Source organism: Deinococcus puniceus (genome assembly GCF_001644565.1).
In the GTDB taxonomy this organism is placed as follows: domain Bacteria; phylum Deinococcota; class Deinococci; order Deinococcales; family Deinococcaceae; genus Deinococcus; species Deinococcus puniceus.
This window is the reverse complement of record NZ_CP011387.1, coordinates 2,365,370-2,474,735: the sequence shown is the minus strand read 5'-3', so window position 1 is coordinate 2,474,735 and position 109,366 is coordinate 2,365,370. Positions and strand designations below refer to the sequence as shown.

The following is a 109,366-nucleotide window of genomic DNA, read 5'->3' as shown; positions in this document are numbered from 1 at the left end:
GACACCGACAAGACCTTCCTGATGCCCGTCGAAGACGTCTTCACCATCACCGGACGCGGCACCGTGGCCACGGGCCGCGTGGAGCGCGGAATCGTCAAAGTGCAGGACGACGTCGAAATCATCGGTCTGCGCGACACCAAGAAGACCACCGTCACCGGCATCGAAATGCACCGCAAGTTGCTCGACTCCGGCATGGCCGGCGACAACGTCGGCGTGCTGCTGCGTGGCGTGGCCCGTGATGACGTGGAGCGCGGTCAAGTCTTGGCCAAGCCCGGCAGCATCAAGCCCCACACCAAGTTCGAAGCCAGCGTCTACATCCTGTCCAAGGATGAAGGTGGCCGTCACAGCGCGTTCTTCGGTGGCTACCGCCCCCAGTTCTACTTCCGCACCACCGACGTGACCGGTGTGGTGGAACTGGCTGAAGGCGTGGAAATGGTCATGCCCGGCGATAACGTGACCTTCGTGGTCGAACTGATCAAGCCGATTGCCATGGAAGAAGGCCTGCGCTTCGCCATCCGCGAAGGTGGCCGCACCGTCGGCGCAGGCGTCGTCGCCAAGGTTCTGGAGTAAATCATGGTCGCCCCGAAGATTCGTATCAAACTGCGTGGTTTCGACCACAAGGCGCTGGATCAGTCCGCGAGCAAAATCGTGGACACGGTTCGGCGCACCGGGGCGGATGTCAGCGGGCCTGTGCCCCTGCCGACCCGCATCCGCCGCTTTTGCGTGCTGCGCTCGCCCTTCGTGAACAAGGACAGCCGCGAGCACTTTGAAATCCGCACGCACAACCGTCTGGTGGACATCATGAACCCCACCAAGAAGACGATTGACAGCCTGATGACCCTCGACCTGCCCACCGGCGTCGACATCGAGATCAAGACCGTGGGTGGCCGCGCATGACCAAGGGCATCCTCGGTACCAAGATCGGCATGACCCAGATCTGGAAGGGCGACCGCGCCGTTCCCGTGACGGTGGTGCTGGCTGGCCCCTGCCCCGTCGTGCAGCGCAAGACCGCGCAGCGTGACGGCTACGAGGCCGTGCAGATCGGCTTTGCGCCCAAGAGCGAAAAGCGCGTCAACCGCCCCGCATCGGGTCACTTCAAGAAAGCCGGGGTCAGCCCCGTGCGCTTCCTTCGTGAATTCCGCGACTTCAACCCCGACGGCGACACCATCAACGTGGACATTTTCGCTGAAGGCGAGAAGATCGACGCGACGGGAACGAGCAAGGGCAAAGGGTTTCAGGGCGTCATGAAGCGCTGGAACTTTAAGGGTGGCCCGGCCAGCCACGGTTCCAAGAAGTGGCACCGTCGCCCCGGCTCCATCGGCCAGCGTAAAACGCCCGGCCGTGTGTACAAGGGCAAGAAAATGGCGGGCCACATGGGGATGGAGCGCATCACCGTGCAAAACCTCGAAGTGGTCGAAGTGCGTGCCAGTGAGAACATCATTCTCGTGAAGGGCGCTGTGCCCGGTGCGAACGGTGGACTCGTGGTGCTGCGCCAAGCCGCCAAGGGAGGCAAGTAACGTGGCGCAGATCAACGTGATCGGTCAGAACGGAGGTCGCACCATCGACCTCGACCTGCCCGAAGTCAATGTCAACATCTTGCATGATGTGGTGACCTGGCAGCTTGCCAGCCGCCGCCGTGGCACGGCCAGCACGAAAACCCGTGCCCAAGTCAGCGCCACCGGCAAGAAAATGTACGGCCAGAAGGGCACCGGTAACGCCCGTCACGGCGACCGTGGCGTGCCTACGTTCGTGGGCGGCGGTACAGCCTTCGGCCCCAAGCCCCGCAGCTACGCCTACACCCTGCCCCGCAAGGTGCGTCAGCTGGGCCTCGCGATGGCCCTCGCAGACCGTCAGGAGTCGGGCAAGTTGATGGCTGTCGACGGTTTCAACCTCGACGGCAAGACCAAGAGCTTCGTATCTTGGGCTGCCCAGAACGGCCTCGACGGAACCGAGCGCGTGTTGCTCGTCACCGACGACATGCAGGCGCGTCAGGGCGCACGCAACGTGCCCTGGGCCACCGTGATGCCCGTTGCAGGCCTCAACGCCTACGACATCCTGCGTCACGACCGCCTCATCATCGATGCCGTCGCGCTCGAGCCTGCCCATGAAGACATGGAAGAAGAGGGAGCGCAGTGAATCACTACGACATTCTGAAGCAGCCTGTGGTCAGCGAGAAAGCCTACGCGGGCATGGAGCGCGGCGTGTACACCTTCTGGGTGAATCCTTCGTCGACCAAGACCGAGATCAAGGCCGCCGTACAGAACGTGTTTGGCGTGAAAGTCGTGGGCATCAGCACCATGAACGTGACCGGCAAGCGCAAGCGTGTGGGCAAGTTTATCGGGCACCGTGCAGACCGCAAGAAGGCCATCGTGCGCCTCGCGGACGGCCAGAAGATCGACGCGCTCGAGAGCCAGATCTAAGGAGACGTTGAATATGGCCGTCAAGAAATACCGTCCCTATACCCCGTCGCGTCGTCAGATGACGACGGCGGACTTCAGCGGACTGACCAAGAAGCGCCCCGAAAAGGCACTGACCGAAGCCCTCCCCAAGACCGGCGGACGCAACAACCGTGGACGCATCACCAGCCGTTTCATCGGCGGCGGCCACAAGCGCCTGTACCGCATCATCGACTTCAAGCGCCGTGACAAGTCGGGCGTGAACGCCAAGGTCGCCTCCATCGAGTACGATCCCAACCGCAGCGCCCGTATCGCCCTGTTGGCCTACGCCGACGGCGAAAAGCGCTACATCCTGGCCCCCGAAGGCCTGGTTGTCGGCATGACGGTCGGTACCGGCCCCGAAGCAGAACCCAAGGTCGGCAACGCGCTGCCCCTGCGGTTTGTGCCTGTGGGTGCCGTGGTGCACGCCGTAGAACTCGTGCCCGGTAAGGGCGCTCAGATGGCCCGCAGCGCCGGAACCAGCATTCAGTTGCAGGGCAAGGAAAGCGAGTACGTCATCTTGCGTCTGCCCAGCGGTGAACTCCGCCGCGTGCATACCGAGTGCTACGCCACCATCGGCGCAGTGGGCAATGCCGAGCACAAGAACATCAACCTCGGTAAAGCCGGACGCAGCCGTTGGCTTGGCCGCAAGCCCCACCAACGAGGCAGCGCCATGAACCCGGTGGATCACCCACACGGCGGTGGTGAAGGCCGGACTGGTGCAGGCCGCCAGCCCGTCAGCCCTTGGGGTCAACTTGCTAAGGGTCTCAAGACCCGCCGTAAGCGCAAGGTCAGCGACCGCTTTATCATCACCCGCCGCGGCGGGAAGTAAGGAGGGTAGAACATGCCCCGTAGCCTGAAGAAAGGGCCGTTCGTGGATGACCACCTCCTGAAAAAGGTGGACGCCCAGAACGACCGCAAGGAAAAACGCGTCATCAAGACGTGGAGCCGCCGCAGCACCATCGTTCCCGAAATGATCGGTCACACCATTGCCGTGCACAACGGCAAGCAGCATGTGCCCGTGTTCGTGAACGAGCAGATGATCGGCCACAAACTCGGTGAATTCTCGCCCACCCGCTCTTACCGGGGTCACGGCGCAGACAAGAACACCAAGGGGAGCAAGAAGAAATGACCGCTCCTATCGTCCCTGAACAGACCTTCCGTAACAAGAAGGAACGCAAGCAGAACGTCAAGCTGCGCACCCCCGGTAAGGCCATCGCCCGTTACGTGCGCATGAGCCCCCGCAAAGTGCGTTTGGTGGTCGACGTGATCCGTGGCAAGAGCGTCCGTGACGCCGAAGACCTACTGCGCTTTATCCCCCGCGCTGCCAGTGAGCCGGTCGCCAAGGTGCTGAACAGCGCCAAAGCCAACGCCCTGCACAACGACGACATGCTCGAAGAGCGTCTGGTCATCACGGCGGCTTACGTCGACGTCGGCCCGACCCTCAAGCGCCTGATTCCCCGTGCCCGTGGCAGCGCCAACATCCTGAAAAAGCGCACCAGCCACATCACCATCATCGTGGGCGAGCGGGTTGCCACGGTTCGCACCGCTGGCAAACAGAGCACCGGGAAGGGGAACAAGTAATGGGTAACAAGATTAACCCGAACGGCTTTCGCCTCGGTATTACCCGTGGATGGAACAGCCGCTGGTACGCGGGCAAAAAGCAGTACGCCAAATTGCTGAAAGAAGACGAGAAGATTCGTAACCTCGTCAACAAGAAGCTGGCTGCCGCCGGAATCGCCCGTATCGAAATCGAGCGTGCCGGTCAGCAGGTCAACGTGATCATCAGCGCGGCCAAACCCGGCATCGTGATCGGCAAGGGCGGGGACTCCATCAAGGGTCTGCGCGGCGACATCGAGAAACTGGTGTCCGCCGGAACCGTGGCCGTCAACGTCGCGGAAATCCCCAACCCCAACATCAGTGCGCCCCTCGTGGCCCTGCGCATCGCCGAGCAGATCGAGCGCCGCTTCGCCTTCCGCCGCGCCATGAAGCAGGCTGCACAGCGCGTGATGGAATCGGGCGCCCGCGGCGTCAAAATCATCCTGTCCGGGCGTTTGGGCGGAGCCGAGCAAGCCCGCACCGAAAAAGTGCTGGAAGGCCGCGTGCCCCTGCACACCCTGCGTGCCGACATCGACTACGGCACCGCGCTGGCCCGCACCACCTATGGCATCCTGGGCATCAAAGTCCTCGTGTTCAACGGTGAAGTCATCGGTGGCCGCACCGAGACGCTGGCCCGTCCCCCCCGCCGTGATGATCGCCGCCCCGAAGGCGGAGACCGTCCCCGCACGAACCGCCGCCGTCCTACCGCGCGGCGCGGAGGTGAGTGATGCTTCTTCCTAAGCGCACCAAATACCGCAAGCAGCACCGCGGCCGGATGACCGGTGACGCCAAGGGCGGCGACTACGTTGCCTTCGGCGACTTCGGCCTGATCGCGCTCGAAGCCGCTTGGGTTCGGTCTAACCAGATCGAAGCCTGCCGCATCGTGATGAGCCGTCACTTCCGCCGTGGGGGCAAGATCTACATCCGCATCTTCCCCGACAAGCCTGTGACCAAGAAGCCCGCCGAAACCCGAATGGGTAAAGGTAAGGGTGCTGTGGAGTTCTGGGTCAGCGTCGTGAAGCCGGGCCGCGTCATGTTCGAAGTGTCGGGCGTGACCGAAGAGCAGGCCAAGGAAGCCTTCCGTTTGGCCGGACACAAGCTGCCCATCCAGACCAAGATGGTCAAGCGCGAGGTTTACGATGAAGCCCAGTGACATGCGTAGTTTGCAGGCCGCCGATTTCAAGAAAGAAATCGACGCCCGCAAGAAAGAATTGATGGAGCTGCGCTTTCAGGCGGCCATGGGCACGCTTGCCCAGCCCCACCGCGTGACGCAACTCCGCCGCGAAGTCGCCCAGTTGAATACCATTCGTGGTCAGCTGAGCGCCGCTGGAGAGCAGAAATGAAAAAGACCTTCACGGGCGTCGTGGTGAGCGACAAGGCCGACAAGACCGTCAGTGTCAAAGTCGAGCGCCGGTTTGCTCACCCCCTGTACGGCAAGATCGTGACCCGCAGCCATAAATACGCTGCCCACGACGAAGCCAACGAATACAAGACTGGTGACCGCGTCGAGATTATCGCCGTGCGTCCTATCTCCAAGACCAAAACTTGGAAGGTCACCAAACTGATCGAGCGCCCCCGCGGCATCGAAACCACTGCGGTGGAAACTGAAGGCGGTCAAGCATGATCATGCCTCAATCCCGCCTCGACGTGGCGGACAACAGCGGCGCACGCGAAATCATGTGCATCCGCGTGCTGAACAGCGGCATCGGTGGCAAAGGCCTGACGACGGGCGGCGGCGGCAACAAGCGCTACGCCGGAGTCGGTGACATCATCGTGGCCAGCGTAAAAGACGCCGCGCCCCGTGGTGCCGTGAAAGCCGGTGACGTGGTGAAAGCCGTCGTCGTGCGTACCAGCCACGCCATCAAGCGTGCCGACGGCAGCACCATCCGCTTCGACAAGAACGCCGCCGTCATCATCAACAATCAGGGCGAGCCTCGCGGCACCCGCGTTTTCGGGCCAGTGGCCCGCGAGCTGCGTGACCGCCGCTTCATGAAAATCGTGTCGCTCGCTCCGGAGGTCTTGTAATGCCTCTTCCCAGCGCAGGCTCTCACCACAACGACAAGCTGCACGTCAAAAAGGGTGACACCGTCATCGTTTTGCGCGGCAAGGACAAGGGCCAGACCGGGAAGGTTCTCTTGGCCCTGCCCCGTGACGCCAAAGTCGTCGTAGAGGGCGTCAACATGGTCACCAAGCACGTGAAACCCAGCGCCAGCAGCCCTCAGGGCGGCATCGAGAAGCGCGAAGGTGCCGTTCACGCCAGCAAAGTGGCGCTCGTTGATCCCGAAACCGGCAAGGCCACCCGCATCCGTAAGCAGATCGTGGACGGTAAGAAAGTCCGCGTCGCTGTCGGCAGCGGCAAAGTCATCGACTGAATCTCAGGGTCACGCGCCCAATGCGTGACCTGGGCGGCTGCTCCGTCAGTTGCAGTATCGCCCGAACCCCGTGAGGCAGCATGCAGACCCTGAAAGGCAAGTACAACGAGCAAGTCCGGCCCGCGCTGGTGCAGCAGTTTGGATATTCGTCCATTATGGCCGCGCCGCGCATCGAAAAGATCGTGATCAACGAGGGCCTCGGCGCTTCCAAGGAAGACAGCAAGGCCATCGACAAAGCCGCCAAGGAATTGGCGCTGATCACCCTTCAAAAGCCCATCATCACCAAGGCTAAGAAGAGCATCTCCAACTTCAAGCTCCGTCAGGGCATGCCCGTGGGCGTGAAGGTTACGCTGCGCGGCGAGCGCATGTACGTGTTCTTGGAGAAGCTGATCAACATCGGCCTGCCCCGCATCCGCGATTTCCGTGGCATCAACCCCAACGCCTTCGACGGACGTGGCAACTACAACCTCGGCATCAAAGAGCAGCTGATCTTCCCGGAGATCACCTATGATATGGTGGACAAGGTGCGCGGTATGGATATCACTATCGTAACCACCGCGAAGACCGACGAGGAAGCCCGCGCACTGCTTCAGGCGATGGGTCTCCCGTTCCGGAAATAAGTCTCCGGTAAATAAGGAAGCATATGGCGAACACCTCTAAAGTTGTGAAGGCAGAGCGCGGCATGAAATTTGCCGTGCAAAACTACAACCGCTGCTCCCGCTGTGGCCGCGCCCGCAGCTACTACCGGTTTTTCGGCCTGTGCCGCATTTGCATCCGCGAATTGGCACACAAAGGCGAATTGCCCGGCGTGAAAAAGAGCAGCTGGTAAGACATCGCACCCTTTGGCACCGGCTTAGGCCCAGCCAGAACGCGAACCTTGTAGGCCCCACCCGGATACGAACCGCCCGCCCTGACCACCGAGAGGTACGCAGGGACATTTGGGCGGTGATCGTCTGGGACCGGGATATGACCCAACAGAAGAAACGGAACGGTAACCGCTTGGCTGCCGAACCCAATTTTCAAGGGAAGACTCGGCCCGCCATCAGACAGGTGACGGGCCACCCGCCGGGGCCTCTGTGCCTTGCATACGCCCCCGGAGGAAAAACATGCTGAGTGATCCTATCGCCGACATGCTCACGCGCATTCGCAACGCGACGCGCACGTTCAAAGAGACCGTGGACATCCCGGCCTCTAAGTTCAAAGAAGAGCTTGCCAAGCTGCTCGTGAAGGAAGGCTATGTTGCTTCCGTCGAGCGCACCCGTCCCGAAGGCCAGAAGTTTGACGTCCTGCGCGTGACCCTGAAATACGGCCACAAGCGTGAACAGGTCATCAAGCACATCGAGCGCATCAGCCGTCCTGGCCGCCGCGCTTACGTGAGCGCCGACAGCCTGCCCCGCATCCAGCGCGGCCTCGGTGTGGCCATCGTGTCTACCAGCAAAGGCCTACTCCCTGACCGCGAAGCCCGCAAACAGGGAATCGGCGGCGAAGTTATCTGTGTACTCTGGTAAACGCTCCGGCGTCTACCCACCCACCTGATCTCGCGCTGGCTGTTCTTTTTTCATCCCTGACCACGGAGCCACACCGCAAGCCCCGGCTCTGCATTTAAGGAGACAAGATGTCCCGTATCGGTAAACAACCCATCGCCGTTCCCAACGGCGTGACCGCGAGCACCGCCAATGGCGTGTTCAAGGTCAAAGGGCCAAAAGGCGAACTCACCGTTCCCTTCAATCAAGACCTGACCATCAAGCACGAAGACGGCACCTTGCTCGTCGAGCGTCCCAGCGACGCCCAGCGGCACCGCGCCCTGCACGGCTTGACCCGCACGCTGGTTGCCAACGCCGTCAAAGGCGTGAGCGACGGCTTTACCATCAACCTCGAGCTGCGTGGCGTGGGTTACCGTGCCAAGCTGAACGGCAAGGTGCTGGAACTGGCCATCGGCTACAGCCACCCCGTCATCATCGATCCTCCTGCTGGCGTGACGTTTACGGTGCCTGAACCCACCAAAATCGACGTGAGCGGCATCGACAAGCAACTGGTGGGCCAAGTGGCCGCCAATGTCCGCAAGGTTCGCAAGCCCGACGCCTACCACGGCAAGGGTGTGCGTTTCGTTGGCGAGCAAATTGCCCTGAAGGCCGGTAAAGCCGGTGCGACGGGCGGGAAAGGGAAGAAATAATGGCAGCCCAGACCACCATCCGCCGCAAGCTTCGCGCCCGCCGCAAGGTACGCGTCGCTGCTGGCGAGCGCCCACGCCTCAGCGTGTTCCGCTCCAGCAAGCACATCTACGCCCAAATCATCGACGATGCCAGCGGCACCACCTTGGCCTCGGCCAACAGCAGCGTCCTCAAGACCGGCACCAAAACCGACACCGCCGCCGCAGTGGGCAAGGCCTTGGCCGAAGCCGCGACTGCCAAGGGTGTCAAGCAGGTTGTCTTTGACCGTGGTCAGTACCGTTACCACGGACGCGTGAAAGCGCTCGCAGACGCGGCGCGGGAGGGTGGCCTTGACTTTTAATCGTCGCAATGACCGCGAACGCGAAACCAGCGAATTCGAAGAGAAGATGCTGTTCGTGAACCGCACGTCCAAAACCTACCAAGGTGGACGCCGCTTCCGCTTCGCCGCACTCGTGATCCTCGGTGACCGTAACGGTCGCGTGGGCATGGGCATCGGTAAAGCCAAAGAAGTGCCTGTGGCCATCGAGAAAGCCAAAGCGATTGCCCGCAAGAACATGATCACCGTGCCTGTCGAAAACGGAACCATTCCGCACGACATCGTCGGTGTGAATTCCACCAGCCGCGTGCTGCTGAAACCCGCAGGCCCCGGTACGGGCGTCATCGCGGGCACCGTGCCCCGTTCGATTGCCGAACTGGCCGGGATCACCAACATGCTCTCGAAGGAACTCGGAAGCCGGAACCGAATCAACGTGGCGTATGCCGTGTTCGACGGCTTCAAGAACCTGCGGACGGCCAAGCAAGTTCGCGCCCTGCGCGGCGAGCCTGCCGCAGCCGCGCAACCCGCCGGAGGTGCTCAATAATGGCATCCATCAAGATCACTCTGAAGAGCAGCGTGATTGGCCGCCGTGCCAGTCAAGTTGCCACTGTAAAAGCGTTGGGCCTGCGTAAAATTGGCGACACCCGTGTCCTCAACGATTCGCCTGCCATTCGCGGCATGGTCAAGACTGTGCAGCACATGTTGGAGGTGGAAGGGTGAAGCTCCATGAACTGAAGCCCTCAGAGGGCAGCCGCAAGAACCGCAAACGTGTTGGACGCGGCCCCGGCGGCACCGACAAGACCGCCGGACGCGGTCACAAGGGTCAGAAGTCGCGTAGCGGTGCTGGCAAAGGTTCCTTCTTCGAAGGTGGCCGCAGCACCCTGATCAGCCGTCTGCCCAAGCGCGGATTCAACAACGTGGGCACCACCTACGAAATCGTGAAGCTCTCGCACCTTGAGGAAACGGGCATGGACGTGCTTGACCGTGAGGCGCTGGAACTGACCGGACTGGTGCGCCGCAAGAACTGGCCCGTGAAGTTGCTGGCCAGCGGCGAACTGACCCGCGCCGTCACCGTGCATGTGGACGCAGCCAGCGCCGCAGCGATCAAGGCTGTGGAAGCAGCGGGCGGCAAAGTGATCTTGCCCGAAGCCAAGGGCAGCGACAGTCAAGTCAGCGATAGTCAAAACGACGAGAAGGCGGGCTAAATGCTCCGCGCCTTCCGCGACGCGTTCCGGATTCCGGACCTTCGGCGGAAGATTGTCTTCACCCTGCTGCTGCTGGCGGTGTACCGCTTGGGAAGCACCATTCCCACGCCCGGCGTCAATACCGCAGCACTCGAATCGGCCACCTCAGGTGGCCTTTTCGGGTTAATCAGCCTGATCTCGGGCGGCAATCTTTCGCAGTTCTCGATCTTCGCGCTGGGCGTGCTGCCGTACATTACGGCCAGCATCGTGATCCAGCTGATGACCACTACCGTTCCTGCCCTAGAGAAGCTCAGTAAAGAGGGCGAGGAAGGGCGCAAGAAGATCAACCAGTTCACGCGTTACGCCGCTGTCGGCCTCGGCGCGGTGCAGGCCCTGTTCTTCTCGCTGTTCATTACCAGTAACCCGGCGTATATCGCTGTGGGCTGGGATCCCGGTATCTTTACGACCGCCGTGATGGTGCTGACGCAGGTGGCGGGCATTGCCTTCACCATGTGGATTGGGGAGCGCATCACCGAAGTGGGCGTCGGCAACGGCATCAGCCTGATCATCACGGCGGGCATCATCGCCAACTACCCCACAGAGATCGCCAACACAGCCCAACTGCTGAACACGGAGCAGACCAGCATCCTGCGGATCTTGATCTTCGCTGCCGTCATTTTGGTCACCATCGCGGGCATCGTGTACGTGTATCAGGGCGAACGGCGCGTCCCCGTGACCTACGCACGTGCGCGGGGCGGCACACCCACAGGCGGGGCCGCTCGGAATATGGGCGGGCAGGCCACTTGGTTGCCCATCAAGGTCAATCAGGCGGGCGTGATTCCGGTCATTTTCGCCAGTGCCATGCTGATCATTCCCAACCTGATCGCTTCGGCTACCGCCACCCGTGCCCCCGGCGTCAACGCTTGGATTCAGTCCAATCTGGTGTTCGGGCAGCCTTTCTATCTGGCTCTCGAAGCCCTGCTGATTTTCGGATTCACCTACCTCTACAACAGCGTGCAGTTTGATCCCAAGCGGATCAGCGAGCAGCTGCGTGAAGCGGGCGGGTTTATTCCGGGGGTGCGTCCCGGCGTGCCCACTGCTGAATATCTGGGCAGTATCAGTGGCCGCCTGAGTTTGTGGGGCGCGGTCTTCTTGGTTGTGCTGACGGTGTTTCCGCAGATCGTGCAGCGGGCCACCGGCATCACCACCTTCCAGTTTTCAGGCACAGGCCTGCTGATTATCGTAGGTGTAGCGCTCGAAACCTTGAAACAATTGGAAGCCCAACTGACGGTTCGCCGTTACGACGGATTCATCACCAAAGGCCGAATTCGCGGCAGACTCAACAATTGATCTAGCGTTCTGTACAACCGCTCGCCCTCGTCTGGGTGGGCGGTTTTGCTTTGGCCCCATTGCCCTGCGTCACCTATCGGGGAACACTTCTGGGCAAGCCCGCCCCAGAGGTGCCCAGTTCACCTTATGCTGTACACCCAAAGAAGGGGGACTACGTTGACCACATCCAAAAATAAAGTCGTGATTTTCCTCGGCCCGCCCGGCGCAGGCAAAGGCACGCAGGCTGAACGCCTTGCCCACGAGCAACACCTCGTCAAGATCAGCACGGGCGACATTCTGCGTGACCATGTGGAGCGCGGCACCGAATTGGGGCAGCAAGCCGGGCCACTGATGAAAGCCGGAAAACTGGTGCCCGATGACCTGTTGATGGCGCTGATCCGTGACCGCCTCGCCAGCATGGACAGCGTGCGGGTCATCTTCGACGGCTTTCCGCGTACCACCGCGCAGGCACAGGAACTCGACATGCTGCTGGAAGAACTCGGCGCACCCATCAGCGCTGTGCCGCTCCTAGAAGTGCCCGACGATCTTCTGATTTCCCGCATCGTGGAGCGCGGTAGAACCAGTGGCCGCGACGACGACACCGAAGCGGTGGCCCGCGAACGCCAGAACGTGTACCGCGAGCAGACCCGCCCCCTGATCGACTACTACGCGGCGCGGGGCCACCTGAAAACGGTGGACGGCGTGGGCACGATGGACGATGTGTACAGCCGGATTCTGAGTACGTTGAACTGATTTTTTCAGCGGGTGAATCATAAATCAGCGGGCGGGGGAGAGTCTCCTGCCCGCCTCCTCTTGCCGATTTAATGGCATGGCAGTCGAATAGGCAGGCGCTGGAAGAAATGATACAGAGGGCTTAAACTAAGCTTTATGTTCCTCTTAGGGTTGCTTTTGGATGTCAGCGAGCCATTGACGAATTCGCAGGCGTGGCGTAAGGCCAGGTTGGCCGCATGACCGCTCCACTTCTGACCCCCACAGTGCAGGGTGACTGGTTTGCGCGTGCCCGCGAACTGGCGCTCCTGCTGACCAGTTGGCCGAGCGTGACCGGGCAGCCCGGAGAAACGGCCTTCGCGGGCCTGCTGGAAGCCGAGCTAAGGCGCTGGCCTATTTTTGCCGCCCACCCGGAGAATGTGTGGCTGGGCCGCGCCCGTTCCGGCCATGATGCCTGGAACGTGTACGCGCTCGTGGAGGGTCAGGGCACGCAGACTGTGCTGCTGGCAGGCCACTACGATACGGTCAGTACCGACGACTACGGCGCGTGGCAACCGTTGGCTGGACAAACCGAGGCGCTGATGGAAACCATGTGTCACACCCTGGAAACCCAGTCGGTGAGCCGGGGCCTGGAGGCAGCCGAGCGGTTGGCTCTGGCGGATTTGCAGTCGGGGGAATTCCTGCCCGGACGCGGCCTGCTGGACATGAAAGGGGGCTTGGCGGCGGGGCTGGCGGTGCTGGAACATTACAGCCAACTGCCGCCCGAGCAGCGGCCCGGCAACCTGCTGTTCGTGGCGACTCCTGACGAAGAAGGCCGTTCCAGCGGAGCGCGGGCGGTGGCCCATGACCTGCCTGATATTGCTGCCCGCCGCAACCTGAAACTGGTGGCGGGCCTGAATCTGGACGCCACCGCCGATGTAGGCAGCGGAGAAGAGGGTCGGGCGGCGTACCTCGGCACAGTGGGCAAAGTGTTGTTGTCGGCGTTGGTGGTGGGCTGCCCCACGCACGCCGCCTACCCCTTCGACGGCGTGAGTGCCAGCCTGATGACCGCCGAATTGCTGCGCCGCGTAGAAGCCAACCCGGAACTGGCCGACCGCTCGGAGTTGGGCGAAGCCGCCGCGCCTGCCTGCTTAGAGTTGCGTGACAGCCGCACCCAATACGACGTGACTACGCCCGCTTGGGTCTGGTGCGCCTTCAATGTGCTGACTGTTCAGCGCCAGCCCAGTGAGGTTCTGGCCCTGTTCCGGGGACTGGCTGACGACGTGGCGGCCTCGTCTCAGGCCGAATTCGCACGGCGGGCAGCGGGAGCGGGCAGCCTGAATGCCCCGCGCCTGATGGTGCAGCATCCCAAAGTGCTGACTTACGGCGAATTGCGTGCGTTGGCCGATGCCAGAGTCGGAGCCGAAGCTGTGCAGGTGCGGATCGAATCCACCCTGTCTGGCCCCGACCCCCTGCGGGCCAGCCGTGAAATTACGGTGGCTCTGATGGGCCTCGCCGGAGTGGACGGTCCCGCCATCATCCTCGGCTTTGGGGCGCTGCATTACCCACACACGCATTTGGGCGACCATACCGCCGACGCGGTACTCAAGGCGGCTATTGCGCGACATACGCAGGACTTGGCGCTGCAAACGGGCCTGAGCCTGCGCGTGCGCGGCCACTTTGCTGGAATCTCCGACATGAGCTTTTTGGGACAGGCGGCCAACTTGCCCGAACAGAACTGCCTGCGCGAGCAGACGCCGCACCCGGCCCACGTAGACCCTGTGCCCGCCGACGCCCTGGAGTTTCCCATCGTCAACATCGGCCCTTGGGGACGCGACTATCACCAACGCCTGGAGCGGATTCATGCCCCCTACAGTTTCCAGACTGTGCCGGAACTGCTCTGGCGAGTAATGCAAGACGTGTGGCAAGCGGGCTAAAAGACCTTCTTCTACCTAAAGGCGTGCTGCTGTCCATGAGGCTTGGACAACTGCACGCCTCGCCTCTTTAGTCTTTCTTCACTCTTGCCCCTTGCGCTTACCTGTGATACCTTTACGTTTGGCTTGCATCAAGCCTGGAGGTTGCGTGGCAAGACGAAAAATGCCGGAACAGCGGGAAAAGCGTAAGAAGGAAGAGTCCGATACCGTTCGGGCTGAGGGCGTCGTGGAGGAGGCTTTGCCGAACACCACGTTCCGCGTGAAGCTGGACACTGGACATGACCTGCTGGCGTACATCAGCGGTAAAATGCGAATTCACTACATCCGTATTTTGCCCGGAGACCGTGTGGTTCTGGAAATCAGCCCCTACGACACCAGCCGTGGGCGCATCGTCTACCGCAAATAACGCCCCACGAGCTTAGGCTCTGGGCGGGATTTGAGGAGGCGCAGTTGCAGTTTGGGCCTAGGCGTCAGCCAAAAGCCCCACTGAAAACGGCGCACACGTAGGTTCAGGGGTTTGTTGCCCAAAGAGATTCTCCCGTTCTGCCAGCGTGCAGGGCCAGAGGGTCGAGCGCAGCTAAGCGGTCACCAAGATGGGTGGCGGTTCGGCGGCGCGAGGAGGAAGCATGAAAGTTCGCAGCAGTGTCAAGAAAATGTGCGACAACTGCAAAGTGATCCGCCGCCACGGGCGCGTGTTGGTCATTTGCAGCAACGTCAAGCACAAGCAGAGGCAAGGCTAATGGCCCGTATTGCAGGCGTTGACCTTCCCCGCGAAAAGCGGATCGAAATCGGTCTGACCTACATCTACGGCATCGGCCTGACCCGTGCTAAGGAAGTCCTGGCGCGTACCGGCATTAGCCCCGATACCCGCGTCAAGAACCTGACCGAAGCCGAGCAGTCCACCCTGCGTGAAGCCGTCGAGAAGACCTACAAAGTCGAAGGCGATCTCCGCAGCGAAGTTGGCCAGAACATCAAGCGCTTGATGGACATCGGCGCTTACCGTGGTCTGCGTCACCGCCGTGGGTTGCCCGTGCGCGGCCAGCGTACCAAGACGAATGCCCGTACCCGTAAAGGGCCGCGCAAGACCGTCGCCGGTAAGAAGAAAGCGGCGAGGAAGTAATAAGCCATGGCAAAATCAACCAAAGGCAAGACCCCCCGCCGCGCTCGCCGCAACATCAGCGCAGGCCGCGCTTATGTTCACGCGAGCTACAACAACACCATCGTGACCATCACCGACCTTGAAGGCAACAGCGTTGCTTGGTCGAGTGGCGGCACGATTGGCTACAAGGGCAGCAAGAAGGGCACGCCCTACGCTGCCCAGCTCGCCGCCGCCGACGCCGTGAAGAAGGCGCAGCAAACCTTCGGCATGAACATCGTCGACGTGATCGTGCGTGGCAGCGGCTCTGGCCGTGAACAGGCCATCCGCGCTATTCAGGCCAGCGGCATCGAAGTGAAGTCCATCATGGACGACACCCCCGTGCCTCACAACGGCTGCCGCCCCAAGAAAAAGCACCGCGCTTAAAGCACACGCGCGCGCCCACCTGCCCCGTTTCCGCCTCGGTTCTTCGCCGGGAAAGCCGCACCACCGGCAAGGAAACGGGCACCAGAGGGCCGCAGACCCGGTCAACTGAGAGCAGCTTGACCGCTAAGGAGTTCGTAACATGGGTCGTTTCCGTGGTTCCATTACCAAGCAGAGCCGCCGCGAAGGCATCAACCTCGCGGAGACTGAAAAAGTTCAGAAGTATCTGGATAAGCGTCCTTACGGCCCCGGCCAGCACGGTCAGCGCCGCAAGGGTCGCCCCAGCGACTATTCCATCCGCCTGCGCGAAAAGCAGAAGCTGGCGCGTCTGTACGGCATGGGCGAGAAGCAGTTCCGTAACCTCTTCGAGGAAGCGGCCAACGTGCCCGGCGTGACCGGCACGGTGTTCCTGCAATTGCTGGAGCGCCGCCTCGACAACGTCGTCTTCCGCATGGGCTTCGCCAGCACCCGCCGTCAGGCCCGTCAATTTGTGGGTCACGGTCACATTTTCGTGAACGGCAAGAAGGTCGACATCGCCTCTTACCGCGTCAAAATCGGTGATGAAATCACCATCGGTGAGAAGAGCCGCCAGATCGGCTTTATTCAGGAAAACATGGAAGCGCAAAAGCGCCGCCGCGTGAGCCCCTGGGTCGAGCTGAATCCTGAAACGTTCACTGGCACGTTCTCCCGTTTGCCCGCACGAGAAGACCTCGCGCTGCCAATCAACGAGAACTTCATCATCGAGTACTACTCGCGTTAACACGGAGGCCCCAGTGGATCAGAAGCGCCCTCAACTCAAAGCCCGCGTGGACGGCGATTACGGCGAATTTGTCCTAGAGCCGCTCACGCGCGGTTACGGCGTCACCATCGGGAATCCTGTCCGCCGCATCCTGATGTCTTCGATCCCCGGTACCGCTGTCACCAGCGTGTACATCGAAGACGTCCTCCACGAATTCAGCACCATCCCTGGCGTCAAAGAAGACGTCATTCAGTTGATTCTGAACCTCAAGGAAATGGTTGTGCGTTTTCACGCCCCCGGCCCCAAAACCCTGACGCTGCGTGCGCAGGGTGAAGGGATCGTGCGGGCCAGTGCCTTCGAGGTTCCGAGCGACGCCGAAATCGTCAACCCTGACCTGCACATCGCTACCCTGGCCGAAGACGGCAAGCTGGTGATGGAAGTGCGCGTGGAGGAAGGCGAAGGGTACGTGCCCGCCGACAAGCACGCCACCAAAGACCGCATCAACTCTATTCCTGTTGACGCGATGTTCTCTCCGGTGCGCCGTGTGGCCTACCATGTGGAAAATACCCGCGTGGGACAGCAGACCGACCTTGACCGTTTGATTATTCGGATTTGGACGGACGGCAGCACGACCCCTCAGGAATCGCTCGACAAAGCTGTCGAGATTCTGCGTGATGAACTCACGGTGTTCGGTAACGTCGAAACCCTTCCTGCCCTCGCGCCGGAAGTCCAGACGCCCATCTACACGCCTGCCGCGCCCAGTGCGCCCAGCGTGTACGACCTGCCCCGTCAGCCTGAACTCAGCATCAATCCTCAGCCTTACCCCGCCGATCTCGACACGCCCCGCGTGACCCTCGAGGGCCTCGGCCTCACCACCCGCGTCCTGCACTCTTTGAAAGAAGAAGGCATCGACAGTGTGGACGCCCTGTGCGCCCTCTCTGACCGCGACCTGAAAAAGGTTCCCGGCATCGGTGAGCGCAGCCTCGACGAGATCAAGCAGCAGTTGGCACAGTTCGGCCTCGCGCTGCGCGACTGATCTTTTCGCCCATTCATCTCTAGGCAGTCACGCCTATTCTCAAGGAGATTCCTCATGCGTCACGGTAAAAGTGGCCGCAAGCTCAACCGCAACAGCAGTTCCCGTACCGCTTTGGCCCGCGCCCAAGCCACGGCACTGCTGCGCGAGGGCCGTATCCAGACGACCCTCACGAAAGCCAAAGAGCTGCGTCCTTTCGTAGAGAAGCTGATCACCACCGCCAAAGGTGGCGACCTGCACGCCCGCCGTCTGGTGGCCCGCGACATCCACGACATCATGGTCGTTCGCAAGGTCATGGACGAAGTGGCTCCCAAGTACGCCGAGCGTCCCGGCGGCTACACGCGCATCCTCCGCATCGGCACCCGCCGGGGCGACGGTGTGACGATGGCCCTGATCGAACTCGTCTAAAGCCCTCTTCAGTTCAAGACTGACGAACGCTCCCCGCCCTGTGCGGGGGGTTTTTGTTTTGGCCTGAAATTATTTTGTCTGCCTCTGCTACCCTTTTCCCATGACCCCAACCCTGATTATCGTTCCCGGCCTTGGCGACAGTGGGCCGCAGCACTGGCAAACGCTGTGGGAGACCAAATTCGGCGCGGCCCGCGTGGTGCAGGACGATTGGGAAGACCCGACCCCGGCAGGGTGGTCGGCCAGATTGCAAGAAGCCATAGACGTCACTCCCGGCGAACTGGTGCTGGCGGGCCATTCCTGCGGCGTGCTGACGATTGTGCATTGGGCGCAGATTTATGGCGGTCATGAGCGGGTGCGCGGGGCGCTGCTGGTGGCCCCTACCGACGCCGAGCAACCCGGAATGCTGGAAGCCGACCCAGTGGTGTGCCAGATGGCTCCGATTCCCATGCAGCCGCTCCCCTTTCCCACCCTGATCATTGCCAGCGAAAACGACCCGTATGTAACCCTAGACCGCGCCACCGCCTTTGCCGAAGCGTGGGAAGCCGATCTGGTCTCGGCGGGCGAAGCAGGGCATATCAACGAAAACAGCGGGCACGGCGAATGGGAAGAGGGCGAGATTTTGCTAGGGGAGGCGCTGCACGCGTGGACGCCGCCGGACGTGGTGCGGTTCTGAGTGGGCGGGTTTAAGGGTGGCTCATGAAATTTCGTTTTTGCTGGTGCTGCACGGCTTTGACTTTTGCTTTGGCTCTTGCAGCCTTTAGTCCCTTCGACCCTTAGACCAAGCCCTCATACCCAGCCCAACAAAAACCGCCCCCAAATCGGAGGCGGCTCGCTGCTGGTTGGCTTTAGTTGGCCGAGACGCTTTCTACAGCGGCGGGGGCTTGGGCAGTCACGGCATACTTGTCAAGTAGGGCTTCGAAGGCCCGCTTGGGCTGTGCGCCCACGACGCCTTCTACGGGCTGGCCGTCCTTGAACAAGATCAGCGTGGGAATGCTCATCACGCGGTACTGGCCCTGCACCATCGGGTTGTCATCGACGTTCAGCTTACCGATTTTGACGCGGCCTTCGTACTGCCCAGCCAATTCCTCTATCACTGGGGCGATGATGCGGCACGGGCCACACCACGGTGCCCAGAAATCAACCAGCGTCAGGCCTTCGCTGATTTCGGCGGTAAAATTGCTGTCTGAGAGTTCTACAGGCTTCATAAAATAAAGTATACGCCGCTGTACACCGGGCAGATAGGCGGCATATGGGGGTGACCTAACCCATCGTTCATGGCCGCGTCATACGCTGTCACCGGCCTTACTGTTGGGGCATGGCAGCATCGGATTTACAGGCGCGGGATTCAGAGGCGTGGCAAGAAGGCATCCGGCTGTTTAATGCACGCCACTGGTGGGAAGCGCACGAGGCGTGGGAAGGCGTGTGGCTGCGGGCTACAGGCGAGGAGCGGGCCTGCTTGTCGGCCCTAATTTTGCTGGCGGCGGCCCTGCACAAACGCTGGCATCACGGCAGTCTGGCGCACCGCAATTTTACCAAGGCCGAACAGTATCTGGACACCTTGCCCGCCGAGTACGCGGGGATTGATCTGGCTGGGTTGCGGGCCGATGTCTGGGCGGCCCTGAACGCCGTGGGCCTAGAGCAGGCGCGGCCCCAGATTCCGCGCCCCGGAGCCTGATCCTCTGGCCTGCCTTTCTTTTGCCCGCTTGCGTTATCTTAGGGGCCAGATCTTAGGGGGAGCGCGCCGAATCTCAATTCTCTTCTTATCCCGGTATTGTCAGCTTGAAAGACGATTCAGCACCACTTATCAGTATGATCTATTCGATGGAGGCAAGACCAATGGACGGTATTCAAATGGAACGAATTGCATTATTTATTGATGGCGCAAACGTGTACGCAGCAGCCAAGCGCCTCGGCTGGAACTTCGATCACCGCAAGATTCTGGAGCATTTTGCGGGCTACGGCGTGCTGTACAACGCCTTTTATTACACCGCCGTGCCGCTGCCTATGGACGACAAGCAAAAACGCTTTATAGACGCGCTGACCTATATGGGGTACACGGTGCGTACCCGGCCTCTGCGTGAGAATACAGACGAGCACGGCGATACGCATAGGCGAGCCAGCCTCGATATAGAAATTGTGACCGATTTGCTGACGACTTCCGAGCGGTTCGATACGGCGGTGCTGCTGACGGGCGACGGCGATTTCGAGCGCCCGGTGGAAGTGCTGCGGGCGCGGGGCAAGCGCGTCGTGGTGGCCAGCATTCCCGAGATGACCAGCTACGAACTCCGCAACGCCGCCGATGGGTATGTGGATTTCAAGGACATTCGGGAGCAAGTGGAGCGCCCCGGCTACCGCCTGCCCAGCGAAGGCGGCAGAAGCGCGGAGACACGCGGCACCGAGACCCGTCCTTTCTACACGTCAGCGGCCCTGACCGACGCGGATGACCGCTAAAGCAGAAGTTCCCAGCGCCGCATCTGCCCTGCCGATGGCGCTGGACGCGGTGGGGGGCGATTTCGGTGCGCTGCCCAATGTAGAGGGCGCGGTGTTGGCCGCCCGCGCGGGCGTGTCGGTGCTGCTGGTCGGTGACCGCGTGAAGCTGCACGCCGAACTGGGCAAATACGCCGGAAGCTCTGGCCTGCCACTGGAAGTGGTAGACGCCGCCGATGTGATCGGGATGGACGAACACGCCAGCGACGTGCGGAGCCGCACCGAGGCCAGCATCAACGTGTGTACCCGTCTGGTGAAGGAGGGCAAGGCCGCTGCCGCCGTCAGCATGGGCCACAGCGGAGCCACGATGGCGAGCGCCCTGCTCACTCTGGGCCGCATTAAAGGCGTAGACCGGCCCGCGATTCTGACCCATCTGCCTGCCAAATCGGGCTTTACCACCCTGCTGGATGCCGGGGCAAACGCCGACGTGAAGGCGCAGTATCTGGCGCAGTGGGCGCGGCTGGCGAGCGTGTACCTGCGCGTGGTGGAGGACAAGGAAAACCCCACGGTGGGCCTGCTCAGCATTGGCGAAGAAGACCACAAGGGCAGTGCGCTGGTGCTGGAGACCCACGCCCTGCTGCGCGACATGCACGGCAAAACCCTGAACTTTCACGGCAACATCGAGGGCCGCGACATCTTTTTGGGCACCACCGATATTGTCGTCACCGACGGTTTTACCGGAAACGTGGTGCTGAAACTGGCCGAGGGAGAAGCCAAAGTGCTGTTCGGCTGGGTGCGCGAGGCGTTGGGCAGCACCCTGAAAAGCAAGCTGGGCGGCCTGCTGGTACGCGGTGCACTGCGGGGCCTCGCAGAACGCATGGATCCCAGCACCTACGGGGCCAGCATTCTGGTGGGCGTGCGCGGGCTGGCCTTTATCGGGCACGGCAGCGCCGACGCCAGAGCAGTCAAGAATGCCCTGCTGCGGGCGGCACGTGCCCACGAAGCCCAGCTGATTCCCAAGCTGGAAGCGGCCTTTGCACAGAAATAGACCGCTGCATAGAAGTAGGCCGCCGCAGTGAACGGCGGCTGTTTTGCGGATTTCCCCGCTGCTGCCCGCCGATGTATGAAAGATTGGACGGATGCTGGACGCCCTCATTATTCAACTGTCTAAACCGCAAGTGTGGTTCGGGCTGGCCCTGACCGCTGTCATCGCTTACGCGCTCTACCGCTTCGGGCGCACCCTGATTCGGGGAGTAGAGGCGCATGTGAACCGCCGCCTGCTGATGGCCCTGAAATGGCTGTGGCTGCTGACCTGTACGGTGGGCTGGCTGGCCGTCGCTACGCACGTGGCCTACCTGCCATCTATCCCATTTTTGTTCGAATTGGGCCAAGACATCGTGGGCGGATTCCGCAACAGCGCGGGGCAAGCTGTGGTCATTTTGGCGCTGGCCCTGATCGCGTGGAATCTGATCGGCAGCCTCGCCGGACGCATCGTGGCCGAGGAAGAATTCAACCGCCGCAGCGTGCGAATCCAGACCCTGAAAGGTGTGGTGGAAAGTTCGCTGAAAGCCGTGGTGGTCATTATTGGCCTGATTGCGGGCCTGCAAACGCTGGGCGTGAATGCCACCAGCTTGCTGGCAGGTGTGTCAGTGCTGGGGTTGGCAGTGGGGTTCGGCGCTCAAAGCCTGATCAAAGATGTGTTCACCGGTTTTTTCATTCTGTTGGAAGACCAGTACGGCGTGGGCGACGTGATTACAGTCAATACGGGCCTGTTGTCGGGCAACGTGGAGCGCCTGAATTTGCGTGTCACGGCACTCCGGGCGCTGGACGGCACGGTGCATATCATCCCCAACGGCCAGATTCTGACCGTCAGTGTGAGCAGCAAAGACTGGAGCCGCGTGGTCGCTACCGTGAACGTCACCTACACTGCCAACATCAACGACGCCCTGCGCGTGCTGGAAGCCGTGAGCAACGAAATCTACGCCGATCCCGAATGGAGTCCGTTTTTTCTGGAAGCCCCGGAAATGCAGGGCGTGACGCAGCTTGCTCCCGACAGCGTGACGTTGCGGGCCTTGTTCAAGGTGCAGCCCAAGAGCCAGTACGCGATTGGCCGTGAATTCAACCGCCGCATCAAAATCGCTATGGATCAGGCCGCCATCGAAATCCCGTTTCCGCAGCGCTCTCTCAACTTTGGGGGCACGCCCATAGAAATCAAGATTACCCGCGACGATTTGCCCCGCGACCCACGTGACACGCAAGACCGCACCCACACGCCTGTGAAGCCCAGCACCACCCGTGACCCGGAAGACGACGAGAGTTGACCACCTCTGTCAGGAACGAAGCTGCCGCGAGCATTGAATGCTCGCGGCAGCCTTCTTGTTTCGTGTCTCATACGGGATTGCTTTGATTCCCGAACATCCGCAAAAGCACCGATAGGGTCGTCCATCGCCGCCATCCCGTCGTTTCTTCCACTCGCTTCGCTCGAAATTCGTCTTCGACCGATTTTAAGTTCGTATCAGACAGCACTTAGGCGGGCAGGGGAGAGCCGCCGCCCGCCAATGCAGGCGGCGTGGGCAAGTCGTCCAGCGTGCCGCCCGCCAGGAGGGTACTGAATTCCTCGCCACTCAGGGTTTCCCGGCGGAGCAGCACCCGCACGATCTCGTGAACGCCCGCCAGATGCTCCCGCACCAAGTCCAGCGCGCGGGCATAGGCGGTGTCGATCAGGGCGCGGACTTCCTCGTCTACAGCAAACGCGGTAGCCTCGCTGATAGGCATGGCCTGAGAACCGCCGCCCAGAAAGTTGCCGTCGTCGGAGGCGAGGGCCACCTTGCCGATCCGGTCTGACATGCCCCATTCGGTGACCATGCGGCGGGCGATGTTGGTGGCCTGCTGAAAGTCGTTTTGCGCCCCAGTCGTGACCTCGCCGTACACCACTTCCTCGGCGGCGCGGCCTGCCAGAGCCACCGCGATCATGTCTTCCAGCGCGTGCCGAGTCACGTGCAGGCGGTCATCGGCGTCGGGCATCATGTACCCTGCGGCCCGGCCACGCGGCACAACGGTGAGTTTGGCGACTCGGTTGGCATGTGGCAACAATTGAGCGGCGAGGGCATGTCCGACTTCGTGGTAGGCCGTCACCTTGCGGTCTGCTTCTCTGACCACGAGGCTGCGGCGTTCCGGCCCCATCAGCACCCGGTCACGCGCCTCATCCACATCCCGCCCCGTAATCCGCGTCCGCCCTTCCCGCGCCGCCAAGAGTGCGGCTTCGTTCAACAGGTTTTCGAGATCGGCTCCTACCATGCCTGCGGTTCTGCGAGCCACCAGAGCCAAATCCACACTGGCGTCCAGCGGCTTTTTCCGGGCATGAATCCGCAAGACCATTTCCCGGCCCCGCACATCGGGTGCGTCGACGACGACTTGACGGTCAAAGCGTCCGGGCCGCAAGAGAGCCGCATCCAAGACATCGGGTCTGTTCGTGGCGGCCAAGATAATCACTTCTTGTCCACTGCCGAAGCCGTCCATTTCCACGAGCAATTGATTGAGGGTCTGTTCGCGTTCGTCGTTGCCACCCTGAAGACTCACGCCACGTTTGCGCCCAACAGCATCTATTTCGTCGATGAAGACGATGCAGGGCGCACTTTTTCTGGCTTGCTCGAACAGGTCACGGACACGGGCCGCCCCGACGCCGACGAACATTTCGACGAAATCTGAACCGGAGATGGAGTAATAAGGCACTTTGGCTTCGCCTGCGACAGCTTTAGCGAGCAAGGTCTTGCCACTGCCAGGGGGGCCAACCAAGAGGACGCCGTGTGGGATGCGTGCGCCGAGTTGGTGGTATCTCTCGGGGTGACGGAGGAATTCGACGACTTCTTGTAAATCTTGCTTGGCTTCGTCACAGCCTGCTACGTCGGCGAAGGTCTGTTTGATCTGGCCCTCCGCAATGACTGCTGCCTTCGATTTCCCAAATTGACTCGCCGCGTTGCCTCCGCCCTGAGCGCCCCGCAGTGAGCGCCACAGCACCAGCAAAATCAGCCCGGTCAGGATCAAGGGCAGCACTTGCCCGATCCAGCCAAAGGGCGACCCACCCGGCGTCACGCGCAGGGGCACGCCCGCCGCCCGAATGCGCTTCAGAGTCACTGCGTCGGGCGGCACGACCACCGAACGCGGCCGCGAGGCATTGATAAAAGTGACGCTGGCATTGCCCGCCCCGTCCAGCGTGACCTGCGCGACTTTGCCCGCCTTCAGGTCTTCAAAAAAGCGGTTGGTGGAGTAGCCGCCCGTGTTCTGTGCCCCTGTGGTCTGAGCCGGAGAAGTGGTGATGGGCGGGAGGGCTTGGTCGGCGTTCTGGGCAGTTTGGGCACCCGCAGAGGCCGCGAGCGGGCCAGCCAGCAGCCCAGACAGCAGGAGCAGGGTCAAGGCGGCTCGCCGCGAATGCAGCGGCGCAAACAACCGGGCAGATCCAGATCGGGCGCGGGCAAATCGGGCAGGGGCCATAGCCCATGCTACGCCGCTCCCCCCGCGCATATCCTATGAAAGCTGACCATTGCCCCCGGCCCGGTTCTGCTTCCAACCCTATGACCCCCCCCATCAACCTGACCCATTTGTCCGGGTTTTCAGAGATGACATCCCAGTCAGACTCAGATTTCTGTCAGGCTCGGCCAGTAGACTGCCCCTATGCGTAGCCTCCTTGTTCTTGGCGCACTCAGCTTGACCCTGAGTGCCTGTACCGTCAGCGTTCGTCCTAACCTCGGCCTTAGCGGCAGCAGCAGCAACCTGATCACCAGCGTGCGCCCAGACCGGGGCGAGGGCGGCAACTACGTGGTGGGCGAGGCCCTGCGCCTGAGCGTGACCACCCGCACCGCCGGATACGTGACCCTGTTGGCCCTGAACGCGGGCGGCGCGGCCAATGTACTCGTCCGCGACGCCTACGTGCAGGCCGGAACCACCACCTTCCCCCGCGCTCAGGACGGCGTGACTTACAACGTGGCGGCCCCGCGTGGACTCCAGCGTGTGCGTGTGCTGTTTACCCGCGTGCGCCCCACCACCGACCTCGTGCTAGGCGGCGTGTACGACGGCAACCGTTGGAACCGTGCCAGCGACGAATACCTGAACAACTACGCGCCCGCTGACCGGGACGTGCAGGAAACGTACTTGTACGTGCGCTAACGCTTAAGCCTCAAGTTGCCTTCTGGAAGCCAGTCGCCCCATGCGGCTGGTTTTTTCGTACTCTGCCCGCATGACAGATGCTGTTGCTCCGCTGACCTTCGAGGCGGCCCGCGCCCGTGTGGACACCTATATTTCCCAGTTTAAGGAAGGCTATTTTCCGCCCCTGCTGATGCTGGCCCGCCTGACCGAAGAAACGGGCGAGATTGCGCGGGTGATTGCCCACCAGAACGGCAAAACGCCCAAGCCGGGGGAAGACGTGGGCGACCTAGAGTTGGAATTGGCCGACCTGCTCTTCGTCATGATCTGTATGGCAAACGAACGCGGCCTAAGCCTAGAGCGAGGCTTCGAGCGCATGATGACTAAAGTGGAAACGCGGGATGCGGATCGCTGGACACGCAAAGTCGGCCCCTTAGCGGAGAAGGAAGGACAGCCGGGCTGATCTGAATGAGGCGCTGCTTACTCCGGCTCTCCACAGCAGATTCCTTACTGCAAGCTGCCGCCGAGGGCGTACAGTACCTCATGGCCCGTTTTCTGCCCCGGCTTGTTGGTGTAGGTGCTGTCGTCTTGTTGGCCCTCGCAGGCACAGCGGCGGCGGCCCCGCGCCTGATCTACGACGCCAGCGTGAATCCGCCCCCGCCCCCGATTAGCCCGCCCGAACGCCGCGCATTGATCGACCTGTATCTGGCGCGGGGCCTCAGCGTGTGCCCTGATTTTCAAGTTCTGTTTCGCGGCTCTGGGCGGTTCACAGCAGACCAGAATCAAACCTTTTATCTGGTGTCCAACTGCTACACGGGCAGGGCTTCCAACCTGTACCGCGAGCGACTGGCCGGAGACGCCCTGATCCTGAACGGTCAGAACCCGGTCTACTTTAAGGCTGGCTTTGCAGACGATGTGGCGGTGCTGCCCGCTGTAGGCGGAAGCCGCCTGAATGCCGTGCTGACGAAGATTTGGCAGGGGCCGACTCAGGGGTATTTCTGGAACAGCACAGAGATCATGCGGTTTGCGGGCGGCACATTTAAAAGCCTCGTGTACTTGGGGCCGACCTATGCCGATAAAAGTACGCTGGGCACCGTGCCCACCAGCAGCAGGCGCACCCTCTGGTTTGACAGTGCAGCCCCCAACCTGCTGAGAATGCGGGAATTTACCAGTCCTCAGTGCGACACTTGCCCGGACGCGACCCGGCCTTACGTGCCTGCGCGGGCCAAACAAAGCCTGAACGTGCTGATAGACCTGACTCGCCCCCCCGAAGATGCCCCTTGGATGCGTGAACCATGACCCAGACTGATGCCCAGACTGATGTTCGTCACCCCACTGGCCCCATGCCCACCCCACTCACGCTGACGCCAGCAGAGCGGGCCGAAGCGGTGGCCGCCGTTCGCGCCCTGCCCGCCGAATTGCGTGCGGCGGTGGCCGATTTGGGAGAATCCCGCTTAGATACGCCCTACCGGGAAGGCGGCTGGACGGCGCGGCAGGTGGTTCATCATGTGGCCGACAGCCATCTGAACGCCTATGCTCGCCTGAAACTGACGCTGACCGAAACCAACCCGACCATTCGACCCTACGAGCAGACCCTCTGGGCCGAGCTGCCCGACTCGCGCCTGCCCGCAGAAGTCAGCCTGAACCTATTGGAGTCGCTGCACGCCCGGATCGTGGCCGTGCTGGAGGGCGTACACGACGCGGATTGGGCACGCCAATGGACGCACCCCGCGCAGGGCCGCACCTACACGCTGGATACTTTGGCCGCCATGTACGCTTGGCATGGCCGCCACCACATAGCTCACCTGAAGTTGATCGGGGTTTAGGATGGACTGGCTCCGGTTGCCGACTCTCCGCAACACCACCGGAAAGCCAGCAAGCTCTGCCTCTGGCTTACCGCACTAACATGCAGTACGACGAAACCCTGCACATCCCGGTCACGCTGCGTTCGGCGGGCGTGGTGGTTATCGATGCAGCGGGCGCGGTGCTGTTGGTGCAGGAGGGCAAACCCGGCAGCCGGGGGCTGTGGCACTTTCCGGCGGGCGGGGTAGAGGAGGGTGAGAATCCCCAAGACGCCGCCGTGCGCGAGGCGTGGGAAGAAACGGGACTGCGCGTGCGGCCCATCAAGCTCCTGAATACGCTGCTGGGCAAGATGCCAGACGGCGTATTGATCTTGCGGTTCGCGTGGCTGGCAGAAGTGATCGGGCCAACGCTCGCCCCCGCGCCCCGGCCTGAATTTGCCGCTGAGGTGCAGGAAGCGCGTTACTTTTCCCGCTTGGAAGTAGACGCCTTGTACGCCGCTCGCCAGTTGCGGATGCACCACACCAAGCTGTTTATAGACGCCGCTTTTGCCGAGTGGGAGCGGGCTGAGGCTCTGGCGTAGGGCAGCCGTTTGAAATTTCTGGCCTTGCCTAAAGCGGAGTCTCCCCGGCCCCCACACCCTTCCCACGTTCCACGATCCACACTCCAAACTCAGCTCTCTACCCGCAATTCCCCCTGCGCCGCCCCCGCTCTGTCAGCAGCAATGGCCTGCGCTACCGCTCCGGCGCTGATGGCTCCACGGGGCACGCGGCCCACTTGCGTCCACAGCGGTGTATCTACGGCGGGCGGCAGCACCAGCGTCAGCGCCTTTTGCGTGCCACGCGGCAATTCCAGGCGGGCAATGGTCACGGCCTGCGCCAACGCGGCTTTGCTGGCGGCGTACTGGGAAAACCCTTTGGCCGTCACCAGTTCGGGCCGTGCGCCGATCAGGTACATGCGTCCACCTTCGGCCAGCTTGGGCAGCCCATATTTCAGCGTCCAAATGGCCCCAAAATAATTGGCATTCCACACGGCCCGCACCTGCGCGGCGTCTAGGTCGGCCAGGGGTTGAGGCAGGGCCGCGCCCGCCGCATAGATCACGGTGTCCAGGCTCTCCACGCCGTCCAGCAGCGAGCGCACGTGGCTTTCAAAGCCCACGTCTACCCGCTGCGATTTGGCCCCGGTTTCGGCAGCAACAGCAGAGAGTTTGGCCTCGTCGCGCCCGGCCAGAACCAGTGAATCTGTGGCGGCCATCGCCCGCGCCATCGCCGCGCCAATGCCGCCCGTAGCCCCGATAATCAATGTGGTCATGCAGCGCAGTGCAGCACAGGCGGGGGCAGGTATGCCGTATGCGGGCATGCAAAAGCCGCCTGTCTGAAGCCCCCCGGCACTAGACCTTATAGTCATAGTCATCCAATCCATACAGATGACGATTGAAAGGAGAAAAGGCTGATCTTTAATTCAACCTGAGTCAGTAAGAAAGAATACAGAATGTATGGGATAATGCCGAAGTCGGTGGGGTTCAATAGTGTGACGTCAGGGTCAGAAGTACCATCGCGGCGTTGATTTAAGAAGCGAGGGCGAAGAGTCAGGTAAAAGCCTAATTTTTCATATGAACGCCCCTTGCACCCCCCTCTATTGTGGAACCGAATAGAGGACAGCACACTGAGATATGAGAAAAAAGTTAGGCTTCCTGATCGCTGCTTCTCTCCTGCTGATCCCCTCTGCCCTCGCTACAGACTTCGTGACCAAGTCCAATCTCACAGGCTTTCAACTGCCCAAGGGCGCACTTGAACTCACCGACGACGACTTCTCCGAAGAAATGGTCGAAGTGCTGGATGCGACGGCGGCGGAGCTGAACGGCAAGTGCCAGTATCATGAGCTGCTGTTCTGGGAAGGCAAGCCCGCCGCCATCGCCAAAGACCTGAACGCGAAGATTCCCAAAGACTTCAAGTATAAGAGCTTGGATGTAGGCGAGACCTCGGACGGCGGCGTGTACGAGCAGTTTGTGCTGACCACGCCCAAGATGTGGGTGGCCGGGACTTGGTTTCAGGGCGAGGCCGACGTGGTTTTGGCGTGGTGTACGGTGGTCAAGAAGTAATTTTGCTCTCGCACCCACATTTCTGAGCTGCACAAACCGCCCCCGCTTCAGCATCGGCTGTGAGCGGGGGCGGTTTGTGCCGAAGTCAATTGAAGCTCTAGTTGCGTGGCTTGCGGTTCTCGTTGATCAGAGTGACCAGTTGGGGTGAACGTTTAGCCCCATTCAGTTCGGCCAGCAGCGTGGCAGGATATTCCTTGCAGAGTTCTCCCCACCAACGCTCTGTTTTGCGGTTCCAGACTCGCCCACCGTCACTGGGAATGGCCTTGGTGACAAACCGGACGCGGCTCATCCGAACAGAATTTCCCTTACTCGTAGCCCAATTCGCGCAGGGCTTCTTCGTCCTCGCGCCAGCCGGGAATGACGATCACTTCTAGGCCCAAAAAGACTTTGCGGCTCAGGAACACTTCCAGTTGCTTGCGGGCGGCCTGACCGATTTCACGCAGTTGCTTGCCGCCTGCGCCGATCACCATGCCCTTGTGGGCGTTCTTTTCCACCACGATTTCGCCTTCGATGCGTTGCAGGCCGTCTTCGCGCTCCGTCCAACTGTTCACGCGGGTAGCGACGGCGTAGGGCAACTCGTCGCGCAGCTTTTTCATGGCTTCTTCGCGGATAATCTCGGCGGCCCACATTTCCCGCGTCTGGTCGCTGGCCGCGCCGAGGGGGTAGAAGAAGGGGTTTTCGGGCAACACGTCCAGCAGTTGCTCGCGCAGGGTCGCTACCGCCTGTGGGTTGTTCTGGGCGCTGAGCACCGTTTCGCTGGTGTCGTGGGTGCGGCCTTCCAGCAGCGCCCGGTACAGCTTCATGGCCTCCTCGGGATACTTGGCCACGTCGGTTTTGTTGCCCACCAAGAACAGCGGTTTGGGCAGTTCCCGCACCTGCCGCGCCACCAACTGGTCTTCATCGGTAGGCGGGTGGCGCAGGTCAACGACCCAAATGACGGCGTCCACATCGGCCAACGCGCTGTGAACCTCGTGGTTCATGTACTTGCCCAGCGCGTCTTTGGGCTTGTGCAGCCCCGGCGTATCTACGAACACCAGTTGGCGGTTGCCCGAAGAATGGATGCCGCGCACGCCGCGCCGCGTGGTCTGCGGGCGGGGGCTGGTGGGCGCGACTTTGGTGCCCAAAAACGAGTTCATCAGGGTGCTTTTGCCCACGTTGGGTTTGCCGACAATCGCCACGAACCCGGAATGGGTCTGCGGAGCCTTGCCCTTCTGGGAGGCCGTGTCTTTGGTCGTGCGGAGGTGATCTGGGCTGGAAGCTGAATCCGTCATCATTTCCATTGTCGCACGCGGCTGCTGGGGCAAGTGTTCATTGGGACAGGGAGGAGCGGGGCTGGCGGTGAGCAACATTCAAGGGCGGCTCAGTTCCACGAGCGTTTAGCGTTGACGATTCCGGGTGAACCCCCCAGTCTGCTTCGCAGCCAGCCCCCCTCAAGGGGAGCGCAACAGCTTTTAGTCCCCACCTCTAAGGGGGGGCGTTGCAAAGCAACGGGGGGGTTCACCTTCCACCAAAGACTCTTAGACCCTTGACCCTTAGACCGCCCTTAGACATTCCTCCGCGCCTGCACCCGCGCCATCAGGCGGGCCACCGCAGCGCGGGGCAAGAGGCGCGGCAACAGCGTTTGGCTGCGGTTGAAGCCGCCCGCGATCAGCACCGCTTGACCGCGCAGCATGGCATTCACACCTTGTTTGGCAACTTCTTCGGCACTGAGAATGCTGAGCCGAGCGACGCCGCTCAGGAGTTTGCTTTCACCCAGATTGGCCGTGTCCTGAAAGCCCGTTTCCACCGGGCCGGGGCACAGGGCGGTCACGCTGACGCCGGTGCCGCGCAACTCCTCGTTCACGGCCTCACTGAAGCTCAGCACATAGGCTTTGGAGGCATAGTAGACGGCCATCAGCGGCCCCGGAATGAAGGCGGCGGTGGAGGCCACATTCAGCACGCGCCCACGCCCCCGCGTCACCATGTCGGGCAGAAAACGGCGCGTCAGATCGGTCAGGGCGGCAATGTTCACGGCCACCATCCGGTTAATTTCACCCGCGTCCTGCGTCCAGAATTCGCTGAAACCGCCGAAGCCAGCGTTGTTGACCAGAATGTCTACCGTCAGATGGCGGGCCGCCACTTCGCGTTCCAGCACTTCGCCAGCGTCGGGGCGGGTCAGATCAAGCGCGATCACGGCGGCCTGAATGCCGTGCTTGGCGCTCATTTCCTGCGCCAGCGTCTGCATTTTGCCTTCGCTGCGGGCCACCAAGATCAGGTGTGCGCCGCGTGCCGCGAGTTGCCGCGCGATGGCCTCGCCAATGCCGCCGCTTGCGCCTGTAATGAGGGCGGTAGCGGGTTGGTGGCGTTGAAACTGGTCTGCGTTGGCCTGTGTCTGTTGCGTCTGCTGGGTCATGTCATCTCCTGTGGGCGGTCTGAGTGACTCCCGGTAAGTCAGACTTTACTAACTACGAGTAAGTCTGTCAAGCCGTGTTGATATGTTGTTTCGTCTTGACTTCTCCCCAATCCTCCCTTCTAATTAACCGGTGGTTACTCTTGCCCGTGCCCGATCCGACAGCGCCAAAGAAGCGCGGCGGGCCGATATCCTGCACCAAACGCTGACGCTGTGGCAGACGCACCGCTATGAAGACGTGACGCTGCAAGCCGTCGCGGGGCGCGTGGGCCTCACCAAACCTGCGCTGTACGGCTATTTTCCCACCAAAGAAACGCTGTTTCTCGCGCTGTACGAGGAGTTGTTGGGCGCGTGGCTGCACGCTCTGACGCGGCATCTGCGGTTAGGCGGCACGCACACTCCGGCCAGCCTCGCGGCGTTGGTGTGTACGCTGCTGGCCGAACACGCCGCCCTCACGCGCCTGATTCCACACTTGGCGGGCCTGCTGGAACGCAACATCAGCCAAGACCGCGCCCGCGCCCACAAGGGTTGGTTGTTGGGGCAGTTGCAACCGCTCGCGCCGCTCTTGGAGGGTGCGCTCCCCGGTCTGCCCCCCGGCGCGAGCCTGCCCCTGCTGACCTACACACAGGCGTTGGTGGCGGGCCTGTATCCGATGTCTGACCCTGCGCCCGCTGTACAGGCCGCCCTGCAAGACCCGGAACTCACGCCGCTGTGCGTGCAGTTCGGGCCTGCCTTGCAAGAGGCTCTGACGGCGCTGTATACGGGCCTGTCTGTGAGAACAGAGCAGTACAAATGAGCAGCGGCTCGCCGTGTTTGTGCCCTTCATCCACTGCAAAGATTGACCAAGTGTCAAGCATGCTCTGAAACTTCTTTGACAGGAGCGGCGTACTGTGTGGCATGAGCCGCCCAACCCAATCTGCCCCCACCGATACCGTTGCCCAGATGCTTCCCCAGAGTATGGCCGTCCTGACGCGCCCCAGTCCCAGCACCTTCGAACTGTATGAAAAGCGCGGCGGCATGACGCAAGCCGCTATTTATGTGGTTCTGGCTGCCTTGGTTTCAGGCGTCATCGCTGGAATCTTCGCCCCTTTTCATGACCTGAACCTGTTCAGCCAGTTTTTCAGCCGCCTGATTGCCATTCCTGTCCAGTTCGCTATCTTCGTGGCCGCCGTCTACCTGATCGGCAAGAATCTGTTCAAGGGTACGGGCACCTTTTCCGAAGTCGCCTACACTTTCGCACTGTTCTTCGTGCCACTCAGCATCGTCGGCACTCTCATCGGCATCATTCCCATTCTGGGCTGGATTGCGGGCATCCTCATCTCCATTGCCATGGTTTTCTTCGGCTTTTTGGCCGTTCAGTCCAGCATGAACCTGCGTGACCAAACCCAAGCCGCCATTACGTTGGTTTTGTCGGGTCTGGCTTACTGGGTTGTGGGGGCCATCGTGATCGGCATCTTGCTCTAACTTTTCAGCAGATTCCGGTAAGTTTGAACGACAACCAAACGAGCAGGGGCCAAAGTTCTACGCTTTGGCCCCTGCTCTTGCGCCTTGCTACTTCACACCCACCAACGCCGCCCGCGCATTGGCCGCGTCCTGCTGCAATTGTGCTTTCAGGGCGTCCAGACCGCTGAATTTTTGTTCGCCTCTGAGGTGGGCAAAGAACTTGATGTGCAATTCTTGGCCGTACAAGTCGCCCTCGTAATCGAACAGATGGACTTCGAAGCGGCGGGTGGTGCCGTTGACTGTAGGCCGGAAGCCCACGTTTGCCATGCCGTGCCAGCGCCCGTGATCGCCAATCGCCACCACCGCGAACACGCCCATCGGCAGCGCCTTGCCGTCTGGAACACTGATATTGGCCGTCGGCCAGCCGATGGTGCGCCCCAACTGATCGCCGTGAATGACCACGCCCTGCGCGTCGTAATGGCGGCCCAGCAGGCGGCGTGCGCCCTCCACGTCCCCAGTTTTCAGGTATTCCCGAATGCGCGTGCTCTTAATATCCTCGCCGCCCAGCCCATGAATCGGCACCACCACCACTTCCGGCGCGACTTCGGCCAAGTCTGCCGCGCTGCCCGCCCGCCCGCGCCCGAAATGAAAGTCTTCGCCCACGACGACGGTGCGGGGCCGCAGCAGCCGCAGGTCATCCAAAAACGCTTCCTTGGGGCGGGCCGCAAATTCGGCGGTAAAGGGCACGGCCACCGTTTCATCCACGCCGTAGCGGGCCAACAACTCCAGCTTTTCGGGCAGCGTCGACAGGAATTCCACGCCCTGAGTCAGCACGCGAGTCGGCGGGTCGAAGGTATACACCACGCTGGGCACACGGTGTTCGCGCGCTTTGGCCTTCAGTTGGGCGATCAGGGCTTGGTGTCCCAGATGAATTCCGTCGAAGCTGCCGATGGCGACCACCGTTTCGGTATCGGGGCGCTGACCGGGCGCGATGAAGGTCTTCATTGCTCGGCACCCGCCGCCAGCAGTTGCACGCCGAACAAGGCCGCCGTGATCGTGGCCGCGCTGCCCACCAGCGTGCCGCCCTGCAGGCCGTCCAGTACGGCTTGTGGGCGCATCCACAGCACTTCTATCTCTTCGTCGTCATCCATCGGCAGGCGGGAGTCGCGCAGGTTGCGGGCGGCGAACACGTACAGCAGTTCGTCGCAAAAGCCGGGGCTGGAGTAGAACTGTGTCAGCAGCGTCATCTCGGCGTCTAGGCCCGCCTCTTCCTGCAACTCGCGGCGGGCGGCCTGCTCCGGCGTTTCGCCCTCGTCGATCAATCCTGCCGGGGCTTCTACCGTGTGCGCGTTCACGGCCCGCCGAAGCTGACGCACCAGCAGCATTTCGCCCGCGTCGTTCAGGGCCAGAATAGACACGGCAGCGGCGTGCCGGATCACTTCCCATTTGCCTTCTTGCAGTTCCAGACGCAAAATTCGCCCGTCATAGATGACCTGTGTGCCGCCTGCCTGCGAATCGCTCATAGGCGCATTCTGGCAGAGCGGCGGAGCGGGGAAGCAGGCAGCGTTACGGTTTCTTGGCGTTTTGGCCCCCGCAGCCGCGCCATCTGCCAGAATCGCCGCATGTTGACCCGCCAGCAGTTGGAGGCGCGAGAGGCGGCCACCCTCGCGCCCTACGCGACCTTCAGCGCCGATTCGCGGGGGCGGGCCTACCCGGAAACCGAAAGCACGACCCGCACGGCGTTTCAAAAAGACCGTGACCGCGTGCTTCACACCACTGCTTTTCGGCGGCTGGAAGCCAAAACGCAGGTGTTCCTGAACGCGCAGGGCGACCATTACCGCACCCGCCTAACGCACACATTGGAAGTGGGGCAGGTGGCCCGCTCGGTGGCGCTGACGCTGGGCCTGAACGAAACCTTGGCCGAAACGTTGGCGCTGGCACACGATTTGGGCCACCCACCCTTCGGACATGCGGGCGAACGAGTGCTGAACGGACTGATGGCCGAGCAAGGTGAGTTGGGACGGGGCGGCTTTGACCACAACGGACAGGCCCGCCGAATCGTGACCTTGTTGGAAGACCGCTACGCCGAATTTCCGGGCCTGAACCTGACCTATGAGACGCTGGACGGCCTGAACAAGCATGACCGCGCCGGATTGGAGCGCCCCAGTCTGGAAGCCCAGTTGGTCGACGCTGCCGACGCGCTGGCCTACACCGCGCACGACCTCGACGACGGCCTGCGAAGTGGCCTGATCACGCCCGCGCAACTGGCTGAATTGCCCCTTTGGAACGAGTTGTTGGCCCGCGTGCCCACCGCCGCCCCCGACCTGACCGAGCGAGACCGCCGCACCCTGCACCGTGAGTTGCTGGGCTGGCTGATCTCTGACCTGACCCAGTCCAGTGACGCGGCGATTGCGGCCAGCGGGGTTGCGACGGCGCAGGCCGCCCGCCAACATCCGGTGGGCCTGATCACCTACAGCCCTGCTATGCGTGAGCTGCTGCGCGACACAGCCACTTTTCTGCGCGAGAACCTGTACCGCCATTGGCGAGTCGAACTGCAAGTGGAGCAGGCCACGCGGGTGCTGGAAACGATGTTCCGGGCTTTTCTGGCCCGCCCGTCTATGCTGCCCCCCACCGTCCGTGCCCGTGCCGAGGCCGAGGGCTTGCCCCGCGCTGTGTGCGACTTCGTGGCCGGAATGACAGACCGCTACGCACTGGAAACCTACGGCCTGATCACACCGCCCTGAGTGCGGGGCCGCCTTGCCCGTTGACACCCTGCCCCGCCCCTGATACATTGATCCCCGCCCGCCAGAACGGGGGCGCAGCGTGAGAATGCTGCTGTGGTGTTGGTCAAGTGTGTTGGTTGAAGACAATCGGTGCGCGGGTGTAGCTCAGTTGGTTAGAGCGCACGCCTGATAAGCGTGAGGTCCCCAGTTCAAGTCTGGGCATCCGCACCAAAAGAAAGATTCCCCGTCCTAGGCGGGGTTTTTTGTTGCCTTGCACAATCTTGACCCTGTTCTAAGCAGCAGTGGTCGTGCGCTCTTCAACTCGGCTGTATTCCTCGTCAAAGGAGCCTTTCTGATGACGACGGATCAATTTTGGGAGCAGTTCTTTTATCACCTGCGGGTGCAGCGGCGCTCGGCGGCCACCCTCAGCTTCTACTCGGTACCTGGAGCGCGAAGGCCTGCCTCAAGAAGTGCCGGGCCTGAGCATCACCCACTCTTAGCTTGAGGCGTCTGGAGGTACACAGCAGCAGGGACGGGCTCCCTCCCCATCACTGTGCTGGCTCCACCTGCTGTCACCTTCGCCAGCTGTTGGAAAGACCGCAGCAGCGCAGGTCTGAGCCACTGCGGCGGTCAGGAGCCCTTGGGCCTCAGCATTGGGGCGTCAATAGCAGTGTTCCGCCCTCCTGCTGTGTCTCCAACACGCTAGGCTGCCTTGATGTCGGAGCCTTCCCCCTTCCCCCACCTGTCCCTGACGGAGCGTTTGCAGGACGTCACCGAACTGTTGGCGGCGGCCACCACGCCTGCCTCGGTCTTCAAGGTGATTCTCGCCCCAGCGCTCACCGCTCTCAACGCCATAGCTGGAGCAGTGCTGCTGGTGAACGAACTCGGGAACGGTTTGGACGTGGCGGCGACTGCTGGGCACGAAGAGGACGCCCAGACCATCTGGCAGGCGGGGCCGCTGCAGACGGAGATGCCCGCTGGGGACGCGCTCCAGTGGGGTACACCGCTGTTCTTCGAGCATGCTGGAGCGCTCACCGCGGCCTATCCCGAACTCGAAGCGCACACCGGCGTGATCGCTCCTGTCGCCAGCGCCGTCTTGCCCATGTTCGAGGGTGGGCAGCCCTTGGGCGTCATCGTGCTGGACTTCAGGGAACCGCACACCTTTTCCCTAGAAGAACAGCATTTCCTGCGAACCCTGAGTGCCCAGTGCGGCATCGCCCTTGGCCGCGCCCGCCTGATGTCCGAATTGCAGCGGCAAGTGGATCAGCGCACCCAGCAGGTAGCAAGGGAGGCGCGCGCCCAAGAAGCCTTCATCGCGTTTACCGAGGCGGTGGGTACCGAGACGGAGGTTCTTCTGCTGGCCCAGCACAGCGTGACCGTGCTGGATCAACGCTTTCCGGGCAGTACCGTCACCTACTACGAACGCGAGGACGGGCGCTGGAAGCTGCGGGTGCAGAGTGAGGATCTGACTGCGAACCCGGTGCTGCTGGAACAGTTGCGGGCCGGTCTTCCCTTAGAGACCCCCGTGTTCGCAGCCGTGCTTCAGACTCACGCCCCTGTGTTCGTCAACGGCTGGGACGCGCAGCAGGAGCAAGTAGAACACACCGACATGTACCACACGGTTGCCACCTATCCCTTCTTGCGGCAGGGCGAGGTACAGGCGGTGCTGGGCATCGGCCTGAGAGACCAGATGCACTGGGCAGACAGTGACCGCGCCCTATTTCTGGCCGTGTGCCGGGGACTGAGCCTCGCCCTTGACCGGGCTGAGCAGATTCAGCAGGTGCAACTTCAGAAAACAGCTGTGCTCAACCGCAACCGGGCGCTCGAAGCGTTTGCCCAGCTTGCCCAAGACTTCATGTTCGAAACCGGGCGCTTCCCGTTGGTGCGCCGCGCTCAGGAGATCGTGCTGACCTTGTTGCCGCCGGGCTACGCGGTGTATTACGAACCCGAGGGTGAGCTGTGGCGCTGCCGATCTCAGGTGGGCGACTTGGGCAACGACGCGCTTCAGGCCTTGGTGGACGCCGGGTTCCCCTTGGAAATTCCGACCCTGCGCCAGCCCTTCGAGACCGGTCTGCCGCTCTATCAGGATGTGTATGCCCAGGGCAGTGACACGGACGCCGCGGTGGTCAAGCACATCCAGGCCGTCGTGTCACTGCCCCTTCAGGTATCGCGCACGACGGTGGGCATCTTTGTAATTGGCCTGTTCCACCAGCGCAAATGGACAGCCACTGACCGGGCGGTGCTGGAAACGACCATGAACAGCTTGAGCTTGGCCCTCGAGCGTGCCGAGCATGCGCGGGAACTGACGGCCCAACGCGACGTCCTAGATGCCCGAACCCGCTCCTTGAGCGCTGCCAACGAGGAACTGGAGGCCTTCGCCTACTCGGTGTCGCACGACCTGCGGACTCCGGTGCGGCACATGACGAGTTTCGGCACCCTGCTCCGCAAATCGTTAGCAGACCGTCTGGACGAAAAGTCGGCCCGCTACCTCACCATCATGGATCAGGCGGCGGGGCGGATGAACACCCTGATCGACGCGATGCTGGAGCTTTCGCGCACTTCCCAGCAAGCTCTGCTTCTCCAACCGGTCGATCTGGATCGGTTGGTGATGGGGGTACGGCAGAGCCTCGAGTCGGAGCTGAAGGGGCGACAGGTGACTTGGACGATAGGCCCGCTTCCGCTGGTGATGGGGGATCAGGGACTTCTGCGCCAAGTCTTCGAGAACCTGCTGGGTAACGCCCTCAAGTACAGCGCTCCTCGGTCAGAGGCACAGATCGAGATCTGGGCGGAGGACGGCCCCCAAGACTGGCGCATCTTTGTGCGCGACAACGGCGTGGGCTTCGATAATCGCTACACGCACAAGTTGTTCGGGGTGTTTCAGCGCCTGCACCGCCAAGAAGAGTTCGAAGGCAACGGCGTAGGGCTGGCGAACGTGCGCCGGGTCGTGGCTCGGCACGGCGGCACCGTGACGGCGCAAGGACAGGTGGGAGAGGGGGCCACCTTCTCGTTCACCTTGCCGAAGAGTGAGGACGCCAGCGCCCCTGAGTGAAGGCGTTGACCTCCCGCCTCGTTTTCTGGGTAAGTTGAGACCGTACAGATGCTGAATCCAGAGATCAGACGCGGGGATGCGGATTCCACTTGAAAGCGCCAGAGTTGACGCTTCAACCGGAGCGGACTGGAACAGACGCGCAGCAGAGCGGGGAGAAAAGAGTACGGGCTACGCGCTATGGACGCCCAGGCGGTGCTGTCCCGGTTGTGGTGCAATGAAACGGAGTCGGTCTAAGGCAGTGGAGCGGACAGTTTCCCAATTCTGCTGATCGCTGCCCAAGAACACAACGTTTTCGCCGCTCCCTCTAGTGGGGGCCGGGGACAGCTCGCCCGCGAGAGGCGGGGACTCGGAGAGCTTCGCACAAGAGGGGCACGGGCAAGGCGTACCAGGCGACGTTTCTCTTTGGCCTGTTTTTCTGAAGTAAAAACTGTCTGAATCAAAGAGGTCTCCAGCGCACACCTCGGCTCAACAGCAAAACGCCGGAGCAGGCAAAAGCTCAGGCGTTCGCTTTCTCATGCCCTCAGATCAAACTCAGTTGCTCGCCGCCTTCCAAATGGGCCAGATGCTCGGGCAAGTTGCCGGGCTTGTCCATCACGATCTGTTCGGCTTTGTAGCTGCTGCGCACCAGCGGCCCCGACACGATTTCTAGGAAGCCCAGTTTCATGCCCTCTTCCCGAATCTCTTCAAATTCGGCAGGCGACACGTAGCGCACCACGGGCAGATGGTGCATGGTGGGGCGCAGATATTGCCCGAAGGTCAGCACGTCTACCCCGGCGGCGCGGCAGTCGCGCATGGCCTCGCTGATTTCCTCACGGGTTTCGCCCAGTCCCAGCATGATGCTGGTTTTGGTGATCACGTCGGGGCGGGCCTGCTTGGCGTGGGCCAGCACCGCCAGCGTCTGGTCATAGCTGGCCCGAATATCGCGCACCGGGTGGGTCAGGCGGCGCACCGTTTCGATGTTTTGGGCGTAGGTGTCCACGCCGCTCTCCAGCACCAAGTCCACGCAGTGGGTATTGCCGCCAAAGTCGGGCGTCAGGGCTTCCACGCGGGTCTCCGGGTTCACGCGCTTGATGGCCTGCACCGTTTTGGCAAAGTGGTACGCGCCGCCGTCGGGCAAATCGTCGCGGTCTACGCTGGTCAGCACCACGTATTTCAGGCCCATCAGGCGCACGCTGTCGGCCACTCCAGCGGGTTCGTCCAAGTCCAGTTTGCCCATCGGATTGCCTGTGTCTACCGCACAAAAGCGGCAGGCGCGGGTGCAGATATGGCCCATCAGCATGAACGTGGCCGTGCCCCGGCTCCAGCATTCGCCGATGTTGGGGCACATGGCTTCCTCGCAGACCGTGTGCAGGCGGTGTTCCTTCACGATTTTCCGCACTTCCCCGAACACTTGCCCGGTGGGAATGGTCACCTTCAGCCAGTCGGGTTTCTTGTCGCGCACGGGCACGCTGTCTTTGCGGTAGATGCCGTTTTTGATGAATTTGGGTTCTTGGGTGCTGGGTGTCGTGGGGTCTTGGGTCATGCGGTGGCTCCCTGTAGGCTTGGGGAAGATGGATTGAGGGGGCTTGCCACGTCGGGCAACGTCCAGTCGTAGGCGGCAAAAGTGGTGTGGAAGGCAGAGATCAGGGCGGCTTTGGCTTCGGCTACGCTGGCCGTGCGCTCTACGCCGCGCAACTCGTATTCGCGCTGCACGCTGGTCATGTGGGTGCCGCTCAGGCCACACGGCACGATCAGGTCAAAGTGCTGCAAGTTGGTGGTCACGTTCAGGCCCAGCCCATGCAGCGCCACATTCTTCTGCACCGCCACGCCAAAAGAGCAGATTTTTTGCTCGTAGGTCAGGCCGTTCACGTCACGCGGATTCACGTACACGCCCGCGTAACCGGGATTGGGGCGGGCGTCGGGCAGGCCGAGCGCGGTCAGGGCGTGCAGGGTGGCGGCTTCCAGCAGGCGCAAAAAGTCCGCGACTCGCCTCCCCACCGGAAAAATCGCGTAGGCCACCAGTTGACCGGGGCCGTGATAGGTCACGTCGCCGCCGCGCTCCACTTCCAGCACCTCTATGCCCTGCGCGGCCAGATACTCCCGCGTGACCACGATATTGCTGCCTTCCCGCGCTTTGCGGCCCAGCGTCAGCACGGGCGGATGCTCCAGCAGCAGCAGCGCAGGCCGCCCACCTGCCGCCACCCGTGCATGGTGCTGTTTTTGCACATCCCACGCTTCCCGGTACGGCACCACGCCGAGGTCAAGCACGTCAAACGCGCCCACAACAGCAGCTTCAATTTCCCCCGGTAAGGCTCTCACGCCCAGAATTGTACGCCCACGCCGCCACCTTCCAAGGTGTGAAGGGGCTGTATTTGGGGGCAGATTCACCAATTGGGGTGGTGAAAGGAGGCGTGTGTGGTGGTAGGCACGCGGAAAAGGAGGGTGCTGGGGTGTCCGGCGGGTATGGACGGAGAGGCGTCTAAGGTGCTGGGGCGGGGACATTGACTGGGTGGATCGGCCTTCCGCTTCGGCCCTTGCCCTTCCTTAGACCCTCAGACCCTAGACCCTTAGACGCCCTCCCACGTCACTGATTCCGGCCAACATCCCCCCGCGCCACCTGATCTTCCGTGCGGTCTTGCTCCAGCGAAATGCCGAACGCATCGACTTTTCCGGCCTTGTCGAAGCCGATGGTCAAGGCCCACACCAACTTGGGAGCCTTCTGGAAGGCGGCGCTCCGCACGTAATAGGTCACGCCTGCCCGCGTAAACGTCCGCTCGCGCACCAGTTCCTGTTCTGCGCCGAAGTCGCGCACGCCCGTTTCCCGAAATTGCCGGAAGCCCGCCAGTGTGCCCCATTGTCCGCGCACATCGGCGTTAAAGGCGTTCCAGAGGTTGTCCAGCTTCACCGCGTAGAACTCTTTCATCAGGGTGCGCCCGCGTGTGAGGGCAGTCTTTTCTGCGGCGGTGGGTGCGGCGACGGGCGGCGTGGTGGGGGTTTTTTGGGCCTCGGCAGGCGCGGCAGCCGTCAAGACCAGCAGCAAGGCTCCGGCAGCGTGCGGGCGAATGGGATTCATGGCCTAGCGTAAGCGCTCGCGGGCGGCGGTCATGTCAGCGGGATGACGATTTGCGGTGAGGAGGGCCAGTCTCAAGAATCAGTTCAGGCCCAGAAGCCGCTCTACCACCAGTGCCACCCCGTCCTCATCGTTGCTGAGCGTGACTTCAGAGGCGGCGGCCAACGCTTCGGGTTCGGCATTGGCAACGGCTACGCCCCGGCCTGCCCATGCCAGCAGTTCTGCGTCGTTGGTGGCGTCACCGAAAGCCAAGACTTCAGCGGCCTCTAATCCCAGATGTGTACACAGATGGGCCAGTCCCCACGCCTTGCTGACGCCTTCGGCCAGCACTTCTAAAAAAGGTGCGCCCGAATGGGTCACGGCAAATCCCAGCACACCCAGCGCCTGCACTTCGGCCAGCAGTTGGCGCGGTGTCAGGGTGGGGTGCCGCACGATAAACTTGAGACTCGGAGCGTCTAGTACGGTACTGAGGGCGTGTTGACCCATATCGCTGGGATCGCGCTTGTGATCTTCGAAAGTCGCTAGAGCGGCGTAGTCCGTCTGCGCGACAAACACTTCTCCGCCGTCGCGCACGCTGGCAAAACGCACGTCCGGCACGCGCTCCGACAGCAACAGGGCCAGCCGGGTTTGCGCTTCTACCTCTACATGTGCCGTAAACAATGTCTCACCCGTCGTCAAGTGAACGCAGTGTGCGCCGTTCCCACACAGTGCCCACCCTTCAAATCCGGCCATCTCTGCGATTCGCTGCACCCCACGCGGTTGACGGGCCGTAACGGGCACGATGTGGATGCCTGCTGCCCGCGCTGCGTTCAGGGCCGCCCGCGTGCGTGGGCTGACCGTTTGGTCGGAATGTAGCAAAGTGCCGTCCAAATCGGTGGCGATCAAACGAACAGGGCGCGTCACCACTCCAACATCACCCACGCTGTTCCAAAATAACCACTGCCGCCGCGTGTTCCCGCGTGTGCGTCAGGCTCAGGTGGGCCACCCAGCCGCGCTCCTGCATCTCGGCGGCGATATGCGGCGCAAACCCCAAGATTGGCGGCGCAAACGGAAACGGGCCGTCCGGCGTGCGCTCGCGCTCTACCCACACGTCGCGCCATCCGTGTGGGCGGGGCCAGACCTTCTGAAAGGCTTCTTTGGCCGCAAACCGCGCTGCGAAACTGGGCACCGGGTCGGCCAATCCGGCGCAGTACGCCAACTCCAGAGGGTGAAACAACCGCTCGGCCCGCGCCCCTTCCCGCGCCAGCACGCCCCGGATGCGCTCCACTTCGATCAGGTCGTTTCCTATGGCGAGAATCATGGGGGAAAGTGTAGGGCGCTGACGCGCCGTGAGTGGGAGCAGGCGTCGTGGCGATGTGAATTTAATCTTGAGTTGTGTTCCCGAACCCAAACCTGAAAACGTTAATGCTCTCTCCCGCCGCGCTTTTCCCACGATCCACCCTCTACACTCCCTCTGTGACCCAACCCGCCCCCTTGTTCCCCGACTTGCGCCTGTACGATGTGGCTCAACTCTTGCAAGCCAACGCCGCCCAGTGGCAGGCGCTCGGTGTGGTGCGGGTGCGGGTCTTCGGCAGCGTGGCGCGGGGGCAGGCGAACAACGATTCGGATGTGGATCTGCTGGTGGATTTCGCCCTGACCACGCCGCCAGCGGGCCTCCTTCAACTCATGCGCGTCAAAGACCTGTTCGAAGATTTGCTGGAACGCCGCGTGGACGTGCTGACCGAGGGCGGCCTGAAGCCTGCGCTGAGGCGTGAGATTTTGGCTGACTGCGTGGATGTGACAAAAATTCCGATTGACTCCCGTCTGTTTGGGAGTCAATTCGAGCAGAGCGAGCAGGAAAGGGTACGGGTTCCGGGAGATGGAGCCGCAGGCGGTGTGGTTCCGACTGTGGCGGAATTGGACGGAATCCGTATGATGAATGCGGGCCTGCCCACTGCACCCCGCGTGGGCGTGAAGCGGTGGCGGTGGCGGGTCTTTGACTTGCTGGACGCTCTAGACCGCATTGAGCGTTTCACGTTTCTGCACACGCTGACCACTTTTCTGGCCGACGAACAGGCCCAAGACGCCGTGCTCCACAACCTTGCCCGCTTAGGCGAGACCACCAAATTCATTCCTCAGCGGATACAGGACACGCACCCGGAAGTGCCGTGGGTGCTGCTGCGCGATATCCGCAACCTCGTGTCACACGACTATTTTGGAATAGATACAGAGTTGCTGTGGCACACGGCCCGCCAAGAATTGCCGGGATTGCGGGCGGCATTGCAGGCGTTGGCGGAGGGGGAAGAAGAGGGGAGAGGCGGCTAAATCGTCTCCAACACTTCTGGCCCGTGCAATTTGCTCAGTGTAAAGGCGTGCGGCGTCGGCCCATGCGCCTCTAAGTGGGCCAAACGGTCATGGGCCTCGGCGGGGGTTGGGCGGTGTTGGTCATCTACCCACCACAGCGCCAAATGTGGGGTCGCCAGCCGATTAAACCAGTCGCGGCGGCGGCGCAAAAATTCGACGTGCGGCCCGGTATACGTGAAGGCGTGTAGGGCTTCGGCACTCTCCCAGACGCTCAGATTCACGATCAGCAGGGGGTCGGGGTCGTACACCACACTGGTCGCGTCGCCGCTTTCGTCTTGGAGCCTCCAAACAAAGCCCGGTGCAGCGTCGGCCAATGCATTGATGGGCGCGAGGCCCTCCACGAAACCTTGCAGTTCGGGTGCGTCCAGCGGCGCACGCAAGCGGGCGATATTGACCTGAGCCAAGAGCATGACAAAAGTTTACTGACTGGGGACAAGTTAGGGCATACCGCAAGCCTGACCCCTATCCTGCATCCCCCCTAATTCCAAGCCATCCCCGCCCGCTCCTGCCAGTACACCGCCGGAGCTTGCGCTGCGTCCTGCAAGGCGTCCAGCTCCTCTAACCCAAGTTCCAGACTCACGGCGCTGAGGTTGCTGCGAAGGTGTTGCTGCGTGGTCGCGCCGCTGAGTACCGTGTCGGCCCAAGGCTGCGCGAGGGCGGCGGCGAGGGCCACAGCGTCGGGCGTGGTGTGCAGGCGGGCGCACAGGTCGGTGATGGGTTTGGGAAGGGTGGCCCGTGCGGTCAGGCGGCCATTGGCAACCCCTTCCTTGACCACCACGCCCCAGCCTGCCGCGTGCGCCTCTGCCAACGCCGCGCCCGCTGAAGGCTCCAGCAGATTCCAAGTGGCCTGCACCACACTCAGGGGATTCACGCCGTCCACGCGCACCTCCAGCGCCCGCTGCAACGTCGCCGCCTGAGTTGGCCCGCTGAGGCTCAGGCCCACGCGCACGCCAGATTCGGCCAGTTCGGCCAGCCGTGCCAGCACCCTAGCGTCGTCCAGCACGCCCGTTTCTAAGGTCGCGGAATGAATCAGGTAAATGTCGGGCGTGCGGCGCAGGGCGGCTAACGTTTCGGGCCACTGGCGCTCCAGCGTAGGCCGCGTGTGGTCTTTGACCTCGTGCTGCTCGGCGTCGGTGCGCCAATTGGCGGTGTAGGTGTAGCCCCATTTGCTGCCGACTGTGGCGGTGTGGGCAGTGGTTTCAAGCCAGCTTCCCAAGAATTCTTCGGCCAATCCATAGCTGCGGGCCGCGTCAAAGTAGCGCACTCCTGCCGCCCAAGCCTCGTCCAGCATGGCATGGGCGTTGGCCCGCATCGCCTCCACCGACTTTTCTGGCCCCAAGTCGGCCCCGTGTCCTACGTTGATGTACCCGGGCCGCCCCAACGCTGCCAAGCCGAGGCCGAGGCGCGTGACGGTGGGCGGGTTGGCTCCCAGTAGGCGGTGTTCTAGTCCGGTCATTTGGCAAAATCCATCTCGGTATTCATCCCAGAATCCACACTGGCAGAATCCACACTGGGCAGGGGCAAAATCGCTTCGGCTTCAATTTCTACCAGATGGTCGGGGTCGATCAGCGCTGCCACCTGTACCATGCTGGCGGCAGGGCGAATGTTGGCAAACACCTCGCCGTGTGCGCGTCCTACCGCTTCCCACTGCCCGATGTCTGTTACGTAGATTCGGGTTCGCACCACGTCCTGCATGCGCCCGCCGAGGCTTTCCAGCGCGGCCTGAATAATGTTGAGGATCACGCGGGTCTGGCCCGCCGCGTCACCCACGCACTGAACCTCGCCGTGCAGGGTGGCGGTGGTTCCGGCGACATGCACGATTTGGCCCACCCGCACCGCCCGCGAATAGCCCACCACGTCTTCCCAAGGGCTGCCACCCGAAACGCGTTTGGTGATGGGGCGTTGAGGTTGCTGGGGCTTCATTTCTGCTCCTGACTTGCCAGACCCACATAGTCCGGTGCGGCAAATATTCCGCCCTGACGCTGCTCGGTAATATCGCTGGGGTCGCCGTGAATGTGGCCCACCACTCCTGCAAAAGCTTCGGCGTCGTCCTGCGGCGCGTAGCCCAACTCAGCCCAGCCTTCATCGGTCATCCAGCGGCGGGTGTTGGCGCTGATGCCTGCCACGATGCGGAAGCCGTCTGGCAGGGCGCTGGCGGGCGCAGTAACGGCGCGGGCAAACAGTTGGGCGGCGTCGCGGTGAGACAGCCAAGTGGAGAGGTGGCGGGCGTCCTGCGGTTCCCTCTGAAACGAGCAGATGCGTACCGACACGAACTCCAGCCCGAATTTTTCGGCGTACATGCGGCCCAGCGCTTCGCCATAGACCTTGCTGATGCCGTAATGGGTATCGGGGCGCACGGGGACATTGGGGCCAATTGGGGGGCCAATCGGCGTGCGCGGATACATCCCCACCGTGTGAATGCTGCTGGCGAATGCTACGCGCCGCACGCCCGCCTGCCGCGCCGCTTCCAACACGTGGTAAGTGCCGTCTATGTTCACGTCGCGGATGCGCTCGTAGCGGTCTTCGTTGGCAATGCCGCCCAAGTGAATCACGGCGTCTACGTCCTGCATCACGCGCTGCATCGCCTCTAGGTCGGTCAAGTCGGCCTGCTGCACTTCCTCGCCTGCCCGTGCGGGGCCGAGATCGCGGGCGTCGGTCAGGCGCAACACCGTCTGGGGATGAGCCAAAAAGTCGCGTAGACCTGTCCTCAATGCGCGGCCAATCTCTCCGGCAGCTCCGGTGATCAGGATTCGGCGGGGCTGGTTGCTGGTCTGATCGTTGAGCTGATGGGGGTGATCGTCGGGGGCATTCATGTCCTCTATCCTGCCCTGTCAAGGCCGTTCCTGTCTTGTGTGGGCCGACCCTGCCAAACCTAAGCAATCGCTCATGGCCGCATGTGAGAGGGAATGGAAGCTGAGCTGTACGGTGATTCGGGGCGGGCCAACGCTGATCGCGGCAGCCCCTCTGCCCCCGAGGGGAAACCTTAATGTGCCGACTGGTCAATGAGGCCCGGCGCAGTGAAATATCTTACAATCTGGGCCATTCGCTACCGAGTTGATTCTGTTTGCTGTTCACTGCCCACTTGTCCCTGCTCACTTTCCACTGCCTCTCTGATGCTGGCCCCCGTTTCACAGGAGAACGTTATGACCTTACTGGATCAGATCCAAAGCTATTTTGGAGCCGGAGCCGCAGAGCAGTTGGCCCACGCCGTCAAGCTGACGCCGGAGCAGGCCCGCACCGCGCTGCACGCTGGTTTACCCCTACAACTCGATGCCCTCGTGGATCACGCCGCCACCTCTGAAGGCCGTGAGCAAGTGCTAGACGCCGTGCAGAACCTGCCCCAGTTCGCCAGCGTGCAGGACGCCCTGAACGACGCCGACGGAGCCAGCAATCTGGAGCGGGCCGGAGAAATGCTCTCGCCTGTGCTGCTGGGCGGGCGGGGCGATCAGATCACGCAGGCGGTGGCAGCCAAGCTGAGTGCGGGCCAGACCGACACCGGAGCCAGTGGCGGCCTACACAGTGGGGTGCAGCGCCTGATGCAAATGGCGCTGCCGCTCTTGCTCAGCTTTTTGGGTCAGCGCGGCCTGAATGCGGGCAATGTGGCCACCATGTTGCCGGACATGAGAGGCGGCTTGGCGGGCCTCGCTGGTCTTGCTGGAGCTGGGGCGCTGGCCGCTGGCCTCGCCAAGACGGAAGTGAAGCTGCCGGGTCTGGATACACCCGATCTGGGCCAACCCCAATTGGGCAAGGTGGATTTGGGCAGCGCCACAGTCGTCACGCCCGATCTGCACCCGCCTGACCTGCACAAGGCCAATCCGGGTGCAATCGGCGGGCTGGCCGCTGCCGGGGCCGCAGGGTTGGCCGGAGCCGCGCTGACGTCCGGCAATCTGCTGGACTTTATCAAGGGCCAGTTCACGCCTGCGGTGGCCGAGCAGGTGGGCAAATCGGCAGGATTCGGCGGCAGTACGGCGGGCCGGGCCACGCTGGCCGCGCTACCGCTGGTGCTGAACGCGTTGGTCAACAAGGGCCGCACCGAAGCGGGTGCAAACGACGTGCTGAACATGGCCCGTCCGCTGGGACACCTGGCCGCCGATGACGGCACCCTGAAGACCAATCTGCTGAACGACGCCGCCGAGACCGCCCGCATGGAAGGCCAAGGACGCGGCCTGTTGGGCGGATTGTTCGGCAACGTGGAAGCGGTGACCGGGCGACTGGGTACCGCAGTGGGCGGCAGCGGCGCGAACGCTGGGCGACTCTTGGCGATCCTCACGCCGCTGGTGCTGGGCTTGTTGGGCAACCGCGCCCGTGCAAGCGGCGTGGGCGCAGGCGCGTTTTCTGGCCTGTTGGGGGGGATGGGCGGCAGTCTGGCGGGTCTGCTGCCTTCCGGCCTGTCCAGCTTGGGCGGGTTGTTGGGTGCAGGGGCACTGGGTGCGGGTGCAGCGGCCACGACGGTTGCAGCGGCAGTTCCGCCTGCCCCCCGTCCGGTTACGCCCCCGGCGACTCCGCCTGTGGTCACGCCAGCGGTGGTCAGAGAGCCGGAGCGCAAACGCGGCGGCTTCCCCTGGTGGCTCATTCCTCTGGCGCTCCTCCTGCTGTTGGGCGGCTGCTGGGTTCTGAACCGCAATCCTGCCGCCACCACGGGCACAGGCACGGGCACCAGCGCAGCGGCGGGCGGCATCGTGGTCACCAACCCCACAGCTGATGCCAACCTGCCTGCCGCCGAGTTCACCATGAGCGGCACAGGCACGGCGGGCGACACCCTGAGCATTGCCGATCAGGGCCAAGAAGTCGCCCAGTCCACCGTAGGCGCAGACGGCCAGTGGACGGCCACCATTCCCGCGCCTACGGTGGGCGAACACACCTACAGCATCACCGGCGGGGACGGCACGGCCAAGAGTGAATTCAAGGTCAACATTACCGACGACACGGCCAGCACCGAGCCGACAGCGACTGACCCAACCGGAACCGACGCGGCTGCGGCGGGCGACTCTGGTACGGGCGAGTTCTCTATCACCGAACCCGCTGCGGGCGCGACCTTGCCCAGCGGGGACTTCGCCCTGAGCGGTAGGGGCACCGCCGGACAAGAAATCGAACTGTTCGACGGCGACACCAGCCTCGGCAAAGTGACGGTAGACGCGGATGGAAACTGGACATTGCCTGTGACGGGCGCGGCGGCTGGAGCGCGGGCCTACGCCGTCAAGGGCAGCGACGGCACCGAACTCGCCACCCTGAGCGCCACGGTTGGGGAAGCTGGGGCCGCAAGCGGCACCGAAACCGGAACCGAAGCTGGTACGGATACCGCTGCACCCGACACTGCCGCGCCGGACGCTGCTGCACCCACTGGAGCGGCCCCCGTTGCCGCCGACTTCTCCATTACCGAACCCGCTGCCGACGCGCAGTTGCCCGCAGGCGGCTTTGCCCTCAGCGGTCAGGGCACGCCCGGAGCCAGCGTAGAAGTCTTCGAAGACGGCGTGAGCCTCGGCAGCGTGACGGTGGGCGCAGACGGCACGTGGACAAAAGACGTGCCCAGCCCCGCCGAAGGCGCACACACCTACGCCGTGAAGGCCGCAGACGGCACCGAGTTGACCACCGTGAGCGCCACTGTCGCCGCCGCCACCGCTGCTGCGGGTGCTGCTGCCGAAGCCTGCACCGAGGACTACACCCTCAGCATCACCGACGGCCAGACCGTCTCCGAACCCTTCCGCTTTGGCGGCGTGGGCGGCGGCGAAGGCTACAGCGTCACCGTCAAACGTGGCGAACGCCTGATCGGCACCAAAGACATCAAACTGGACGGAAGCTGCGGCTGGGCGTACCAGAGTCGCCCCGGCGTCGGCACCGTCACCTACGAGGTTCGTCCTCTGGGCGACGCCAGTGCCGAGCCTCTCAGCACGGTGAACTTGACCGTCGCGCAGTGAGGCCTACGGGTCTAAGGGCTTAAAGACTGTTCAGCACGGCATTGAGATAGTTACCAACGATCAACACCGCTCCTCTCGGGGGGCGGTTTTTATTGCTGGATGATGGTTGACTGCGCCACCCGGCCTACCCCTGTCCCGCCACGCGGCAGATGCATCCTGCGCCCAACTTCTGCACACTGAACCCATGACCGACACACCCCTCTCCGACAAGCACGTCTCTGACAAGCAACTGTCGCACCAACTGTCCTATCTGCTGAGGCACGCGCCGCATCAGGCGGGCCTGACCCTCGCGCCGGGCGGCTGGGTGCCGCTGGAGCCTGTGCTGGCGCATCTGGGCGTGAGCCGTGAACAGGTGGCGCGGGTAGTTGCGGCCAGCGACAAACAGAGATTCAGTCTGGAGGGTGAGCAGATTCGGGCCAATCAGGGCCACAGCGTTCCCGTAGACCTCGAACTGTTGCCCACGCTGCCGCCCACCGTGCTGTATCACGGCACGTTTCCTGCCGCGCTGCCCGCCATCCGTGCCACTGGACTGAAGGCCATGAACCGTCACCACGTCCATCTCTCGCCCGATGTGGCGACGGCCACCAAAGTTGGCGCTAGGCGCGGCTCGCCAGTTGTCCTGACCATTCAGGCAGGCCGGATGCACGCCGCCGGACACGCGTTCTATATCAGTGCCAACGGCGTGTGGCTCAGCGAACATGTGCCGCCCCAGTTCGTAGAGTTTCCGCAGGGCTGAGCCGACAGCCGTGAAATAATCCCCCCTATGCTCACTCTGGATCAGGCCCGCGCCGCCCTCGCTTCTGCTCGGCGGGTGGCCGTCCTGACCGGGGCAGGCGTGAGCGCCGAGAGCGGGATTCCCACCTTCCGGGACGCCCAGACCGGGCACTGGGCGCGGTTCCGGCCCGAAGACCTCGCCAGTCCTGACGCCTATCACCGCGACCCTGATCTGGTGTGGCAGTGGTACGCGGGCCGCTACGCCGATGTGACCCGTGCCCAGCCCAACGGCGCGCATACCCTGTTGGCGCAACTGGAGCGTGAAAAGGGCGCAGGTTTTTTCCTCGCCACCCAGAATGTAGACGGCCTGCACGCCCGCGCAGGCAGCGGTATGGGCGGCGGGCAGATGGTGGAACTGCACGGCAGCCTCGCCAGTGCCCGCGATGAGGTCACGGGTGAAGTGTTCGCCTTGCCCGCCCCTGCCGATCTGGTCACGCCGCCCCGCTCGCCCGCCGGAAACCGCATGCGTCCCCACATCGTCTGGTTTGGCGAATATCTCGCCCCAGCCGACTTGGAAGCCGCCCAAGCCGCGTTCTATGAGGCAGATGTAGCGCTGATTTTGGGCACCAGCGGCCTCGTGTACCCGGCGGCAGGGCTGGCCCGCCATACCCAAGTAGGCGGCGGCTTGGTCATCGAAATCAATACGGCAGACACGGAACTCACGTCTCAGATGGATTTCAGCCTGCGCGATCTGGCCTCCAGTGGGCTGGCGCGGTTGATGAGGGTGGGGTAGGCGAGGGGTTCACCCACAATCTCTACCTTGCACACGCAACAGCGAGCTTGCTGTGCCGAGTCGCCCCAACCGGGACACACATCACACCCAACCACCCCTCGTTCTGTTAAGCTGCCCTGTTTCGCGGCGGCCCTGTACGGCACTGCCGGAAGGGATTGATCTAGTCCGAAGGGAGAACAGATGACCGTCGCCAATTTGAATGACCCGCACAACCCAGCACCACTAACACCGGAAGAACTCTACCCCGCACCCGTCAAAACCGTCGAGGCGGGCAGTCCTGCCGAGCGTGCAGGCGTGCGCCCCGGCGACTTTTTGCTGCGCGTCAACGGGGCCGCCGTGACCGATGTGCTGGCTTACCGCCACGCCTTGTCATTGGGCAAGGCCACGCTGGAAATGGCCCGCCCTATCGCCGCGCCTCAGGTCATGACCGGCGTTCCCGGCACGGCGCAGGATCATCACCGCCTGTTTATGCCGCAGGAGCCGGGGCTGGGCGAAACGTTCTCCTTCGATGTGGAGTGGGAAGACCCCGGCCTAGACTTCGAGGAAGTGCTGTTCGACGGCATCAAGAAGTGCGCCAACAAGTGCGATTTTTGCTACGTGCATCAGATGCCCAGAGGCTTCCGCAAGAGCCTCTACATCATGGACGACGATTACCGCCTGTCGTTCCTCTACGGCTCCTTCGTGACGCTGACCAACCTCACCGAAGGCGACATCAACCGGATTTTGGATGAAAACCTGTCGCCGCTGTATGTGTCGGTGCATACGGCCAATCAGGAACTCCGCCAAGACCTGATGCGCTGGTGGAAACTGAAGGTGAAAGACCCGCAGGCCGTACAGATTCGCGGCATGATCGAGCGGCTGGAAAGCATTGACCTCTATACCCAGATCGTGCTGGTGCCGGGGCGCAATGACCGCGAACACTTGGACGATACGGTGGAATACCTGTCGAGCCGCCCCAACGTCCTCAGCGCGGCGGTAGTACCCATCGGCCTGACCTCGCACCGCACCAACCTGCCCGACGTGCGGACGTTTACCCGCGAGGACGCGCAGGACAGCCTGAAACGCCTGAACATCTGGCGCAAGAAGTTCTTGAACGAGCGCGGCACACGCTTCATCTTTCCGTCTGACGAGTTGTACCTGTTGGCCGGAGAACCGCTGCCCAGTGAGGAAGAATACGAAGGCTTCCCTATGCTGGAAAACGGTGTGGGCATGATCCGCGACTTCCTGACGGGCGGGATGGACGCCGAGTTGCCCGCCGCCCTGCCCCAGCCCAAGCGCGTGATTTTGGCGACTGGCGCACTGTTTGCAGAATCGCTGGATTTGGCCGTAGAACCCCTGCGGGCCATTGAGGGCTTGACGCTGGAAGTGCGGGCCGTAGAAAACAAAACCTTCGGCAAAGTGACGACGGTGGCGGGCCTGCTGACCGGACGCTGTTTCCGGCATGCCGTCAAGCCCGGAGAAGCCGACTTGCTGCTCGTGCCGCCCACCACCCTGCGCTACGGCACCGAACTGATGCTGGACGACACCAGCCTGACCGAACTCCGCAAGGAGTTTAAGATGGATGTGCAGGCGGGCGGGGCCACGTTGGGCGAGTTGGCCCGCGTGATCCTGAATGCCGCCACCAGCAGCGGTCACCAGTGGGGGATGAGCGCCCACGCCGTCAAGGACAGCGGCAAAGCAGATTCCGTGCAGATCCAAGTGGCCGAACAGGGCATGCGCGGTCAGGCGTAAAAGCCTGTAGCTCAGCACTGGACGGCAGAGCATTGGGTGGCAAAGCACTGGGCAGCAGGGAGTTCACTCTTCTTGTTGCCCAGTGCTTTGCGCCTAATTTTTCTTCTGACTTATTGTCCATACATCTAAGCTGACTGCCGAGTTGCTGACTAGCCTTCAAGTTTCACCAAAATAAGTGTAAGATTGTTCTCATGTTAAGTGGATTCCAGAAGTTTTTGATGCGCGGCAATTTGGTTGATCTTGCCGTCGGTGTGATTATCGGCGCGGCTTTTGCGGGTGTCGTCACGGCCTTTACGCAGGGTGTGGTCATGCCCATTCTCGGCATCTTCGGCGGGGTGCCTAACTTCGATGCTCTCACCTTCAGTATCAACGGCAGCATCTTCAAATACGGCACGTTCCTCACGGCTTTGATTACGTTCGTCATTACTGCGGCGGTGGTGTACTTCTTTGTCATCACGCCCTTTACCCGGATGCTGGAACGCGCCAAGCGTGAAGAAAAGCCTGCCGTGGAAGAACCCACCAACCAAGAGAAATTGCTGGCCGAAATCCGCGACGCCCTTCAGAACCGCCCGCTGTAAGGTTCTTCTCTTGCCGCGCCGCCCCTGTTGTCGTGGGCGGCGCGGCTCTATTGTGTGTCCATGACTGCACCTACTCCTGCGCCCACCGCCCCGTCCCGCTCGGCCCTGTTGGCCCGCGCCCTACACGGCCACCGCGCCGCCCTGATGGACTTGTATGCCGAATTGCCCGACGATCAGGCCCACTTTGCGGCGTGGGAAGGCGGCATGACCTTCGTGGCGTTGGCCGATCACCTGTCGGGCAGCAGCGAGCGGATGTTGGCGATGTTGCAGGGCCAGACTCCCGGCGCATTGCCTGCTCCTAGCGCCGATTTGCCTGCCGCCCGCGCCCGCCTTCAGCACACCACCGAGGCCGCCATGAGCGCCATTGCCGCCCTCAGCAACGAAGACCTCAGCCGCCGCGTGACCGCATTCGGGGGCCGCGAAATGCCGATTGCCGCCCTCGTCGACATGCTGGTTACGCATGAAGCGCACCACAAAGGTCAGGTGTGGATGATGGCCCGCATGATCGGCATAAAGCCGCCGATGTTCGTCAAAATGGGCTAAGCCCAGTCCGCCAACGGGGCCAGCCTGAGCATGGGCTGGCCCTGTTTTTGCCGTGTGATACGGACTCCGCTTAATTCCGCCGCAATCGGAACTGCTCTGCTTGGAGCTTCACACCGCGTGGCCCGTAGTTTTCCACACTCGCTCCGCTCGGATTGAGGCGCTAAAGGGTGGCGCTTTCAATCGGAATTCGGAGTATAAGAGCATGTATCAAAAGAGTTGTTTTGACCGAACGAAGTGAGTGGATTTCAGCGAGGATTTGGCAGAAGGGAAACGTCAGGAGTCTTTTTCTGACGCTTCCATTGGGACAAATGCTCTAGGTCTTGCTCGGCCCGCCCGCCTCTTTGGGCCGGGGAATGATGGGCGTCTCGTTGGCGGGCACGCGGCCCCGCACGTCTTTCAGCATCTCGCGGATCAGGGCAAAATCGGCGTCTAGGTCGCCTGTAGGCGTCACATAACCGATGACGCCGATGCGCTTGTGTTGCCAGTCCAGCGCGATCACGCCGATGGGCAGGCCCGCTTCCAGCGCCATGTAATAAAAGCCGGTTTTCCAGTACTGGCCGCGCTTGCGGGTTCCTTCGGGGGCCACCACCAACACGATTTCCTTCTGGCTGTGAATCAGGGCCACCACCGCGTCTACAAAGTTGCCGCCCGCCCGCTGACGGTTGACCGGCAGGCCCCCCACCGCCCGCATAAACAACCCCAGCGGAAACTGAAACAGTTCTTTTTTGCCCACCCAATGCACCGGGATGCGGGTGCCCCAGCGCCACAGCAGGGCAGGCCAGAAATCGAGGTTGCTGGTATGGGGAGCAGCAGCGGCCACAAATTTCGGCCCCGGCGGAGGCGCGATCATAGATTCCCACCCCGCCGCACGCAAAATGGAGGAAGCCGCACGCGACAACAGGGTGGGCCGCTGATTCAACCAGAGTACAGACACGCTTTGCAGTATAGGTGGGGAGCTATTGACCGCAGACCTATTTAGACGCGGTTCATTTATTGCCGCATCAGAGGCAGGCCGCTCAGTGGGCTTGTTCGGCCACCAACGCCCGCCATTCGCGGAAGGTGACAGGAAACAGCGGTTCAGCCAGTTCTGCGAGGGCGCGAGCATACAGCCGCATCTCGTACTGTGCGCCGTCGTGGTCGCGCAGGCCGATAAAGTGCAGCAGGCTTCTGACGTTGAAGGTGTAATACGACTCTGTATACAGGCTTTGCGGCAGCACTCCACGCGCCTGCTCCCGTGTGACGCTGAGGCCCAGCAACGTCTGGTACGCGCCGTAAGCTGCCTTCCACGCTTCCTCCCACACCCGCGCCGCCTCTGCCTGATCAAGTGTGCCGTCGTCCTCTACGCTGGCTTGGCGGTTGCTGGGAGCTTGCCGCCGGAAGCTGGGGGGCTGAAAATTGCGCTCCTGCTGCTCCACGTAGCGGCCCGACGTTTCGTTTTTTGAGACTCCTGCTCTGTGTCTAACCCACTGCCGATCAACAAAAATCGGGCAAATCACTTTAAAAGTAATCATGTTGTGTTCAAAAGGCGAACCGTGCTGATGCCGAAGCAGGTAGCGAATCAGCTTTTCGTCTCGGGCATTGAGGGGGGCGTCACTGTCGCCACCGAAACTCACACGTGCGGCGTTGGCGATCATTTTGTCATCGCCCGCGTGCTGAATCAGGGTGACGCTGCCCAATTGGTCACCGAGGGGGTAAAGGGTACGGGCGTCTGTCATCTCGGCGTTACTGTAGCGCCCGCACGCCGAGCCACCAAGTTGCTCACCCGTCCGAAGGCAGCGCCGTTCCGTCTTGGGCTGCTCCTGCCCGGTCTACTGTTCTTTGTGCCGCTCTCCCAAATACACTCCGGGCTGTCCGGCTAGACCAAGCCTCAACGATACGTTTAGCGTTTTGCTGTGGAGAAACGAGCGAATCCACCTCTAGGTCATAGGAACTGAACGTGTGCACGGTTGCGAAGTCCCGGCGTGCGTCACCGATTCTGCGGTCACCCCGCTGCTGTTCTCTGCGCTCCAATTCGGGCAAAGGACAATGGACGCCCACGAGGAACACATCAACACCGCCAAGCCGTTGGAGGAGGGTTCGCCACTGGTCTGACGATTCGATGATGTAATCCAAGACCAGATTGTTGCCCGCACTCAAGAGGGCAGGTAAGCAGTTGTAGTAGCCCTCAAACAGTTTTGGCCGCATTTCGGCCCATGAAAAGGGGCCACTTGCTTCGCGGCGCTGGGGTAAGACGCCGTCACGGAACATCAGGAAATCCAGTGAGAATTGCAGGAACGGCTCGTCAAGCTGATCTTGCAGGGCGGCACAGAGTGTAGATTTGCCTGCGCTTGAGGGGCCGTTGAGCAAAATCACTTTGCCGAGAGGAACAGAGGTCATAGACAAGACTATATGAAGGGCCGCGTGGGGTTCTGCATTGCTTCCGGGCTGGCTCCAACTGTGATTTGTTGCAGGGACATCTCAGTGCAAGCGGAGACACCCTACTGCGTCAAAACCTCAGTTTCGAGCACAAAAACCCGCCTGCCCCGGAGGAGGAGAGGGCAGGCGGGGCAATTAGGATGCGGGCGGAGGCTTGGCCCGCCGTGGAAGGTCTAACGGGGGGATTTCAGCGTCTGGGACGATTGGCAACACGCACGCGCACGGGCACCTGCTTGGGCCGCTCTTGTTGCGCCGCGATCAGCAGTGAAGTGGTGATAACCAAGGCGGCCAGCAGCAGTTCCATGCGTGCAGTGTGCGCCCTCGCCTCTGACAAGACCGTGACAAGTGCTGCGGGTTGGCGTGGGTAAATGGGACTCTTCGGCGTTCATGTGGAGGCCGCGCTCAGTTGCTCCAGCTCTAATCCCACCGCTTCCAATGCCGCCCTAAACTGCTCTGCCGTCACCGGAATCACGCTGAGGCGCGTGCCCTTTTGGGTCAGGGGCGAGTCGGCCCATTCTAGCAGCCCCCGGAGGGCGTCCAGCGTCAGCAGGGTGGGAAAGGCCAGAACGGGCGACACGTCTACCATGCTCCAGCGTGGATTGTCGGGCAGGCCTTTAGGGTCGAAATAGGCGCTTTCTGGGTCGAATTGCAGGTTGTCGGTGTAGGCCGCCCGCACCACCCGCGCTACGCCTGCCACGCCGTTTGGTTTGGCGTTGGAATGGTAGATCAGGCACAGGTCGCCCGCCACCATTTGGCGCAAATAGTTGCGGGCCAGATAATTCCGCACGCCGTTCCATGGCTCCTTGCCCACCCGTACCAGATCGGGGTAGCCGAACACGTCGGGTTCAGATTTCAGAAGCCAGTAGAGCATGAGGTCAGGGTAGCGTTTGGGGAAGAGCAGGCAGTGGCGGGAGGTCGCGGGTATCGCTGTTAATGCGTAAACGTCCGGCGTTGACCTCAAAAAATGGGGCCTTGGGTTTCAAGGAATATTCAAGTGGCATGACCATGATGTACAGAGAGCGATCTATGTTGTCGAAACCAGCACCACCAGAGAAGACCAAGCTCCAGCGGTTCAGGGCCATCGGCTGTTCCATCCAGTCGGCCTGCTGTGTCAGGGGTAGCTGTGCGGCCAGTTTCTTATCGGCTTCGTAACAGGCTCCGTAGGGAATGAAACCCCCCATCTGTCCCCCTTCCACCTGATTCCTGATGAGCGCAGATGGAATCTCTGGGGTAAGGAAATAAATCCCCAAGTTCTTGCACTGCGGATACCAAGGTAAAGATTCAGGCTGGTAAACACTTCCATTGATCAGCCAACGCTGCTGATAGCGGTAACTGCCGGGAGCGTTGATCTTCTGCTTGGCGCTGATCTGAGAGATATCGAGTACCTGAACTCGGCGCATATCCTCACTGATGAAGGCGGCGACAATGCTCTGCGTGCCTTTCGGGTACGTGATGTTATAGGCGTCGTAGTGCCCTCTGGGGGCAGTGGAATAAGTGAAAAGTAATTTTGCGTCATCGGCAGTGAATTCATCACGGAAGACACCCACCCTCGGCGGCATCCACTCCCTATACCCCCACCAGCCACCGCCGCCTGTCAACAAAACCACCAGCGCCAGCCAGCCTGCTTTGTGCGTCAGCGCGTGCCCCAGCAAACTGCGGTTCACAGGCTGCGGGTCGCCCATGCCCTTTACGGCCAAAAACTCGGCTTCCTCGCGGCTAAAGCCCTGCGTCTCGTGTTCGGCGGTGCGCTCCAGCAAGTGTGCCCGCAACTCGGCGGCGGCGTCTAGGCGCTCGGCTTTGGGCAGGCCCAACGTGGCGCGGTGAATGTAGGCGTTGATGCTCAGCAGGCGCGGCGCACGGCGGAGGCGGCGGGTCATACGGGTTGCCTGAGCCTACGCAGGAATATCAAATTGCGATGATTCGCAAGAATTAGCTGAGCGGAGCGAGTGGCAAAAAGTACGAGCTGGCGGAGATGGACGAACATCCGGTGTCGTTGCGGATGTTCGGGAATCAGAGCAAGTTCGTATAACAGGGCGTCCAGTGCGCCGCGTAGCGTTTGCCACTCGGCCCGCTTGCTGCTCAGCGCCCCTGTACCTTCATCGGTCAGGCGGTACACCTTGCGGGGTGCGCCGCCCTTGTCGCTGGGTTGCCAATCGCTTTCCACCCAGCCCGCCTTCACCAAGCGGTGCAGCGCCGGATACAGGCTGCCCTCACGCAGATCGAACAGGCCGCCGCTGCGCTCGTTCACGTACTTCAGGATGTCCAGCCCGTAGCGCGGTTGCTCGCTCAGGGCGGCCAGCAGGGCCAGATCAAGCGTGCCGGATTTCAGCGGGTTCATCAACGTTCTCCTCTTGGATACTTGCTTACTAAGGTAGTTGCCTTCAGCTATCTTGTCAAGCAAGGTAATGAAGGGCTGAATTGCCCGGTGCCTTCTCCCACTTTATTTTTTACTGTGCCGCCCTAGAATCAGCCTGTGCGATTCTCGCCGTGGTTACCTGTCCTCCTGATCCTTGCGCTCGGTGCCTATTTGTTGCCAGAGCAGACCAGCGCGCCGGTGCTGTCTGTGCCGCCCGCCCAAACCAGTGCGCTGCCCAACCAGTTGCCCGAAACCACCCGCGCCCTGTTCGAGAAGCTGCGCCCCGCCACCGTGCGCGTGGAAAGCGTGAACAGCGCCCGCAACACGGCGGGCCTCGGCACCGGCTTTTTTATCAGCGACACGGGGCAGGTTCTCACCGCGTACCACGTGGTTGCAGAGGGGCAACTGTTCCAAATCAGCACCTTGTCGGGGCGTTCTTATCCGGCGCGGGTCACGGCCTTCGATGCCGATGCCGATGTAGCGCTGTTGCAGGTGCAGGGGCGCGGGCCATTCCCGGCCTACAATCTCGCCACCCGCCCGCCACGTGTGGGCGAAACGGTGCTGGCGATTGGTAACAGTGGCGGAGACTTTTTGCAACCGCGCCGGGGCCGCTTGCTGCGCCTGAATGCCGATGCAGGCCGCGCCGATTTCCCGCAGGGCACGCTGGAAATGACCGCGCCCCTTGCTCCCGGCGACAGCGGCGGCCCGATCATAGACGGCAACGGGCAGGCCATCGGCGTCATCAGCTATATCCGCGTAGACACCAGCGGGCAAACGCGCACCAGTTACGCCGTGCCCGTGACCGAGGGCAACGACTTGATTACGGCCCTCAGAACCGGAGTTAAGCGCGATACGCCTGTGGTGGGCCTCGTGTTCGATGACCGTCACAGTGGACTCACCAATCCGCCCGGCGCAGTGGTGGCCCGCGTCGCCAAGGGCAGTCCCGCCGCCCGCGCAGGCTTGCAGGGAGCCACCCTCGATGAGAACAACAACTTGGCAGGCCTCGGAGACGTGATTCTGACCGTCAACGGTGTGCGTACCCGTGACGCTGGCGAGGTCATCAATCAGATTCGCCGCGCCGAAATTGGCGACACTATTACGCTGGGGTATCAGCGGGGCGAGCAACGCAGAGAAGCGCAAATTAAGCTGGCAGCGCGGCGCAGTGTGCCGGATTTGGATCAGTAAAAAACCGTGAGTATGAGTGGTCAGTCGTCAGTGGGAAAAGGACTGGGGCCGACGCTCAAGCTTTCGTTACGTTCTGCAAATGCCCGTTTCATCCGTCTAGCGCACACTAAACAGATGTCACGTGCCTTTGTCAAAGAAGACAGTGGGGAACGCTGGACGCCCCCAACCGCCCCGGCCCAATACCGAATCGTGCTGCCCACCGATCACGGCCCGGAAGTCCTGCGCGAAACCGATGATTTGCTGATCGCGTTGCAACGGCTTCAAGCAGGCCTAGAAGTGCGGGATCGTCAGGGAATTCTGATTGCCAGAGGGTAAGTGCTTTTCACCCTTCCAATCACCACTCGCCTTCTACCGTCACCCGCAGCGCTCCCGCCAGACTTTGCCCCGGCTGGAGCGTTTTCATGTCGGTGCCGCCAATGCACCGCACGGCCAAGTTGAAGGCGTCGGTGGCGTGCGACACGGGTTCGAGGGCAAGGCTTCCGTCTGGGGCCGTGAACACCACCAGATGCGAAAACACGTTGTCGGCGGTGAGGATCAGGGCGCGGCGGGGGCTATTTTCTGACGGCCAATCTAGGCGGGCGATGCCGTCCCACCCGGTATACACACGGTCTAGCGTCTGCGTGCCAACGGCGGTGGGTGTGCGGAAATCCTCGGCAGGCTGTACGGGCCTCGCGCCGCCCGTGGGCAAATGGCGTTCGTCGGTGTCATAGGTCAGCGCCGCATCAAAGGTCAGCAGCGGCTCTAAGCCATCTTGGGTGCGGGCAAAATAGGGATGCAGGCCCATGCCAGCGGGCATTTCAGCGGCAGGCATAGGCCGCGAATCCACGTTGGTCAGGGTCACGCTGATATCCAAATGCGGCCCGTGCAAGCGGTATTCCATGCGCCCGGTGAAGGCCCAAGGCCAGTTCAGATCAGCCACGTCCCGGCTGTCGAAGTCGCAGATCAGGTGGGAATCGCTCGCCCGCGTGACCGTCCACGGGCGGTTTCTCACGTCGCCGTGCTGAGACAGGCCGTCTTTGGTATTGGGCTTCAACTGTACGGTTTGGCCCCCAAATTCAAAGCGGGCGTCCCGAATCCGGTTGCTGTAGGGCAGCAGCGCAAAGCAGGCGCATTGGCTGCTGGTCTGCACAGCTTCCAGTGGTACGCGGCGCATCACCGGGCGGCCCGACGCGGCACGCAAGTTCAGGATGCTGGCCCCCACGTCGGGCAAGATTTCGAGGGTCAGGGCAGGGCTAGAGATAGTTTGGACTTGCCACTTGGCGGGAGCGCTCACCCCTTGCCGCCCCGGTTGCGCGTCGCCTCATACAGCAAAATGCCCGCCGCTACCGATGCATTCAGGCTTTGTACGCGCCCAGTGGTGGGAATCTTGACCAGCACGTCACACTTTTCGCGCACCAGACGGCGCAGGCCTTCGCCCTCGGCCCCGATGACAAGCGCCAATTTGCCCGAAAAATCGGTGCGGCCAATGTCCTGCGCGGCCTCGCCCGCTGCGCCGTACACCCACACGTTGTCTTCTTTCAGGGAATCTATGAAACGCGGCAGGTTTTTGGTCTGCGCTACAGGCAAATAAGCCACCGCGCCCGCCGCTGTTTTCGCCACAACAGGCGACAGGGGCGCACTTCGTCGCTCCTCTACCACCACGCCGTGTGCGCCCAAGACCTCCGCCGAACGGATGATGGCCCCAAAGTTGCGTGGATCGGTAATGCCGTCCAGCAACACGATCAACAGGGGTTCGCCCCGCGATTCGGCCCGGTCAAAAATGTCGTCTACGCTGGCCCATTTCAGGTCTTCCACTTCGGCCACCACGCCCTGATGCTGCGTCGTGCCCACCATCTGATCCATCTCTATACGCGAGGTAAAGCGCACCACCACGTCTAATTCCTTGAGTTCCCTGATAAACGATTCTTCTACGCCCCGCGCCACCAACACCTCATGAACGCGCCCATCTGCGATGGCTTCCAGCACCGGATTCCGCCCGTACAGCAACATGGGGGTAGTTTAAGGCACGCGGCGGGAAGGGCTATGGGTTGGGTTCTGAGTTGGCGTGTAAACCCCCCAGTCTGCTTCGCAGCCAGCCCCCCTTAAAGGGGAGCGTAAAAGCCCTTGTCCTCCCCTTAAGGGGGGGCGTTGCACAGCAACGGGGGGGGTTACACACCAACTTTAACTTCACCCCAACCCCACATCCCCCACCCTTTGTCCCGCCCACCCCGGCCTAGAATGCGGGCATGACCGATCTTTCTCCTGCCTCCACATCTGCCCAGCCCGTGCGGGGCGAAGTGCCGCGCGACGTGCTGGTGCGCTGGCTGAACGAGTACCTGAACGTGGGCGCACTCCCTGACCCCAGCATGAACGGCCTGCAAATCGAGGGCACCGACATGATCCGGCGCGTGGCCGCCAGCGTGGACACCAGCGCCCGCTCTTTGCAGGAAGCCGCCGACAGTGGCGCAGACATCCTGCTCGTGCATCACGGGCTGTTCTGGGGCGAGGCGCTCCCCATTACCGGGCCACACCGCCTGCGCGTCCGCACGGCACTCATGGCCGATCTGAACCTCTACGCCGCCCACATTCCGCTGGACGCCCACCCCGAAGTGGGCAACAACGCCATGATGGCCCGCGCCCTGACCCTGCAAAACACGGAGCCTTTTGGCGACTGGCAGGGCCACAAGATCGGTTTGGCGGGAGAATTGCCCTTTGTGCAGAGCCTTCAGGACTTTGCAGACCGGGTGCAGAAGTTGACCGGGGAAATCTGTCTGGTACACGGCGGCGGCATTCCGCACGTCCACCGCCTCGGCATCGTCAGTGGCAGCGGCGCGGGCGCAGTGGCCGAGGCCGCCGCGATGGGCCTCGATACCCTGCTGACTGGAGAACCCGAACACAAGTACTTTCATGATTCTTTTGAGTACGGCGTGAACGTGGTCTATGCCGGACATTACGAAACCGAAGTCTTCGGCGTGCGTGCGCTGGCCGCCCGCCTAGAGGATGAATTCGGCTTGCCGTGGCAATTCCTGCACCTGCCGACTGGCCTGTGAGTCCTGAATCTCGCGGCCTGTTCATCACCTTCGAGGGGCCGGAAGGGGCGGGCAAAACCACCCAGATTGCGCGGCTGGTGGAGCAGTTGGAAGGCGCTGGCGTGGCCCACATTCTGACCCGCGAACCGGGCGGCACACCGCTGGGCACGCGGATTCGGCAAGTGGTGCTGCTAGAGCCTGACTTGCAAGTCGATCCGCTGCCCGAATTCTTACTGTATTCGGCCAGCCGTGCCCAACTGGTGGGCCAAATCATCCGGCCCGCACTGGCACGCGGGGAAGTGGTGGTCTGTGACCGCTACGCCGATTCCAGTCTGGCCTATCAGGGGGCGGGGCGGGGGCTGGATGCGGGCTTGCTGGCCCAGATCACGCAAGCAGCCACCGGAGGCCTGAAACCCGATTTGACCTTTCTGCTCGATCTCGATCCCGCGATTGGGCTGGCCCGCGCGGCCACACGCGGCGAACCTGACCGTTTGGAACGCGCCGACTTGGCTTTTCACCAACGGGTACGGGCAGGCTTTCTGGCACTGGCTCAGCAGGAACCGGGGCGGTTTCACGTACTGGACGGCACACAAGAACCGGATGACTTGGCAGGGCAAATTTGGGCAGTCGTGGAAAACAAGTTGAGAATGGGGCAGGCCGAGGCGCACGCCTCAAGCAGTGGCTAGCGCCCTACTGCTCCCCGCCCAGTCACGCCCGCTTCCACCTTCAGGCCCGGCAATTTCACTTCAAACAGCGTGGGCCAGCGTTTGCCTGTCAGCAGCAGCGTGCCGCGTTCTGGAATGAAGGCGATGCCGTTGGGCACGTCGTCGAAGGTCAGAGGTTTGCCTGTGCGTGCGGCGGTGGTGCTGGCCTCACGTGTCAGGTTCGATACGTCAATCCATGCCATGACCTTCCCAGTGGCCGGGTCGATCTTGGCAATCCGGTCTGTGAGCCACACGTTGGCGTACACGCTGCCCTGCACGTATTCAAGCTCGTTCAGGTTGCGTACAGGCTGACCCTGATCGGTCACGGTGACGCTGCGCTTGATGGCGAAGGTTTTGGGATCGCGCCAGACCAACGCCGCGCTGCCGCTGCTCATGATCAGGTGCTTGCCGTCGTTGGTCAGGCCCCAGCCTTCGCCCGTGTAGCGGTAGCGGCCCGTCTCGCGCAAGGTAGTGGCGTCGAAAGCGAACGCCACGCCACTTTGCCAAGTGATGTGGTAGGCCACGCTGCCCAGCACGGTAGAGCCTTCGCCAAATGCCTGTGCCAGCGGCGTCGCTACGCTGGCTTGTACGCGGCCTGTTTTCAGGTCGACCCGGCGCACACCCGATTCTCCTACCTGCCCAGTGCTTTCCAGCAAGACGCCGCCGCCCAGATACTGGAGTCCCTGTGTAAAGGCCGCCCGGTCATGCGGAAAACGCGCCGTGACTCTGGGCGTCAGCAACGGAGTGCGCACCGATGGAGAGAGGGGAAGGGCGGGGGCCGGGGCAGCGACACTGGTCAGGCACAGCAAGGAGAGCAGAAGGCGGGAGCGCACGCCCTTATGGTAGGGCGCGGCTGACCCCCTCCGGGGCGGTTGTCCACTTTATGCGGACTTTAGATAGGGGTATGAAATGGGGGTGAGAGGAGCAGGTTATTCGGAGCGAACCTCGGCCACGCCTGTATTCACGAACGCCGCCGAATCGTAGTAGGTGCGGAAGGCGCTGACCTTATCGCCGTCGATCTCGATGATGCTGACGCCCCGGTAGGCCAGATCGGAGCCGCCCTTCAGTTGTCCGGTGGCTTCCCATTCCATCAGGCCAGTGCCGGCTGCCTCTAGGTGGTGCGTAAATTCGCTGCGAATAGTCTCAAAGTTGGACAGGTAGGCCGTCCAGAATTCGCGTGCGCCGTCTTGCCCTGTCCACGTGTGGGTCGTCAGGTTCCTCAGGCTGGAGCCTTCGGCGAAGAGGGCCACCAACGGTTCTACGTCGCCCGTTTGTTCAATCGTCTGGAGCGCCTGCATAAACTGCTCGGTCAGGTTGCTGGGAGTCTGGTTTTGGGTGGAATCGGCTTGGGTCATGCCTTACCCCAACACGCCCGCGCGGGTCAAAGCGTGGGGCATCCCCCAGAATGGAGGAGCCATAAAGTCTGGCTCAAGTGTCGCTCAACTTTGACTGAATGCCGAGGTGATTGATTTCAGCAGAATTGGCGATTACGGGCGAACCCCCAGTCTGCTGCGCAGCCAGCCCCCCTTAGAGGGGAGCGCAAAAGCTGTTGTCCTCCCCTCAAGGGGGGGCGTTGCGCCAGCAACGGGGGGGTTCACCTACCAGCGCAACCTTCCTGCCCGCTAGAGCACTCCTGCCAAAGCCTGTGCCGCTGTATCCCGAACCGCTTCATGGGGGTCGGCCAGCAGGGGAGAGAGGAGGTCAGCTTCGCCCCAGCGTCCCAGTGCCCACGCTGCCGCTTCGCGCACTTCCCATACGGGGTCTTGGGTTCCGGCCAGCAGCAGTGGGCGGGCTTGTTCGCGGCCCTCATGGTCGGCGGGCAGGTTGCCCAGCACCGTCAGGGCGTTGCGGGCCATGCCTTTGCGGCGAGGGCGAAGCAGAGCAGTTCCGGCCCATTCCCGTTCAAATTGCCGCTCACTGACTCCAAAAAACCGAGTCAGGTCGGGGAAGGCCAGCCGCGCCTGAGGTTCCAACAGCCGGGCCAGCGGGCCAGCTTTGGCGCTCCAAGGGCACACTTCGCTGCACACGTCGCAGCCCAGCAGCCAGTCTCCGACTCCGGCACGCCACTCGTGCGGCAGCGCCCCCCGGTGTTCTATGGTCAGATATGACACGCAACGCCGCGCATCTATGGTGCGGTCATCGCCAATGGCCGCCGTTGGGCAGGCCGAAATGCAGCGGGTGCAGCGGCCACAGCGGTCAGGGTGGGCCGCTGCTTCGGTTTCCCAAGGCAAGTCGGTGAGGAGTACCGCCAGCGTCACGAACGCTCCGAGCCGCGTGCTGACCGTCATGCCCGATTTGCCGCGCCAGCCCAAAAAAGCGCCCGCCGCAAAGAGCCGCTCCATGATAGGGCCGTGATCCACGTACCCCCGCGCCCGCACGCCCAGCCGCGCCGCTTCCTGCTCTAGCCGGGTCAGCAAGGGCTGCAACTGGTCGTGGTAATCGGGCGTCCAAGCGTAGCGGGCCACGCGCCCCAACCGCACGCCGTCACTCGGCACAGGCGGGGGGGCAAAGGCATGAGAGACACCCAGCACCAGCACGCTGCCCACACCCTCTAAGCGGCTGGCGGGGTCGGCGCGGGCGGGCAGTTGCCGCTCTAGGTAGCCCATCCCGGCGTGCTTGCCTGCACCCAGCCACCCGGCATACTCAGCCACCGCCGACGCTGGAACCCGTGCCGCCGCCCAGCCCACCGCGTCGGCTCCCAGCGCGGAGGCGAGGTCGGCCAAGGTTTCGGCAGCAGAGGTGGGGGCAGCGGAAAGCATCGGGGCAAAGTATGGCGCTGGGAGCGGGGGGAGATTGGGGGGTAGGGCGGGGAATTGGTGAGGTCGGGAGGGCGTCTAAGGGTCGAGGGTCGAAGGGTCTAAGGCAGGGCAATCGCTGGCGCTCACTCACCCCCCTCCCCGGCCCTCCCCCGCAAGGGGAGAGGGAGCAACAGCCCCAGATTCTTGCCCTTGCCCTTAGCCCTCGCCCCCTGCGGGACTCCTAGAGCTGTGCAGCAGAGGGGGCAATTCAGCAACCGTCCCCGCCCCGCCCCGACACCCTAGACCAAGCCCCCACCAACTCAATCTCCCACCGCCCCCAATCCCGCCTGATCTTCGTCCAGTACAGCCAGCAGCGCGTCTATCACCACTGCGTCGAAGTGGCTGCCGCGTGCCGTGACCAAGTGGGCTACTGCTTCGGCGTGGCTCCATGCGCGTTTGTAGGGGCGGGCGCTGGTCAGGGCGTCATACACGTCACAGGCGGCAAAAATCCGGGCGGGCAAGGGAATATCCGTGCCGCTCAGTCCATGTGGATAGCCGCTACCGTCCCAACATTCGTGGTGGGCCATGATGACGTCGTGGGCGCTGCGGGGCAAAAAGCTGAGTTGCCCGGCCAGTTCCGCGCCTTGCTGAACATGCAGCTGCATTTGGGCGCGGGCTTCGGCGTCCAGTGCACCGGGATGGTGCAAAATCACGTCTGGAATCGCCATTTTGCCGATGTCGTGCAGGTAGGCTCCCCAGCGCAGGTCACGCAGTTCCGGCCCACTCAGGCCGAGGCGTTGGCCCAAGCGCCCCGCCAGTGCGGTCACGCGGTCTGTATGGCCCTGCGTTTCGGCGTCCCGCGCTTCCAACATCAGCCCCAGCGCACGCAAGGCGCTTTCGTGGGCGGCCTGCTCGCGTTCTTCGGCGTCTAGGCGGGCGGCCAGCAGCGCCACCAATCCCATAATCGTGCCTAAGGTCTGGCGTTCGTAGGGTGTCCACAGGTGGGCCTCGAACACATGCGACAGCAGCGCCCCCACCAACACGCCCGCGCGGTTGCGAATGGGCGCGGCGGTCAGGGCGAACACGCCCAAATCTGGAAAGCCCGCAGACTGTGGTTGCAGGCGGGTATCGTTAAAAAACAGTGGCCCAGTGGCCGTTTCCAGCGCCTGCACCAGTGGCAGGTGGTGAGGCAATCCGTGCGCCAGCAGCGCGTCCATCGCCGCCCCTTGCGGCATCACGCCACTCGCGGCGCGGGCGTGGTAGGTCAGCGTGGCGTCGCGCAACTGAAAATATCCGGCCCCCACCGCCGAAGTGCGCTCCACCAGCACATTCAGCACCGGACTCATGGCGCTGCCCAAATCGGGGGCAGTCAGGCCCAACTGCGTGAGGTGCAGGGTCAGGTCGCCCAAACTCAGCGGTTGCAGAGGCAGGGGTTCAGCCGGAATCAGCAGCGGAGTGGGTGGGTCGCCGGGGGAGTCGTCGGAGAGCGAGAGAGCGCCAGTCATAGTGCAAATTTAGCCTGAGCTTTATGACGAAATTCTCACACAGCTCAACTGTACGAGGCTTCATGTGAAAACTTTTTGCTCTGACTACTTTGCAAATTAATGGACAACCTCAGATCAATACTCCATATGGTCAGAAAGGGATGGTGACCTGAAGTTGTGGGTCATGGGGCGGGTATGAGCGTTGCCTTGGTGTCTCTCATGTCTAGCCGTGGTCATCAGCCAAAAAGCAGAGGCGGGCGCACGATTGCTGCCCGCCTCTGCTCTAGCTCTTCTTTCTCAGGGCAGCGGGAAGCCGCCAGCAAAGGCGTGGACTTCGGCCTTCACGTCTTCACCCTTCAGGGCGCGGTCAATCAGTCCGGCGATGGTGTGCATGTCGGCCTCGTTCATGCCGCGCGTGGTCACGGCGGGCGTGCCGAGGCGAATGCCGCCGCCGTGCAGAATCTTCTCGGAGTCGTAGGGCAGCGTGGATTTGCTGATGGTGATGTGGTTGGCGTCCAGCAACTTGGTGGCCTTGGTGCCGTTCAGGCCGTTGGGGCGAATGTCAAGCACCAGCAGATGGTTGTCGGTGCCGCCCGACACCACGCGGTAGCCGAGGCTCTGAAAGGCTGTGGCGAGCGCCTGCGCGTTCTTCACGATCTGCGCGGCGTAGGTCTTAAATTCAGGCTGCAAGGCTTCGCGGAAGGCGACGGCTTTGGCGGCGATCACATGCTCCAGCGGCCCGCCCTGATAGCCGGGAAACACGGCCCGGTCAATCTTCGCGCCCAGTTCGGGGTCGTTGCTGAGAATCACGCCGCCGCGTGGCCCACGCAGGGTTTTGTGTGTGGTGCTGGCGACTACATGCGCGTGGGGCAGCGCGTTGGGATGCACGCCCGCCGCGATCAGTCCGGCAATGTGCGCCACGTCGGCAAACAGGATCGCGCCCACTTCATCGGCAATGACGCGGAAGGCCGCGAAATCAATAACGCGGCTGTAGGCACTGGCTCCGGCAATGATCATTTTGGGCTGGTGCTCGTGTGCGAGGCGGCGCACTTCTTCCATGTCGATCAGTTCGGTTTCGGGGTTCACCTTGTAGCCCACGATCTTGTACCGCAGGCCACTAAAATTCACCGGGTTGCCGTGCGTCAGGTGTCCGCCGTGCGACAAATCCATGCCCAGCACGGTATCGCCGGGTTCGATGAGCGCGTTGTAGATGGCGAGGTTGGCGCTGCTGCCCGAATGCGGCTGCACGTTGGCCCACGCCGCGCCAAACAGTTCCTTCACGCGCTCGATGGCCAACCGCTCTACCTGATCTACCACTTCGCAGCCGCCGTACCAGCGTTTGCCGGGGTAGCCTTCCGCGTATTTGTTGGTCAGCACGCTGCCCTGCGCAGCCCGCACTGCGGCGCTGGCAAAGTTCTCGGAGGCGATCAGCTCGATGCCTATGCGCTGGCGCTCGCCTTCCTGCGCGATCAGGTCAAAAATGGCCGAATCGTGATCGACGGTCTGGTGGGCGGTGGCGCTCGGAGCCGCGCTACTCACGGCGGGGGCAGTCGGTTCGGCAGTCGTCATAGGAGTACGGTAACACCGCAGCGCCGGGACGTTGGGGAGTTGTCTCCGCAGCTTGGACGTGGAGGCGTTGGTCTTTGGGCGGGAATAGTGGGGCGTTTAGGTTTTTGGTTTGCTGTGACGTTTTCCCCCACCCCCCAGCCCCCGCCCCCAAAGGGTGCAGGGGAGTTTGTCGCTCCGCTCGGGAGGATTGATCTTGTCGTATTCACACTCGGCTTGTTCGTTCTTTTGAAGCGGAGTCGCCAGTCGTCTTGAACATGGAATTGGCCCGCGCGCTGCACGCACGACGGCCTCACACGCAGTTGGGCGGGGACGGGTTGGGGTAGCGGTATGGTGGTTTTAGCTCCTCACCCTTGAGGGGGAGGCTGGGACTCGCAGAGCTGCGCAGCAGAGGGGGTGAGTGAGCAACGCGATTGCCCTTCCGCCCTGCCTTAGACCCTCAGACCCTAGACCCTTAGACCAAGCCCCCTAAACGCACCGCCCAAAACCGCCCCCACCCTACCCCGATTTGCCCCAACCGTTGTCCGAAAGGAGGGGCAGCGGCTCTGTCAGACTGGGCTGCGGCACTCCCAGCGGCACCGGAATCTGCTCGGGCGGCACGGCGCGGCCCACCAGATAGCCCTGAATGGCGTCGCAGCCCAGCACCCACACGGCCCGCGCCTGTGCCGGGGTTTCTACGCCCTCGGCCACCACGCGCAGGCCCAGCGCCGCGCCCAGCGCCACCACTGCCTGCACCACCTTGTAGGCCGCCTGCTGGCCGTGCAGCCCATAGTTCGCCTCCTGCCCCCGTTCAGATGGCCCCAGTTCCGACACGAAGGCCCGGTCAATTTTGAGGGTGGTGATCGGCAGGCGCAGCAAGGCCGCCAGCGAGGACTGCCCTACGCCAAAGTCGTCTATAGCCACGTCGACGCCCAAGTCCAGCAGCGCCCGCAGGGTTTCTCTGGCCTGATCGTCGTCGGCAATCAGCAGGCGCTCGGTGACTTCCAGTTCCAGCGCCGTACCGGGCAGGGCGTAGCGGGTCAGGGTGGCCTGTAGGCGGGGCAAGAAGTCCGGGCGCATCAGGTGCGGTGGGTCGATATTGATCGCCACTCGGCGTTCGGGTTGGGTCTGCCGCCATTCGGCCAGTTGGCGGCACGCTTCTTCTACGACCCATTGCCCGATGTCGATCATCAGGCCCGCGTCTTCGGCCACCGGAATAAATTCGGACGGCGACACGCTGCCCAGTTCGGCGTCGTCCCAGCGCAGCAGGGCTTCGAAGCGCCGGATCTGCCCGCCCCGCTCCTGCTGAGGCTGATAGAACAGCCGGAATTCCCCGCGTTCGAGTGCGCCCCGCAGCCGCGTTTCCAGCAGCACCCGCCGCGCCGCACCGTGGTCATCGCGCACGGGCGAGTACAGGCGCACCGCGTTCTTGCCGCTGCGTTTGGCCGCGTACATCGCCAGATCGGCGCGGCGCAGCAGGGCTTCGGCGCTCTGTGCATCCGGCCCCGACAGCACGCCGCCCAAGCAGGCCGTGACATGCAGCGTCTGGCCCGCCAGAAGTACCGGATCGCGTAGGGCGTCCAGCAGCCGTGCGCCCAAGTCCTGCAACAGTTCGGTGCTGGCAGGCGTGATCAGCACCAGAAACTCATCGCCGCCGAAGCGGATGCAGTGCGTCCGGCTGTGCTCGGTGTTTGCCCCCGCCGCCCGTTGCAACCGCCCCGCGACTTCCCTCAGCAACTCGTCGCCCATGCGGTGGCCGAGGGCGTCGTTCACGAACTTGAAATCATCGAGGTCTATGAACAGCACGCCAACCGGGTCGCCCTTGGCCAGCAGGTGCGGCAGCAGCGCGTCGAACTGGGCGCGGTTGCCCAGCCCGGTCAGGGGATCATGATGCGCCTGATGGTGCAGCAGCGTGCGGCTTTCTTCCAGTTTGGCCTGCTGGCTTTGCAGTTCCCGCAGCGCCAGCGTCTGGCGGGCCGCCACCAACAGCGCCACCACGAACGTCGCTACCAACACGCCCTGAGCCTGAGCCGAACGCAACTCCTGCAAGGTCAGCAGCAGCGCAAAACTACCGCCTAGCGCGGCGTAAGGGGCAATCAGGGTACGCAGGCCCATGCGAGGCGGGAGAGTCGGCGTGGGCGGTGGGGCAATTCTGGAAGACAGGCTGGCCTGCACCACCTTGGCCTGCATCATGCTCGCCTGCACCGCTGCGCCCGCAAACAGCAGCGTCGCCAGCGGCCAGAGGGTGTCGGGCCACTGCTGCCCGGTGTAGGCATTCTGGAGGGTCAGGAAGCTGTAGCCCAGATCGGCGGCGATAAAGCAGGCCATACCCAGTGCCAGCGTCCAACTCCAGTCGGGGTGTCTCCAGTCGATTCGGCGTGTGGTTCCCTTTCCCCGGTGGGCCGCGCCGCGCCATGCCCGCGCCAGCAGCAGGGTCAGCAGCAGCAGGTCAGAGAGCGGATAGGCCGCCGTGACGATGTTGGACAGCAGGGAATTGCTGGAATTCAGCAGTTGCGCGGCCAGCAGGAAATACCACAGGTACGCGCCCACACTGACCACCAGCGCGGCCACATCCAGCCACGCCGCCTGCCCCACCAAGGAGGGCTGCTGGCGCTCCAGCTTCAGGAAAGCCAGCAAAAAACAGACGGGGAGTGCCAGAAAAAACGGATCGGCCAGCGAGAACATCCCCGTGAACAGCTGCAGCGAGGCAAAAATAATCTGCCCGACGCCCCACAGCAGCGTGCCCAGCGCCAGCAGCCGCCACACACCGGGTTGTGCGGTGCGCGGGGCCACCCCCCACATGCTCGCTGCGGTGCCCAACAGCACGGGAACATACAAAAAGCCATTCAGGGGAGACGCCGTTTCAGGCAGCGTCCACAGTCCCATGACCCGGCTCAGATGCATGAAGTAAATCACTAGAGCCGTGCCTAAACCCCATTTGATGTATTGGGAGAGGGGGGAGGCTATAGGCCGCATACCCCGGAGTTTAGAGAACCCCCCCTGCCGCCCCTCTTACAGGGTTGGATGTGAATTGAATAGATTCGTCTTCATTAAGTCGAAAGGGGAATGAAATCGATGGGCTTGTGCCCCAGCCGCCGCTGCACCTCGCGTAGATCCTCGCCGTCTGCCAGCACCAGCACGCTGTCTCCGGCCTCCAGTTCGGTGGCTCCCTTGGGAATCAGGAATTCTCCGGCGCGGTGAATCAGGATCACGAGGGCGTTGGGCGGCAGGTGCAGGTCGACAATCCTTGTGCCGTCGGCGGCGCTGCCCCGCAACACGTCCACTTCCACCATCTCGTTCTTGTTGTGTCCGGTGGGCGTGTAGGTAATCGGGTAATCGGTGCGGGTGGGCAGGGCCTCGCGCACACCCAGCGCACGGGCCACCAGCGTCAGGGTGGTGGCCTGCAACAGCACGCTGGTCAGCACGATAAAAAACACCACGTTGAACAGGATTTGGGATTGCGGCACGCCCGCCAGCAGCGGAAAAGTCGCCAGCACGATGGGCACGGCCCCGCGCAGGCCCACCCACGCCACCATGCTCTTTTCGTTCAGCGGCATCTTGGCCCGCGACAGGCTGAGGTACACACTGACGGGCCGCGCCACGAACACCAGAAACAGGGAGCAGGCCAGCGCCAGCCCCGCCGTAGGCCACAACTCACGCGGATTGACCAGTAGGCCCAGCGTCAGGAACATGCCCACCTGCATCAGCCACGCCAGCCCATCGTGAAAGTTGATCAGGCTGCGCTTGTGAATGAATTCGGCGTTGCCCAGCACGACGCCTGCAATATAAATAGCCAGAAAGCCGCTGCCGCCCGCCAGAGCTGTGGCACTGAAAATGGTGAGGGCCAGCGCAATCGTCAGCACCGAATACAGCCCCTCGAACTGAAGCTGCACCCGGTTGATGATCCACAGTGCGGCCCGGCCCAACCCGTAGCCCAGCACGCCGCCGATAATCATCTGCTTGAGGAACAGCGGCACGATGCTCAGCACGCCCGCATCGGGTTGGGCGATCAGTTGCAGCAGGCCGATGGTCAGAAAGACTGCCATCGGATCGTTGCCGCCCGACTCGAATTCCAGCAGCGGGGCCACGTCGCCCTTGAGGCCCAGCGCCCGTTCCTTGAGAACGCTGAACACGGCGCTGGCATCGGTAGAACTGACTATCGCGCCCAGCAGCCACGCCACCAGCCAGGGCAACCCGAACACGTAATGGGAAAATACCGCCATCAGGCCCGCTGTGACCAACACGCCGATGGTAGCGAGGCTCAGCCCGCGCCGCACCACCGGTTTGGTCAGCGCCCAGTTGGTGTCCAGCCCCCCTTGAAACAGAATAAAGGCCAGTGCCACCACGCCAAAAATCTGGGCCAAGCGGTAATCGTGAAACTGGATGCCCAAGCCGTCTGATCCGGCCAACATGCCCACGCCCAAAAACAGCAGCAGGCCCGGAATCCCCAGCCTTCCCCCGATCCGGCTGAGCAACAAGCTCGCCAGCAGCAACACGCCCGCCGCCAGCAGGTACAGCTCGGCGTGTGCCTCACCCATTTGGGCCGCCTCCCGGTGCATGAGCGCCAGCGTTGTGGGGCTGTGCCTGTCGGGTCTGGAATGCTTGGCGGGGTGTGCGCTGGGTCAGGTTCATGATCTATGGTGGCATACGTACCGCACGGAAAAAGGGCGCACGCTGTGCAACTTGTGCGGGGCAGACACCTTGACCCCGCCCCAAGCACCCGCTACCCTGAACCCATGACTGCCCGCCCCGGTACCCCATCATCAGGTACACGTTCGCCGTTTACACGGAGCGGGAAGACGCTGACCTGAGAACCTCGGTCACGCGCCTCGTCCCGCCGCACCCTGACGCGGCGGGCTTTTTTTGGTTCTGTTCACCTTAGGAGTTCCTATGTCCGATCAAGCTATGACCGATCAAACGCTGCAAACCCAAGCTCTCCAAGAGATTGCCGCCGCCCCAGATGGAGAAGCCCTGCAAGCCGTCAAAACCCGCTATGTGGGCAAAAGCGGGCTGGTGACCAAAGAACTGGGCACGCTGGGCAAGTTGCCGCCTGAAGAACGCAAAGCACGCGGCGCAGAAATCAATGCCGTGCGGGCCGCGCTGGAAACTGCCCTGAACGAGCGCGAAGCCGTGCTGAAGCAGGCCGCCCTAGACGCCAAACTTGCCAGCGAAGCCATAGACGTGACGCTGCCGGGTCTGCCCCTTCCGGCAGGTGGCCTACACCCCATCAACCGTGTGTACGACGACCTGACCGCCATTTACGAACGCATGGGTTACGCCGTCATCGAAGGGCCGGAAGTGGAAGACGAGCATCACAACTTCGAGGCCCTGAACGTGCCTTGGTATCACCCCGCCCGCGACTTGCAAGATACGTTTTGGCTGGACGATGGCCGTCTGCTGCGGACACACACCAGCCCTATGCAGATTCGCTACATGGTGGCCCACGAACCCGCCCTAAAAGTCGTGGTGCGCGGCAAGGTCTACCGCTACGAAGCCACCGACGCCACCCACGAAGCCATGTTTCACCAGCTGGAGGGCTTGGTGGTGGGCGACGGCATAAGCATGACCGACTTGAAAGGTACGATTGCCGAAATGGCGCGTGGGCTGTACGGCCCCACCGCCAAAGTGCGCTTTCAGCCCAGCTATTACCCGTTCGTAGAACCGGGGGCCGACTTTGCCGTGTGGTGGGACAACCCGCGTGGCGAGAGCAAATGGCTGGAGCTGGGCGGCTGCGGCATGATTCACCCCAACGTGTTCAAGGCCGTGGACGACCTGCGCGAAGCCGAGGGCCGGGAGCGCGTATACGAGGGCAAAACCGGATTCGCCTTCGGGCTGGGGCCAGAGCGCATCGCCATGTTGAAGTACGGCATTCCTGACATCCGCTACTTCTACGCGAATGACCCGAAAGTGATCGGGCAGTTTCGGGGGGAGTTGGGGTAGGGCCAGTGGAAGCCCTCGCCATTCCCTGCGTCGGGGCCATCATTCGCGGTCAAAAGGATGGTCAAGACGCCCTACTGATTCAAAAACGCCAGAAACCGGGCGGCGGAATCGAAAACGGAATGCTGGAAGTGGCGGCGGGCAAAGTGCGCGAGTACGAAAATGTATTTGTGGCGCTGCGCCGGGAAGTGCGCGAGGAAACGGGCCTCAGCATTAGCCGAATCGTAGGCGAAGAATCTTCAATCGTTCGCACGGTCAACGGTTACGAGGTTATGAGCTTCACACCCTTCCTGACGACTCAGAATCTATCCGGCGGCTACTCCATCATCTTGCACACGTTTATCTGTGAAGCGGAGGGTCATTTGTTAGGGGAAACGGGCGAGACCACCAATATTCGCTGGATCACGCGTCAAGACTGCCGGGAATTGCTGAGGCGAACGCCTGAGGCTTTCTATCCGCTGCATATCAATGCTCTGAGTCTATTTTTGGGTGTGGAGTGAGGGGGAGTGATTTGGTTGCCCTGCCCAATCTTTTTGATGATTTAGATCGTTTTTTACAAGCCAGCCAGTTCAAAGATGCGTGGTCTGATGATGGATGCTGTTATGCGAACAGATTGCTTTTTGATTTCTCTGATAGTGATTGGGAACACCTAGCCGCTGTCATCGCAGGCCGGGAAAGACTCTGGAAACTCTCGCTTACACAGGCTCTGACTGAAATAACGACGAAGCAATCCATTTCGATCCTTATCTCTTTTATGCGAGAGCCTGACGAAGAACTATTTTACGAAGCTGCTGTGACTCTAGAAGAAAACATCCGTTCGGGCGCTGAACTTGCCATTCCACCGCTGGAAGTTCAGGGAGTGATTGAGCAAAAGAAAAGACAAACAGGCAAAGAACTGTTAGGCGTTTGGAGCCTAGAAGCCGAGATATTGCGTCTGATAGCGAAAAAAGGACACCCATGAAACTTCCCTACACTTGGCTTAAAGAACTCCTGCCCGCCCTGCCTCCCGCCGCTGACCTAGAACCGATTCTGGCCCAATTGGGGCTTCCCTTAGAAGGCATTGAAGACGTGCCAGCGCCCATTGAAGGCGTCGTGCTGGCTGCCGTGACCGAGGCCGCGCCCATAGAGGGCACGCAACTGACCCGCTTGGCGCTGGATGTCGGCCCACACGGAGCCAAAACCATTGCCAGCGGTGCGCCGAACGCGGTGGGCCTGCGGGCGGGCACGATGGTGGCCCTCGTGACCCCCGGTACCACGCTGGGCGGCATGGAGTACGGCGTGCGCGTGCTGCAAGGCGTGGAATCGTGGGGCATGGCGGCCAGCGCCAAAGAACTGAGTCTCGGTGAGTCGGCGGCGGGGCTGATGCTGTTTCCGGCGGGCACGGCGGCTCCCGGCACGCCCATGTACACCGTCTGGGCCGCTGACAGCGTGCTGGACGTAGAAGTCACCCCCAACCGCGCCGACGTGCTGAGCGCGGTGGGCTTGGCCCGTGACCTCGCCGCCTTCCTGAAGCTGGAACTGGTGATGCCCGATGCAGGGCCGCAACCCTCTGGAGAAGGAGAAATCCGGGTGTCGCTCCCGCCACGTGGCCTCGTCATCGAGCGCGATCCTTCCCGCAAATTGCGCTTCGGGTGCGACCATTTTGCCGCCCGCACCGTGTCGGGTCTCCAAAACGGCCCCAGCCCGCTGTGGATGCAGCGCCGCCTGACGCTGGCCGGAATGCGCCCCATTGACCTGATCGTGGACGCCAGCAATTACGTGATGCTGGAACTGGGCCAACCCACCGCCCTGTATGACCGCCGCGACGTGACCGACGACCAGATCATCGTGTCGTTCGGCTTGCGGCAGGGCGAAACCGTGCGTGATCTGATGGGCGGCGAGCATGGGACGGGGCCAGAAGATTTGCTGATCTTGGATGGCCGCCCCGTGCCGATCTCCACGGTGGCCGACGCTTTTGCTACCGCTGGCGAGGTCAAAGCTGGACAGGGCGTGCTGGGTATCGCGGGTATCATGGGCGGCGAGCATGGGCGCGTGCGGGCTGATACGAGCGATGTGGTCATCGAATCGGCGCACTTTGACCCCGTGTTGCTGCGGCGCACCAGCACCCGCCTTGGCCTGAAAACAGATGCCGTGTACCGCTACGAGCGCGGCGTTGATCCGTTGCTGGCCCCACGCGGCGCGAACCGGGTGGCCGGACTGCTGGCGGCGGCGGGCGGCGGCGCGGCCCATCCCGGCCTGACGTTGGTGGGCACGCCCGACGTTCCCGGCGTCATCGGGGCCACGGGCAGCCAGATTCGCGCCCTGCTGGGCATGGACATCTCCACCACCGAAATGAGCGAAATCCTGACCCGACTGGGCTGCGAAGTGGTGGCCGCTGACGACCAACTGACGGTGACGCCGCCCTCATGGCGCATCGATATGTCTATCTGGCAGGATTTGGCCGAAGAAGTGGCCCGCCTGCACGGCTTTATCCATCTGCCTGAAACGCTGCCCACGCTGCGGATTCATACCAGCAACATCGGCGCGGAAAAAGAAGGCTTGGCACGGGCTGGCCTGCGCCGCGCCTTGGCCGGACTGGGCGCACAAGAAGTCGTGACCTACACCTTTACCAGCGATGAAGAAGCCGCCAAATCCCGCGCCGAAGCGCCCACCGTGCGCCTGCAAAATCCGCTGACGGCAGACCGCACGGCCATGCGAACCGCGCTGTATCCGTCGCTGCTGAAGGCGGCGGGCGCTCATGCCAAAGGCGAGCGCGTGCTGATCTTCGAGATCGGGCGTATTTTCCCCGCCAGCGGAGAGGCCGAGCGCGTGGGCCTGCTGATGCGCGGCGACCTCGCGCCCAAAACCCATCAGCCCGCCGTTGCCGGATCGTTTGGCGTGTTCAAGGGCCTGCTGGAAAGCCTCGCTGCCAGCCTCGGCGCGGGCGTAGAGGTGCGCCAGTTGCGCGGCGACGCGGTGCCCAGTGCGCTGCATCCCGGCATTGCGGGCGAACTGGTCTGGAATGGTCAGGGCGTGGGCTGGATCGGGGCGCTGCATCCCGCTGTGGCCGCCGAATTTGGCCTGAAAGGGGAGACCTTTTTGCTGGAAGCCGCCTTACCGCTACCGGGGCGGGCGTGGGCCTTCCGCGATCCCAGCCGCGCCCCCGCCGCGTGGCGTGATTTGGCGATTATCGCGCCCAACGGCGTCTCTTACGGCGAATTGGCCGCGCTGCTGAAGGCCGAGGCTGGAGCATTGCTGGAAACCGTGGAACCCTTTGACGTGTACGTGGGCACGCCCATTCCCGAAGGAGAGCGCAGCGTAGCCGTGCGCCTCGTGTTCCGGGGCGAAAAGACTCTGACCGACGCCGAGGTAGACCCAGTGATGGAACGCCTGATCGGGGCGATTCGGGCGCAGGGGTGGGGGATTCGGGACAAGTGAGCGGGAGCGAAAGGAGGGGGCTGAAGCGTGATGCTTCAGCCCCTTTTTGTGGGGAGAAGGGCAATCGCTTCGCTCACTCACCCCCTCTACTGCGTAGCTCTGCGAGTCCCAGCCTCCCCCCTCAAGGGTGAGGAGCTAAAAGCCCAAACGCCCCCCGCACCCCCTCCCGCACATACGCCCCCGCCCATTCCCCTTGCCCCGGCAACTCATTCGGCCCAGCCCAGCGTGCTTCTGAGATTTCGTCAGTCCTCAGGCGCAGGCTTCCGCTGATGCCCTCTGCACGGAAAATCACGCCTACTGGGTCAGTGATATTGCCCGCCGTATCCTGCACCCTGAACCCAGCCCCCGCCTGCATGTGTACCGGAATCAACCGTGCCGCCGTGAGGCCTGTTTCTTCCCGCAACTCGCGGGCGGCGCAGGCTTCAAAGCGTTCGCCGGGTTCCATGCCGCCGCCCGGCAATGCCCACAGGCCCGTGTTGGCATGCCGAAGCAGCAGCAAGCGCCCTGATTCATCCAAGACCTGAACGCTGGCACCGGGCAACAGGAGAGGCCGTTTGCCCGCTGCTGCACGCAAGGCCCGCGCAAAGTTGCCAGTCACGGGCGGCGGCGCGGGCACAGGCAACAGGGGCAACGGCGGCACGCCCACCCGCGCCCGCAGCAGGTTCATTTTCACGATGTTGGCATTCGCGCTGATGGGTGGAAGATCATCTAAATCGAACCACTTCAGAGCCAACGTTTCGCCGCTGTCGTCGGGGGCGGCATTGTCCAGCGCGGCGGCGGGGAGCGTGCCCTGCGCCCGCATCCCCACCATGTACACCTGATGGCCGTTGGGGTAGCAGTGGTACAGCTCCGGCCCGTCCACCAGACCTTCGGGAAAGTCCAGCAGGTGCAAGTCAGGACATACCAGCCCGGTTTCCTCTAACAACTCGCGGCGGGCGGCGGTCAAGAAGTCCTCGCCGGGTTCTACTGCGCCCCCCGGTGTGCCCCACAACCCGTCATCCCCACGCTGCTGCAACAAAATGCGGCCCCGTTCATCCAAGATCATCACGCCGATGCCGACTGCAAACAGCGGCGCGTGGCCCCAGACGGCCCGCAACTCTGACAAGTACCCCATGCGGGCGAGTGTAGCGGGGCGGGGGCGGGATGCCGGGCAAGTTGTCCTACTTGCGCCCTATTCTGCGCGGCCCTATCGCCTACCATGAACCCATGACCGACGCGCCCGCCCGTTCCCCCGATGCCGATTGGATTGATGAAGCTGGAACTTCTACGCCTGATTGGAGCTACGAAACCACTGCCGTCCAGACCGGAATCGGGCGCGGATTGGGCGTCACCATCGGCATTCCGGTGCATCACGCCGCCGCCTTTCAGTTCGAGACGCTGGAGCAGGCGCAGGAAGAATTTCAACTGAACACAGGCCTCAGCTATGCCCGCCTGCAAAACCCCACCGTGCGGGCGCTAGAAGAACGCCTGACTGCGCTGGAAGGCGGCGCAGCCACCATTGCGCTGTCCAGCGGGCAGGCGGCCACCCTCACCACCATCATGGGCGTGTGCCGCGCCGGGGATCATGTGGTGTCTACGGCCAGTTTGTTCGGCGGCACGTCGGGCATGCTGAACAACATTTTGCCGCTGATGGGCATTTCGGCCACCCTGACGGCCAATACACCCGACGCGGTGCGGGCCGCCATGCAGCCCAACACCCGGCTGGTCTGGGCCGAAACGCTCAGCAATCCCGCCGGAGACGTACCCGACATCGCTGCCTTTGCCGACATCGCGCACGCACACGGGGCGCTGCTGGGCATAGACAACACCTGCGCGGGCGTGGGATTCCTGTGCCGTCCACTGGAACACGGCGCAGATATCGTGTCTCAGTCGCTGACCAAGTGGGCGGGCGGGCACGGCGGGGTGCTGGGCGGCAGCGTTACGGTGGGCACGCAGCACGACCTGACGCGCAATCCGATTTACACCGAGGGCGGACCCAACAGCGTGCTGAACGTGCGCGGCGACGCGGCCCTCGCATGGCGGCAACGCTGGTTCGGGGCGCACCAACTGGGCATGAATCTGGCCCCTCAGAATGCCCACCAGATCGCGCAGGGTCTGGAAACGCTGGCGCTGCGGCTGGAGCGCGAATCAGCTACAGCGTTGGCGTTGGCACACTGGTTGGAAGCCCATCCCGGCGTGGGCCGCGTCAGCTACGTGGGCCTGCCGGGTCATCCTTCGCACGCCAACGCCCAACGGGTCTTGCGGCACGGTTTCGGCGCAGTCCTGACCTTTGAAGTGCCTGATCCCTCGGCCTTCTTGCCCCGCCTGAAGGTGCTGAGAATTGCCCCCAATCTGGGCGATACCCGGACGCTGGTGGTACATCCGTGGACGACCACGCATGGCCGCATTGCCGAGCCTGCCCGCCACGCCGCCGGGGTCACGCCCCTGACCATCCGCATGAGCGTGGGCCTAGAAGCACTGGCCGATTTGCAGGCGGATATTGGGCAGGCATTGAGGTAACGGCGTCGGGGTGAAACTGGGAGGGGTGCGCCACGATTCCAGCTCGATTCCAATCCTTACGAGTGCCGTAGACAACCCCACACTTGAGCTGACCCGCTATTCTGTATGCTGTGTCAGCTAATGGGTTGGATTTTTGTACGAGTCACAAAAAAAGTCCACTCCTAAGACGCCGAGTGCGCCACTCTGGGTTGCTCCACTTCCTAGCTTTGCGCCTCATCAGTCGGCTTTAGAGCATCAGCAAGCCGAACAACTGGCTGCACAAGTGGCCGTGCAACGTCAGCAACGGGCATGGATGGGGGCGTTTAAACCTACCATCAGTCTGCAGCGAGCAGTTCTTACGCCGCTGCTGAAGGCTGGACAGTACCGAAATCAGGATAAGCAATCTCTTCAGCAGGAGAGGACGGCGGTGCAAGATGCCTTGAGCGCGACTCAGGCGGCGCTTCCACCCTCAACTGTCCTGCAACGCATTCGCGATCCTCAGCCCACCGCTGTGTCTGCGCCAGTTCAGCGCACTCCTGATGGACGCCTGTTCATCCCTTCGCTACATGCCGCTACCCAGCATTTCAATGAACAAGTCAGCTTGCAACGGCAGCGCAGTTCGGGTGGCATTTTGCCTTTAGAGGCTTGGCAGGATGCCGCCCGAACAACCAGTGCAGCGTTGGTCAAGCTCTACCAAACCAATCAAACGCCTGTTGTTCAGCGGCAACAGGAATTGGCATCCAGCCTAGCTCAGATTCAGGGCGATTCTGACCGGGCCATGCTGTCTCAAGTGGTCTTGTCGCAGATCAGGCCCGCCGCCGAGCGTCCCATTATTCAGCGCCTGCTTCAGAATGCCGTCGCTGAACAGACACAACGTCAAACAATTTTGTCTGATCTGGCGAGCATTCAACGGTTGCAGGCGCGGCTAGAAGAGCTGGAAGAGGAAGGGGCAATTCATAGTGGGCCAGCCCTGACGAAGCGCATTGAGGCGCGGCGCGGCCAAGGTTTCACCCTGCCCGTTGCGGTGCAGCGTCAATTGGAACAGGGCCTCAATACCAACCTGAGCGCCGTGCGGATTCATGCCGACAGCGAGGCAGATCAGCTTGCCAAGAGTGTGCAAGCGACAGCGTTTACCACGGGAAGCGATATTTTCTTTCGGGCCAATCGGTATGACCCGCACAGCACCGGGGGTTTCGCCCTGTTGGCACACGAAACGACGCATGTTAAGCAGCAACAGGAAGGACGGGCCAGCCCCGGCATCGACACCGACGCGGGACTGGAAGCCGAAGCGCAGCGGGTGGAAGCCACCGCCCCCACATGGAAGCCCACTCGGAAACAAGCTCCTCAACACTTTTCTGTAAAACCAGCGGTACAAACGGTCAGAATGACGGGGGCGTTGCAGCGCAAACCAATGTATCAGCCCGCAGCGCCAACAGGTCAGGGCGTTCGTTTGGGCGGCGCAGGGCAAAAGTGGCAGGACGCTCAAGCCGCCACTTCTCAGGCGTTGTCACTTCTCCCCAGTCGTTTGGCCGCGCAGTACAAAAGCCTACCTGCCATGTTGAAAGACGGCCTCTTGCAGGTGTTGAAATACACCGCCTTGCTGCTGGGAGCGACCACTGCGGCTGGTGCCATCATTGGAGCGTTTTTTCTCGGTGTGGGGGCACCATTCGGTGCAAGAGCTGGCTTTGAAGTAGGCCTGACTGGGCTGAAATACTGGGGCCTGTACGAGATCGTCAGACTGGTCATGTCTCAGTTAGGCGCGTTGGGCACTCAGTTGGCTGCCTTTGTCCAGCAAGTGAACGTAGCCAACGGTGATCCCAAGAAAATTAGTGCCGCAGCAAACACCTTGACCAATGCCTTTCTGATTCTGACCAATGCTGTTGTGGCAGGCGTCGCGGTTTACGCCCTCAAGCAGGGTGTACCCGCACTGGTCAACAGTAAGTTTGGTCAGGCGATTGGCGCGAAGTCGGAAAAAAGTCCATCGGTTCAGTGGTTAATGGCACGCCACCGGGCTATCGCGGCGAGAGAACAGCGGGCAGTGCAGGCAGGGCAGCGGGTCACGACTCCAGCCATCAAAGTCATGGATGCAGCATTAGCTCAGGCAAGAAGTCACCTGACCAAGAATGAATATTGGACTCGAGGCGTTCAGGAAGGTCAATATCCTAAGGGAATAACCCAAATGGGTGTTTTAACAACGAAAAATGAATTTGTTGCCGCGTCAGAGCGGGTGTTTCTGGAGCCTATTCCTAAACAGTCTGGCGGATTTGTATCGGGTGGATTTGTGATCGAGAAGATACAAGTGTGGGATCAAGCTGGCAAGGATCTAGGAAAGATCAGCGTGAAAGGTGGCTTGCCCGTGAATGCCAACTACACACTTGACCTGAGCGGAGCGGGACAAACAGTACGCTGGACGCCGGGAAATGTGCTTCCAGCAGGCTTCCGACTTCAACTTTTGGAGAGAAGTGTAAAAGATGCTGGTCTGGCCGGTGGGCATACCAGAGACGCTTGGGACGAGAGTTTGGCAACCTATGGCGACAAGCTAAAAGTGGTAAAAACCGATCAGATCGTGTTGCGGTTTCCCGGTAATGCAGAGGCGGTCACGATGTCCAGAATAAATGCTGAATGGGATGGAATGATGATTAAACAGCCCAAGACTATTTTTGAGGGCAAGGGCGATGCAGGGATCATTGTTTTTGAAAGAGCGTTGGCTACGGAGTTGGCGACGTATTTTAGGAAGGGGGGAGCCATAAGAAGAGAAATCACAGTTGATATGCCCGTAATTGGTAAATATTCTCAACAGACAACTATCAAGATTGTTATTCTGCTCAAAGCGCCTCTCCCAGCGAATCCTGCAAGTGTTGTTTTTAGTACTTGGTATATAGACTCCGCTGCCTTCTCAAATCTTAAACTTGTGAGGTAGAATGACTTTTAGATATGCAGTTGCAGACAAGTATCCGAACTACTTTTCAATTACGAACGATGACAAAGGATTAGTTGCTGATATAATTGGCTATGTTCTTGGAGAGACAGTTAGTGGCCGTACAACTTTTGCGGAGATTGAAGCCTGCTTTGCTCCCAAAGGGGAAGGCTACTATGTTCAAGATGTAGTTGGCTGTCATTGGATTGATGACATTGAATACTCCATTTATGGCGGCTACCGGGAAATGGGCGCTCGGTATGGCAAACATGTCTATGAGGGTGTTGCGTTGGATTATCCCAACCTAGACTTGTGGCGCATTGATCGGGATCGGCCCAGAGCAATGATGGAAATTGAAGGCGAGGAATTGCGCCGCTTGTTCCGTGAAGTCCATGCGATTTATTTGGAGAAGGGCCTATACGATCCACCTAAAAAGAAGCGGGGCTGGTTCGGATTCTGACCCTTGAACTTGACGCTTAGCATTCTCCTGAAATGATTGGCCCGATGAGCTGCGGGTCTTTCCCCCTCGGGTTCCGAAAAAACATAAATGAAGCTTGGGCAAACGCTGGATTAGGTTTGCCCTGGCATCTATATTCTGCTATAAACGTAATTGAGCATCGTAATCCAATTCGCCTAACCGAGGTTCCCATGATTGTCGAAACCAAGATTGTTGGCCGCCGCACTCCCCTAGAACGCCGTCCGCTGGAACTTGTGGGCGAGGTGGCGACTCTGCGGGGGCTGATAGAGCAACTGGTCAGGGCCGAAGTAGACGGCTACAACGGGCGGCAAGCGGGCGCGGGCCTACTGCGGGTGCTGACCGAGCGCGAGCTGGATGCGGGCGCGGCAGCGGGCAAGGTCAGCGTGGGGCCTCAGGAAAGTGCGCGGCTAGCCGAGCCGGATGAAGCGGTGAAAGTGGCGCTGCTGGCCTACAACGACGGCATGTATTTCGTATTCGTAGACGATACACAGATCATGGCGCTGGATGAACCCCTAACCCTGCGCCCCGACAGCACGCTGCTGCTGCTGCGCCTGACCCCTCTGGCGGGCGGTTAAGCATGACCAGCCCTGCTCTGAACGGCCAAACCTTGGATGTGTACCTCGGCACTTTTCGCAAGGCGTGGAAGCCCGCCTATGACCGCCGCGCCGCCGCCCTGCCTGCTCCGCAAGCCGAGAAACTGGCCTTCCTGCGGGCCGATACGAGCACGGGCTACAACCCCAACCACATGGCCGAGCGCCTGATCTATCTGCAAGAGGGGTTGGCCGCCCCCAGCCCGGAGCGCACGGCTCTGCTAGGCGTCCTGTTTCCCCAGATCGCAGACACCGTAGAACGTGCCGTAGACACCTTCCTCACGCGCCATACCTATCCGCAGGGCTACTCGCGGCGGGCGTTTCGTGCGCCCGGACAGCCGCAGCAAGCAGAGCGGGCCGCCGCGTGGGTGTGGGCCTTGTGGGAACTGACCCGCGAATATCCGCAGGATGTGGAGTGGTTCGCCGTTCATGCCGGGCTGTTGGGCTGGCGTTCCGACGATTTGGGCTGGCTGCTGGCACAGGCCATAGACGACGGCAACGAGGCTGTCTTTGACGTGCTGGCACAGACTGCCGCCACACAGCACCCGGTGGCCCGCATGGGGCGGCATGTCACGCGGGCATGGCTGGTGTCGGCGCGGGCGGACGCTTGGGCGTTGGCCGAAGGATTGCTGTTGGCCGCCCAACGTCAGGAAGGGCTGCGGCAAGTCATTCTGGAAAGCATCGACGAGGCCCACCCAGACGCCTTTGCCCGCATGTTGCGCCTGATCCTGAAGGAAGACCTGCTCCGCTTTGCTGCCACCGTGCGGGCCGCCGACGTGTGGTTCGGCCTGAATTACGACGTGACCGACCTGAAACGCCTTCGCCCGCTGCTGACTCAGGCCAGCGGATTTTTAGACGACCCGGCACAGGCGCGGGCCGCCGTCGCTTCTGGAACCGGGCAAGACGCATTCTTGGCGTTCTACACGCTCGCCATGCGCGACGCGCCAGAAGCCGCCGCTTTGGCCCTCGGCCTGCTTCAGCCCACGCCCGACGCCGACCCGGAACGCCGCATGGCCGCCGCCCGTTTCCTGCTCGACAGCGACCTGTACACCTCCGCCGACCTGCTGTTCCTGCTGGACGACCCGGAACTGCGAATCGGGGCGCTGTATCTGAACCAGCATGGGTACAGCACCGACCCCGTAGACAGCAAATTTGAGCGAATCGAGGCCTATGCGCTGCGCCTGTCTGCTGCCCCCAAAGCTGCCAGCGGCGACGCCACGCATACGCCGCTGCTGTTTCCGTGGTTGGGCCACCTGCCCAGCAGAATAGACGTGCTGGACGGCCTGCCCCGGCATTTGGGCACGCGGCCTATCGGAATGGTGCTGGCCCATCTGCCTGCCATGAGCGGGTCTGGGCGGGCGGCGGTGTTGGGGGCCATACAGGAGCGGGCACTGGACGGGCGGGAAGTGGACGGCAAGATTGTGGCAACCACGCCGGTCACGCTGGATACCCAGAGCCGCGCCGCCATCTTCACGCTGCTGCAAGACCGTTCGTCGGCGTTGTCTCAGCAGGCTGTGAACCTGATAGACCGCTTGCTGACGCACGGATTAACTTTGGAAGAGGGTGAAACGCTGGAACTGGACGCCCTGCTGAAGCGCAAGGGGGCCGACCTGCGCCGGGGTGTGCTGAAACTGCTGGGCCGTGACCCTGCGCAGGCGGGAGCCAGTGCGCTGCGCCTGTTGGCCTCGCGTACCGGAGAGCAGCGGCAGGCGGGCCTCCAACTCCTGCTGCTGCACGGGCAGGCCGCCGATCTGCCCGCCGACTTCGTACCGCGTGGGCAGGCCGAAGAATCGCTGCACGCCGCCCTGATCACGCCCGATGCGGCGCTGACACTGAAAGATGGTCTGGGCCTGTTCGACCCGGCTCAGCGCACCTTGCCGCGCCCGGTGACGGCGCATATCCGGTCAACCCAGTCAACTCAGGGTGGATCGAAGGTGTCGCAGTGGATCAAAAACATTCTGCGCCCGTCCGCTGGCCCAACCCGGCCCTATACCGCTGTGCTGGAGCGAGGCGCGGCCCTGCTCACTGCCCTTGATGAACTTGTCCACACCCACCGCGAAACCCCGGTCACGGGCGAGGGCTGGGACGGCGAGGAAGTGCGGCTGCTGGGCAATCTGGGCTACTGGTACGGCGAACAGTTCCCGCTGCCTGACCTGTGGCTCACCTTCTGGCAGACCCGTGAAGACGCGCAAGACGATGATTTCACGGCCCTGATGTGGGCCACACGCCGTCACAAGACGCCCGCCGGGGCCGCCGCGCCGGATGAGGAAGACGACATTGATCTGGACGCCTTGCTGGACGAGGCCGAAGGCGCTGACACGGATGATGTGGACGACGAAGACGAGGATGAAGAGGAAAACGAGTTTGAAGACGGCGAAACTGAAAAGCTGGCGCTGACCGATCAGATTCTGGAAAAGATGTTCGGGCCGCCTGTGATGTTGCCCGCGCCCCTGCGCTATGCCTCGCTAATTTTCCGCGTGTTGCCGCTGTTGGCGCGGCAGGCCACCTCCGCCGACGTGGAGTTGGCGCTGGACGTGTGGGAAACGCAGTTGGCCGCCCTGCCGCAGGACGCCGAGCTGCAACCTAGCCGCTACAGCTGGGGCAGGGGCGACGATCCCCGCGACGGCCTGCATTCGCCCAATTTTCTGCCTTTGAGTTGCTGGACATTGCCTCAGCGCGAGCGGCTGTGGTGGCTGAGCCTGTACCAGAACCAAGCTTTCCCCAAGTTGGCGCGGCGGCGGCCCGACACGGCGCTGTTGCTGGAAGCCTATGGGCAGGGCTGGGCCAACCGCACCGACCTGCTGGACGCCCTGATCGGCGCTCCGGGCGAACGCGACGGCTATTCCAGCTACAACAACTTCTCGGAGCTGCGCCGTTATTCGGGCCGCAAACCCGATGAACGCCTGCCCACCCATCCAGATTGGGTGGCCGCCGTGAACACGGTGCGGGAGCGGGTGCTGGCCGTAGAACTGGAACGTGGCGACCTAGAAACAGCGGCCAGCACGCCTGCTCTGGCGCTGGCTTGGGTAGACGGGGCAGCGTATGCATTGAGGGCATTGGCGGCGCTGGGCAAGGAACCCCTGCGGCGCGGCTACACGGGCAGCAACGAGAGCCGCCCCAATGTGCTGAGTCACCTGATCCGGGTCTCTTTTCCTGCGGTGACCGATACGCCCGAAACGTTTGCGGCGGCGGTACAGACTCACGCCATCCCCGAAAGCCGCCTGCTTGACCTCGCCATGTTCGCCCCCCAGTGGGCCAAATTGGTAGCCGCCACGCTGGGCTGGAAGGGCTTGGAAAGCGGCGTGTACTGGTTGCACGCCCACACCCGTGACACCAGTTGGTCTGTGGCGCAGGACGTGCGGGAGGCGTGGGAAGCCGAAATCAGCGAGCGCACCCCGCTGACGCCGCAGGAGTTGCTGGACGGCGCGGTGGACGTGGGCTGGTTCCGGCAGATGTACGCCGAACTGGGCGCGGCGCACTTTGCCCGCTTGCTGGACGCCGCCAAATACGCTTCCAGCAGTGGCGGCCACAAACGCGCTGAACGCTTTGCGCGGGCGCTGCTGGGCGAGTTGCCCGAAGAAGAACTGACCGGAGCCATTGCCGCCAAACGCCAGCAGGACAGCGTGCGGGCGCTGGGGCTGCTGCCGCTCAGCAAGGGCAAGCAAAAGGGAGCGGCGCAACTGGAAGGCCGGTACCGCGTGCTCTCGGACTTCCGCCACTCGGCGCGGCAATTCGGGGCGCAGCGGCAGGCCAGCGAACGCCTCGCGGCAGACATCGGGATGCAGAATCTGGCCCGCACTGCTGGATATGCCGACCCGCAACGCCTGCGCTGGGCGATGGAAGCGCGGCTGGCCCCCGACTGGACACGGCAGGCCGATGTAGAGGGCGTGCAGGTGGGCCTGACCCTGACCACGCAGGGCGAAGCCAGCCTGTGGGTGCGGCGCGGCGAGAAACCGCTGAAGAACCTGCCCGCCGCCCTCAAGAAGCACCCCGAAATCGTGGCGATCCGTGAAACCCTGACCGAACTGGGGGCCACACGGGGCCGAATGCGGGCCGCGCTGGAGGAAGCGATGGTGCGCGGCGACCTGTTTACGCCGCAGGAATTGGCGCAACTGGCGCTGCATCCGGTGATTTCACCGCTGTTGCGGGCGCTGGTGTGGGTGCAAAACGAAGCGGCGTTGGGGTGGTGGCAGGGCCACGAGTTACAAACGCTGGCTGGGCCTGTGCCTACCGCTGAGCTTGCCCTCAGAATTGCCCACCCACACGACTTGTTTGCTTCCGGGCAGTGGCGAGAATGGCAAGCGCAGGTCATCGAACACGAGATTCAGCAGCCCTTCAAGCAGGTGTTCCGCGAGTATTACCCGCTGACGCCCACCGAAAGTGGCGCGAAACGCTCGGCCCGCTCCGCCGGACACCATGTGCAGCCCGCCAAAGCGCTGGCGCTCCTGAAAGCTCGCGGCTGGGTGGCGGTTCACGAGGAAGGCATCCGCAAAACCTTTCACGCCGAGGGCATCAACGTGTGGCTGGATACGTCTTTGGCGTACACCACGCCCAGTGAAGTGGAAGGCACGCCGCTGGACGGAGCCTATTTCACGTCGCGCGACACGGGTGAAGTGTTGGCGCTGGCCGCAATTCCGCCCCGCCTGTTCAGCGAAACCATGCGCGACCTCGATCTGGTGGTCAGCGTGGCGCATGTGGGCGGCGTAGACCCCGAAGCCAGCCAAAGCACTACCGAAATGCGGGCGGCGTTGGTGGGCGAAACCGTGCGCCTGCTGAAGCTGAACAACGTGCGCCTGCAAGATCAACACGCCCTGATCGACGGCGCGTTTGCACAGTACAGCGTGCATTTGGGATCGGGCAACGTGCATCTGCTGCCGGGTGGGGCGCTGTGCGTGGTGCCCGTGCATAACCAGCAGCAGGGCCGAATCTTCCTGCCGTTTGCCGATCCTGACCCCCGCACCGCCGAAGTGGTCTCGAAGGTGCTGCTATTTGCCCGCGACCGTGAGATTCAAGACCCGACGATTCTGGAGCAGTTGCGGTGAGAGGCTATTGGCGATACGTGGGAGGGCGTTTAGGGGTCTAGGGTTTAAGGAAAGATTCCAACCTCACCCGAAATCCTTGCACTCTCTATCCAACCTCGACCAAAAAAAGGACGCTTGGGCAACTGCTCCAGCGTCCTTTTCCTGCGGTCTGTCCGTCTCAGTGCTTTAGAGCCATTCCTGCTTGCCGCGCACATATTTCGCGTCAAAGTCGGCGTCGGATTTGGTGAGGTACAGGATGCCTTCGATCAGGCCCACAATGCTCATGACAAAGGGCAGCAGCAGGAACAGGAAGCCGATGCCGATCCACCACAGTAGGCCAAACATCAGGTAGCCGCCGAGCGTGAGGGCCAGCATGAGTATGCCCGGTTTGGTGATGCCCAGATAGAACTTGTGAATGCCGAGGCTGCCCAGAAAGATCGCCAGCAAGCCCGCGATCAGTTTTTTGGTGCTGGCATCGGCAGAGGCAAGTTGGTTCAGGCCGCCCTGCACCGAAGATTGGACGGAACTTTGAGCATCGTTCCAGAGCTGTGAGGACGTGGGTGGCGGCAGAGGCTGGCCCATCGGCGCAGGCTGGGGCGCAGGCGCGTAAGCCGTCGGCGCGGGCGTACTCTTGCCCCCCGTGACCTGCCCGAACGGATCGTCGCTGCGGTAGGGCGTGTGGCTGGGTGTCTGGCCGGGGGCCGTGCTGGGAACAGGTTCCGCCGCGTGCTTACCGAGGTTGACGCTAGACGGCTTTGCAGGTTCGCTAGGGCTTGGGCTGGGCGCAGCTTTGGTATCAGCAGTTTTTGTATCAAACGTGTCGGCCCAGTGCGGCGCGTTGCCCGAAGTGGAGCCGGACGGGGAAGCGGGAGCATCGGGCTTAGGGCCGGGATTGTTCGGATCGTTCGTCACAAGTGGGCCTCCAGTTCGTACCTTAAGTGTCACCTTGAATCATGACCCGGCGGCTTGCAAGTTGTTACGAAAGTTCACTGTTCCAGAAGGGCGCGAACCTGTTCCACCCGCGCTTCTACGCTGCCGGTGACCTCCGTGAACGCGCTGCCCCGCGTGCCCAGATCCTGCCGAATAAAGCCCTGCTGCACGGTACGAACTTCGGTATTGGCCCGCCAGCCGTCTTGTTCGTGGGGGAGGTCGGGGGCGCAGAGCAGCGTGTGGGTATAGCGGGTGCGGCAGGCGTCGGCTAGAGCGTGCAGTTCAGGCAATGCCGTGCCAGTCAGCAAATATGACCACATCAGCGTGGTGGCGGCGTGGGTATCGCAAAAGACCCAGCGGTGCACGCCGGGAGCGCGGGCGGCCTCGTCCTCTAGAGCGCGGTGGCCGAGGGCGATTTCCAGAAAATGCTCCGGCATCAGCACTCCATTTTCCCGCTCGTACACGTCGCGCCCGTACTCGCGCACCCAAGTTGTGCCAAGGCTCTCGCCCAACGCCCGCGTGAGGGTGCTTTTGCCGGTGCTTTCTGCGCCCAGCACGGCTACACGTTGTACAAAATGGGCGTACACGTGTGGTTCCAAATAAGCCCGCTGCCCATGCATGTCGGCCCGGAGTTGCGTGCCCGAAATGGGAACCGTCGCCCGCGCCGCGTCCACGCACACATGCACTGCGCCCAGTTCGGCAGCCAGCGCGTCGCCGTAGGCTTCAGAAGTAAACACGGCGTCGGGATGAATGTTCCAGCCGTCCAGCACGGCCCGCACATAGGCGCGGTGGGTGGCGTCGGGTTCGGTGTTCAGTGGGGGAGACGGGGCATCGGGCAGAAGGTGTAACCCCGGAAACAGCCGCGCCGGGAACACCTCCCGAATCCAGTTGCGGCGCAGGGGCGAAGGCATCTGGGCAAAGTCGGGCCGGGAGTAGACCCACACACTGACCCGTTCGCACTGCTCTAGCGCCCGCTGAATGAGCAGTCGGTGGCCCAGATGAAAGGGGGCAAACTTGCCGATGATCAGGCCATGCGAGTAGAGACCCGGCTCAGGCAAGGGCCACCGTCCGGGCTTCGTCACGCCGCCATGCTTGCCAGCCGTACACGCTCATGGCCGCCAGCACGAATTGCAGCCCAAACAGTACCCAGTATTCGGCGTGCCAGAAGAACACGGCCTGCACCGCATTCACCGCGATCCACACGGGCCAAGACCAGGCCCAGCGCCGCGTGGTGGCAAAGTTGGCGATCAGGGCCAGCGACACCGCCGCGAACTGCACCCAGTTCCACACCGCCGAAAAGTCGGTGACAGCGATGGTGTAGGCAAAAATCAGCAGACTGGCGATCCACGTGACGCCGTACCAGAGCGGTTCGTTGAACCGGACTTCGCCCCGGTTGCGCCGCGCCTCTAGGTGCCACAGGTACAGGCCGTGAATGCCGAAAATCAGGTACGTGACCTGCAAGCCCGCCAGCAGCCATTGCCCCCCGCCCACGAACAGCAGGAAATACGGCAGCAGCGACGCATTAGACCAGTGCCAGTATGTGCTTGCTTTGCTCCAGAGGTAGTACAGACTGATGAGGACGCACAGGCCGCCCGCGAGGTCTAGGACAAGTGGGGGAATGGGGAGGGTGAAAAGGGTCATTGGACTCCTTGAGGCAGATGCGTTACTGAGTCAATTTCCCCCGTATAACTCTCGCCTGCAAAGTGCGCCACCACGCGAATTGGCCCAGTGATGGCGGCATTGAAGGCGTCCAGTTCTTCTGCCGGAACCCAGAGTTCCTGATGAATGCCCTCTGACCCGACGATCTGAATGTCGTAGCTTGTCGCCACTTTCGCCTGCACCTCAAATTCAGTCACGTAGCCGACAGGCAGGTTATTGCGTTTCGCGTTCCAGTCGCGGGCGATCTCTTCGGCATAGGGACGGTTCAGCACCGGATAGAAAATCGGCTGATCGGGGAGGCGGGGCGGAAAGGCGGCCCACTGGCTCGCGGCGATCAGGGCCAGTTCATGCTCTCCTACAGGCCGCCAAAGCGTCAACGTCTGGCCTACTTCCGGCCAAGGCAACGTGCGTTCGGCGTTGTCTGGGAAGAGGTTTTGTAGCCAAGCGTCTGAGCGGGTCATCTCTACACCCGCCCCCTAACCTCATCCAGAGTATCCCGCACTAACATCTCTCCGTCCCTGTACACCGTCCGCATCAGCGAGCCGGGAAAGTCGGTGTCGAAGGTTTTATACGCCTTGGTGACCATGCGCCCGTTTTCCTGCACCAAGTCCAGCACACCGTCTTTACTGCGTTTGCCGGGATCGGTCACGGGGTCTTTGTAGATGCCCCGGTATTCGCCGTCAATCAGGCCCGCGCTGGCTTTATAGGCAAAGCGTTGGGTGTCGCGGTCTACTTTTTGCAGGAGTGCGCCGCCCATGCCAAAGGCCACGTTTTCGGCGCTGTAGCCGTCTACCACGAGGTTTTGCAAAATCTGGCGAATGGTGGTTTCGTCTATGCCGTCGCCCTGAAGCACGCGCACATGGTTCAGCACCTTGAAGCCCTTGGAATTGAGGGTGGTGCCGAATTTGGCGGCCAGCGCGTTCACGGCGAGGCGCACCATCGCAGGCGGTTCGCCGCTGTCGGGCCGCACCACCAGAGTTGCGCCGCAGTCGATGACCTCTTGGCGTAGCGTTTCGCCCCAATGCACGTTGATGGCGTATTTCAGATCGTAGGAGTCGCTGACCACCGCGTATAGGCCGCCGGGTTTGCCGAACTGCCGAATCATGTTGCGGTAGGCGTCCACCTCATGCTCTTTGCCCCAACTGGTAATCGTGCTGTGCTCGGATGCGGGAATGCTGAAGCCTGCAATGTCTGCGCCGTAGTGGTTGCGGGCCACGCGCAGGGCTTCCAGCGTATCGCTGCCCTGAAAGTTGATCAGGTGTGCGAGGCCGCCCAGCCCGGCGCTTTCGCGGCTGCTGACGCCCCGGCTGCCAAAATCATGCAGCTTGAACGGCAGTTCCTCGGCGGCGCGGTCACTGGTCTGTTCCAGCACGGCGCGGATAATTTCGCGGATGTGGTAGCTCTGCGTGGCGACGGTGGTGGGGTACCAAACCCGCATCAACATGGTTTCGAACCAGCCCACCAACCACGGCAATTCGGGGTCGGTGTTGGTCACACTCATCAGCACGTTGTGAATCGGCACCAGCGTCCCTTCGGGTACGGCGCGGATTTCTAGGGGCAGCTTGCCGCCGTGAACGTTCACCACACGCATCCAGCCGTCGTAGGGAAAAGGTTCGCCGTGCGCTTCGATCAGGTCGCGGGCTTCTTCCACCATCGGGGCCGTTACGCGGCGCGTCAGGTAGCGGTCGAGCAGGTATTGCAGCCCAAAAAAGCGCGTGACTGGGTACCGCCCGCCGCGAGATTCGAGGTAGGAAAACAGCCGCGTGGTGCCCGCCGGATACTGAAGAAAGTGGCTGCTTTTGTAGCTGTCGGTGTCCAGAATCAGGTTGTCGTCGGCCAGCAGATGCAGAGGGGCAGTCATGGTCAAACTCCTTTAGAGCAGGGGAGAGGGGGTAATGTCCTGTCTCATAATCTATACCTGTAATTATGAGATTAGTGAGTTCTTGGGTCTACCCCCGCATCAAAAAGTGTTCGATGATCGCGTGGTGATCCTCGAAAAAGAGTTCCGGGTGCGCTAGCGCCTCGCTCATCGGCAGCCAGAAGGCTTCGGCGGCGTCGCTGGCGGCCCGTAGCAGGGGCAACTGGCCTATGCCCAAATCGAAGTGGTAGGCGTGCGTAATAGTGCGCCCGCGCTGGCTGCGGTCTGGGTAATCGAACACCGCCTGAGCGCGTAAGGCTCCGGCCAGATTCACGCCCTCGCTGAGGCCAGTTTCTTCGTGCGCCTCGCGCACAGCGCAGTGCAGCAGCGTTTCTCCGGGTTCCAGAAAACCCCCCGGCATGGCAAGGCGGCCCCGGCCCGGCAACCCCGCCCGCCGCACCACCAGCACATGCCCGCTGCGCGTGATCACGGCGTCGGTGGTCACGAACACGGGCGCGAACGGCGCGTCTTTCCACGCGGCGCGGTAGGCCTGCAAATACTGGTATTCCTCACGCAACTCGGCGTATTCGGGCAGGGCGCGGAAGGCATCCAAGAAGGCATGCACGGCGGGCGGAACCATGCCCCGCACATCGTCTAGGCGGTCTTCAAAGTACGCCTTGCGAACATCGGTGGCACTCAGCGGGCTAACCACATGCGTCGGAATAAACTCCCAAGCCGGAAAGGAACGCAGGTAGTAACTGCTTTCATCCTTGACATGACCGATCAGGGCTACGTCGCTGCTGCCGTGCGTGTGGGCCTGTACGCCGCGCTGCACGGCTCCCAGCCACAGCCCTTCATTATAAAAGTAGTCGCGGACATGCACGAACAGCAGGCGCGATTTCTTAATGCCCACGCCTTCCAGCATGGCCGTCAGCACCGCTTCCCGCTCGGCTGCCGTAAACGGGTTTTTGGTGTTGCGGGCGGCCTCGGCGCTACCGATCACCACGATCAGCTTCTGCACGCTCTCCAGCGCTTCTTGCATCACCAGCAGGTGGGCCATGTGCGGCGGCTCGAATCTGCCGATGTACACACCGAATGTGCGTTTGCGCGTGCGGTTGGAAGACGAGGATTCACGGGCAAGAGCAGCAGACTCGGTGGGCGGCGGGGTCATACCTCACAATGCACAGACGAAATCATGTGAAGAATGAGTGTTGTAAGCCGAACGGTAAGGAACGCCGAAGGCCGCGCTCGTATCCCCCCCAATACATACAGCAATTGGCCGTAAAAATGACGTAATGTGACGTTATGAAGACAAAACCAGTGAACAAGGTGCTTCTTGCTGCCGCCCTTCTGCTGACCTCCGGACTTGGTGTGGCCTCTGCCGGGGGAGCTGCCGCGCCCACCGTAGGCGGCAGCACTGGTCAGATTCAGGCCGCGACGCCCAACAGCGTGGCCGCCGTCCTGCGCGAGGCAGGCTACAAGGTCACGGTCAATCCGGCCAACCCCGACGAAGATCCCAGCCTCACGGTGACGGCGGGCGAACGCCAAGTAGACATGTGGTTCAGCAATTGCAAGAGCAACGTCTGCACCCGCGTGACCGCCAGCTCCTACTGGGACTACAGCGACGATGAAGATGCCCTAGACGTAGAACTGGCCAACGAATGGAACGGCAACTACTACACTCAGGCCTACATCTATGAGGGCAGCTATTACCTTGACGCCACCATGATGATCGCGGGCGGCTACCTGAAAACGGCCCTGAAAGCATGGATGACCGAGTACTTGGATGATGTCGACGGCTTCAGCGAGTCGCTGGAAGAATAACCGCCGGGGGAAACATAGTTTTAAGGCACCATAGTTTTGCCGCGCCGTCTGCTCCTGTGCAGGCGGCGCTTTGTGTGGTCGTGTTGGCCCAATCTTTAGAACAGGTTGGCGTGCCCTTCAATTTGCGGGCGGGACTACTCTTGACCAACTCGGCAGCAGTGCAGCATAGCGTCACATTCTAAAGACCACGCCAACCCATGCTGTGCATAGGGGCGTGGTCTGGAGGTTCTCCCCATGAAACGAATCCTGATGCTTTCTGCCGTTGCCGCCGCCGCCCTGTCCTCTTGCAGCCTGATTGACCGGGGCATCGGTACCAATTACACGCTGGGCAAGCAACCTGCCGCTGGTGAGCTGAATCCTGTGGGCGGCGTAAACGTGCGGCGCGGCGATATGGTCATGACCGCTGCCCGCGTGACTGGCCTGAAGGCCGATACCTACTACGTGGCCCACTACCACGTGCAGGGCACGGCCAGCGCTGACCCCTGCAAGAGCGGCGGCGCACCGATCATGGCCAGCACGATTGTGGGCAAGACCGACAGCAGCGGTTATCTGGCCCTCAACGGCGAAGTGGCCGCCAATGTGGTCACGGCAGCGACCTACTTCAACATTCACACCGCAACGGGCGCGACGGGCACCCCAGCCGACGCGGGCGTGGCCTGCACGGGCGTCCGCCTCTAAGGACTGATTTCCAAGCACAGATCACAGCGGTATTCGGGGCGGCCTTCCAAGCGGGGGCCGCCCTGTTTCTACATTGAACTTCTGGGACAGATTTCTGGCTTGGCCTGTTCGTCTGCTCCGGCTGCGTTACCCTGCACGGATGAACTTCACGTTTTCAGCCCCCGGCTTGCCTGTCTGGTCACTCCTATGAGCCTGCGTATTCTGGGCGGCAGCGCCAAAGGCCGGGAACTGCAGGTGCCGGAAGGAGCGCGGCCCTCCAATGTCCGCATTCGCAAAAGCCTGTTCGACATGCTCGCGTCGCGCTTGCCTGCTGGGCCGCCCCCCGGACGCCGATTCTTGGATATGCACGGCGGCAGCGGCGCGATTGGGCTGGAAGCCGCCAGCCGGGGCTATTCGGTCACGCTGATCGAAATGAACCCGCGCGGCGTGCGTACACTGGACGAGAATGCCCGCGCCGCGCAACTGAAGGTGCGAATCTTGAAGGGCGACGCCGAAAGCCTCCTGCCCGCGCTGGGAAGCTTCGACGTGGTGTTCAGCGACCCGCCCTATGCCCAAGACATCCCGCGCCTCGCCGCCTCGCTCCTGAAGGGCCAGATCGTGGCCCCCGGCGGCCTGCTGATTTGCCAGCACCCAGACCGCTGGGAGCGCGTGGCCCTGAACTTGCCCGAACACCCCGACTTCGAACGGGAACTGCGCGAGTACGGCAGCAACTCGCTGACCATCTACGAGCGGCGGGAACTGGAAGAAGCGGAGGACGAGAACACTGAAGCTTCAGAACCCGCTAGCATCCAACCCACATGAACGCCGTCTTCCCCGGATCATTCGACCCCATCACCAGCGGCCACATGGATGTGCTGACGCGGGCCGCCAAAATCTTCGACCACGTGACCGTGACCGTGATGCACAACGCCCGCAAAACCGGACGCCACCTATTTACGCTAGAAGAGCGGCTGGAGATTTTGCGCGAGGCCACCGCGCACTTCGGCAACGTCAGCGTGGACAGCTTTGGCGGCCTGCTGGTGGATTACATGCGCCAGCAGCAAAAAGGCATCATCATTCGCGGGCTGCGGGCCGTGTCGGACTACGAATACGAACTTCAGATCGCGCACCTGAACCGTCAGATCGGCGAGGTAGAAACCGTGTTCATCATGGCCGCGACCCGTTGGAGCTTTGTGAGCAGCAGCATGGTGCGCGAAATTGCCAGCTACGGCGCAGACATCAGCGAAATGGTGCCGCGTGCCAGCGCCAACGCCCTGCGCCGCATTCACGCCGACGTGTACGCCGAACGCGAGGCCGAGAAGTTGGAAACCCAGTTGCGGGTGGACGGGGGAGTGGGAGAGCGGGGGTAGGGGAGGGCGCAGCAATTTCGGCAAGCCAAAAAAGGGCCAGCACACCGGGTATTCCCCCGCGTCTGGCCCCCTTTTTATCGGTGATTAGCCGAGTACGACTTCAGCCTGAGCCGCAGCTTTCAGCTTCCCGGCTTTGTCGGTGGCTTCCCACGGAAATCCGTCGCGGCCAAAGTGACCATAGGCAGCGGTCTGGGCGTAAATGGGGCGGCGCAAATCCAGTTCGGCAATGATGGCCTGCGGGCGGGCGTCGAAGTGAGCGGCCACCAGCGCGGCTAACGTTTCGTCGGACACCGTGCCCGTGCCGTAGGTATCCACGCGCAGGCTGACCGGGTGGGCGCGGCCAATCGCGTAGGCCACCTCCACCAAGGCCCGCCGTGCCAGCCCCGCCGCCACGATGTTTTTGGCGATGTAGCGGGCGTAGTAGGCCGCACTCCGGTCGACTTTGGTGGGGTCTTTGCCGCTAAATGCGCCGCCGCCGTGTGGTACAGCCCCGCCGTAGGTATCCACGATGATTTTGCGGCCCGTGAGTCCCGTGTCGCCGTGCGGCCCGCCGATCACAAAACGCCCACTGGGATTGATGAAAAACTTGGTGTCGGCGTTCAGCAACTCGGCGGGAATCACGGCGCGAATGACCTGTTCGATCATGTCGGTGCGAATCTGCTCCTGCGATACGTGTTCATCGTGCTGCGTGCTGATGACCACCGTATCCACCAGCGTTTCGGTGGCGTCGTGTGGCTCGCCGTCGCGCACCACCGTCACCTGTGCTTTGGCGTCGGGGCGCAGGTAGGCAAAGTGCAGGGCGGCGGTGTCGGCGTCGCTGAGGCTCTGGCCCTCTTGCAGTTCGGTTTGCCGCGTCTGGGCCGCAATCGCCGCCTTCCGCAACTCGGCCAAACGGCGCGTCAGCTTGTGCGCCAAGGAAATCGGCAGCGGCATCAGCTCCGGCGTTTCGTCGGTGGCGTAGCCGAACATCAGGCCCTGATCCCCGGCCCCCACCTCCGAATAGGCGTTCTGGGGCAACGCACGCTCGGCAGGCGTCATGGCCCGCCATTCTTCCGAGTGGTCTACGCCCCCCGCAATCTCGGGCGACTGCTCATGAATAGCCACCAGCACGGCGCTGTACTCGGCATCGAATCCGTAGTTGGCGCGGGTGTAGCCCACCTGTTTCACGGCTTCCCGCACCGTTTTCTGGATGTCCACGTGCGCGGTGGTGGCCCGCACCTCGCCCGCAACGACGGCCATGCCGGTGGTCACCAGCGTTTCCACAGCCACGCGACTTTCCGGCTCCATTCGCAAAAACTCATCCAGAATCGAGTCCGAAATAAAGTCTGCCAACTTGTCCGGGTGTCCTTCCGATACCGACTCCGACGTGTAAAACTTCCGCATACGTTCTCCTGACGGGGCGGGGGTGCGTCTCACAGAACTCTGTCTCACAGAACTAGGGAAACTACCTGGAGAGGATGTCGCCTGCGGCCCCGCCCGGCCCGGTCTGCACGGTGGCAGCCCAGACGCCTTGCAGGGTAACGCAAGGTCAGGGGTCAGAACAGGGACGAATTTCAGGTGGGCGCTGTGAGAGGCGCTGTGGGGGGCGGGGGGTCAGGGATGCGGGACAGGGTTGGGGTGTGGGACGTGGATTGTCAAGGGGAGGCAAGGCGTCTAAGGGTCTAGGGTCAACGGGTCTAAGACGAGTAATTTGTTTCTACTGAGCCGTTTCCGCCGCCACCGCCGCCCCGATCCCCTGCGGCAACTCCCGCGCCACCCGTTCAAGCGTGCGGCCCGCCGCTGCCCGCACCATTTTTTCGAACGCCGCGCCGCCCCAGCCCTCGGCTTCGGGGGTGGCAAGGTGGGCCACAAAATGAAAATGGAAGCTGATCAGGCCCGTGCTGTCTGCCGAGGCCGTGCCGCTGACTTCCACCCACGCCCGCTCGCCTGAGATGAGCTGGGGCGTCAGTGTTGCTCCGTCTGGCGTCACTTGCAGCAGGCTGAAAAACGGCAAATCCACTTCACCCAACACGGGCACAGGCACGATCAATTCTCCGCGCACGCCCTCGGCGTTGCCCGCCAACCCGCGCAGAAAGCGTACCCTCGACAACGCCAGCGACGGATCGCGCACGAAGGCCAAGGCCGCCGCCTGCCCGTGCGGGTGAGTCAAGCTGAAGCTCTGCTGTGCTTCCAAGATCACGCGGGAACCTTAGGATTTAGGAGGTACAGGCTCAATCCACCCACTCGATCACCACGCGGCCCGCCTGCATGGCGTCTTGCAGCTCGGTGTCGTTGGCACTCCTCAAGCGCGGCAGGTGGGCAAAACGTGGCGTGGCCGAGGCGAATCCTAATCTCACCACGATCTCGTCGCTCACGTCATCCTTGCCCATGCGCCACACCAGTTGCCCGCCCAGCGACTCCAGATGCCGGGTGAGGTCTGCGGGAATGGGCGGGTCAGGCGCGTCCGTCATAGGTTCATTGTAAAGCGCCCGAACCAAAGAGATGCCCCATTGCAGCCGGGAGCGTGGGTGGGCTACAACAGACAGCATGACAGCCCCTGAACTCCGCTGGCGCACCCTAGAAACTCGCGTAGGTCTGGACGCTTTGCCCGACTTTCACCGGGCATTTTTGGCTTGGCGCGGCGTAGACGGCGTGTCTGATATGCCCTTGCGGCGGGTGGGCCAGCGGGTAGAAGCCGAACTGAACCGCATGGTGCTGCAAGGCCTGACGCGCAAAGAGGACGACGATTGGGCGCTGATTCCCGGCGCACTGGAAGGCTTCGAGGCCGCCGCGCCGTATCTGCCCGGTTCCCCGGATGGGTTGCCCGTCTAGGCCCTCCGACTGAGATTCCTCATATCTTCCCCACAGAAAACTCATTCTCGGCCAAGCTGTCAGGCGTGAAAAAGTTCCTGTTGGCCCTTGCCCTGCCCGCCTTGCTGGCTTCCTGCGCTCCTGCCGTCATGGGCGCTCAGCCCTACAACCCGGTTGCGCTGGAGACGCCCTTTTCGGTGGTGCGTGTGGCCCCCGGCCAAACTGTATTTGTTCAGATCAAATACCCACGCGCCATGCTCGGGGTGAGCGAAAGCATGTTCGATGCCGTCGTCATCGACTTTACTCAGCGGGTGGGCGTCGATGTCGCTTCTCCCGAAAACCGCGCCGAGTGGCTGAAAATGACGGCCTCCGACTTGCCCAAAGGTGTGAATGTCGAACTGGTTCAAGCGGGCCTGCTCAAGGACATTCGCCGCACCAAAGACAACTCGGCCAGTGTTCAGGTCAACTATGCGGAAGTCGTGCGGGTGGTGTTGAAAGTGACGGCAGAACCCGGCGCAGACCTGGGCCCTAACATTGCCGAGCTGAACTTCAGCGGTCAGGGTGTGGACGACAGGGCATTGCTCTCTCTTTCGGTAGAAAAGTAAGCCGCTGACGCTTGGTTCCTCGCTCCAGGTGGGCCAAAACAGATCAAAACAGAGAGGCAGCGCGAAAAGGCTGCCTCTCTGTTTTGGCCTGCGCTCGAACCGTGTTCAGGCCGTACTGTATTCAGGTCGCACTGTGTTCAGGCCATGGTGCGCTTCACTTCTTCCAGCACCATCGCCGCGTCTGTGGCAGGGTCAACGCCTTGCCAGTGCTGGGCAATCCGGCCCTGTGGGTCGATCAGAAAGGTTTCGCGCCGGGCCACCTGCACTTCCTCACCGGGCACGAGGGTGTCGAGTACGCCGAATTGACGGCTGACAGCGTGGTCGGTATCTGAAATCAGGGGGAAATCCACCTTGCAGATATCCCGGAACATGAGTTGCTGTTTGCGGGTGTCGCTGCTGACGCCCAACAGCGATACGCCGCGTGCCGCGAATTCGCCGCTGAGCGCCTGATAGCGCCGCGCCTGCATCTGGCAATGGGTGGTGTTGGCACGGGGAAAAAAGAAGAGGACGCGCCAGCTGCCGCTGTGCTGGGCAAACTGGTAGGGGCGGTCTTGGTCGGTTTGGGCGGTGAAGTCGGACACGAGGTCGCCAGTGGTCAGAGACATGGACACAGTGTAAGAACTCGGCTTTACCGTGGGATGACAAGTGTGTGGGAGGGGAGTGATCTGGATTCCGCTTCATCTCGCGGCCAGCCTCTACTAGGGCTATAAGGTGGATTTTTGGTGTCTGGTATGAAGAAAAACGCCAAAGCCTTCGGCGGCTGACCGCACGGGTGTAACGTTGTCTTCGCAATGGGGGCCGGAGTCTCTGCTACGTTGTTAGGGTGATCAAAGACGACATGGCTATTCATGCCGGAGTTCCAGAAAAAGCCATCAAGGCTGCCCTCAAACAATTTGACCTAGAGGCCGACTTGTCCGGCGTCACGTGGGATCTGGCCCGCAGCCGTCCGGGCCGCCCCACCAAGGTGTATTTCGAGGCAGAAGAGATGGCCCAGATTCAGGACGCCAAGAAGAAACTGGAGCAACTGCTCAACGACAGCGGGTTTGACCTGTACCCCTGAACGTCCTTTCATACAGTTATTGCCTGCCAGAGAGCAACGTCGGAAGTCGTGACGTTGCTCTCTGCTTGGGTGCTGACTGCGCTTCGACTGGGGAGTTGGAAGGCGGTCTAAGGGTGGCGCTCTAAGGGTCTAGGGTCGAAGGGCGTGTTACAAAGATGAGGTGGAGATGTTGCGGGCAGCACGGCCTTCCCACTCTCTACCGCCTTCTACCCACTCCCCAGAACCTACCGTTCGGCCAGCCACAGGCCCAGAGCGTCCGCCGACAGGGGCGGGGTGATGGCGTAGCCCTGCGCGGCGTCGCAGCCGAGGTCGCGCAGCACGCCCAGTTGCTCCTGCGTTTCTACACCGACTGCCGTCACATGCAGGTTCAGGCGGTGGGCCAGATCAATCGTGGCCTGCACCAGCGTCAGGCTGCGTTCGTCGTTGGGCAGGCGGGCGGTCAGGGTCGGGTGCAGTTTCAGGCCGCTGAGGGGAAAGCGGGTCAGTGCCGTCAGGCTGCTGGCTCCGTCGCCAAAGTCGTCCACGATCAGGCGTGCGCCGTGCGTCCGCAGTTGCTCCAGCAGGCCCAACGTATCCTGACTGTGATCGAGCAGGCTGCCCGCCGACACTTCTATGTCGGGTGCGCCCTGCTGGGCCAGCAAGGGCATCAGGTGCTCCAAGCCCGCACTGCGCCGCAGTTCTTCGAGGCTCAGGTTCACGCTCACGCGCCAGTCTAGGTGCTTGGGCACGCTGGCCCGGATAGCGGCGCGGCCCCGCAGGGCTTCCTGAACCACCCAGTCGCCCACTTGCATAATCAGGTCGCTGCGGCTTGCCAGCGGCAAGAATCGGCTGGGGGCCAAGGTTCCCAGCGTGGGGTGCTGCCAGCGCAGCAGGGCTTCGGCGCTGAACGGCTGCCCATCTGCGAGGCGCACAGCGGGCTGATACAGCAGCGTAAACTGCTCGCCCGCAATCGCGCCGCGCAGGGCGTCTTCCAACTCATACGCTTCAGCCACGCTGGCCCGCAACCCCGGATGAAAGGCGCTGGTCTGGGCGCGGCCCTGCCGTTTGGCGTGCTGCATGGCAATTTCGGCGTCGGCTAGGGCGGCGTCGGCGGTCATGTCGGCGGGCAGGTGCGCCACACCCAGCGCAAAAGTCAGCGACACGTCGCGGCGGCCCGAACGCAGGGGCAGTTGCAACGTCGCCTGAATCGCGTGTACCGCTTCGTCGGCACTGAGGTCGGGCAGGTGGGCGGCAAACGTATCGTCGGCCAGACGTGCGGCGAGGCCCCCGTGCAGCCCGGCGAGGTCGTTCAGGCGGGCGGCCAGCTGAATCAGCAGATGATCGCAGGCGGTGCGGCCCAGCGCGGCGTTCAGTGCACCGAAGCCGTCGGCGTCCAGGCAGACCACCGCGCCCGTTTTGGGGGTGGCCGACGCCGCCAAGTGTTCGCGCAGGCCGGGACGGTTGGGCAGTCCGGTCAGGGCGTCGTGGCGGGCGTCGTGCTTCATTTTGGCCTGTGCGCGGCGCAGGGCGGTCAGGTCGCGCAGCACCAGCAGCGTGCCGGGTTTGCTGCCTTCTTCTACGCGGGTGGCCCGCACCTCCATATGGCGGGCCACTCCGTCTGGGCGCACCACCAGCAGTTCGCGGATCAGGGGCAGGTTCAGCGTCCGCAGGTCGGGAATAGACAGAGGGTCGCCTTCCGGCGTGTGCAGGCGCACTCCCAGTTCTCCCAGCACCCGCGAGAGGCTCAGGTTCAGCAGCTTGGCAGCGTCCAGACCCACCAGTTGAGCGGCCTGCTCGCTGACCAGTTGGGCGCGGCCCGCGTGATCGAGCAAGATAGTGGCCGCGTCGCTGAGCGCCAACACCTGTGCCACCACGCTGGACGACGCCTGCAAGCCCATGCCGCGCCCGCTGAGGCCCGCCGCCACCAACAACCCCGGCGCGGTGCTGCGCCGCAGAGCCAGAGGCAAAGTTCCGCCCGATACGAGGGGCACGTCGCCGTTGGCCGCGCCGCCGCTGGCCGCCACGCGCACGAGGTCGCGCACCAGTTCCGAGGGCAGGTCGGCAAAGCAGGGCCAAGTCCACAGCGGGGTGCCCACGATGGCGGGCGCGGTGGCCGGAGCCAGATCAGACAGGCCCGTGCTGGCCGCCAACACCGTTCCTGTGTCGGTCAGCAGGGCCAACGGTGTTTCGAGGCCGTCCAGCAACGCCGTGAGCCGGGCCGCCTCTTGGCGCTCGCCACTCACGTCCTGCACCGTCCACAGCACACCCGCCGACGCGCCGCCAAAGTAGGGCCGGGCCTCGCCGCGCAGCCAGACGCCTGTGCCTGCGCTGGCTGTTCCTGCCGCGCCTGTTCCGCCCGCTGCCACAGTTGCAGCCGCGCTCCGGTCAGGCACCAGCGCGTATTCGTCGGCCAGGTGGCTGGCCCGCCCCGACGCGGCGAGGGTCAGGCTGTGTACCAAGTCCTCACGCCCCGGAAACACCGTTTGCAGCGGTTGCCCTACCACTTCTGGCCCATGAAAGCCGAACAGTTCCAGAAAGGTACGGCTGACCTGTCGGAACACCAGATCGGCATTCAGCCACGCGGTAGGCGCGGGGAGCTGAGTAATCAGCATGTCGGCCTCGCGGTTGGCTCCCTCGGCACTGGCCGCCGACAGTAGCAGCGTCAGCACTTCTACTGCCCCCTCGGGCACCGCCGCTTCTTCGCTCCAGAGCAGGCCCAGCAGCGCCCCGTCCCGCGTCAGCCAAGACAACTGGCCCCGGTCTAACCAAGCATCGGGCGGAATCAGTTCGCCGCTGGGTGTCTCGAAGGGCGCGGCGTCGGCACGCACGCTCAGCACCTGTTTGCCCACAGAGGCAAGCAGCGTCGCTTCCGGCGCATGCACACGCAGCAGGTCACGCAGGGCGGTATGGAGGGCGGAAGTCGGAAGAGTCACGTTGGGCAGTACCTCTGGAGAAAGGGCGAGAATAGGGGGGCGCAGCCTAGGAGGGTCTGGCAACCGCTCTGGAGGCAGAACGGGCCGGAAGAAGCGGGCAGATCGGCGCAGTGGCTCGGACACAGCCGGGGCAACAGCATCAGCCTGTACCAAGAGTTTCCAGCCGAAAGAAACCGATCAGGAAAACCGCTTCCGTGGATCTATCTTCTCACGCCAGTTCTTACGGCAGTCATGCAAATAGCTCGGCGGTCTGCACCGCACGTTGGGGGCATGTGGGAGCGGTACAGCCCCAATCTAGGCCAATGCGCCCTGTCTCCTGACTGTATCTTCTCATTCAATGTTCATGCCTTCTTGCCAAAAACTTCAGCTTCGGAATGCAAGCTGCGGGTCAAGCGCAGTATTCAGAACCACTCGGTGTTTACAGAACGACAGCGGGCCTGACCGTAGCGCAGCGCCGTCACTTGGCGACCCAACTGGCTACACTCTGGGCATCATGCCGGGTCAAACTGCGGGAAACGGGAAATCTCTAGGCCGAGCGTTTTTGGTGCGGCGCAATGCGCTGTGGGCGAAGTTGCGCGGGCTAGAGCCGGGGACGGCGTTCGAAGAGACTCTGGCTGAACTGTCGGCCCTGATCGGCTGGAACCGCGCCCGCATTTTGGCGGGACTGGGGTTGCCGGAACAGGGTGCCGCTGAAGCTGAAGCCCGTGCTGGCCGCCATCCATGAGCGCCGAAATCGTCCCTTTCGACTGGGGCCGGATGTTTCTGGGCGACGTACCCCCACTGTTTCTCCTAGAAATCGTCTTCCGCACCACCCTGATGTTCGTGTGGCTGATGTTGCTGCTCCGCATCACGGGCAAGCGCGGTCTGGCACAACTTAGCCCGCTGGAACTCGCCATCGTCATCGGGCTGGGGTCGGCGGCGGGCGATCCTATGTTTTACCCGGAAGTGCCGCTGCTACACGCCATGCTTACTTTGGCGTTGGTGGTGGGATTGCAGCGCCTGCTGACCTTTTTGGTCATTCGCAGCGAGCGGGTCGAAACCTTTGTGGAAGGTCTGCCCGTAGAACTGGTGCGGGGCGGCGTGATGGTGCCGAATGCGCTGGGCCGCGCCAACCTGAGCCGCGAAGACCTGTTCGAGCGCCTGCGGGGTCAGGGGGTGCGCCAACTCGGAGAAGTGCAGCGGGCCTACTTTGAGCAAGACGGCAACCTGACCGTGTTTACGCACAAAGACAACCCGCCCCCCGGCCTTCAGGTGGTGCCGCCGTGGGATTTGCAGTGGCCCCTGACGCTGGATGTCGGTTCGCCCCACAGTGGGGTTGTGGCGTGCCTGCGTTGCGGCCATACGCTGGAAGTGGCTGGATTGTTGCCCCAGTGTCCAGCCTGCTCGGATGGTCAGGCCACACCGGAGCCAACCAGCGGCCACCAAGACAGCGTGCAGGGCAAAGGCTGGACGCCCGCCACCCTTGACCCGTTGGCCTCGGATGAGGGAAGGGAGTCTGGGGGGCAGGCCAACGACGGCGGCGAAAAGGCAGCACAGGCACAACCGGGAGGCCGGAGCTGAAGCTGAGGGCGGGCGGGTATTGGGGGCGGGAGACTGAAAGCAAAATCTTGACTCTCAATAAGTTGCCGTACAGTTAGCTGTGACCATACGCCCACAACCGAGCATAGAGTCTGCGATAACTCGAATAAAAAACTGGTTGCAGAGCGAAGTCCCGGAAATGCTGGAAGACCTGAATCCACCATTGACCGATCAAGAGAATGAATTTTTATTAGCAGAAGGGATCATTCTTTCTGATGAATTGTTGCAACTGTACCGACTGCACAACGGGCAGGCTGGGGATGCATGTGGCATCTTCTGTGGCTATGAATTCATCGATTACTGGGGAATCTTCAGTCAGCGTATGTTGGCTGTGGAGTTGTCGGCAGATCTCACAGTAGAAGAACTCTATGTTCAATCGTTTGAGGAAGACAAGATTGCTGAAGTTTTTCTGCATCCCGGCAGGATCGCCTTCGGTGGGCCGGGGGGCAATTATTTGGCGGTGGATTTTGTCCCGGCATCCAAGGGAATCTTTGGGCAAGTCATCAACTGTGGGCGAGACGATCAGGTGATGTACGTCTTGGCTGACAGCTTGGGCGAATTTTTGAATATGTACGCTGATATGCTGGAGAGTGGCGCAATAGAAGTAGTCAATGATCCCGATTTAGGAAACAGATTGGACTCGCCCCATCACGGTAATCTGATCTCACTCTTTGTGGCTTGGAAATCGAAAGGATCAGCAGCTTCTTAGCCCCGAATGCCGATCAGTGCATAGGCCGCCAGCGCCACTTTTTCGCGCAGCAGGTAGCTGGCACTCACGTTGGCGCTCAGGGGGCTGGCACTGGCGTTGGCCTCAAAGCCCAGAGCGCGGGCGAGGGCCAAAGCGCGGGGGGCATGAGCTTCATCGGTGACGAGGGTAATAGGGGTCTGGGGCGGCAAATACACGCGGGCGTTGCGGAGGTTTTCGATGGTGGTGCGGCTGCGGGTCTCGGCCAACACCCGCGCCGCCGGGATGCCCAAGCGCGTCAGGTAGCTGCGGCCTACTTCGCCCTCGGTGTGTGGGTCGCCCGGACGCCTGCCGCCTGTAACCACGATGGTTTGCACGCCGCCCGCCCGGTACAGCGCAAGAGCGTGATCGAGCCTGCGCTGAAAGGCGGGGCTGGGTTTGCCTGCGTATTGCGCGGCCCCCAATACCACCACCGCCCCGTAAGGCTGCTCCGGGTGCGGTACGCGCGGCCCCGGCAGCAACAAAAACCCCAGTGCCAGTAGGCCCACCACAGCCAGCGGCAACAGGGTCAGAGTGGAGCCACGCGAGCGCATAGGGCCGCAGCCTAGCATAAAGGAAAACATAAGATGGGGTGCGGGTCACACGGTCAAAAGGCGGCAGGCTGGGGCTTGACAGGCGGAG

122 protein-coding genes and 1 tRNA gene (1 of these 123 only partly in view) are annotated in these 109,366 nt (G+C 62.4%); 78 read left to right on the top strand and 45 right to left on the bottom strand.

Annotation, left to right across the window (positions count from 1 at the left end; all coding sequences use genetic code 11):
* The 33 genes from tuf to SU48_RS11270 all read left to right on the top strand — a co-directional run.
* Positions 1–570, top strand: the final stretch of a protein-coding gene (gene tuf, locus SU48_RS11425; protein WP_064015142.1) for an elongation factor Tu. The gene continues 648 nt to the left of window position 1, outside the view; the window shows 570 of its 1,218 coding nt (coding positions 649–1,218); its start codon lies off the left edge, out of view; the stop codon is at positions 568–570.
* 3 nt (positions 571–573) lie between these two features.
* On the top strand, positions 574–897 hold the full coding sequence (gene rpsJ / locus SU48_RS11420) for a 30S ribosomal protein S10 (RefSeq protein ID WP_014685998.1): 324 nt from the start codon (positions 574–576) through the stop codon (positions 895–897).
* On the top strand, positions 894–1,517 hold the full coding sequence (gene rplC / locus SU48_RS11415) for a 50S ribosomal protein L3 (RefSeq protein WP_064015352.1): 624 nt from the start codon (positions 894–896) through the stop codon (positions 1,515–1,517). The genes rpsJ and rplC overlap by 4 nt, the downstream gene beginning before the upstream one ends.
* 1 nt (position 1,518) lies before the next feature.
* A complete protein-coding gene (gene rplD / locus SU48_RS11410) occupies positions 1,519–2,136 on the top strand; it encodes a 50S ribosomal protein L4 (RefSeq protein ID WP_064015351.1) in 618 nt (205 codons plus the stop codon).
* Positions 2,133–2,420 carry a 50S ribosomal protein L23 gene (locus tag SU48_RS11405; RefSeq protein WP_064015350.1) on the top strand — a complete coding sequence of 96 codons (288 nt, stop codon included), beginning with the start codon at positions 2,133–2,135 and terminating at the stop codon, positions 2,418–2,420. The genes rplD and SU48_RS11405 overlap by 4 nt, the downstream gene beginning before the upstream one ends.
* 13 nt (positions 2,421–2,433) lie before the next feature.
* The gene (gene rplB / locus SU48_RS11400; RefSeq protein ID WP_064015349.1) at positions 2,434–3,267 is read left to right on the top strand and encodes a 50S ribosomal protein L2; all 834 of its coding nucleotides are present in this window, start codon (positions 2,434–2,436) and stop codon (positions 3,265–3,267) included.
* Between the two features lie 12 nt (positions 3,268–3,279).
* Positions 3,280–3,567: a 30S ribosomal protein S19 gene (gene rpsS, locus SU48_RS11395; RefSeq protein ID WP_019012094.1), complete on the top strand. Its 288-nt coding sequence runs from the start codon at positions 3,280–3,282 to the stop codon at positions 3,565–3,567.
* The gene (gene rplV / locus SU48_RS11390; RefSeq protein WP_064015348.1) at positions 3,564–4,019 is read left to right on the top strand and encodes a 50S ribosomal protein L22; all 456 of its coding nucleotides are present in this window, start codon (positions 3,564–3,566) and stop codon (positions 4,017–4,019) included. Before rpsS ends, rplV begins: the two co-directional genes overlap by 4 nt.
* A complete protein-coding gene (rpsC, locus tag SU48_RS11385) occupies positions 4,019–4,762 on the top strand; it encodes a 30S ribosomal protein S3 (RefSeq protein WP_019012092.1) in 744 nt (247 codons plus the stop codon). The genes rplV and rpsC overlap by 1 nt, the downstream gene beginning before the upstream one ends.
* Positions 4,762–5,187, top strand: a complete 426-nt coding sequence (gene rplP, locus SU48_RS11380) for a 50S ribosomal protein L16 (protein WP_064015347.1) — start codon at positions 4,762–4,764, stop codon at positions 5,185–5,187. Before rpsC ends, rplP begins: the two co-directional genes overlap by 1 nt.
* Positions 5,174–5,377 carry a 50S ribosomal protein L29 gene (gene rpmC, locus SU48_RS11375; RefSeq protein ID WP_064015346.1) on the top strand — a complete coding sequence of 68 codons (204 nt, stop codon included), beginning with the start codon at positions 5,174–5,176 and terminating at the stop codon, positions 5,375–5,377. Before rplP ends, rpmC begins: the two co-directional genes overlap by 14 nt.
* Positions 5,374–5,658, top strand: a complete 285-nt coding sequence (rpsQ, locus tag SU48_RS11370) for a 30S ribosomal protein S17 (RefSeq protein ID WP_064015345.1) — start codon at positions 5,374–5,376, stop codon at positions 5,656–5,658. The genes rpmC and rpsQ overlap by 4 nt, the downstream gene beginning before the upstream one ends.
* Positions 5,655–6,059, top strand: a complete 405-nt coding sequence (rplN, locus tag SU48_RS11365) for a 50S ribosomal protein L14 (protein ID WP_064015344.1) — start codon at positions 5,655–5,657, stop codon at positions 6,057–6,059. Before rpsQ ends, rplN begins: the two co-directional genes overlap by 4 nt.
* Complete coding sequence (gene rplX, locus SU48_RS11360; protein ID WP_019012088.1) at positions 6,059–6,406, top strand: 50S ribosomal protein L24; 348 nt, start codon at positions 6,059–6,061, stop codon at positions 6,404–6,406. The genes rplN and rplX overlap by 1 nt, the downstream gene beginning before the upstream one ends.
* A gap of 80 nt (positions 6,407–6,486) precedes the next feature.
* Positions 6,487–7,026 carry a 50S ribosomal protein L5 gene (gene rplE / locus SU48_RS11355; RefSeq protein ID WP_064015343.1) on the top strand — a complete coding sequence of 180 codons (540 nt, stop codon included), beginning with the start codon at positions 6,487–6,489 and terminating at the stop codon, positions 7,024–7,026.
* Between the two features lie 23 nt (positions 7,027–7,049).
* Positions 7,050–7,235 carry a type Z 30S ribosomal protein S14 gene (locus SU48_RS11350; RefSeq protein ID WP_019012086.1) on the top strand — a complete coding sequence of 62 codons (186 nt, stop codon included), beginning with the start codon at positions 7,050–7,052 and terminating at the stop codon, positions 7,233–7,235.
* A gap of 277 nt (positions 7,236–7,512) precedes the next feature.
* Positions 7,513–7,914 (top strand): 30S ribosomal protein S8, encoded by a 402-nt coding sequence (rpsH, locus tag SU48_RS11345; RefSeq protein ID WP_019012085.1) that lies wholly within the window; start codon positions 7,513–7,515, stop codon positions 7,912–7,914.
* A gap of 107 nt (positions 7,915–8,021) precedes the next feature.
* Positions 8,022–8,579 carry a 50S ribosomal protein L6 gene (gene rplF, locus SU48_RS11340; protein WP_064015342.1) on the top strand — a complete coding sequence of 186 codons (558 nt, stop codon included), beginning with the start codon at positions 8,022–8,024 and terminating at the stop codon, positions 8,577–8,579.
* Complete coding sequence (gene rplR / locus SU48_RS11335) at positions 8,579–8,917, top strand: 50S ribosomal protein L18 (protein WP_064015341.1); 339 nt, start codon at positions 8,579–8,581, stop codon at positions 8,915–8,917. Before rplF ends, rplR begins: the two co-directional genes overlap by 1 nt.
* Positions 8,907–9,437 (top strand): 30S ribosomal protein S5, encoded by a 531-nt coding sequence (rpsE, locus tag SU48_RS11330; protein ID WP_026299135.1) that lies wholly within the window; start codon positions 8,907–8,909, stop codon positions 9,435–9,437. The genes rplR and rpsE overlap by 11 nt, the downstream gene beginning before the upstream one ends.
* An 8-nt stretch (positions 9,438–9,445) precedes the next feature.
* Positions 9,446–9,613 (top strand): 50S ribosomal protein L30, encoded by a 168-nt coding sequence (gene rpmD, locus SU48_RS11325; protein WP_026299134.1) that lies wholly within the window; start codon positions 9,446–9,448, stop codon positions 9,611–9,613.
* Positions 9,610–10,098, top strand: a complete 489-nt coding sequence (gene rplO / locus SU48_RS11320; protein WP_064015340.1) for a 50S ribosomal protein L15 — start codon at positions 9,610–9,612, stop codon at positions 10,096–10,098. The genes rpmD and rplO overlap by 4 nt, the downstream gene beginning before the upstream one ends.
* Positions 10,099–11,427, top strand: coding sequence for a preprotein translocase subunit SecY (secY, locus tag SU48_RS11315; RefSeq protein WP_064015339.1), 1,329 nt, complete (start codon positions 10,099–10,101; stop codon positions 11,425–11,427). It abuts the gene before it with no gap.
* 156 nt (positions 11,428–11,583) lie between these two features.
* On the top strand, positions 11,584–12,159 hold the full coding sequence (locus SU48_RS11310; protein ID WP_064015338.1) for an adenylate kinase: 576 nt from the start codon (positions 11,584–11,586) through the stop codon (positions 12,157–12,159).
* A gap of 215 nt (positions 12,160–12,374) precedes the next feature.
* Entirely contained in the window at positions 12,375–14,051 is a 1,677-nt protein-coding gene (locus SU48_RS11305) for a M20/M25/M40 family metallo-hydrolase (protein ID WP_064015337.1), read from the top strand.
* Positions 14,052–14,211: 160 nt separating this feature from the next.
* Positions 14,212–14,454, top strand: a complete 243-nt coding sequence (gene infA, locus SU48_RS11300; protein ID WP_019012076.1) for a translation initiation factor IF-1 — start codon at positions 14,212–14,214, stop codon at positions 14,452–14,454.
* A 220-nt stretch (positions 14,455–14,674) separates the two neighbouring features.
* Positions 14,675–14,788: a 50S ribosomal protein L36 gene (gene rpmJ, locus SU48_RS13950; protein WP_012693977.1), complete on the top strand. Its 114-nt coding sequence runs from the start codon at positions 14,675–14,677 to the stop codon at positions 14,786–14,788.
* Positions 14,788–15,168, top strand: a complete 381-nt coding sequence (gene rpsM, locus SU48_RS11295; protein ID WP_019012074.1) for a 30S ribosomal protein S13 — start codon at positions 14,788–14,790, stop codon at positions 15,166–15,168. Before rpmJ ends, rpsM begins: the two co-directional genes overlap by 1 nt.
* 6 nt (positions 15,169–15,174) lie before the next feature.
* Positions 15,175–15,570: a 30S ribosomal protein S11 gene (gene rpsK, locus SU48_RS11290; RefSeq protein WP_019012073.1), complete on the top strand. Its 396-nt coding sequence runs from the start codon at positions 15,175–15,177 to the stop codon at positions 15,568–15,570.
* Positions 15,571–15,709: 139 nt separating this feature from the next.
* Positions 15,710–16,327 carry a 30S ribosomal protein S4 gene (rpsD, locus tag SU48_RS11285; protein WP_019012072.1) on the top strand — a complete coding sequence of 206 codons (618 nt, stop codon included), beginning with the start codon at positions 15,710–15,712 and terminating at the stop codon, positions 16,325–16,327.
* Positions 16,328–16,340: 13 nt separating this feature from the next.
* Positions 16,341–17,342: a DNA-directed RNA polymerase subunit alpha gene (locus tag SU48_RS11280; RefSeq protein WP_064015336.1), complete on the top strand. Its 1,002-nt coding sequence runs from the start codon at positions 16,341–16,343 to the stop codon at positions 17,340–17,342.
* A 54-nt stretch (positions 17,343–17,396) separates the two neighbouring features.
* Positions 17,397–17,747: a 50S ribosomal protein L17 gene (rplQ, locus tag SU48_RS11275; protein ID WP_064015335.1), complete on the top strand. Its 351-nt coding sequence runs from the start codon at positions 17,397–17,399 to the stop codon at positions 17,745–17,747.
* A 100-nt stretch (positions 17,748–17,847) separates the two neighbouring features.
* A complete protein-coding gene (locus tag SU48_RS11270) occupies positions 17,848–18,420 on the top strand; it encodes an RBBP9/YdeN family alpha/beta hydrolase (RefSeq protein ID WP_064015334.1) in 573 nt (190 codons plus the stop codon).
* Between the two features lie 172 nt (positions 18,421–18,592).
* Here SU48_RS11270 and trxA read toward each other — a convergent pair whose 3' ends face one another.
* Positions 18,593–18,952 (bottom strand): thioredoxin, encoded by a 360-nt coding sequence (trxA, locus tag SU48_RS11265; RefSeq protein WP_064015333.1) that lies wholly within the window; start codon positions 18,950–18,952, stop codon positions 18,593–18,595.
* A gap of 110 nt (positions 18,953–19,062) precedes the next feature.
* Between trxA and SU48_RS11260 the strand changes: the two genes are divergently transcribed.
* From SU48_RS11260 to SU48_RS11245, 4 genes are all read left to right on the top strand, one after another.
* Complete coding sequence (locus SU48_RS11260) at positions 19,063–19,422, top strand: DUF309 domain-containing protein (RefSeq protein ID WP_064015332.1); 360 nt, start codon at positions 19,063–19,065, stop codon at positions 19,420–19,422.
* 176 nt (positions 19,423–19,598) lie between these two features.
* Positions 19,599–20,198 carry a LabA-like NYN domain-containing protein gene (locus SU48_RS11255; RefSeq protein ID WP_064016023.1) on the top strand — a complete coding sequence of 200 codons (600 nt, stop codon included), beginning with the start codon at positions 19,599–19,601 and terminating at the stop codon, positions 20,196–20,198.
* The gene (plsX, locus tag SU48_RS11250) at positions 20,188–21,222 is read left to right on the top strand and encodes a phosphate acyltransferase PlsX (RefSeq protein WP_064015331.1); all 1,035 of its coding nucleotides are present in this window, start codon (positions 20,188–20,190) and stop codon (positions 21,220–21,222) included. The genes SU48_RS11255 and plsX overlap by 11 nt, the downstream gene beginning before the upstream one ends.
* Positions 21,223–21,313: 91 nt before the next feature.
* Complete coding sequence (locus tag SU48_RS11245) at positions 21,314–22,495, top strand: mechanosensitive ion channel family protein (RefSeq protein ID WP_064015330.1); 1,182 nt, start codon at positions 21,314–21,316, stop codon at positions 22,493–22,495.
* A 205-nt stretch (positions 22,496–22,700) separates the two neighbouring features.
* Here the strand turns inward: SU48_RS11245 and ftsH are convergent, their stop codons facing one another.
* A complete protein-coding gene (ftsH, locus tag SU48_RS11240) occupies positions 22,701–24,665 on the bottom strand; it encodes an ATP-dependent zinc metalloprotease FtsH (RefSeq protein ID WP_231881617.1) in 1,965 nt (654 codons plus the stop codon).
* Positions 24,666–24,845: 180 nt separating this feature from the next.
* On the opposite strand from ftsH, the gene SU48_RS11235 reads away from it, so the two are divergent.
* From SU48_RS11235 to SU48_RS11215, 5 genes are all read left to right on the top strand, one after another.
* Positions 24,846–25,337: a DUF4384 domain-containing protein gene (locus SU48_RS11235; RefSeq protein WP_064015329.1), complete on the top strand. Its 492-nt coding sequence runs from the start codon at positions 24,846–24,848 to the stop codon at positions 25,335–25,337.
* A 40-nt stretch (positions 25,338–25,377) separates the two neighbouring features.
* On the top strand, positions 25,378–25,776 hold the full coding sequence (locus SU48_RS11230) for a nucleotide pyrophosphohydrolase (protein ID WP_082869757.1): 399 nt from the start codon (positions 25,378–25,380) through the stop codon (positions 25,774–25,776).
* Positions 25,777–25,856: 80 nt separating this feature from the next.
* Positions 25,857–26,612 (top strand): hypothetical protein, encoded by a 756-nt coding sequence (locus tag SU48_RS11225; RefSeq protein WP_064015328.1) that lies wholly within the window; start codon positions 25,857–25,859, stop codon positions 26,610–26,612.
* Positions 26,609–27,139 carry a YfiT family bacillithiol transferase gene (locus SU48_RS11220; RefSeq protein WP_064015327.1) on the top strand — a complete coding sequence of 177 codons (531 nt, stop codon included), beginning with the start codon at positions 26,609–26,611 and terminating at the stop codon, positions 27,137–27,139. Before SU48_RS11225 ends, SU48_RS11220 begins: the two co-directional genes overlap by 4 nt.
* A gap of 80 nt (positions 27,140–27,219) precedes the next feature.
* The gene (locus SU48_RS11215) at positions 27,220–27,696 is read left to right on the top strand and encodes a Nudix hydrolase (RefSeq protein ID WP_064015326.1); all 477 of its coding nucleotides are present in this window, start codon (positions 27,220–27,222) and stop codon (positions 27,694–27,696) included.
* Between the two features lie 89 nt (positions 27,697–27,785).
* Here SU48_RS11215 and SU48_RS11210 read toward each other — a convergent pair whose 3' ends face one another.
* On the bottom strand, positions 27,786–28,424 hold the full coding sequence (locus tag SU48_RS11210; protein WP_064015325.1) for an SDR family NAD(P)-dependent oxidoreductase: 639 nt from the start codon (positions 28,422–28,424) through the stop codon (positions 27,786–27,788).
* 361 nt (positions 28,425–28,785) lie between these two features.
* Between SU48_RS11210 and SU48_RS11205 the strand changes: the two genes are divergently transcribed.
* A complete protein-coding gene (locus SU48_RS11205; protein ID WP_064015324.1) occupies positions 28,786–29,214 on the top strand; it encodes a hypothetical protein in 429 nt (142 codons plus the stop codon).
* Positions 29,215–29,311: 97 nt separating this feature from the next.
* Here SU48_RS11205 and SU48_RS11200 read toward each other — a convergent pair whose 3' ends face one another.
* The 3 genes from SU48_RS11200 to SU48_RS11190 form a co-directional block, all read right to left on the bottom strand.
* Positions 29,312–29,503: a hypothetical protein gene (locus SU48_RS11200; RefSeq protein ID WP_064015323.1), complete on the bottom strand. Its 192-nt coding sequence runs from the start codon at positions 29,501–29,503 to the stop codon at positions 29,312–29,314.
* Positions 29,504–29,519: 16 nt separating this feature from the next.
* Positions 29,520–30,485, bottom strand: a complete 966-nt coding sequence (era, locus tag SU48_RS11195) for a GTPase Era (protein ID WP_064016020.1) — start codon at positions 30,483–30,485, stop codon at positions 29,520–29,522.
* Positions 30,486–30,757: 272 nt separating this feature from the next.
* Positions 30,758–31,606 (bottom strand): SDR family NAD(P)-dependent oxidoreductase, encoded by an 849-nt coding sequence (locus SU48_RS11190; RefSeq protein ID WP_082869756.1) that lies wholly within the window; start codon positions 31,604–31,606, stop codon positions 30,758–30,760.
* Positions 31,607–31,736: 130 nt separating this feature from the next.
* Between SU48_RS11190 and SU48_RS11185 the strand changes: the two genes are divergently transcribed.
* Both SU48_RS11185 and SU48_RS11180 read left to right on the top strand, forming a co-directional pair.
* Positions 31,737–32,399, top strand: a complete 663-nt coding sequence (locus SU48_RS11185; RefSeq protein ID WP_064015322.1) for a TetR/AcrR family transcriptional regulator — start codon at positions 31,737–31,739, stop codon at positions 32,397–32,399.
* A gap of 101 nt (positions 32,400–32,500) precedes the next feature.
* On the top strand, positions 32,501–33,067 hold the full coding sequence (locus tag SU48_RS11180) for a YIP1 family protein (protein ID WP_064015321.1): 567 nt from the start codon (positions 32,501–32,503) through the stop codon (positions 33,065–33,067).
* Positions 33,068–33,154: 87 nt separating this feature from the next.
* Here SU48_RS11180 and ribF read toward each other — a convergent pair whose 3' ends face one another.
* Positions 33,155–34,051 carry a riboflavin biosynthesis protein RibF gene (gene ribF / locus SU48_RS11175; RefSeq protein WP_064015320.1) on the bottom strand — a complete coding sequence of 299 codons (897 nt, stop codon included), beginning with the start codon at positions 34,049–34,051 and terminating at the stop codon, positions 33,155–33,157.
* The gene (locus tag SU48_RS11170; RefSeq protein ID WP_064015319.1) at positions 34,048–34,569 is read right to left on the bottom strand and encodes an NUDIX domain-containing protein; all 522 of its coding nucleotides are present in this window, start codon (positions 34,567–34,569) and stop codon (positions 34,048–34,050) included. The genes ribF and SU48_RS11170 overlap by 4 nt, the downstream gene beginning before the upstream one ends.
* Positions 34,570–34,668: 99 nt before the next feature.
* On the opposite strand from SU48_RS11170, the gene SU48_RS11165 reads away from it, so the two are divergent.
* From SU48_RS11165 to SU48_RS11155, 3 genes are all read left to right on the top strand, one after another.
* On the top strand, positions 34,669–35,790 hold the full coding sequence (locus SU48_RS11165) for a deoxyguanosinetriphosphate triphosphohydrolase (RefSeq protein WP_064015318.1): 1,122 nt from the start codon (positions 34,669–34,671) through the stop codon (positions 35,788–35,790).
* Between the two features lie 133 nt (positions 35,791–35,923).
* Positions 35,924–36,000 (top strand) — tRNA-Ile (locus SU48_RS11160).
* 484 nt (positions 36,001–36,484) lie between these two features.
* Entirely contained in the window at positions 36,485–38,818 is a 2,334-nt protein-coding gene (locus tag SU48_RS11155; RefSeq protein WP_064015317.1) for an ATP-binding protein, read from the top strand.
* A gap of 520 nt (positions 38,819–39,338) precedes the next feature.
* Here the strand turns inward: SU48_RS11155 and lipA are convergent.
* The 5 genes from lipA to SU48_RS11130 all read right to left on the bottom strand — a co-directional run bounded on the left by lipA (position 39,339) and on the right by SU48_RS11130 (position 43,167).
* A complete protein-coding gene (gene lipA / locus SU48_RS11150; protein ID WP_064015316.1) occupies positions 39,339–40,340 on the bottom strand; it encodes a lipoyl synthase in 1,002 nt (333 codons plus the stop codon).
* Positions 40,337–41,116 (bottom strand): lipoyl(octanoyl) transferase LipB, encoded by a 780-nt coding sequence (lipB, locus tag SU48_RS11145; protein ID WP_064015315.1) that lies wholly within the window; start codon positions 41,114–41,116, stop codon positions 40,337–40,339. Before lipB ends, lipA begins: the two co-directional genes overlap by 4 nt.
* A 265-nt stretch (positions 41,117–41,381) precedes the next feature.
* The gene (locus tag SU48_RS11140) at positions 41,382–41,870 is read right to left on the bottom strand and encodes a hypothetical protein (RefSeq protein ID WP_064015314.1); all 489 of its coding nucleotides are present in this window, start codon (positions 41,868–41,870) and stop codon (positions 41,382–41,384) included.
* Between the two features lie 78 nt (positions 41,871–41,948).
* Positions 41,949–42,770, bottom strand: a complete 822-nt coding sequence (locus SU48_RS11135) for a Cof-type HAD-IIB family hydrolase (RefSeq protein ID WP_064015313.1) — start codon at positions 42,768–42,770, stop codon at positions 41,949–41,951.
* 10 nt (positions 42,771–42,780) lie between these two features.
* The gene (locus SU48_RS11130; protein WP_064015312.1) at positions 42,781–43,167 is read right to left on the bottom strand and encodes a 4'-phosphopantetheinyl transferase superfamily protein; all 387 of its coding nucleotides are present in this window, start codon (positions 43,165–43,167) and stop codon (positions 42,781–42,783) included.
* 155 nt (positions 43,168–43,322) lie between these two features.
* Between SU48_RS11130 and SU48_RS14400 the strand changes: the two genes are divergently transcribed.
* Positions 43,323–44,171, top strand: coding sequence for a HepT-like ribonuclease domain-containing protein (locus SU48_RS14400; protein ID WP_231881615.1), 849 nt, complete (start codon positions 43,323–43,325; stop codon positions 44,169–44,171).
* Here SU48_RS14400 and SU48_RS11115 read toward each other — a convergent pair.
* The 4 genes from SU48_RS11115 to SU48_RS11100 all read right to left on the bottom strand — a co-directional run bounded on the left by SU48_RS11115 (position 44,168) and on the right by SU48_RS11100 (position 47,023).
* Positions 44,168–44,620: a DUF3291 domain-containing protein gene (locus SU48_RS11115; RefSeq protein WP_064015311.1), complete on the bottom strand. Its 453-nt coding sequence runs from the start codon at positions 44,618–44,620 to the stop codon at positions 44,168–44,170. The two genes, SU48_RS14400 and SU48_RS11115, sit on opposite strands and share 4 nt — an antisense overlap.
* A gap of 68 nt (positions 44,621–44,688) precedes the next feature.
* Entirely contained in the window at positions 44,689–45,666 is a 978-nt protein-coding gene (locus SU48_RS11110; protein ID WP_064015310.1) for an aldo/keto reductase, read from the bottom strand.
* Positions 45,663–46,133: a RidA family protein gene (locus tag SU48_RS11105; protein ID WP_064015309.1), complete on the bottom strand. Its 471-nt coding sequence runs from the start codon at positions 46,131–46,133 to the stop codon at positions 45,663–45,665. The genes SU48_RS11110 and SU48_RS11105 overlap by 4 nt, the downstream gene beginning before the upstream one ends.
* Positions 46,130–47,023, bottom strand: a complete 894-nt coding sequence (locus SU48_RS11100; protein ID WP_064015308.1) for an NAD-dependent epimerase/dehydratase family protein — start codon at positions 47,021–47,023, stop codon at positions 46,130–46,132. The genes SU48_RS11105 and SU48_RS11100 overlap by 4 nt, the downstream gene beginning before the upstream one ends.
* A 330-nt stretch (positions 47,024–47,353) precedes the next feature.
* On the opposite strand from SU48_RS11100, the gene SU48_RS14325 reads away from it, so the two are divergent.
* From SU48_RS14325 to SU48_RS11070, 6 genes are all read left to right on the top strand, one after another.
* Positions 47,354–50,125: a DUF937 domain-containing protein gene (locus SU48_RS14325; RefSeq protein ID WP_064015307.1), complete on the top strand. Its 2,772-nt coding sequence runs from the start codon at positions 47,354–47,356 to the stop codon at positions 50,123–50,125.
* 184 nt (positions 50,126–50,309) lie between these two features.
* Complete coding sequence (locus SU48_RS11090; protein WP_064015306.1) at positions 50,310–50,861, top strand: RNA 2'-phosphotransferase; 552 nt, start codon at positions 50,310–50,312, stop codon at positions 50,859–50,861.
* Positions 50,862–50,888: 27 nt separating this feature from the next.
* Positions 50,889–51,632 (top strand): Sir2 family NAD-dependent protein deacetylase, encoded by a 744-nt coding sequence (locus SU48_RS11085; RefSeq protein WP_064015305.1) that lies wholly within the window; start codon positions 50,889–50,891, stop codon positions 51,630–51,632.
* 180 nt (positions 51,633–51,812) lie between these two features.
* Positions 51,813–53,363, top strand: coding sequence for a DUF512 domain-containing protein (locus SU48_RS11080; RefSeq protein ID WP_064015304.1), 1,551 nt, complete (start codon positions 51,813–51,815; stop codon positions 53,361–53,363).
* A gap of 191 nt (positions 53,364–53,554) precedes the next feature.
* Positions 53,555–53,941: a large conductance mechanosensitive channel protein MscL gene (mscL, locus tag SU48_RS11075; protein WP_064015303.1), complete on the top strand. Its 387-nt coding sequence runs from the start codon at positions 53,555–53,557 to the stop codon at positions 53,939–53,941.
* Positions 53,942–54,001: 60 nt separating this feature from the next.
* Positions 54,002–54,484 carry a DinB family protein gene (locus SU48_RS11070; RefSeq protein ID WP_064015302.1) on the top strand — a complete coding sequence of 161 codons (483 nt, stop codon included), beginning with the start codon at positions 54,002–54,004 and terminating at the stop codon, positions 54,482–54,484.
* A gap of 313 nt (positions 54,485–54,797) precedes the next feature.
* On the opposite strand, the gene SU48_RS11065 is transcribed toward SU48_RS11070, so the two are convergent.
* The 6 genes from SU48_RS11065 to SU48_RS11040 form a co-directional block, all read right to left on the bottom strand.
* Positions 54,798–55,418 (bottom strand): 1-acyl-sn-glycerol-3-phosphate acyltransferase, encoded by a 621-nt coding sequence (locus SU48_RS11065; protein WP_231881614.1) that lies wholly within the window; start codon positions 55,416–55,418, stop codon positions 54,798–54,800.
* An 82-nt stretch (positions 55,419–55,500) separates the two neighbouring features.
* A complete protein-coding gene (gene thyX, locus SU48_RS11060; RefSeq protein WP_064015301.1) occupies positions 55,501–56,199 on the bottom strand; it encodes an FAD-dependent thymidylate synthase in 699 nt (232 codons plus the stop codon).
* Positions 56,200–56,242: 43 nt separating this feature from the next.
* A complete protein-coding gene (locus tag SU48_RS11055; protein ID WP_064015300.1) occupies positions 56,243–56,860 on the bottom strand; it encodes a chloramphenicol phosphotransferase CPT family protein in 618 nt (205 codons plus the stop codon).
* 424 nt (positions 56,861–57,284) lie between these two features.
* Positions 57,285–57,770, bottom strand: coding sequence for an EVE domain-containing protein (locus SU48_RS11050; protein WP_064015299.1), 486 nt, complete (start codon positions 57,768–57,770; stop codon positions 57,285–57,287).
* A gap of 4 nt (positions 57,771–57,774) precedes the next feature.
* Positions 57,775–58,776: a permease prefix domain 1-containing protein gene (locus SU48_RS14320; RefSeq protein ID WP_064015298.1), complete on the bottom strand. Its 1,002-nt coding sequence runs from the start codon at positions 58,774–58,776 to the stop codon at positions 57,775–57,777.
* Positions 58,773–59,237, bottom strand: coding sequence for a PadR family transcriptional regulator (locus SU48_RS11040; RefSeq protein ID WP_231881613.1), 465 nt, complete (start codon positions 59,235–59,237; stop codon positions 58,773–58,775). The genes SU48_RS14320 and SU48_RS11040 overlap by 4 nt, the downstream gene beginning before the upstream one ends.
* Positions 59,238–59,372: 135 nt before the next feature.
* On the opposite strand from SU48_RS11040, the gene SU48_RS11035 reads away from it, so the two are divergent.
* Entirely contained in the window at positions 59,373–60,440 is a 1,068-nt protein-coding gene (locus SU48_RS11035) for a S1C family serine protease (RefSeq protein WP_064015297.1), read from the top strand.
* 114 nt (positions 60,441–60,554) lie between these two features.
* A complete protein-coding gene (locus SU48_RS11030; RefSeq protein ID WP_064015296.1) occupies positions 60,555–60,755 on the top strand; it encodes a hypothetical protein in 201 nt (66 codons plus the stop codon).
* Between the two features lie 19 nt (positions 60,756–60,774).
* Here the strand turns inward: SU48_RS11030 and SU48_RS11025 are convergent, their stop codons facing one another.
* Together SU48_RS11025 and rlmB are read right to left on the bottom strand one after the other, a co-directional pair.
* Positions 60,775–61,713 (bottom strand): aldose 1-epimerase, encoded by a 939-nt coding sequence (locus SU48_RS11025; RefSeq protein WP_064015295.1) that lies wholly within the window; start codon positions 61,711–61,713, stop codon positions 60,775–60,777.
* The gene (gene rlmB / locus SU48_RS11020) at positions 61,710–62,429 is read right to left on the bottom strand and encodes a 23S rRNA (guanosine(2251)-2'-O)-methyltransferase RlmB (RefSeq protein WP_064015294.1); all 720 of its coding nucleotides are present in this window, start codon (positions 62,427–62,429) and stop codon (positions 61,710–61,712) included. The genes SU48_RS11025 and rlmB overlap by 4 nt, the downstream gene beginning before the upstream one ends.
* A gap of 236 nt (positions 62,430–62,665) precedes the next feature.
* On the opposite strand from rlmB, the gene SU48_RS11015 reads away from it, so the two are divergent.
* Both SU48_RS11015 and tmk read left to right on the top strand, forming a co-directional pair.
* The gene (locus tag SU48_RS11015; protein ID WP_064015293.1) at positions 62,666–63,469 is read left to right on the top strand and encodes a Nif3-like dinuclear metal center hexameric protein; all 804 of its coding nucleotides are present in this window, start codon (positions 62,666–62,668) and stop codon (positions 63,467–63,469) included.
* Positions 63,436–64,134, top strand: coding sequence for a dTMP kinase (gene tmk / locus SU48_RS11010; protein WP_231881612.1), 699 nt, complete (start codon positions 63,436–63,438; stop codon positions 64,132–64,134). Before SU48_RS11015 ends, tmk begins: the two co-directional genes overlap by 34 nt.
* Here tmk and SU48_RS11005 read toward each other — a convergent pair.
* From SU48_RS11005 to SU48_RS10975, 7 genes are all read right to left on the bottom strand, one after another.
* Positions 64,131–64,985 (bottom strand): glutaminyl-peptide cyclotransferase, encoded by an 855-nt coding sequence (locus tag SU48_RS11005; RefSeq protein ID WP_082869754.1) that lies wholly within the window; start codon positions 64,983–64,985, stop codon positions 64,131–64,133. The two genes, tmk and SU48_RS11005, sit on opposite strands and share 4 nt — an antisense overlap.
* A 96-nt stretch (positions 64,986–65,081) precedes the next feature.
* Positions 65,082–65,507 (bottom strand): nuclear transport factor 2 family protein, encoded by a 426-nt coding sequence (locus tag SU48_RS11000; RefSeq protein WP_064015292.1) that lies wholly within the window; start codon positions 65,505–65,507, stop codon positions 65,082–65,084.
* A gap of 267 nt (positions 65,508–65,774) precedes the next feature.
* Entirely contained in the window at positions 65,775–66,911 is a 1,137-nt protein-coding gene (queG, locus tag SU48_RS10995; protein WP_064015291.1) for a tRNA epoxyqueuosine(34) reductase QueG, read from the bottom strand.
* Between the two features lie 299 nt (positions 66,912–67,210).
* Positions 67,211–68,395 carry an HD-GYP domain-containing protein gene (locus SU48_RS10990; RefSeq protein WP_082869753.1) on the bottom strand — a complete coding sequence of 395 codons (1,185 nt, stop codon included), beginning with the start codon at positions 68,393–68,395 and terminating at the stop codon, positions 67,211–67,213.
* A 276-nt stretch (positions 68,396–68,671) separates the two neighbouring features.
* Complete coding sequence (glyA, locus tag SU48_RS10985; RefSeq protein WP_231881611.1) at positions 68,672–69,943, bottom strand: serine hydroxymethyltransferase; 1,272 nt, start codon at positions 69,941–69,943, stop codon at positions 68,672–68,674.
* A gap of 495 nt (positions 69,944–70,438) precedes the next feature.
* Positions 70,439–72,895, bottom strand: coding sequence for a putative bifunctional diguanylate cyclase/phosphodiesterase (locus SU48_RS10980; protein WP_082869752.1), 2,457 nt, complete (start codon positions 72,893–72,895; stop codon positions 70,439–70,441).
* Positions 72,896–72,969: 74 nt separating this feature from the next.
* Positions 72,970–74,457: a potassium/proton antiporter gene (locus tag SU48_RS10975; RefSeq protein ID WP_064016012.1), complete on the bottom strand. Its 1,488-nt coding sequence runs from the start codon at positions 74,455–74,457 to the stop codon at positions 72,970–72,972.
* A 382-nt stretch (positions 74,458–74,839) separates the two neighbouring features.
* Between SU48_RS10975 and pheS the strand changes: the two genes are divergently transcribed.
* Genes pheS through SU48_RS10955 form a run of 4 tightly spaced genes read left to right on the top strand, consistent with a single transcriptional unit; the run spans position 74,840 to position 79,273 of the window.
* Positions 74,840–75,859, top strand: a complete 1,020-nt coding sequence (gene pheS / locus SU48_RS10970) for a phenylalanine--tRNA ligase subunit alpha (protein ID WP_064016011.1) — start codon at positions 74,840–74,842, stop codon at positions 75,857–75,859.
* A 5-nt stretch (positions 75,860–75,864) separates the two neighbouring features.
* Positions 75,865–76,356, top strand: coding sequence for an NUDIX hydrolase (locus SU48_RS10965; protein ID WP_064015289.1), 492 nt, complete (start codon positions 75,865–75,867; stop codon positions 76,354–76,356).
* 11 nt (positions 76,357–76,367) lie between these two features.
* Positions 76,368–76,817, top strand: coding sequence for a hypothetical protein (locus tag SU48_RS14190; RefSeq protein WP_157451153.1), 450 nt, complete (start codon positions 76,368–76,370; stop codon positions 76,815–76,817).
* Positions 76,814–79,273 (top strand): phenylalanine--tRNA ligase subunit beta, encoded by a 2,460-nt coding sequence (locus SU48_RS10955; RefSeq protein ID WP_064015287.1) that lies wholly within the window; start codon positions 76,814–76,816, stop codon positions 79,271–79,273. The genes SU48_RS14190 and SU48_RS10955 overlap by 4 nt, the downstream gene beginning before the upstream one ends.
* Positions 79,274–79,394: 121 nt before the next feature.
* Here SU48_RS10955 and SU48_RS10950 read toward each other — a convergent pair whose 3' ends face one another.
* Positions 79,395–80,387 carry an NUDIX domain-containing protein gene (locus tag SU48_RS10950; RefSeq protein ID WP_064015286.1) on the bottom strand — a complete coding sequence of 331 codons (993 nt, stop codon included), beginning with the start codon at positions 80,385–80,387 and terminating at the stop codon, positions 79,395–79,397.
* Between the two features lie 92 nt (positions 80,388–80,479).
* On the opposite strand from SU48_RS10950, the gene SU48_RS10945 reads away from it, so the two are divergent.
* The 5 genes from SU48_RS10945 to SU48_RS10925 all read left to right on the top strand — a co-directional run bounded on the left by SU48_RS10945 (position 80,480) and on the right by SU48_RS10925 (position 90,778).
* Positions 80,480–81,772, top strand: a complete 1,293-nt coding sequence (locus tag SU48_RS10945; RefSeq protein ID WP_064016010.1) for an aminotransferase class I/II-fold pyridoxal phosphate-dependent enzyme — start codon at positions 80,480–80,482, stop codon at positions 81,770–81,772.
* Positions 81,773–81,905: 133 nt separating this feature from the next.
* Positions 81,906–84,671 carry an eCIS core domain-containing protein gene (locus SU48_RS10940; RefSeq protein WP_197474642.1) on the top strand — a complete coding sequence of 922 codons (2,766 nt, stop codon included), beginning with the start codon at positions 81,906–81,908 and terminating at the stop codon, positions 84,669–84,671.
* Between the two features lies 1 nt (position 84,672).
* Positions 84,673–85,128: a hypothetical protein gene (locus SU48_RS10935; protein ID WP_064015284.1), complete on the top strand. Its 456-nt coding sequence runs from the start codon at positions 84,673–84,675 to the stop codon at positions 85,126–85,128.
* A gap of 188 nt (positions 85,129–85,316) precedes the next feature.
* Complete coding sequence (locus SU48_RS10930) at positions 85,317–85,721, top strand: hypothetical protein (protein ID WP_231881610.1); 405 nt, start codon at positions 85,317–85,319, stop codon at positions 85,719–85,721.
* A gap of 2 nt (positions 85,722–85,723) precedes the next feature.
* The gene (locus SU48_RS10925) at positions 85,724–90,778 is read left to right on the top strand and encodes a DUF4132 domain-containing protein (protein WP_064015283.1); all 5,055 of its coding nucleotides are present in this window, start codon (positions 85,724–85,726) and stop codon (positions 90,776–90,778) included.
* Positions 90,779–90,943: 165 nt separating this feature from the next.
* Here the strand turns inward: SU48_RS10925 and SU48_RS14395 are convergent, their stop codons facing one another.
* From SU48_RS14395 to SU48_RS10895, 6 genes are all read right to left on the bottom strand, one after another.
* Positions 90,944–91,669, bottom strand: coding sequence for an NINE protein (locus tag SU48_RS14395; RefSeq protein ID WP_231881609.1), 726 nt, complete (start codon positions 91,667–91,669; stop codon positions 90,944–90,946).
* Positions 91,670–91,743: 74 nt separating this feature from the next.
* On the bottom strand, positions 91,744–92,769 hold the full coding sequence (locus SU48_RS10915; RefSeq protein WP_231881608.1) for an AAA family ATPase: 1,026 nt from the start codon (positions 92,767–92,769) through the stop codon (positions 91,744–91,746).
* On the bottom strand, positions 92,738–93,328 hold the full coding sequence (locus SU48_RS10910; protein WP_064015282.1) for a nicotinamide mononucleotide transporter family protein: 591 nt from the start codon (positions 93,326–93,328) through the stop codon (positions 92,738–92,740). Before SU48_RS10910 ends, SU48_RS10915 begins: the two co-directional genes overlap by 32 nt.
* Complete coding sequence (locus tag SU48_RS10905; protein ID WP_082869750.1) at positions 93,325–93,807, bottom strand: hypothetical protein; 483 nt, start codon at positions 93,805–93,807, stop codon at positions 93,325–93,327. Before SU48_RS10905 ends, SU48_RS10910 begins: the two co-directional genes overlap by 4 nt.
* Before the next feature lie 2 nt (positions 93,808–93,809).
* A complete protein-coding gene (locus tag SU48_RS10900; RefSeq protein ID WP_064015281.1) occupies positions 93,810–95,207 on the bottom strand; it encodes a nicotinate phosphoribosyltransferase in 1,398 nt (465 codons plus the stop codon).
* A gap of 88 nt (positions 95,208–95,295) precedes the next feature.
* Positions 95,296–96,375: a bifunctional nicotinamide-nucleotide adenylyltransferase/Nudix hydroxylase gene (locus tag SU48_RS10895; RefSeq protein WP_064015280.1), complete on the bottom strand. Its 1,080-nt coding sequence runs from the start codon at positions 96,373–96,375 to the stop codon at positions 95,296–95,298.
* Between the two features lie 134 nt (positions 96,376–96,509).
* Between SU48_RS10895 and SU48_RS10890 the strand changes: the two genes are divergently transcribed.
* The 4 genes from SU48_RS10890 (at position 96,510) to coaD (ending at position 99,055) form a co-directional block, all read left to right on the top strand.
* The gene (locus SU48_RS10890; RefSeq protein ID WP_064015279.1) at positions 96,510–97,028 is read left to right on the top strand and encodes a YbjN domain-containing protein; all 519 of its coding nucleotides are present in this window, start codon (positions 96,510–96,512) and stop codon (positions 97,026–97,028) included.
* Between the two features lie 234 nt (positions 97,029–97,262).
* Positions 97,263–97,706: a hypothetical protein gene (locus SU48_RS10885; protein ID WP_064015278.1), complete on the top strand. Its 444-nt coding sequence runs from the start codon at positions 97,263–97,265 to the stop codon at positions 97,704–97,706.
* A gap of 186 nt (positions 97,707–97,892) precedes the next feature.
* Complete coding sequence (locus SU48_RS10880) at positions 97,893–98,507, top strand: RsmD family RNA methyltransferase (RefSeq protein WP_064015277.1); 615 nt, start codon at positions 97,893–97,895, stop codon at positions 98,505–98,507.
* The gene (coaD, locus tag SU48_RS10875; protein WP_064015276.1) at positions 98,504–99,055 is read left to right on the top strand and encodes a pantetheine-phosphate adenylyltransferase; all 552 of its coding nucleotides are present in this window, start codon (positions 98,504–98,506) and stop codon (positions 99,053–99,055) included. The genes SU48_RS10880 and coaD overlap by 4 nt, the downstream gene beginning before the upstream one ends.
* Positions 99,056–99,139: 84 nt before the next feature.
* Here coaD and metK read toward each other — a convergent pair whose 3' ends face one another.
* The 3 genes from metK to SU48_RS10860 form a co-directional block, all read right to left on the bottom strand.
* Positions 99,140–100,438, bottom strand: coding sequence for a methionine adenosyltransferase (gene metK / locus SU48_RS10870; protein WP_064015275.1), 1,299 nt, complete (start codon positions 100,436–100,438; stop codon positions 99,140–99,142).
* 313 nt (positions 100,439–100,751) lie between these two features.
* Positions 100,752–101,234 carry a DUF3809 domain-containing protein gene (locus SU48_RS10865; RefSeq protein WP_064015274.1) on the bottom strand — a complete coding sequence of 161 codons (483 nt, stop codon included), beginning with the start codon at positions 101,232–101,234 and terminating at the stop codon, positions 100,752–100,754.
* A gap of 31 nt (positions 101,235–101,265) precedes the next feature.
* Positions 101,266–101,505: a DUF3248 domain-containing protein gene (locus tag SU48_RS10860; RefSeq protein ID WP_064015273.1), complete on the bottom strand. Its 240-nt coding sequence runs from the start codon at positions 101,503–101,505 to the stop codon at positions 101,266–101,268.
* A 76-nt stretch (positions 101,506–101,581) separates the two neighbouring features.
* Here SU48_RS10860 and SU48_RS10855 point away from each other — a divergent pair, with 76 nt between their 5' ends.
* Together SU48_RS10855 and SU48_RS10850 are read left to right on the top strand one after the other, a co-directional pair.
* Positions 101,582–101,866 carry a hypothetical protein gene (locus tag SU48_RS10855; RefSeq protein ID WP_064015272.1) on the top strand — a complete coding sequence of 95 codons (285 nt, stop codon included), beginning with the start codon at positions 101,582–101,584 and terminating at the stop codon, positions 101,864–101,866.
* A gap of 65 nt (positions 101,867–101,931) precedes the next feature.
* A complete protein-coding gene (locus SU48_RS10850; protein ID WP_064015271.1) occupies positions 101,932–102,450 on the top strand; it encodes a hypothetical protein in 519 nt (172 codons plus the stop codon).
* A gap of 137 nt (positions 102,451–102,587) precedes the next feature.
* Here SU48_RS10850 and SU48_RS10845 read toward each other — a convergent pair whose 3' ends face one another.
* Positions 102,588–103,055 carry a peroxiredoxin gene (locus SU48_RS10845; RefSeq protein WP_064015270.1) on the bottom strand — a complete coding sequence of 156 codons (468 nt, stop codon included), beginning with the start codon at positions 103,053–103,055 and terminating at the stop codon, positions 102,588–102,590.
* A 218-nt stretch (positions 103,056–103,273) separates the two neighbouring features.
* Here SU48_RS10845 and SU48_RS10840 point away from each other — a divergent pair, with 218 nt between their 5' ends.
* The gene (locus SU48_RS10840) at positions 103,274–103,510 is read left to right on the top strand and encodes a hypothetical protein (protein ID WP_064015269.1); all 237 of its coding nucleotides are present in this window, start codon (positions 103,274–103,276) and stop codon (positions 103,508–103,510) included.
* A 224-nt stretch (positions 103,511–103,734) separates the two neighbouring features.
* Here the strand turns inward: SU48_RS10840 and SU48_RS10835 are convergent, their stop codons facing one another.
* On the bottom strand, positions 103,735–106,422 hold the full coding sequence (locus tag SU48_RS10835; protein ID WP_231881607.1) for a sensor domain-containing protein: 2,688 nt from the start codon (positions 106,420–106,422) through the stop codon (positions 103,735–103,737).
* A 493-nt stretch (positions 106,423–106,915) separates the two neighbouring features.
* On the opposite strand from SU48_RS10835, the gene SU48_RS10830 reads away from it, so the two are divergent.
* The 3 genes from SU48_RS10830 (at position 106,916) to SU48_RS10820 (ending at position 108,709) form a co-directional block, all read left to right on the top strand.
* Complete coding sequence (locus tag SU48_RS10830) at positions 106,916–107,146, top strand: hypothetical protein (RefSeq protein ID WP_064015268.1); 231 nt, start codon at positions 106,916–106,918, stop codon at positions 107,144–107,146.
* Positions 107,143–107,982 carry a DUF421 domain-containing protein gene (locus SU48_RS10825; protein ID WP_064015267.1) on the top strand — a complete coding sequence of 280 codons (840 nt, stop codon included), beginning with the start codon at positions 107,143–107,145 and terminating at the stop codon, positions 107,980–107,982. Before SU48_RS10830 ends, SU48_RS10825 begins: the two co-directional genes overlap by 4 nt.
* Before the next feature lie 157 nt (positions 107,983–108,139).
* Entirely contained in the window at positions 108,140–108,709 is a 570-nt protein-coding gene (locus SU48_RS10820) for an SMI1/KNR4 family protein (RefSeq protein ID WP_064015266.1), read from the top strand.
* On the opposite strand, the gene SU48_RS10815 is transcribed toward SU48_RS10820, so the two are convergent.
* Complete coding sequence (locus SU48_RS10815; RefSeq protein WP_064015265.1) at positions 108,706–109,278, bottom strand: YdcF family protein; 573 nt, start codon at positions 109,276–109,278, stop codon at positions 108,706–108,708. The genes SU48_RS10820 and SU48_RS10815 overlap by 4 nt on opposite strands.
* Positions 109,279–109,366 lie beyond the last annotated feature (88 nt).

What these genes read in the sequence shown, in the direction of transcription:
- rpsJ (WP_014685998.1), top strand. Translation starts at nt 574, where the DNA reads ATGGTCGCCCCGAAGATTCGTATCAAACTGCGTGGTTTCGACCACAAG.
- rplC (WP_064015352.1), top strand. Translation starts at nt 894, where the DNA reads ATGACCAAGGGCATCCTCGGTACCAAGATCGGCATGACCCAGATCTGG.
- rplB (WP_064015349.1), top strand. Translation starts at nt 2,434, where the DNA reads ATGGCCGTCAAGAAATACCGTCCCTATACCCCGTCGCGTCGTCAGATG.
- rpsS (WP_019012094.1), top strand. Translation starts at nt 3,280, where the DNA reads ATGCCCCGTAGCCTGAAGAAAGGGCCGTTCGTGGATGACCACCTCCTG.
- rplV (WP_064015348.1), top strand. Translation starts at nt 3,564, where the DNA reads ATGACCGCTCCTATCGTCCCTGAACAGACCTTCCGTAACAAGAAGGAA.
- rpsC (WP_019012092.1), top strand. Translation starts at nt 4,019, where the DNA reads ATGGGTAACAAGATTAACCCGAACGGCTTTCGCCTCGGTATTACCCGT.
- rplP (WP_064015347.1), top strand. Translation starts at nt 4,762, where the DNA reads ATGCTTCTTCCTAAGCGCACCAAATACCGCAAGCAGCACCGCGGCCGG.
- rpmC (WP_064015346.1), top strand. Translation starts at nt 5,174, where the DNA reads ATGAAGCCCAGTGACATGCGTAGTTTGCAGGCCGCCGATTTCAAGAAA.
- rpsQ (WP_064015345.1), top strand. Translation starts at nt 5,374, where the DNA reads ATGAAAAAGACCTTCACGGGCGTCGTGGTGAGCGACAAGGCCGACAAG.
- rplN (WP_064015344.1), top strand. Translation starts at nt 5,655, where the DNA reads ATGATCATGCCTCAATCCCGCCTCGACGTGGCGGACAACAGCGGCGCA.
- rplX (WP_019012088.1), top strand. Translation starts at nt 6,059, where the DNA reads ATGCCTCTTCCCAGCGCAGGCTCTCACCACAACGACAAGCTGCACGTC.
- rplE (WP_064015343.1), top strand. Translation starts at nt 6,487, where the DNA reads ATGCAGACCCTGAAAGGCAAGTACAACGAGCAAGTCCGGCCCGCGCTG.
- SU48_RS11350 (WP_019012086.1), top strand. Translation starts at nt 7,050, where the DNA reads ATGGCGAACACCTCTAAAGTTGTGAAGGCAGAGCGCGGCATGAAATTT.
- rpsH (WP_019012085.1), top strand. Translation starts at nt 7,513, where the DNA reads ATGCTGAGTGATCCTATCGCCGACATGCTCACGCGCATTCGCAACGCG.
- rplF (WP_064015342.1), top strand. Translation starts at nt 8,022, where the DNA reads ATGTCCCGTATCGGTAAACAACCCATCGCCGTTCCCAACGGCGTGACC.
- rplR (WP_064015341.1), top strand. Translation starts at nt 8,579, where the DNA reads ATGGCAGCCCAGACCACCATCCGCCGCAAGCTTCGCGCCCGCCGCAAG.
- secY (WP_064015339.1), top strand. Translation starts at nt 10,099, where the DNA reads ATGCTCCGCGCCTTCCGCGACGCGTTCCGGATTCCGGACCTTCGGCGG.
- SU48_RS11305 (WP_064015337.1), top strand. Translation starts at nt 12,375, where the DNA reads ATGACCGCTCCACTTCTGACCCCCACAGTGCAGGGTGACTGGTTTGCG.
- infA (WP_019012076.1), top strand. Translation starts at nt 14,212, where the DNA reads ATGCCGGAACAGCGGGAAAAGCGTAAGAAGGAAGAGTCCGATACCGTT.
- rpmJ (WP_012693977.1), top strand. Translation starts at nt 14,675, where the DNA reads ATGAAAGTTCGCAGCAGTGTCAAGAAAATGTGCGACAACTGCAAAGTG.
- rpsM (WP_019012074.1), top strand. Translation starts at nt 14,788, where the DNA reads ATGGCCCGTATTGCAGGCGTTGACCTTCCCCGCGAAAAGCGGATCGAA.
- rpsK (WP_019012073.1), top strand. Translation starts at nt 15,175, where the DNA reads ATGGCAAAATCAACCAAAGGCAAGACCCCCCGCCGCGCTCGCCGCAAC.
- rpsD (WP_019012072.1), top strand. Translation starts at nt 15,710, where the DNA reads ATGGGTCGTTTCCGTGGTTCCATTACCAAGCAGAGCCGCCGCGAAGGC.
- rplQ (WP_064015335.1), top strand. Translation starts at nt 17,397, where the DNA reads ATGCGTCACGGTAAAAGTGGCCGCAAGCTCAACCGCAACAGCAGTTCC.
- SU48_RS11270 (WP_064015334.1), top strand. Translation starts at nt 17,848, where the DNA reads ATGACCCCAACCCTGATTATCGTTCCCGGCCTTGGCGACAGTGGGCCG.
- trxA (WP_064015333.1), bottom strand. Translation starts at nt 18,952, where the DNA reads ATGAAGCCTGTAGAACTCTCAGACAGCAATTTTACCGCCGAAATCAGC.
- SU48_RS11260 (WP_064015332.1), top strand. Translation starts at nt 19,063, where the DNA reads ATGGCAGCATCGGATTTACAGGCGCGGGATTCAGAGGCGTGGCAAGAA.
- SU48_RS11255 (WP_064016023.1), top strand. Translation starts at nt 19,599, where the DNA reads ATGGAACGAATTGCATTATTTATTGATGGCGCAAACGTGTACGCAGCA.
- plsX (WP_064015331.1), top strand. Translation starts at nt 20,188, where the DNA reads ATGACCGCTAAAGCAGAAGTTCCCAGCGCCGCATCTGCCCTGCCGATG.
- SU48_RS11245 (WP_064015330.1), top strand. Translation starts at nt 21,314, where the DNA reads ATGCTGGACGCCCTCATTATTCAACTGTCTAAACCGCAAGTGTGGTTC.
- ftsH (WP_231881617.1), bottom strand. Translation starts at nt 24,665, where the DNA reads ATGGCCCCTGCCCGATTTGCCCGCGCCCGATCTGGATCTGCCCGGTTG.
- SU48_RS11235 (WP_064015329.1), top strand. Translation starts at nt 24,846, where the DNA reads ATGCGTAGCCTCCTTGTTCTTGGCGCACTCAGCTTGACCCTGAGTGCC.
- SU48_RS11230 (WP_082869757.1), top strand. Translation starts at nt 25,378, where the DNA reads ATGCGGCTGGTTTTTTCGTACTCTGCCCGCATGACAGATGCTGTTGCT.
- SU48_RS11225 (WP_064015328.1), top strand. Translation starts at nt 25,857, where the DNA reads ATGGCCCGTTTTCTGCCCCGGCTTGTTGGTGTAGGTGCTGTCGTCTTG.
- SU48_RS11220 (WP_064015327.1), top strand. Translation starts at nt 26,609, where the DNA reads ATGACCCAGACTGATGCCCAGACTGATGTTCGTCACCCCACTGGCCCC.
- SU48_RS11215 (WP_064015326.1), top strand. Translation starts at nt 27,220, where the DNA reads ATGCAGTACGACGAAACCCTGCACATCCCGGTCACGCTGCGTTCGGCG.
- SU48_RS11210 (WP_064015325.1), bottom strand. Translation starts at nt 28,424, where the DNA reads ATGACCACATTGATTATCGGGGCTACGGGCGGCATTGGCGCGGCGATG.
- SU48_RS11205 (WP_064015324.1), top strand. Translation starts at nt 28,786, where the DNA reads ATGAGAAAAAAGTTAGGCTTCCTGATCGCTGCTTCTCTCCTGCTGATC.
- SU48_RS11200 (WP_064015323.1), bottom strand. Translation starts at nt 29,503, where the DNA reads ATGAGCCGCGTCCGGTTTGTCACCAAGGCCATTCCCAGTGACGGTGGG.
- era (WP_064016020.1), bottom strand. Translation starts at nt 30,485, where the DNA reads ATGACGGATTCAGCTTCCAGCCCAGATCACCTCCGCACGACCAAAGAC.
- SU48_RS11190 (WP_082869756.1), bottom strand. Translation starts at nt 31,606, where the DNA reads ATGACCCAGCAGACGCAACAGACACAGGCCAACGCAGACCAGTTTCAA.
- SU48_RS11180 (WP_064015321.1), top strand. Translation starts at nt 32,501, where the DNA reads ATGAGCCGCCCAACCCAATCTGCCCCCACCGATACCGTTGCCCAGATG.
- ribF (WP_064015320.1), bottom strand. Translation starts at nt 34,051, where the DNA reads ATGAAGACCTTCATCGCGCCCGGTCAGCGCCCCGATACCGAAACGGTG.
- SU48_RS11170 (WP_064015319.1), bottom strand. Translation starts at nt 34,569, where the DNA reads ATGAGCGATTCGCAGGCAGGCGGCACACAGGTCATCTATGACGGGCGA.
- SU48_RS11165 (WP_064015318.1), top strand. Translation starts at nt 34,669, where the DNA reads ATGTTGACCCGCCAGCAGTTGGAGGCGCGAGAGGCGGCCACCCTCGCG.
- SU48_RS11155 (WP_064015317.1), top strand. Translation starts at nt 36,485, where the DNA reads ATGTCGGAGCCTTCCCCCTTCCCCCACCTGTCCCTGACGGAGCGTTTG.
- lipA (WP_064015316.1), bottom strand. Translation starts at nt 40,340, where the DNA reads ATGACCCAAGACCCCACGACACCCAGCACCCAAGAACCCAAATTCATC.
- SU48_RS11140 (WP_064015314.1), bottom strand. Translation starts at nt 41,870, where the DNA reads ATGAATCCCATTCGCCCGCACGCTGCCGGAGCCTTGCTGCTGGTCTTG.
- SU48_RS11130 (WP_064015312.1), bottom strand. Translation starts at nt 43,167, where the DNA reads ATGATTCTCGCCATAGGAAACGACCTGATCGAAGTGGAGCGCATCCGG.
- SU48_RS11115 (WP_064015311.1), bottom strand. Translation starts at nt 44,620, where the DNA reads ATGCTCTTGGCTCAGGTCAATATCGCCCGCTTGCGTGCGCCGCTGGAC.
- SU48_RS11110 (WP_064015310.1), bottom strand. Translation starts at nt 45,666, where the DNA reads ATGACCGGACTAGAACACCGCCTACTGGGAGCCAACCCGCCCACCGTC.
- SU48_RS11105 (WP_064015309.1), bottom strand. Translation starts at nt 46,133, where the DNA reads ATGAAGCCCCAGCAACCTCAACGCCCCATCACCAAACGCGTTTCGGGT.
- SU48_RS11100 (WP_064015308.1), bottom strand. Translation starts at nt 47,023, where the DNA reads ATGAATGCCCCCGACGATCACCCCCATCAGCTCAACGATCAGACCAGC.
- SU48_RS14325 (WP_064015307.1), top strand. Translation starts at nt 47,354, where the DNA reads ATGACCTTACTGGATCAGATCCAAAGCTATTTTGGAGCCGGAGCCGCA.
- SU48_RS11090 (WP_064015306.1), top strand. Translation starts at nt 50,310, where the DNA reads ATGACCGACACACCCCTCTCCGACAAGCACGTCTCTGACAAGCAACTG.
- SU48_RS11085 (WP_064015305.1), top strand. Translation starts at nt 50,889, where the DNA reads ATGCTCACTCTGGATCAGGCCCGCGCCGCCCTCGCTTCTGCTCGGCGG.
- SU48_RS11080 (WP_064015304.1), top strand. Translation starts at nt 51,813, where the DNA reads ATGACCGTCGCCAATTTGAATGACCCGCACAACCCAGCACCACTAACA.
- mscL (WP_064015303.1), top strand. Translation starts at nt 53,555, where the DNA reads ATGTTAAGTGGATTCCAGAAGTTTTTGATGCGCGGCAATTTGGTTGAT.
- SU48_RS11070 (WP_064015302.1), top strand. Translation starts at nt 54,002, where the DNA reads ATGACTGCACCTACTCCTGCGCCCACCGCCCCGTCCCGCTCGGCCCTG.
- thyX (WP_064015301.1), bottom strand. Translation starts at nt 56,199, where the DNA reads ATGACAGACGCCCGTACCCTTTACCCCCTCGGTGACCAATTGGGCAGC.
- SU48_RS11055 (WP_064015300.1), bottom strand. Translation starts at nt 56,860, where the DNA reads ATGACCTCTGTTCCTCTCGGCAAAGTGATTTTGCTCAACGGCCCCTCA.
- SU48_RS11050 (WP_064015299.1), bottom strand. Translation starts at nt 57,770, where the DNA reads ATGCTCTACTGGCTTCTGAAATCTGAACCCGACGTGTTCGGCTACCCC.
- SU48_RS14320 (WP_064015298.1), bottom strand. Translation starts at nt 58,776, where the DNA reads ATGACCCGCCGCCTCCGCCGTGCGCCGCGCCTGCTGAGCATCAACGCC.
- SU48_RS11040 (WP_231881613.1), bottom strand. Translation starts at nt 59,237, where the DNA reads ATGAACCCGCTGAAATCCGGCACGCTTGATCTGGCCCTGCTGGCCGCC.
- SU48_RS11030 (WP_064015296.1), top strand. Translation starts at nt 60,555, where the DNA reads ATGTCACGTGCCTTTGTCAAAGAAGACAGTGGGGAACGCTGGACGCCC.
- rlmB (WP_064015294.1), bottom strand. Translation starts at nt 62,429, where the DNA reads ATGTTGCTGTACGGGCGGAATCCGGTGCTGGAAGCCATCGCAGATGGG.
- SU48_RS11015 (WP_064015293.1), top strand. Translation starts at nt 62,666, where the DNA reads ATGACCGATCTTTCTCCTGCCTCCACATCTGCCCAGCCCGTGCGGGGC.
- SU48_RS11000 (WP_064015292.1), bottom strand. Translation starts at nt 65,507, where the DNA reads ATGACCCAAGCCGATTCCACCCAAAACCAGACTCCCAGCAACCTGACC.
- queG (WP_064015291.1), bottom strand. Translation starts at nt 66,911, where the DNA reads ATGCTTTCCGCTGCCCCCACCTCTGCTGCCGAAACCTTGGCCGACCTC.
- SU48_RS10990 (WP_082869753.1), bottom strand. Translation starts at nt 68,395, where the DNA reads ATGACTGGCGCTCTCTCGCTCTCCGACGACTCCCCCGGCGACCCACCC.
- glyA (WP_231881611.1), bottom strand. Translation starts at nt 69,943, where the DNA reads ATGACGACTGCCGAACCGACTGCCCCCGCCGTGAGTAGCGCGGCTCCG.
- SU48_RS10980 (WP_082869752.1), bottom strand. Translation starts at nt 72,895, where the DNA reads ATGCGGCCTATAGCCTCCCCCCTCTCCCAATACATCAAATGGGGTTTA.
- SU48_RS10975 (WP_064016012.1), bottom strand. Translation starts at nt 74,457, where the DNA reads ATGGGTGAGGCACACGCCGAGCTGTACCTGCTGGCGGCGGGCGTGTTG.
- SU48_RS10955 (WP_064015287.1), top strand. Translation starts at nt 76,814, where the DNA reads ATGAAACTTCCCTACACTTGGCTTAAAGAACTCCTGCCCGCCCTGCCT.
- SU48_RS10950 (WP_064015286.1), bottom strand. Translation starts at nt 80,387, where the DNA reads ATGGGGTACTTGTCAGAGTTGCGGGCCGTCTGGGGCCACGCGCCGCTG.
- SU48_RS10945 (WP_064016010.1), top strand. Translation starts at nt 80,480, where the DNA reads ATGACCGACGCGCCCGCCCGTTCCCCCGATGCCGATTGGATTGATGAA.
- SU48_RS10935 (WP_064015284.1), top strand. Translation starts at nt 84,673, where the DNA reads ATGACTTTTAGATATGCAGTTGCAGACAAGTATCCGAACTACTTTTCA.
- SU48_RS10930 (WP_231881610.1), top strand. Translation starts at nt 85,317, where the DNA reads ATGATTGTCGAAACCAAGATTGTTGGCCGCCGCACTCCCCTAGAACGC.
- SU48_RS10925 (WP_064015283.1), top strand. Translation starts at nt 85,724, where the DNA reads ATGACCAGCCCTGCTCTGAACGGCCAAACCTTGGATGTGTACCTCGGC.
- SU48_RS10910 (WP_064015282.1), bottom strand. Translation starts at nt 93,328, where the DNA reads ATGACCCTTTTCACCCTCCCCATTCCCCCACTTGTCCTAGACCTCGCG.
- SU48_RS10905 (WP_082869750.1), bottom strand. Translation starts at nt 93,807, where the DNA reads ATGACCCGCTCAGACGCTTGGCTACAAAACCTCTTCCCAGACAACGCC.
- SU48_RS10900 (WP_064015281.1), bottom strand. Translation starts at nt 95,207, where the DNA reads ATGACTGCCCCTCTGCATCTGCTGGCCGACGACAACCTGATTCTGGAC.
- SU48_RS10895 (WP_064015280.1), bottom strand. Translation starts at nt 96,375, where the DNA reads ATGACCCCGCCGCCCACCGAGTCTGCTGCTCTTGCCCGTGAATCCTCG.
- SU48_RS10890 (WP_064015279.1), top strand. Translation starts at nt 96,510, where the DNA reads ATGAAGACAAAACCAGTGAACAAGGTGCTTCTTGCTGCCGCCCTTCTG.
- SU48_RS10885 (WP_064015278.1), top strand. Translation starts at nt 97,263, where the DNA reads ATGAAACGAATCCTGATGCTTTCTGCCGTTGCCGCCGCCGCCCTGTCC.
- SU48_RS10880 (WP_064015277.1), top strand. Translation starts at nt 97,893, where the DNA reads ATGAGCCTGCGTATTCTGGGCGGCAGCGCCAAAGGCCGGGAACTGCAG.
- coaD (WP_064015276.1), top strand. Translation starts at nt 98,504, where the DNA reads ATGAACGCCGTCTTCCCCGGATCATTCGACCCCATCACCAGCGGCCAC.
- metK (WP_064015275.1), bottom strand. Translation starts at nt 100,438, where the DNA reads ATGCGGAAGTTTTACACGTCGGAGTCGGTATCGGAAGGACACCCGGAC.
- SU48_RS10860 (WP_064015273.1), bottom strand. Translation starts at nt 101,505, where the DNA reads ATGACGGACGCGCCTGACCCGCCCATTCCCGCAGACCTCACCCGGCAT.
- SU48_RS10855 (WP_064015272.1), top strand. Translation starts at nt 101,582, where the DNA reads ATGACAGCCCCTGAACTCCGCTGGCGCACCCTAGAAACTCGCGTAGGT.
- SU48_RS10845 (WP_064015270.1), bottom strand. Translation starts at nt 103,055, where the DNA reads ATGTCTCTGACCACTGGCGACCTCGTGTCCGACTTCACCGCCCAAACC.
- SU48_RS10830 (WP_064015268.1), top strand. Translation starts at nt 106,916, where the DNA reads ATGCCGGGTCAAACTGCGGGAAACGGGAAATCTCTAGGCCGAGCGTTT.
- SU48_RS10825 (WP_064015267.1), top strand. Translation starts at nt 107,143, where the DNA reads ATGAGCGCCGAAATCGTCCCTTTCGACTGGGGCCGGATGTTTCTGGGC.
- SU48_RS10820 (WP_064015266.1), top strand. Translation starts at nt 108,140, where the DNA reads ATGCTGGAAGACCTGAATCCACCATTGACCGATCAAGAGAATGAATTT.
- SU48_RS10815 (WP_064015265.1), bottom strand. Translation starts at nt 109,278, where the DNA reads ATGCGCTCGCGTGGCTCCACTCTGACCCTGTTGCCGCTGGCTGTGGTG.